This window comes from Prescottella sp. GW823-FHT02E09 (assembly GCF_058797375.1).
The window spans coordinates 1-112,016 of sequence record NZ_JBXAJP010000003.1; the positions used below are offsets into that span (position 1 = coordinate 1).

Sequence of the window (112,016 nt, forward strand, 5' to 3'; positions counted from 1 at the left end):
AAGAGACAAACACCGGGCCGGTGTCCGCCGCCGGTGCGAGCCTGCGCTAGCGCGGGCCGAACTGACGGTCGCCGGCGTCGCCGAGCCCGGGGACGATGAAGGCGTTCTCGTCGAGGCCCTCGTCCACGGTCGCCGTGATCAGCCGCACCGGGTGACCGGAGTTCGCGAGCGCCGCCACACCCTCCGGCGCCGCGACGACGCACACGGCGGTGACGTCGGTGGCGCCGCGGGCGACCAGCAGGTCGATGGTGTGCACCATCGAACCTCCGGTCGCGAGCATCGGATCGAGGACGTAGACGGGAACACCGGACAGGTCGGTGGGCAGCGACTCGAGGTACGGCACCGGCTGGTGCGTCTCCTCGTCACGCGCCATCCCGACGAACCCCACCCGGGACTCCGGGATCAGCGAGCTGGCCTGCTCCACCATGCCGAGACCGGCCCGCAGGACCGGGACCAGCAGCGGCGGCTGCGCCAGCCGGATGCCGGTGGTGACGGCCACGGGCGTCTTGACCTCGAACTCCTCGACCGGGGCGTCGCGGATGGCCTCGTAGATCAGCATCTGGGTGAGCTCACGCAGCGCGGACCGGAACGTTGCATTGCTGCTGCGTTCGTCCCGCATCGTCGTGAGGAGTGCAGCTGCGAGCGGATGGTCGACCACGTGCGTTTCCATGACTTCACAGGATAGTGGGGCGCGGACACGGGCCGAACTCGCCCGGAAACTTGCCGGAACCGAATCCACCGGCCGTGCGTCCAACCTTGCGACGGAATCAGTTTCGACGGGGCATGCAACGGGGGGATGCGATGAGCGAGTTCTCGGAGTTCTCAGCGGTGACGGAGGGGATCGCCGCGTTCGGCACGACCGCCGCGACCTTGGCCGCACAGTCCGAGGCCGCGCGGGCGGGGGCCGCAGCGGCAGGTCCGGCTCTGCTCGGGCCGGTGTTCGGACTGATCGGCGGCGAGTTCGTCACTGCGTTCGGCGCCGCCCAGGCCGCGCACGCGACGGAACTGGGACGCCTCGCCGGCGCCTGGTCGGCGATGAGCGCGGCCGCGGCCACCACCGCCGACGCGTACGACACGACCGAAGGCGCGACGGCGGCGTCACTCGGGGCGACCGGAGTCGCGCCGTGATCGACCTGCTCGCGCGCCCCGTCCTCGATCTCCTCGGCGCCTTCGGTTCGGGCACCCTGCCCGGTGGATCCCCCGCCGACGCCATCCGGGCCGCGTCCGATGCGGTCGACGCCGTCCACGCACTCGGTCGCACCGGGATCAGCGACCTCGGCGGCGTCTGGACCGGAACCGCCGCCGACGCGGCGATCGGCAAGGCCGAGGCCACGCAGGCCGCGTCGGTACAGCTGTCCGACCGGGGCCGGGAGATCGCGGCGGTCGTCGAGGCCGCGTCCGAGTGCGTCCGTGTCGGCACCACCGAACTGCAGGGCATCCTCGACTCCTTCCTGTCCATCGCCTCCTCCGCGCTGCCGGTGCTGGCGACGCCGGCCGGACAGGCCATGCTGATCGGCGCCGCGATCGAGCACCTCGGTCGTGCCCTCGCTGTGGTGGAACGGGTACGCGGCGAGCTGGCCGTGCAGACCGGCAGGATGGTCGAGCTCACGGCACCCGACCCGGTGCCGAGCGACGCCCGCACCGTGGCGGCCTCGGTCAGTGCTCCCGCACCTGTCGCCCCGCTATCGGCCGCGTCCCCGACGGTCGCCCCGCAGTCCGACGCCGCGGGCCGCCTCGTGTCGGCGTTCGCCGGGTCCTACGGACGACCGGCGCCGTCGCCGTCGCCGTCGCTCGGAGGCGCACCCGCGCGCACCGTCTCCTACGGGTCGGGATCGTCCGCCGGCTCGGTCGAGACCGGCAGTGCCGGCGGGTCCAGCTCGTACGACCCGCGGTTCGGTGGCAGCGGCGTCGAGATCCTGCTGCCCGACGGCAGCACCGCCGTCGCCCCCAACGAGGAGGCCGCCAACGCCGTCCGCAACGCCCTCACCCAGCAGGGTGTCCCCTATCAGTGGGGCGGCACCACGCCGGGGCAGGGCCTGGATTGCAGCGGCCTGACCCAGTGGGCGTACGGCGAGGCCGGTGTCGAGCTGCCGCGACTCGCCCAGGAGCAGGGGGTCGGGATCGCTGTCGACCAGGAGAACCTCATGCCCGGCGACCTCGCCGTGTGGGACGGCCATGTGGCGATGGTGATCGGCAACGGCCAGATGGTCGAGGCCGGCGATCCGGTCTCGGTGAGCTCGATCCGTACGACGAACAGCGGCATGGGCTTCTACGGCTTCTACCGCCCCACCGAGTGACCGGAGGAACATGACCTACGAACCACCGTCCCCGCCGGCCCCCGAGGTCGCGACCGCGGTCAACCGGTCCCGGACCGTCGCGGTCCGCGCCACGGAAGCCGGCCTGCCCGTCGACATTCGCATCGACGAGCGCGAACTGCGCTACGGCGGCGAGCGTCTGGCCGACGAGATCCTCCGGCTCTGCCGGGAGGCCGCGCGGGAGGCGGGTACCCGCCGACGCGAGCAGCTCGCGGACGACGGCATGCCCGACGACGTCCTCGACCGGCTCGGGTTGCCGACCCGCGAGCAGGTCGCGGTCGCCCAGCAGACCGAGGACGAGAACCACGCCCCGACGAGCTGGATGCGACCGGTATGAACGGACACGACATGGACGCCATCGTGCGGCGGGCGACGGCGCAGCTGAACCTGTTCGACGACGCACTGTCGGGGCTGCGGTCCATCCGGGCCCACGCGGTCAGCGACGACGGTCACGTGCGCATCGAGGTCGACGGGACCGGCAGCCCGACCGGGCTGTGGCTCAGCGATTCCCTGCTCGGACTCGACGCCCGCGCCCTCGCCCGGACGATCACCCACACCGCGCACCGGGCGGCGGCCGTCGCCGCGGAGGAACGGAATCGGATCACCGCGGCCCTGTTCACCGACTTCTCGAACAGCTGACCGGTGTCCGGCTATATCTTTGCGCGCGAGCTGGCTAGGCTTCCGGCCATGGCTGGAGACATCGTCCCGATCGAACTCGGTCTCACCCGAGGCGACCTCGTCACGCTGTGGGCTCCTCGCTGGCGCGAGGGCGACGACGAGTGGGAGGCGTTCCTCGGTCACGAGGACGACCTGTACGGTTTCCCCTCCGTCGCGGAGCTCGCCGCCTTCATCCGCACCGACGACGACAACGACCTGGTCGAGCACCCGTCGTGGGCAGTCGTCTCCAAGCTGGCCGCGCCCGAGCTCGAGCCGGACGAGAACTTCGCATTCGATCTGATCGGTGTTCCCGAACTGGCCGCCGGCGATCCGGAAGGCCTGACCGTCTCGGAGCTCGAGAGCACGCTGGCGATGGTGCGCAACATCGGCGAGGTGTGCGATCTCGAGCCCGTGATCAAGTTCTTCGAGAACCACCCCGAACTCGCCTACCTGCGCGGCGGGGTCGACGAGTTCGCCGGCCGTGAGGGCGAGGCACTGTGGGACCGGATCGGGACCGCGGTCGCCGAAGACTGGGACTCCGTGCTCGACGCGATCGATTCGATCGTCACCACCCCCGTCGTCGACGCCGAGGCCCTGTCGATCGCGGAGGCGGAGATCCTCGCGGCGGAGGAGAACGTCGTCGACGCCGACGACGATGCCGAATCGGACGAGGACTACGAGGAGTACGACGGCGACGACGAGACCGAGGAGGCGGAGGAGACCTTCTGGACTCTCGTCGGAATCGACCCGATCAAGATCATCACGTCGGAGACGACGTACTACTCGCTCCGCTGCTACCTGAACGATCACGCCGTGTTCCTCGGACACGGCGGCAAGATCTCGGTGTTCGGTTCCGAGCGCGCACTCGCCCGCTACCTCGCCGACAACCACGACCACGACCTGGCTCGGGTCAGCACGTACGAGCAGGTGCAGACCGCCGCGGTGGACGGATCGCTCGACATCGAGGTCACCGACGAGAACGTCTACGTCCTGCCGGGCCTGGTCGACGACCTCACTGCGGGCCCCGACAGCGTCGACGCCGATCAGCTCGAGCTCGCCGTCGAACTGTTCACCGACGCGGCGGATTTCGCGAGGGACGACGCGACCGATGCGGCGCTGGCACCGTCGACCCCGCTGGGCTGGTACGTGTCGTACATCATCGATCCCACCCCGAGCCGGATGACGCCCAATCCGCCGTTCCAGGCCGAGGCCGAAACGTGGCGGGCGCTCGAGAACGAGTTCGAGAGCCGGCTGCGTCCGGAGTAGGCCTGATCGGCCGGTTCAGCCGATCAGGACCGCGTAGCCGGGTTTGATGACGTCGTCGATCAGCGCGAGCCGCTGGTCGAACGGGATGAACGCGGACTTCATCGCGTTGATGGTGAAGCGTTCGAGGTCACTCCAGCCGTACCCGAACGTGTTCACCAGCGCCGACATCTCGCGGCTCATCGAGGTATCGCTCATCAGGCGGTTGTCGGTGTTGACGGTGACACGGAACCGTAGTCGTGCGAGCAGGTCGAACGGGTGCTCCTCGAGGGTCGCGACCGCCCCGGTCTGCACGTTGGAGCTGGGGCACAGCTCCAGCGGGATCCGCTTGTCGCGCACGTAGTCGGCGAGCAGTCCGAGGGTGACGTCGCCGTCCGGCCCGACCGTGATGTCGTCGGTGATCCGGACGCCGTGCCCCAACCGGTCGGTGCCGCAGAACGCGACGGCCTCGTGGATCGACGGCAGCCCGAACGCCTCACCGGCGTGGATCGTGAAATGGGCGTTGCACGTCCGCATGTACTCGAAGGCATCGAGGTGCCGGCTCGGTGGGTAGCCCGCCTCGGCCCCGGCGATGTCGAACCCGACCACGCCGCGGCCCCGGAAGCGGACCGCCAGCTCCGCGATCTCGCGCGAACGTGCCGCATGCCGCATCGCGGTGAGCAGGCACCCGATGCGAATGTCGTGCCCTGCCTCACGGGCGACCGCCGTGCCCTCCTCGAAACCGGACAGGACGTGCTCGACGACCTCGTCGAGGGTCAACCCCGCCTCGAGATGCTGCTCGGGCGCGAAGCGGACCTCGGCGTAGACCACCCCGTCGGCGGCGAGGTCCTCCGCGCACTCGCGCGCGACCCGGCGCAGACCCGACGGCGTCTGCATCACCGCGACGGTGTGAGCGAAGGTTTCGAGATAGCGCTCGAGCGATCCGCTGTCGGCGGCGTCACGGAACCATTCGGCCAGTTCGTCGGGAGTGTGCGCGGGCAGTTCGGTGTATCCGCACTCGGCGGCCAGTTCCGCGACGGTGGCCGGCCGCAGACCACCGTCGAGGTGGTCGTGCAGCAGCACCTTCGGCGCGCGGCGGAGGTAGTCCAGATCCAACGGCGCTGTCATGACTAGACGGTAGCCGCGGCGGGTGTCGAGCGGGCGGCATCGACATGCCGGGTGTCGGAACGCGGGGTGTCCGAACCGCGACTCCGACGCCCCCTCGCCGGTCCCGATTCGGAGCCTCCGGTAGCAGCCGTCGGCGGGCGTCGAACGGCCGCCACCACGCAAAATCAAGTTACCGGCGAGTAGCTACTCGAAACGCGAACTTCATCCGCGTGAGACATTTTCCACATTGCATACCGCGGCGATATACCCGTCGTTCACCTACGTCGCCACCGCCGACACAGCCCGGCCAGCGACCGGACGGCACCCCCACTTTCCCGATGAACATTGTGGCGCAACAACTTCCGACCCACCAGGGCCGAAGGTCCCCACCCCGCGACCCCGGCTGAATGCATGCAGAGAATCGACAGGCGTCACGAAACCCGTTATGGGAAGGCAAACCTAACAAGCATTTTCGACGCCGTACGAACCGCACGGGGAATTAGTTCCCGGATTCGGTTGGGTTTAGAGTTCACAGAAGTCGGTTTAGGTTCTCGTCGAGCCCGAGCTGCGGTACTCCCGAACAGTGTTGCAGGCTCGACGCGCCCACCAAAGACGTTGGAGGCACAGCACTCGATGAGCAGCACGACGGAAGCCGCTCCCGCGAAGGAGCGCACCCGGTCGCTATACCGGGGCGACCCCGGAATGTGGTCCTGGGTTCTACACCGGATCACCGGCGTCGCAACATTCTTCTTTCTCTTCGTCCACGTTCTGGACACCGCACTCGTGCGCGTCAACCCGGACACCTACGACCGAGTCATCGAGACCTACAAGAACCCCCTTGTCGGTCTCATGGAGCTCGCGCTCGTTGCCATGGTGCTGTACCACGCACTGAACGGGCTCCGGGTGATGCTGGTGGACTTCTGGGCGAAGGGCCCCCAGTACCAGCGCGTCATGCTCTGGGTCATCCTCGCCGTCTGGTTCGTGGTGATGATCCCGGCCGCAGGGCGCATCTTCTACAACATGTTTGCGGGGCACTGACATGACGACAGAAGCCAAGTCGCTGGGCACGGCGTACGACCGCCCTGCCAGCCTCGACAACCCCCGCTCGCCGCGTCGCGCCGCGAAGAACAACTTCGAGCTCTACGCATGGCTGTTCATGCGGTTCTCCGGCCTGGCACTCATCGTGCTGGTCCTGGGCCACCTGTTCATCATGCTGATGCTCGACGACGGCGTGCACCGCATCAACTTCGCGTTCGTCGCGGGTCGCTGGTCCAGCCCGTTCTGGCAGATCTGGGACCTCACCATGCTCTGGCTCGCCCAGCTGCACGGCGGTAACGGCCTGCGCACGGTCATCGCGGACTACTCGCGTAAGGACTCCACCCGGTTCTGGCTCAACACGGTTCTCGTCGTGTCGATGATCCTGATCATGGCTCTGGGCACCTACGTCATCTTCACCTTCGACCCCAACATCTCGGCGAGCTAGGGGAGCAGAGACTTCATGCAGGAACATCGTTATGACGTCGTCATCGTCGGCGCAGGCGGCGCAGGCATGCGCGCAGCCATCGAGGCCGGCCCCCGCGCCCGCACGGCCGTACTGACCAAGCTCTACCCCACCCGCAGCCACACCGGCGCGGCCCAGGGCGGCATGTGCGCCGCACTGGCGAACGTGGAGGAAGACAACTGGGAGTGGCACACCTTCGACACCGTCAAGGGCGGCGACTACCTCGCCGACCAGGACGCCGTCGAGATCATGGCCAAGGAAGCCATCGACGCGGTGCTGGACCTCGAGAAGATGGGTCTTCCGTTCAACCGCACCCCCGAGGGCAAGATCGACCAGCGTCGTTTCGGTGGTCACACCCGCGATCACGGTAAGGCCCCGGTCCGCCGCGCCTGCTATGCCGCCGACCGCACCGGTCACATGATCCTGCAGACGCTCTACCAGAACTGCGTCAAGCACGACGTCGAGTTCTTCAACGAGTTCTACGCGCTGGACATCGCGCTGACGGAGACCCCCGAGGGCCCCGTCGCCACCGGTGTCATCGCGTACGAGCTGTCGACCGGCGAGATCCACGTCTTCCACGCGAAGTCGATCGTGTTCGCCACCGGCGGCTCGGGCCGCATGTACAAGACGACGTCCAACGCGCACACCCTCACCGGTGACGGCATGGGCATCATCTTCCGCAAGGGCCTGCCGCTCGAGGACATGGAGTTCCACCAGTTCCATCCGACGGGCCTGGCCGGACTCGGCATCCTCATCTCCGAGGCCGTCCGCGGCGAGGGCGGCATCCTCCGCAACGCCGACGGCGAGCGCTTCATGGAGCGTTACGCCCCCACCATCAAGGACCTCGCGCCCCGCGACATCGTCGCCCGCTCGATGGTGCTCGAGGTGCTCGAGGGTCGCGGCGCCGGTCCGAACAAGGACTACGTCTACATCGACGTCACGCACCTCGGCGAGGACGTGCTCGAGGAGAAGCTCCCCGACATCACCGAGTTCGCCCGCACGTACCTGGGCGTCGACCCGGTCACCGAGCTCGTCCCGGTGTACCCGACGTGCCACTACGTGATGGGCGGCATCCCCACCAAGATCCGCGGTGAGGTGCTCCGCAACAACGAGGACATCGTCCCCGGCCTGTACGCCGCCGGCGAGTGCGCGTGCGTCTCGGTGCACGGTGCGAACCGTCTGGGCACCAACTCGCTGCTCGACATCAACGTCTTCGGTCGCCGCGCCGGCATCGCCGCCGCGGAGCACGCCGAGAACAGCGACTTCGTGCCGCTGCCGGAGAACCCGGCGAAGATGGTCGAGGAGTGGCTCGAGGTCATCCTGTCCGACCACGGCCACGAGCGCGTCGCGGACATCCGGACCGAGCTGCAGCAGACCATGGACAACAACGCGTCGGTGTTCCGCACCGAGGCCACGCTGACCCAGGCGCTGAAGGACGTGCGTGCGCTCAAGGAGCGCTACAACCACATCACGGTCCAGGACAAGGGCAAGCGCTACAACAGCGACCTGCTCGAGGCCGTCGAGCTCGGCTTCCTGCTGGAGATGGCCGAGGTCACCGTCGTCGGTGCGCTCAACCGCAAGGAATCGCGTGGCGGCCACGCCCGCGAGGACTACCCGGATCGCAACGATGCCGAGTACATGCAGCACACCATGGCCTACAAGGTGGGCGACGGTCTGCTCTCCGACATCCGTCTCGACTACAAGCCGGTGGTCCAGACCCGCTACGAGCCCATGGAGCGTAAGTACTGATGTCCGCACCTGTCATGGACAAGGACGCACCCGCGCTGCCGCCCGTTCCCGAGGGCGCCGTCATGGTCACCCTCAAGATCGCCCGGTTCAACCCGGAGGACGGCGAGGGTCAGCGCTGGGAGAGCTTCCAGGTCCCCACGCTGCCGACCGACCGTCTGCTGAACCTGCTGCTGTACGTGAAGGGCTACCTGGACGGCACCCTGACGTTCCGTCGCTCCTGCGCACACGGTGTGTGCGGTTCGGACGCGATGCGGATCAACGGCGTCAACCGTCTGGCCTGCAAGGTCCTGATGCGTGACATGCTGCCCAAGGACGGCAAGCCGATCACGATCACCGTCGAGCCCATCAAGGGTCTGCCGGTCGAGAAGGATCTGCTGGTCAACATGGAGCCCTTCTTCGACGCGTTCCGTGCCGTGAAGCCGTTCCTCATCACCACGGGCAACGAGCCGACCCGCGAGCGCATCCAGTCGCAGTCGGACCGTGCACGCTTCGACGACACCACCAAGTGCATCCTGTGCGCCTGCTGCACCACGTCGTGCCCGGTGTACTGGAGCGACGGCAGCTACTTCGGCCCGGCCGCGATCGTGAACGCACACCGCTTCATCTTCGACAGCCGTGACGAGGGCGCCGCCGAGCGTCTCGACATCCTGAACGACAAGGACGGCGTGTGGCGCTGCCGCACGACCTTCAACTGCACCGACGCGTGCCCCCGTGGCATCCAGGTGACGAAGGCGATCCAGGAAGTCAAGCGCGCGCTGCTGTTCGCCCGCAAGTGATGCTCCGGTAAGCACACGCACCACCACGTTTTGCGCACTTGCCGCTGTTCCCGACCAGTTCGGGGCAGCGGTGAGTGCGCAAAACGCGTTTCAGGGCATACCCTGGATTCTCGTTATGACTGCTCTCGACAAGACTGCGCGGCGCAAGGTCCTGCTCACCGCCACGGCGGCCACGCTCGCATTCGGCGCCGGGGCCGCCGCTCCTGCCGCCGCACTGCCCGTGGCAGCGCAGCAACCGACGGCCGCCGATGCGGACGTCACACCCACCACCACTCCCCCGTTCAGCACGCCCAACACCGACGCGTGCCCGCACCGGCAGTCGCCGCCACCGGCGATCGACCTGTCCGAGGTGCCGCGCCCCGGTGAGACGGCGCCCCCACCGGTCCCGGTGCCGGACGACCCCGTCGGCGGCGACGCGCTCGGCAGCTGCGGCATCGTCACAGCCCCGGGCACCCCTCCGCTGCCCGCCGAGATCTCCGCGACCGGCTGGCTTCTCTCCGACCTGGACACCGGCCAGGTGCTCGCCGCGAAGGACCCGCACGGTCGCTACCGGCCCGCCAGCACGATCAAGGTGCTGCTCGCGCTCGTCGCGCTCGACGAGTTGGATCTGAGCACGAGCGTCGTCGTGGACGCGGCGGCAGCGTCCATGGAGGGCAGTTCCGCGGGTCTGGGCGCCGGCGGCACGTACACCAACCTCCAGCTGATGCAGGGCCTCGTGATGCGATCCGGCAACGACACCGCCCAGGCCCTCGCACAGCAACTCGGGGGCGACGAGGCCACCGTGGCGAAGATGAACGAGAAGGCCGAATCCCTGGGCGCGCTGGACACCCGGACGGCGTCGGTGTCGGGGCTGGACGGTCCCGGGATGTCGACCTCGCCGTACGACCTCGCGTTGTTCTTCCGTGCGGCGATGCAGAATCCGACGTTCGCGCAGTTGATCTCCACCGAGCAGGTGATGTTCCCGGGGCATCCCGCGGATCCGACGGTGCCCGACAGCAAGCCGGTCGAGCCCTACCCGATCTACAACGACAACCTGCTGCTCGCGAACTATGCGGGGGCACTCGGCGGCAAGACCGGCTACACCGATGACGCCCGCCAGACGTTCGTGGGTGGCGCCGACCGCGACGGCCGGCGGCTGGCGGTGACGCTGATGGCCGCGGACGTGCTGCCCATCCGGCCGTGGGAGCAGGTTGCCCGACTTCTCGACTACGGCTACGCCCTCGACCCCACCACCACGGTGGGCACCCTCGTGGATCCGGCATCCGATGCGGACGGCCCGGCGGTGGTCGTCGCGGGACCGGCCAGCTCCGGTCCCGGCGGGATGGACCTGGCGTCCGGGTCGGATCTGCCGAACAAGGACGCCGCCGGTCGGGTCGCGGTGGGGCTCGTCGGATCGGGTGTGGTCGTCGGTCTCCTCGGCTGGGCCCGCGCGCTCACCCGTCGCCGCCGCCGTCGCTGAGCGACGTTCAGTCCCCCCGGCGCTTCCACAGGCCGGCCAGTCCGATTGCTGCGAGGGCCCCGGCGCCGGTGAACGCCAGCGCCTCCTTCACGGACGGCCCCTCCCGGAGCTGCACACGGGGCCGGATGACCGCCGAGTCCGGCGGCGGCACGAACACGTTCTTCAGGTTCTCCCGTGCGGTCGCGGCCCACGCGGTCGCGAACAGGATCAGGCGCGCGGTGAGGTTGCTGAACACGAGCAGACCCAGGATCGGGCCGAACGCGACACCGGCCGGTCCCTGGCTGACGGCCGTCAGATAGATCGCACCGACCTGACGGAAGATCTCGAACACGATCGCCGCCGCGAAAGCCGCCCGGGCGGCGCTGCGCAGCGTCACCGGTTCGCGGGGCAGGCGCGCGATCACCCAGGTCAGCACCGCCCACGTCGCGAGCAGGCCGACCACGAGCGACCCGATCCGTATCGCCACCCCGACGCCGGTGACGTTCTCGGCGCCGAGCCATTCGACGAACCTGCCGGCCAGCGGCCCGTTGCTGAGCGCGGACAGTCCGAACGAGACGAGCATCGTCAGGCCCAGTCCGAGGAGGGCCGCGAGGTCCTTCAGCTTGGTGACGATGAAGTTCCCGGACTCGTGGGTGGTCTCCCACATCGCGGTGAGCGCGTCGCGCAGGTTCGCCATCCACCCGAGCCCCGCGTACGCGGCACCGAGCAGACCGAGCACACCGACACCGGTGCGGGCCGAGATCGCCGAGTCGATCAGCGAGTTGACGGTGTCGCCGAGACCGCCCGGCATGTTCTTGCTGACCTGCTCCTGGATGTCGGTGATCCACTCGGGGTTACCGGCGAGCACGAACCCGGCGACGGCGAACGCCACCATGAGGATCGGCACGATCGCGAGGATCGTGAAATACGTGATCCCGGCGGCGTAGTAGTCGCCCTTCTGCTGCTGGTAGCGCCCGCCCGCGCGGACGAGATGATCCAGCCACGGCCGCGCCGCTCGCTGCTTGTCGAGGAAGCTCGGCGCGCCGTCGGCCATGTGTGGATTACCTCCCGGTGGTCAGGAATCCCACCTTCTCATAGACCTGGCCGAGCGTCCGGGCAGCGACCTCGCGGGCGCGTGCGGCACCGGCCGCGAGGATGCGATCCAGCTCCGCGCGGTCGGAGAGGTAGCCGTCGACCTTCTCCCGCAGCGGCGTGACGAACTCGGCGAGCACCTCGGCAGTGTCTGTCTTGAGGTCGCCGTACCCCTTGCCCGCGTATCCAGCGACGAGGTCGTCGATGCTCTTGCCGGACAGCGCCGACTGGATGGTGAGCAGGTTGCTGACGCCCGGCTTGCTCTCGGGGTCGAAGCGGATCTCGCGCTCGTTGTCGGTGACGGCGGACTTGATCTTCTTGGCGGAGACCTTGGGGTCGTCGAGCAGATTGATCAGGCCGGCCGGGGTGGGACCGGACTTGCTCATCTTCGACGTCGGATCCTGCAGGTCGTAGATCTTGGCGGTGCCCTTGATGATCTGCGGCTCCGGGATCACGAACGTCTTGCCGAACCGGGTGTTGAACCGGCCGGCGAGGTCCCGGGCGAGCTCGAGGTGCTGGCGCTGGTCCTCGCCCACCGGCACGCGCTGTGGGCGGTAGAGCAGGATGTCGGCGGCCATCAGGACCGGGTACGTGAACAGACCGACGCTGGCGTGCTCGCTGCCCTGGCGCGCCGACTTGTCCTTGAACTGCGTCATGCGGCTGGCCTCACCGAAACCGGTGATGCAGTTGAGGACCCACGCGAGCTCGGCATGCTCGGGCACCTGGCTCTGCACGAACAGCGTCGCGCGCTCCGGGTCGATGCCCAGTGCCAGCAACTGCGCGACGGCGCGCAGCGTCCGCTGCCGCAGCTCCTTCGGGTCCTGCGGCACGGTGATGGCGTGCAGGTCGGGGATGAAGTAGAAGGCGTCGAAGTCGTCCTGCAGAGGCACCCACTGCTGCAACGCACCGAGGAAATTGCCGAGGTGGAACGAGTCGGCGGTGGGCTGGATTCCCGACAGGACGCGAGGCTTCGCGGTCGGAGGGGTCGCGGTGTTCTCTGCAGTGCTCGACATAATCCCCGATACTGTCACGCGCCGGTCTCGGCGATGCGAGGGAGGTGTACGCCGAGGGCCCGGCATCGGGCGACCACGGTGTCCGCGTGGCCGGGCCGCACCTGCAACACGATCGACGCCGCAACGGCACCCACGGCGTCGCCGAACCAGGCCAGCTCCGAGCCCTGCTCGCGCAGCAAGTCGTCGGCGTCGAGAACGAACACCACGGGGTCCGCGCCGACGGTGTCGCCGATCTCGCCGAGGCACTCGTCGAACGCATCCTTGTTGCGGCCGAAGTAGTACGGGAACTGCAGTGCGGCCGCGAACTCGTCGAACAGCGCCGGGACGGTCGGCATCCGACGTCCGCGCACGTGCCGCACCGGACGTCCCGCGTCGCGCAGGGCCTCCTCGATACCCGCCGCGCGGCCCCTGTCCGCCACCAGCAGGGACAGTCCACGCGGGAACTCGGGTGTCATCGCAGCGTCCTCGTCATCAGCGCATCCTCACGAACGTTTCGTAGTGGTCCGAGGTGTACCACGCGGAGCCGTCGTCGCCGGTGACGATGCGTTCGGCGTCGCGCCCCCGGCCATTCTGCTTCCGATTGACGTCCCACTCCTGGTAGCGGACCTTCTGCCCGCCGTCCGACGTGGCGGGCAGCCGGCCCTCGTGGTTGCCGAACGTCCGCCCGCCCTGCGTGCCGGGCGCGTCGTCGGGCGGCCAGCCGCCGGCATCGATCGCGGCGAGGGTGGTCCACACGTAGTCGGGGACGGCGCCGTTCTTCGCCGTGCCCGATTTCGCCGCACTCGACGCGGGCGCGGCGGGCTTCGGCGCGCTGGTCTTCGAGGCGCTCGCCGCCGTGCTGGTCACCGACGTGACCGGGGCGGCGGCCGGGGACGTGTCGTCTCCCCCGCTCTGGGTGCCGACGAACACCGCGACCGCGAGACCCGCGAGGGCGACCAGCAGCGCCAGGATCGAGTTCCGGGGCTTCGGTGACGCCATCAGCGGAACTGGACCGTGACGGGCGCGTGGTCCGACCAGCGCTCGGCGTACGTCGCGGCCCGCTCGACGCGGGCCTCCTTCGCCCGCCCGGCCAGGCCCGGCGTCGTGAGGTGGTAGTCGATGCGCCACCCGGCGTCGGTGTCGAAGGCCTTGCCGCGGTACGACCACCACGAGTACGGGCCGTCCACCTCGGGGTGCAGCGTCCGCACGACGTCGACCCACGCACCGTCGGCGAGGAGGGCGTCGACCCAGGCACGCTCGCTCGGCAGGAAGCCGGACTTCTTGACGTTGCCCTTCCAGTTCTTGATGTCCCGCTCGGTGTGGGCGATGTTCCAGTCGCCGCACACGAGCACCTCGCGTCCCGCCGCGGCGGCAGCGGCGGCACTGCGGTTCAGGTGCGCCGCGAACGACGCCATGAAGCGTTCCTTCTGCTCCTGCTTGGGGGTCTCGGCCTCACCGGTGGGCAGGTACAGGCTGCCGACGGTCAGCGCGTCGAAGTCGGCCTCGATGTAGCGTCCGGCGTCGGCGAACTCGTCGTCACCGAACCCGATCCGCACGGCGTCGGCGGCGCGGCGGGACAGCACCGCGACACCGTTGCGGCCCTTCGCAGACGGCTCGGCGGAGGCCAGGTGCCAGCCGGCGTCGAGCGCCGGCGCGAGAGTCTCGTGGAGTTGCTTGTCCGACGCGCGGGTCTCCTGCAGGCAGACGACGTCCGCCTGCGAGCCCTCGATCCACTCGAGCAGCCCCTTGCGGGCGGCCGCGCGGACCCCGTTGACATTGACCGTGGTGATGATGTGTGGCACGCGAAGAACCGTAGCCGAACGGACCGACGCTATCGCCGAGCCGTCACGACCGCGACGCCGAGGACCGCGATGCCGGACAGCGCGAGCGCCGAGCCCACGAGGGCGGGGGCCGTGTAGCCGAATCCGGCGGCGATGACGACGCCGCCGATCCACGCGCCGAACGCGTTCGCGATGTTCAGCGCGGAGTGGTTGAGGGCGGCGGCGAGGGTCTGCGCGTCCGCCGCGACGTCCATCAGCCGGGTCTGCAGACCGGGCACCAGAGCCGATCCGGCCGCAGCGACGAGGAACAGCACGATCATCGCCGTGTACGGGTTGTGTGCGGCGACGGCGAAGAGCGCGAGCAGCGCCACGAGCGCGCCCATCATGGCGAACAGCCCACGGGTGAGGGCACGGTCGGCGAGCCGGCCGCCGAGGATGTTGCCGGCGACCATGCCGAGCCCGTAGACCATCAGCGCGAGCGGCACCAGCGACATCGGCAGCCCGGCGACCTCCGTCATGGTCGAGCTGACGTAGGTGTAGACGGCGAACATGCCGCCGAAGCCGACCATGCCCACGACCAGGGTCAGCCACACCTGGCCGCGCCACAGGGCGCCGAGTTCGGTCGCGGGGTTGCTGGTGCGGAGCGCGTGCAGTGGCGGAACCCACACGGTGATCGCGGCGACGGTGACCGCGCCGATGACGGCGACCACCGCGAAGGCGCTGCGCCAGCCCAGCGCCTGCCCGATCCAGGTGGCGGCCGGCACGCCGACGACATTGGCGACCGCGAGTCCCGACATCACCATCGCCACCGCCTTCGCGCGGTGGCCGCGTCCCGCCAGGTGCGCGGCCACGAGGGAGGCCACCCCGAAGTAGGCGCCGTGGGGCAGGCCGGCGACGAAGCGGGCGACCATCAGCCCGCCGTAGCTCGGGGCCACGATCGCCGCCGCGTTCCCGACGGTGAACGCGATCATCAGGCCGATGAGCAGCGCCCGGCGCGGCATCCGCGCGGTCAGCGCCGCGATCAGCGGTGCACCCACCACGACGCCCAGCGCGTACGCGGTGATGACGTGCCCGGCGGTGGGCTCCGAAACACCGAGACCGCCCGCGATCTGCGGCAGCAGGCCCATCGCCACGAACTCGGTGGTGCCGATGCCGAAGCCGCCCATCGCGAGCGCCAGCATCGCGCGGCGGCGCCCGGAGGGTGAGAGCGACGCGCCGGTGGGCGCCTGGGCGGGGGCCGAGATGGTCAAGAAGGAATGCCTTTCGGGGCACGGTGGAGACAGCAGACGGTCGACGGTACCGACCGAAAGAAAACGGGACGTTCCCACGAGGGGAACGTCCCGTTTCAGCTGAAGTCAGCGACGCATCAGCGTGACGCGCGAGCCTTCTGCAGGTTCTCGTCCAGCGTGGAGAGGAACTCCTCGGTGGTCTGCCAACCCTGGTCGGGTCCGATCAGCAGAGCGAGGTCCTTGGTCATCTGGCCGTTCTCGACGGTCTTGATGACGACGTCCTCGAGCTGCTGCGCGAAGTCGATGACCTCGGGGGTGTTGTCCAGCTTGCCGCGGTGCTCGAGACCCCGGGTCCACGCGAAGATGGACGCGATCGGGTTCGTCGAGGTGGGCTTGCCCTGCTGGTGCTGACGGTAGTGGCGCGTGACGGTGCCGTGTGCGGCCTCCGCCTCGACCGTGCGGCCGTCCGGGGTCATCAGCACGGAGGTCATCAGGCCCAGCGAGCCGTAGCCCTGCGCGACGGTGTCGGACTGGACGTCGCCGTCGTAGTTCTTGCAAGCCCAGACGTAGCCACCCTCCCACTTGAGCGAGGAGGCGACCATGTCGTCGATGAGGCGGTGCTCGTAGGTGAGTCCCGCGGCGTCGAACTCGGCCTTGAACTCGGTCTCGTAGATGTTCTGGAACTCGTCCTTGAACATGCCGTCGTAGGCCTTGAGGATGGTGTTCTTCGTGGAGAGGTACACCGGGTAGTTCTGCTGCAGGCCGTACGCGAGCGAGGCACGGGCGAAGTCCTGGATGGACTTCTTGTAGTTGTACATGCCCATGACGACGCCGCCGTCCTCGGGAATGCGGCACACCTCGTGCTGGATCGGCTCGGAGCCGTCCTCGGGGGTGTAGGTGATGGTGACGGTGCCGGCGCCGGGGACCTTGAAGTCGGTGGCGCGGTACTGGTCACCGAACGCGTGACGTCCGACGATGACCGGCTTGGTCCAACCGGGAACCAGACGCGGGACGTTGGAGATCAGGATCGGTGCACGGAAGATGGTGCCGCCGAGGATGTTACGGATGGTGCCGTTCGGGGAACGCCACATCTTCTTCAGGCCGAATTCCTCGACCCGAGCCTCGTCCGGGGTGATCGTCGCGCACTTGACGCCGACACCGTGCTTCTTGATCGCTTCTGCAGCGTCGATCGTCACCTGGTCGTCGGTCGCATCGCGATGCTCGATCCCCAGGTCGTAGTACTCCAGGTCGACATCCAGGTAGGGATGGACCAGCTTGTCTTTGATGAACTGCCAGATGATGCGAGTCATCTCGTCGCCGTCGAGTTCGACGACCTTACCTTCGACCTTGATCTTGGACATGGGGGCTTCGTGTCCTCCTAGGAAGTTTCCCTGGTTCCACGTGCACGGACCACTTTGTGGGCGGGTCCGCCAACGGTTCAATTATCAAACGTATACGGTCCGAATCTCCCGTGTGAGGGCCGACCCAAACATGACGAGCGTACTGCTATCCGCCCGGACCGCAACCACCGGGCCGGAAGCCGCATACCCTACCGCTGGGTAACTTTCCCCACCTCAGGGCCGTGAGCGGGGTCGCGGCCGACGTCAGAGGCGGTCGACGGCCTCACCCTCAGGAGCGACGGGCCTCGACACGACCCAACGTCGGTAGGCCAGGGCCAGCAGGGCCAGCCACACCGCGCCGACCACGAGCGCAACCCGGGTGTCGGCGTCGAAGGCCAGCACGACGACCACGAAGAGCAGGAACCCGATCGCCAGCAACTGCCCGTACGGCCAGAACGGCACCGGGAACTTCAGGGCCGCCGCCTCCTCGGACGTCATCTGCTTCCGCGAGCGGTACTGGGCGAACAGGATCATCAACCAGACGAAGATGGTGGCGAAGGTCGCAATCGACGCGATGACGAGGAAGACCCGATCCGGGATCAGATAGTTGAGCAACACCCCGACCAGCAGCGTGGCGATCATGATGACCACCGTCATCCAGGGAACCCCGTTGCGGGACACCCGCCGCATCACCGCGGGCGCCTGACCGCGCTGCGCCATGCCGTACATCATCCGGCCCGCACCGAAGATGTCGCTGTTGATCGCCGACAGCGCGGCGGTGATCACCACGACGTTCAGCACCGCCGCGGCCCCGCCGATGCCGAGACTCTGGAAGATCTCGACGAACGGGCTACCCTCGGATCCGATGTCCTGCCACGGGGTGATCGCCATGATCACGGCCAACGTGAGTACGTAGAAGAGGATGATCCGGACCGGCACCGTGTTGATCGCCTTGGGCACCGTCCGCTCCGGGTCCTCGGCCTCACCCGCGGTGATACCGATGATCTCCGTGCCACCGAAAGCGAACATCACGATCGCGAAGCAGCCGACGAATCCGCCGAACCCGGTGGCGAAGAACCCGCCGTTGTCCCACAGGTTCGACACGCCTTCGCTGGTGTCGTGGAGCCCGAAACCGAACACCAGGACCGCGACACCACCGGCGATCATCGCCACGATCGCCACGATCTTGACGATCGTGAACCAGAACTCCACTTCACCGAAGACCTTGACGCTGAGCAGGTTGATCGCCCCGATGAAGAAGACGACGGCCAGCACCCAGATCCACCGTGGCACGTCGGGGAACCAGAAGCCCATGTAGACGCCGAGGGCGGTCACGTCGGCCAGGCAGACCACGATCATCTCGAACGTGTAGGTCCAGCCCGTCACGAAACCGGCGAGCGGACCCAGGTGCTTGCTGGCGTACTCGCCGAACGACCCCGTCACCGGGTTGCTCACCGCCATCTCGCCGAGCGCGCGGAGCACGATGTAGATCGCCGCGCCGCCGATCAGGTACGCCAGCAGCACGGCCGGCCCCGCCCGGTGGATGGCCTCCGAGGAACCGTAGAAGAGCCCGGTCCCGATGGCGGAGCCGAGCGCGATGAAGCGGATGTGGCGCGCTGTGAGGCCGCGGGTCAGTGCCGCGGCGGTGTCTTTCACAATCGAACTCTCTGGAACGGGGCGGTTACGGCTGAGGCGCTGCGTCGACCGAAAGACTACTTCTGTGGGCCACGTCACCGGCCGTGCGATATGTCCAGTCCCGAATCCGCATTCGACGCGAGGAGGGGTACGTCACATTCGCCCGACCCGTTTCTCCCCGCCCTCCTTCCAACCGCGCGGTCGATACCGCTACTATCGGCGACAGGTCATGAGTGCCAGCGTCAAGCCCCGGCTCGCTGGTCGGCAACCCTCCAACCGCGGTGGGGTGCCCCGGGTGATGACCAGGTTTCCCGGCGAGAGCCGGGTGACAAGCGCGGGTCCGCTGGGACGGACCCACTGACCGGGCCATGCCCCACCGGAGGTTTCTCATGTGTTGTTGTCGCAGATAGCCCAGTCATTCCGGCGCGCGTATGCCGCCGCGCCGTCTCATCACCTCCCGAAACCTGGAGTAGACGACTCATGACCGACATCACGGACGCCTCGACCACCTGGAGCTTCGAGACGAAGCAGATCCATGCCGGCCAGCTGCCCGACGGCACCACCAACGCCCGCGCGTTGCCGATCTACCAGACCACCTCGTACACGTTCAACAGCACCGATCACGCGGCTGCGCTGTTCGGGCTGGCCGAGCCGGGCAACATCTACACCCGCATCATGAACCCGACGCAGGACGCGGTCGAGCAGCGGATCGCCGCGCTCGAGGGCGGCGTCGCGGCGCTGCTCCTGTCGTCCGGCCAGGCCGCCGAGACGTTCGCGATCCTCAACCTCGCCGAGGCCGGGGACCACATCGTGTCGAGCCCGCGCCTGTACGGCGGCACGTACAACCTGTTCCACTACTCGCTGCGCAAGCTGGGCATCGAGGTCTCGTTCGTCGAGGACCCCGACGACATCGAGCAGTGGCGTGCCGCGATCCGCCCGAACACCAAGGCGTTCTACGGCGAGTCCATCTCCAACCCGCGCAACGACATCCTCGACATTCCGGGGATCTCGAAGGTGGCGCACGAGAACGGCATCCCGCTGATCGTCGACAACACGGTCGCGTCCCCGTACCTGATCCGTCCGTTCGAGCACGGCGCGGACATCGTGGTCCACTCGGCCACCAAGTACCTCGGCGGCCACGGCACCGCGGTCGCCGGCGTCATCGTCGACGGCGGCAAGTTCGACTGGACGCAGGGCCGGCACACCAACTTCACCACCGCCGACCCGAGCTACCACGGCGTCGTCTACGCGGACCTCGGCGCACCGGCGTTCGCCCTCAAGGCGCGTGTGCAGCTGCTGCGCGACCTGGGGTCGGCCATCTCGCCGTTCAACGCGTTCCTCATCGCACAGGGCATCGAGACGCTGAGCCTGCGGATGGAGCGCCACGTCGCGAACGCCAAGGCCGTCGCCGAGTACCTCGAGGCCCGTCCGGAGGTCTCGTCGGTGTCCTACGCCGGGCTGCCGTCGTCGCCGTGGCACGAGCGCTCCAAGACGATCGCCCCGCGCGGCACCGGCGCCATCGTCGCGTTCGAGCTGGCCGGTGGCGTCGACGCCGGCAAGAAGTTCGTCAACGCCCTCACGCTGCACAGCCATGTCGCCAACATCGGTGACGTGCGGTCGCTGGTGATCCATCCGGCCTCGACCACCCACTCGCAGCTGACTCCCGCCGAGCAGCTCGCGTCCGGCGTCACCCCCGGCCTGGTTCGTCTCGCTGTCGGCATCGAAGGCATCGACGACATCCTCGCCGACCTCGATGCCGGGTTCGCGGCGGCGGCATCTTGACCGTCAGCTCCGTTCGCAACGCCCGTCCGGCCGGATTCCCTCCGCCGGACGGGCAGTTGGGCACTGTCCACATCGGCTCGATCGAACTCGAGAGCGGTGCGGTACTGCCCGACGTCACGCTGGCCGTCCAGCGGTGGGGTGAACTGGCCCCCAACCGCGACAACGTGATCCTGGTCGAGCACGCCCTGACCGGCGATTCCCACGTCACCGGGCCGGCCGACGACGAACACCCCTCCCCCGGCTGGTGGGACGGCATGGTCGGGCCCGGCGCGCCGATCGACACCAACGAGTGGTGTGTGCTCGCCACCAACGTGCTGGGCGGCTGCCGCGGCACCACCGGCCCGGGTTCGCTCGCGGCCGACGGCTCGCCGTGGGGCTCGCGGTTCCCCTCGATCTCCATCCGCGATCAGGTGACCGCCGAGGTCGCGCTCGCGGACCTGCTCGGCATCGAGCGCCTGTCTTCCGTCGTCGGTGGGTCGATGGGCGGCATGCGCGCACTCGAATGGGTTGTCGGGCATCCCGATCGGGTCGATTCTGCACTGATCCTCGCGGTGGGCGCACGCGCCACCGCGGATCAGATCGGCACCCAGACCACACAGATGGCGGCCATCGAGGCCGATCCCGACTGGCAGGGCGGGAACTACCACGGCACCGGGCGCGTCCCGACGACCGGACTGCGTCTGGCCCGGCGAATCGCGCACCTGACGTACCGCACCGAGAACGAGCTGGACTCGCGTTTCGCGAACGGTAGCCAGGGTGACGAGAACCCTTGGGACGGTGGACGTTACGCGGTCCAGAGCTACCTCGAGCATCAGGCCGACAAGCTGGTCTCCCGGTTCGACCCGAGCACGTACGTGCTGCTCACCGAGGCCATGAACCGGCACGACGTCGGACGCGGACGCGGCGGTATCGCGGCGGCACTCGCGTCGACGCGCGTTCCGGTGATCGTCGGTGGCGTCGACTCGGATCGGCTGTACCCGCTGCGGCTGCAGCAGGAGCTCGCGGACGGACTGCCCGGCAGCGACCGGCTGCGGGTCCTCGAGTCGAAGGACGGCCACGACGGCTTCCTCACCGAGGCCGACGCGGTGGCCGAATTGTTGAAGGAGACGATGGAGTTGGCGCGCGCGGCGCGCTGATCCGGCAGGGTAGGTCCGGGCGATCCGCTCGGCGCGTCAGTCGGTCCCGAGCGGATCGATCGAGACCGCCAGCGCGAGGATGGTGACGCCGACGACCGTCATGGCCGCGACGTCGAACCCCTTGCCCCGCACCTCGAGCAGCCCGACCCGATCGGGCGACAGCACCCCACGCAGGAATGCCGCGAGCAGCATGGCGCCTCCGAGCACGAAGGCGCCACGCCGCCAGCGGTCGGCGAGAACCAACACGAATGCGGCCGCCACCACGAGGAGGACGGCCAGCATCGGTAGGTTCCGTCGCACGAACTGCATCACCGAGCAGGCCTAGTCGCGCAGACCGGCGAGCTGCTCGGCGCGCTCCACCACATTGGTGAGCAGGAACGCGCGGGTGAGCGGCCCGACCCCGCCGGGGTTCGGGGAGATGAATCCGGCGACCTCGCGGACGTCGGCGGCGACGTCGCCCCGGAGTCCGTCGGCGGTGCGGCTGACGCCCACGTCGAGCACCGCGGCACCCGGCTTGACCATGTCGGCGGTGATCAGTCCCGGCACGCCCGCGGCGGCGACGACGATGTCCGCCTGCCGCACCTGCGCCGCGAGATCACGGGTTCCGGTGTGGCACAGCGTGACCGTCGCGTTCTCCGACCGGCGCGTGAGCAGCAGTCCGATGGGCCGACCGACGGTGACGCCACGACCGACGACGACGACGTGGGCGCCGGCGATCGGGACCTCGTAGCGGCGCAGCAGGTGGACGATGCCGCGCGGGGTGCACGGCAACGGGGCCTCCTTGCCGAGGACCAGGCGACCCAGGTTCACCGGGTGCAGACCGTCGGCGTCCTTGTCGGGATCGATCCGCTCGAGGGCAGCGTTCTCGTCGAGGTGCTTGGGCAGCGGCAGCTGCACGATGTAGCCGGTGCACTCGGGGTTGGCGTTGAGTTCGTCGATGGTGGCCTCGAGCTCGGCCTGGGTGATGTCGGCGGGCAGGTCGCGGCGGATCGAGGTGATTCCGACCTTGGCGCAGTCGTTGTGCTTGCCGCGGACGTAGGCCGCCGAGCCGGGGTCGTCACCGACGAGGACGGTGCCGAGTCCGGGGGTGATGCCCTTCTCCTTCAGGGCCGCCACCCTGGCCTCGAGGTCCTCGAAAATCTCGTCGCGGGTTGCTTTGCCATCCAGGATCGTTGCAGTCACGGCGACCATTGTTCCAGGCTAGGGTGACTGCGTGACATCCGCTCCGGATCTTCGCGGTCCGCGTGTCCTGCTGACGCCCGTCCGGCCCGTCCATCGCGACCGGTTGCGTGAGATCCACAGCTCCCCCGCGGTGCGCCGGTGGTGGCAGGTTCCCGCCGACGACTGGCCCTCCCCCGAGCCCGGCACCGTCGGATACGCCGTTCTGCTCGACGACCGCGTCGTGGGGTTCGTGCAGTGGTACGAGGAGACGGATCCCGAGTTCCGCCACGCCGGCGTGGACCTGTTCCTCGATGCGGCCGTGCACGGCCGCGGGCTGGGCACCGAGGTGGTGCGGGTGCTGTGCACGCATCTGGTGGACGACCACGGCTTTCATCGGATCGTCATCGACCCCGAGGCCGCGAACACGGTGGCGATCGCGTGCTATCGCAAGGTGGGATTCCGGGACGTCGGCGTCATGCGCGAGTACTGCAAGAGCGCGGACGGCGTGTGGCGCGACGGGCTGCTGATGGATCTGCTGGCCCGCGAACTGGTGCGCTGACCGCGCGTCCTCACCACAGTTCGACGACGAGTCCGTGCGCCGCCGCGTAGGCCACCGCCTGCGTCAGCTCCACCTGGGTCTTGTCGAGCTTCGCGGCCGTCCACAGTCCGGCGTCGACGTGCGCCCCGCGCAGGTCGGCGCCCTCGAGACGCGCTCCTTCGACGCGAGCACCGAGCAGGTCCACCGACCGCAGGATCGCGCCGCGCAGGTCCGCCTGCACCAGGTTGGCCTCCCGGAACCGGGAGTCGGTGAAGTCCAGCCCGCGCAGGTCGGCGCCGCCCATCGACACCAACGTGAAGTCGACCTCGTCGATCAGCAGCGGCCGCAGCTGACAGTCGACGAACACCGAACCGAGCAGACTGCAGTTGCGGAAGCTACTGTGCCACAAGGTTGTCCGCGCGAACATGCACGACCGGAACGCGCTGCCGTGGTGATGCGAGTCGGTGAGATCCGCCCCGGTGAAGTCGCACTCGGTGAAGACGGCGAACTCGGTCCGCAACTCGGACAGGTCGGCGTCCCGGAACGAGCACGCGATGTAGTGGTGCCTGCTCCAGTTCTCCCGCGACATGCGGGCATCGGAGAAGTCCTCCCCGACGATCTCGTGGGCTCGGGTGTCCATACCTCCATGGTGCTCCCGACCACCGACAGTGTCCGGGACACCCGCGGCGTCGGCTCCCGCCGGGTGCGATGTGGGCCGCGCTCGCGAAATGCCCCATCACCCGCCTTTGTCGACGCTAGGGTGACGGTGCAATTGCAACACGAGGGGGAGAAGAGTAGATGCCACCTGTCTACGGTCCGCAGGAGTACCCGGTCGAGCCTGTACCGGAGCCCACACCGGATCAGCTCCAACGCGAGGCGTGGATCGAGGAGGGGCGCCGGCAGGCCGAGGCCGCGTATCACGCCCAGCACGGGCAGCCTCCGCAGTACGGGTTCCGCCCGAACGAGCAGTACCCACAGGGATCCCACCCACAGGGGTACCACCCGCAGGCGTACCACCAGCAGCCGCCGCAGCCCCAGTACCAGTTCCAGCCGCAGTTCCAGCCCCAGACAATTCAGCAGTCGGTGGTGGTGAACAACCGGAGCCGCGGCTGCAACCATCCACTCCACCTGCTCCTGACGATCCTGACGCTGGGCCTCTGGCTCCCCATCTGGATCCTCTGTGCCATCTTCCAGCGATAGGACGGCACTCGACCCGACCCGGACGGCGAGCGATAGGGTCCGTGCGTGTTCCGAGTGATGTTCCACGAGCCCCGCATCCCACCCAATACCGGCAACGCGATCCGCATGGTCGCCGGTACCGGCTGCGAACTGCACCTCGTGGGGCCGCTGGGGTTCGATCTGTCGGAACCGAAGCTTCGCCGCGCCGGCCTCGACTACCACGATCTGGCGTCGGTGACCGTGCACGAGAATCTCGAGGCGGCGTGGGCGGCGCTGAATCCGGACCGCGTGTTCGCGTTCACGGCGCACGCGTCGACCTCGTACGCCGACATCGCGTACCGGGTCGGCGACGTCCTGTTGTTCGGGCCCGAGCCGACGGGCCTGTCGGAGGAGGTCCTCGCCGACCCGCACGTGAGCGCGCACGTGCGGATCCCGATGGTGCCCGGACGGCGGTCGCTGAACCTGTCCAATGCCGCTGCCGTCGTGACGTACGAGGCGTGGCGGCAGCACGGCTTCGCCGGAGGCGAATAACAGCACGAGCGCCGGAGGCAAATAAACGGCACGAGCGCCGGAGGCGTCTAGCTTCCCGTCCGGGCGATGTCGAGGAAGTCGCGGGCGGCGCCGCGCAGTCCGCGGGATTCGTCCCACACCGCGAGCAGTCGTCGCGGCATCCGTAGCCCCTCCACCTCGACGGATGAGAGGCGACCGTCGTTGAGGTCGGCTTCGACCGCGAGCGACGACACCACGGCGGGCGCGTTGCCCGCGACGACGGCCGCCTTGACCGCGGTGCACGACGTCAGTTCCAGCAACGGCTCGACGCATCCGGGCACGGCGTGCTCGAGTGTCGTGCGGGTGCCGGACCCCGATTCGCGCTGGATCAGAGCGGTGGCCGCGAGTTCGCTCCGCGCGATCGGCGCGCGGGAGATCCAGGTGTGGCCGGGCGGAACGATCACGACCAGTTCGTCACGCGCCACTTCCACGGACCGCAGTCCGTCGGGGACCACGGGGCCTTCGACGAAGCCGAGGTCGGCGCCTCCCGCCCGCACCTGCGCGGCGACGTCGGTGGAGTTGAGCAGGCGAACCGAGGTGACGACGTTCGGGTGCTTGCGCCGCATCGTGACCGTCCAGGCCGGCACGAGGTACTCGGCGATGGTCATGCTGGCCGCGACGGTGAGGTTTGCCTCCATCTCGTCGCGCAGCGCCGCGACTCCGGACGCGAGTTCCTCGGCGGAGTCGAGGATCGCGGACGCCCATTCCAGGATCAGCGCCCCCTCGGCGGTGGGCTGGACGCCGCCGGAGCCGCGGTCGAACACGCGGATCCCGAGCTGGCGTTCCGCGGAGCGCACGCGCGCGCTGACGGCCTGCTGGCTGAGTCCGTGCTCGCGCCCGGCGGCCCCCATGCTCCCGAGCCGACCCACCGCGACCAGCACGTCCAGCGCGGCGAGTTCGGGTACACGGTTCGAAAGCGGCATACCACCAGGCTAGCCCCACAAAGCGCGTTTGTACCCCGTCTATCCCAAGGCTTCTACCGGGGACAACGATGAAACGGGAGAGTTGGTGCCATGCTCACAGCAACACGTCTGGCCCACCTGACACCCAATTGGTTCGCCGTGGTGATGGGAACCGGCATCATCGCCGTCGCGACGGCGTCGCTGCCGGTCAACCTGCCGGGTCGGCACGCGATCGCCCTCGGCTTCTGGCTGCTGGCGACCGTCCTCCTCGCGGTGCTCGTGACCGCGTTCGCCGTCCATTGGGTGCGCCACACCGAGCATGCTCGCGGCTATGCCCGCAGCGCCGGAATGTTCCCGTTCTACGGTGCCCTGCCGATGGCGGTCCTCACCGTGGGGGCGGGGACGGCCGCGGTCGGTTCGACCGTGATCGCCGCCGACGTGGCCTTCGCCGTCGCCGGCGCGCTGTGGGCGATCGGGACCGCCGGCGGGCTTCTGACCTGCGCGGTGATGGCGAAGCGGTTGCAGGCGGTCGCCGACCGCGGCACACCGGTCCCGGCCTGGCTCATGCCCGTCGTTCCGCCGATGGTCTCGGCGGCGACCGGTGCCGCCCTGGTGAACCACCTGCCGGGGGGCTGGCCGCGGGTGGCGCTGCTGATCGGCTGCTACGCACTGTTCACGCTCGCGCTGGTCTTCGCGCTGGGCATCATGGTGATGGTCGGGGCCGAGTTCCGCGAGCGGGGACTCCCGCCGCTGCAGGCCCTGCCGACGATGTGGATTCCGCTCGGCATCGTCGGACAGTCGATCGCGGCCGCCAATCTGCTGGGCACCGCGGCCGAGAGCGCCGTCGATCACCGCGTCGCGGACGCCCTGCACATCTTCGGGCTCGGCTACGGGCTGCTGATGGGCACCGTCATGATCGTCGCGCTGACCGCGGTCGGCACGGTGACCGCCCGCGCGTTCCGCAGGGGTCTGACCTTCACCATGAGCTGGTGGAGCTTCACCTTCCCGGTCGGTGCCTGCGCGGTCGGGATGGGCGCCTTCGGTGTCGCCGGCGACTTCGAGATCCCGCGACTGCTGTCGGCCGGACTGCTGTGCGCCCTGGTCGTCGCCTGGTGTGTGGTGGCGGTGCGCACCGCACACAAGGTTCGGACCAGGGCGCTGCCGGCGCCGGCGTGAGCCGTCTGTCAGGTGAGGGCGTCGATGGCGGCCCGGAGTCGGACCGTCGCCTCGGCGGCGACGGGCTCGAGTCCGGGCTCGTCGGTCACCTCGACCATCAGGGCCGGGTTCATGGCCTCGACGATGACGCCGTCGCCGTCGGCGCGGACGACGACGTTGCACGGCAGCAGCAGGCCGATCTGCCGGTCCACGCCGACCGCGCGATGCGCGAGCTGCGGATTGCAGGCGCCGAGGATGACGTACGGCTCCATCTCGGCGCCGATCTTCGTCTTCAGCGTGGCCTGCATGTCGATCTCGGTGAGCACACCGAAACCCTGCTCCTGCAACGCGGCCCGCGTCTTGGCGATCGCGTCGTCGAACTCGGTGTTCAAGCGCGTCGAGATTCCCAGTTCCATCACTGACTCCTCACGGTTGTCGGTTCGGCTCCCGGCGATCGGGCCTGGATGTCAGGCCAGTGCCAGGAACAGCTTCTCCAGTTCGGCCTCGGTCAGCGGCTCGGACGCCTTCCCGTCGCCGGCCAGGCACTCGCGCAGACCGGTGGCGACGATCTTGAATCCGGCGCGGTCCAGTGCCCGGGACACCGCGGCCAGCTGGGTCACGACGTCCTTGCAGTCGCGGCCGTTCTCGATCATCGAGATGACGCCCGCCAGCTGCCCCTGCGCGCGGCGCAGTCGGTTGAGCACCAGGGCGATGCTCTCTTCGTCTCCGGTCATGGGACCTCCTAGTTCTCCGTCCAGATTACCCACAGGGGTATCCGGCCGGATCCGGCTGTGACAACGATCATCGGCCGGATCCGGTCCGGAATCACCCGTGCGAGAACGTGATGTTCGGCAGCGCCTTGCGCAGCCAGTGCGGCGACCACCAGGCTGCGTTGCCGGTCAGGCGCAGCAGCACCGGCAGCAGCACCAGACGGATCAGCACCGCGTCGAGCAGCACCGCGACACCGAGCAGGATGCCCATCTCCTTCGGCGGCAGCGGCTCGGCCAGCGCGAAGCTGAAGAACACGCCCACCATGACGGCGGCTGCCGCGAAGATCACCCGGCCGGAGTGTGCCATGCCGCCGATCTGGGCCCGCCGGGCGTCACCGGTCTTCTCGTACTGCTCCTTGACCGTCGACAGCAGGAACACCGTGTAGTCCATCGCGATCGCGAAGATCATCGCGAAGAAGAACACCGGACCCCAACCGTCGAGGAAGCCCTGCGGTTCGAAGCCGAGCAGCCCGGACAGGTGACCGTCCTGGAAGATCAGCTTCGAGACACCGAACGCGGCGGCGGTCGACAGCAGGCTCACCACGGTGCCGATCAGCGAGACCAGCGGGGCCTGCAGTGCCACGAGCAGCAGCAGGAAGCCGAGCACCAGGATGACGCCGATGACGAGCGGCAGGTAGTCGTTCAACGCCTGCTGCAGGTCCAGGTTCTCCGCCGGCGCGCCGCCGACGAGGGCACTGTCGGGCAGGTTCGCGCGCAACTGATCGAGCGTTGCGCCGAGCGCCGGGTCCGACGGGTCCACCGTCGGCAACGCCTGCATCAGTGTCAGGTCGGAGCCGTCGGTCGCGGGCATCGCGGGGGTCACCGCGGCGACACCGTCGACTGTCGCCGCGGTCTCGGCGACGGCCTGCGCATCGGACTCGGGCACCACGATCTGCAGCGCACCCGGTGCGCCGACGCCCATCTGCTCCTGCACCAGTTCGTAGCCCTGACGGACGGGGGCGTCCTCCGGGACCACCTGGATGGACGGCATCGCGACCTTCAACCCGCCGAGCGGGATCGCGAGTCCGATCAGGATCGCGACGGCGCCGACCGCGAACGGCCACGGGTGCCGGTCCAGCAGCCGTCCCCACTTCGCGAACAGCGGCGAGCCGTCCTTCTGGTTCTGCTGCTTCTTGGCGTACGGCAGCGAGCCGGCGTTGACCTTGCGGCCCAGCTTGGCCAGGACCGCCGGCAGCAGCGTCAGGGTCGCTGCGAGCACGAACACGACCGCGAGCATGATGCCGACCGCCATCGTCCGGACCGCGGGCGCGGGCACCAGCAGCACGGCAGACAGGCTCACCAGCACCGTCAGCCCGGACAGCAGCACGGCCTTGCCGGCGGTGTCCATCGTCTCCGCGACCGCGAGCCGCGCATCGGCCTTGGCGCGCAACGCCTCCCGGAAGCGGACCACCAGGAACAGCGCGTAGTCGATACCGAGGGCGAGGGCGAACATCATCGCGAAGTTCATGGCCCACACCGAGATCGGCGTGATCTCGTTGAGCAGCACCAGGCCGCCCGCCGACGCGACCAGCCCCGCAAGGGTCAACAGCAGCGGCAGACCGGCCGCGACGAGCGAGCCGAACGCGAGCACCATGATGCCGAGCGTGACGGGCCACGACATCATCTCGGCCTTGATCATCGCCTCGTGGTTGGCCTTGTTGAAGTCGCTCCACAGCGCCGACGCACCGGTCGGGTAGACCTCGATGCCGTCGCCGGACAACGCGGTCAGGTCACCGCCCAGATCGTCGACCGCGCGCACCATCTCGTCGGTGTTCGCGTTCGCGCCGGCCACCAGGATCCCGGTGTGGCCGTCGGGGCTGATCGTCATGCCGGGCTGCGGCGGGATCACCTCGCCGATGCGGGCGTCGGCCGTCAGGATCGACGTGGCCTCGCCCAGCACCTGTTGCACGGCCGGGTCGTCCAGTGGCTTGTCGTCGGAGTGGACGACGACCTGGACGGCGGACGACGCGTTGCCGCCGAAGTGCTCCTGCGCGAGTTCACGGACCTGCACCGACTCGGAGCCGTTGGCCTGCCAGCCGGCGCCGGCGAGCGAACTGAACACCGACGGTGCGGCGGCGCCGAGCGCGACGACCAGCACGAGCCACGCGGTGATCACCCACTTGAAGTTGCCCGCCATCGCGGCGCCGAGCCGGGCGAGCGGGCCGCCGACGGGCTCGGCGGCTGGCGGCGAGGCTTCTCGCTGCTGTCCGGTGGTGGTCATGGGGATGCCTTTCAGGTTCTGGATCGATGGAAAAAATACGGGTGGGGGTATATGAGCGGGCCAAAGAGAACCCGGTCGAGAACCACTCGGTTTCGACCGGGTTCCGGTGGGGCTAGCTGCCGGACTCGACGGTACGGCCGGACTGCAGCCACGCCATGGTGCCGCCGGCCACGTTGACGGCGTCGACGCCGCGGGCCTCGAGGTACTGCGCGGCCTGGGCGCTGCGGCCACCGGCTGCGCAGATGATGTACACGGTGCCGTCCGCCGGAACCTCGTCGACGCGTGCGACGAACTCGCTCAGCGGGATCAAGACCGCGCCGGGCACCCGCGCCTCGGCGAACTCGTCCGCCTCACGGACGTCGACGAGCGGGGCGCCGGTGGCCAGCACCGCTTCGAGTTCGGTCACGTCAATCTCGCGCATAGGGGTTCCTTCCGAATGTTCAGGGGTTCACGAGACACCGGCCGGCGCCTTCGCGCGCTGCCCTGCATCCCACGTCTTGTAGCCGCCGTCGAGGTTGGCCGCGGGCCGGCCCAGCCCTGCGAGCAGGCGCACCGCGGTGTGGCCGCGCTGGCCCACCTGGCAGTGCACGATCAGGTCTCCGGCCGGCAGTTCACCGACCCGGTCCCTGAGCTCGTCGAGCGGGACGTTCACGGCGCCCGGGACGGCGCCGGCCACGAACTCGTCGGCGGTGCGGACGTCGACGAGCGACGCGCCACCGGCGACCAGGGTATCGAGTTCGTGCCACTGGACCGTACGGGTGGAGTCGGTGCGCAGGTTGTCGGCGATGTAGCCGAGCATGTTCACCGGGTCCTTGGCCGAGCCGAACTGCGGCGCGTAGGCCAGTTCCAGATCGGCCAGGTCCGACGCGGTCAGCCCACCGGCCATCGCGGTGGCGATGATGTCGATGCGCTTGTCCACGCCCTCGCCGCCCACGGCCTGGGCGCCGAGGATGGCGTCGGTCTCGGGGTCGACGAGCAGCTTGATCGCCATCTGCTGCGCGCCCGGGTAGTAGCCGGCGTGCGATTGCGGATGGGTGTGAATCGCCCGGTAGGGCCGCCCTGCCGCGCGCAGTCGCTTCTCGTTCCAGCCGGTCGCGGTGACGATCAGCCCGAACACCCCGACGACGGCCGTGCCCGACGACGACTTGGCCCGCACCGGACGACCGGCGATGACATCGGCCACCAGCCGACCCTGCCGGTTGGCCGGGTTGGCGAGCGGGATCATCGCGGCGCCGCCGCCGACCGCGTCACGCTTCTCGACGGCGTCACCGACGGCGAAGATGTGCGGGACGGAGGTGCGCATCCGGTCGTCGACCACGACGCCACCCCGCTCCCCCAGGTCGGCGCCGACGATCTTGGCGAGCGCATTCTCGGGCCGGACGCCGATCGCCATGACGACGACGTCGGCCGGCACGGTGCGCCCGTCCGCCAGTTCCGCAGTGGTCGCGCCGATCGAGGTCAGCTGGGTGCCCAGTTCGAGGGTCACCCCGTTGTCGCGCATGCGATCGGCGACGGGGGCAGCCATCTCGGGGTCGAGCGGGGCGAGCACCTGGTCGGCGAGTTCGACGACGGTGACGTCGAGATCGCGGTGGCGCAGGTTCTCGGCGAGTTCGACGCCGATGAACCCGGCCCCGACGATGACCGCGCTGCGGGCGGATGCCATCTGCTCGACCAGCCTGTCGACATCCTGGACGTCGCGCAGGATCAGTGCGCGTTCCACGCCGGGCAGCGGCGGCACGATGGGGCTCGCGCCGGTGCTCAGGACCAGCTCGTCGTAGCTCTCGACGTAGACGCTTCCCGTGTCGAGGTCTCGAACCGTGACGGTGCGCGCGCCGGCGTCGATCGAGACGACCTCGCTGCGGACCCGGACGTCCAGCCGGAAGCGCGCGCCGAGGCTCTGCGGGGTCTGCAGCAGCAGCTCGTCGCGGTCCTCGATGACACCGCCCGCGTAGTACGGCAGACCGCAGTTCGCGAACGACACGTGCGCGCCTCGCTCGAAGACGACGATCTCCGCCGACTCGTCCAGACGACGCATGCGAGTGGCCGCGGACATGCCGCCGGCGACACCTCCGACGATGACAACCTTCACGATCTACCTCCTCGATGTTGGAGTCGAGCATACCCCAGGGGGTATATCGCGCCGTGTGAAGTCGCTCTCAGCGGAAGTCCCGGGACTTGGTCGGCATCCGCAGGTCCATCAGCTGGAGATGGTCCGCGACGATCGTCACCGCACCCTCCGCGTTCTGCACACGTCCCCGCACCAGCAGCGCCGGAGCACTGTTCGCGAGCCGGCGGTACTTCGCCCACAGCCCGACCGAGCACACGACGTTGACCATGCCGGTCTCGTCCTCGAGGTTGACGAAGGTCACCCCGGCCGCGGTCGCGGGACGCTGGCGGTGCGTCACCGCTCCCCCGACCAGCACCCGGTCCCCGTCGGGGACGTCCAGCAGACGTGACGCCGGAATCACCCCGAGGGCCTCGAGCTGCGGGCGCAGGAACTCGGTCGGATAGGTGTCCGGCGAGATCCCGGTGGCCCACACGTCGGCGGCGGCGAGTTCGATGTCGCTCATGCCGGGCAGCGTCGGCGCCCGCGTCGATGCCCCCATCCCCGGTAGCCGGTCCGGGCGCTCCCCCGCCGCGGCCCCCGCCGCCCACAGCGCCTCCCGACGCGAGATCCCGAAGCAGCCCAGCGCCCCGGACGTGGCCAGCGACTCGGCCTGCGCGGTGCTCAGCTCCACCCGCCCGGTCAGGTCCAGGAACGAGGTGAACGGACCGTCCTCGTTTCGGGCGGCGACGATCCGCTCGGCCAGTGCGGCCCCGATGTTGCGGACCTCCCCCAGCCCCAGCCGCACCTCGGTGCCGGCGGCCTCCACCGTCGCGTGCGGGAGGCTCGCGTTGACGTCGCCCCCGTGCACCGTCACCCCGTGCCGTCGGGCATCGGCGACGAGGGACTGCGGCGAGTAGAAACCCATGGGCTGCGCCCGCAGCAGCCCCGCACAGAATGCCGCCGGGTGGTGCAGCTTGAACCACGACGAGTAGAAGACCAGCGACGCGAAGCTCTGCGAATGACTTTCGGGGAAACCGAAGTTCGCGAACGCGTACAGCTTCTCGTAGATCCGGTCGGCCACGGCGCCGGTGATGCCGTGCAACTCCCGCATGCCGTCGTAGAGCCGCCCGCGCAGGCGTTCCATCTTCTCGGGCGACCGCTTGGAGCCCATCGCGCGCCGCAACTGGTCGGCCTCGGCGGCGGTGAACCCGGCGACGTCGACGGCCATCTGCATGAGCTGCTCCTGGAACAGCGGCACCCCCAGCGTGCGGCTCAGCGCCTTCTCGAGACAGGGGTGGTCGTAGGTGACGGGTTCGCGGCCGTTGCGCCGGCGGATGTAGGGGTGCACCGAGCCGCCCTGGATCGGCCCGGGCCGGATGAGCGCGACCTCGACGACGAGGTCGTAGAAGTTACGAGGCTTCAGCCGCGGCAGCGTCGCCATCTGGGCGCGCGACTCCACCTGGAACACGCCCACCGAGTCGGCGCGCTGCAGCATCTCGTAGACCGCCTGCTCGGACAGGTCGAGCTGCGCCAGGTCCACCTCGATGCCCTTGTGCTCGGCCACCAGGTCGATCATGTAGTGCAGCGCCGAGAGCATGCCGAGACCCAGCAGGTCGAACTTCACCAATCCCACTGCGGCGCAGTCGTCCTTGTCCCACTGCAGGACGCTGCGGTTCTCCATGCGTGCCCACTCGACCGGGCACACGTCGGCAATGGGTCGGTCGCAGATCACCATGCCGCCGGAGTGGATGCCGAGGTGTCGCGGAAAGCCCTCGATCTGGGCGGCCAACTCCAGTACCGCCGGGGGAATGTCGGTGCCGGTTTCTGCGCCGACGCCGCTCCACCGGCTGACCTGTTTGCTCCACGCGTCCTGCTGCCCCTGCGAGAACCCGAGCGCCCGCGCCATGTCCCGCACCGACGACTTGCCGCGGTAGGTGATGACATTGGCGACCTGCGCGGCGTACTCGCGGCCGTACTTGGTGTAGACGTGCTGGATGGCCTCCTCGCGGCGATCGGATTCGATGTCGACGTCGATGTCGGGCGGGCCGTCGCGCTCCGGCGAGAGGAATCGCTCGAACAGCAGCTGGTTGCGTACCGGGTCGACGTTGGTGATCCCGATCGCGTAGCAGACCGCCGAGTTGGCGGCCGATCCCCTTCCCTGACAGAGGATGTCGTTGTCCTTGCAGAACGAGACGATGTCGTGGACCACGAGGAAGTAGCCGGGAAAGGTGAGGCGTTCGATGATCCCGAGTTCGTGTTCGATCTGCGCGTACGCCGCCGGGTTCGACGACGGTGGCCCGTACCGTCGGCGCGCGCCCTGCATCGTCAGCTCGCGCAGCCAACTCGCCTCGGTATGCCCGTCCGGGACGTCGAACGGCGGCAGTTTCGGCGCGATGAGCCGCAGATCGAACGCGCACTCGAGCCCCAGTTCGGCAGCCCCCGACACGGCCTGCGGGTACTGCGCGAACAGCCGCGCCATCTCCACCCCCGATCGCAGGTGCGCACCGCCGGTGGGCGCGAGCCAGCCCGCGGCTTCGTCGAGGCTCTGCCGGGCCCGCACCGCGGCCATCGCCATCGCGAGCCGCCGCCGCGGCGGTCCCGCGAAGTGCGCGGCCGTGGATGCGATGACGGAAAGGCCCTGTCGCGCCGCAATTTCCGCGAGCTGCGCGTTGGTCTCGCCGTCCTCGGGCATCCCCCGATGGGTGAGCTCAACCGTGACCCGATCCGCACCGAAGCGGTCGACGAGGTCACGCAGGGCGGCATCGGCCGCGTCGGGACCACCCGCGGCGAGCGCGCCGCGTACGTGCCCCTTGCGGCACCCGGTGAGGATCTGCCAGTGCCCGCCGGCCGCATCGGTGAGGGCGTCGTAGTCGTAACGGGGCTTGCCCTTCTCCCCGCCGGCGAGATGCGCGGCCGCGATCTGCCGGGACAGTCGCCGGTAGCCCTCCTGCCCGCGGGCCAGCACCAGCAGGTGCGTGCCGTCGGGGTCCGGAGTACCGGTGCGCGGCGCGGCGCCCAGGGACAACTCGGCCCCGAACACCGTCCGCATGCCCAGCTCCTTCGCGGCCTCGGCGAAGCGGACCACGCCGTACATCCCGTCGTGGTCGGTGAGCGCGATGGCGTCCAACCCGAGACGCACCGCCTCCTCGACGAGTTCCTCGGGCGGACTCGCACCGTCGAGGAAGCTGAAGGCCGAGTGCGTGTGCAGTTCCGCGTACGGCACGGTGGCGCCGACCGGACGCTCGGCGCCGTCGGTCAGGTACGCGCCGCGTTTGCGGGACCACGCCGGGCTGTCGCTGCCGTCACCGGGGAACTGCCCCTCGTGCCGCGGGCGCCCCGACAGCACCCGTTCCATCTCCGCCCACGTCGGCGGACCGTTGCCCCAGCCCATCCAGCTGCCACCTTCCCGCAGGACAGAGGCCTGCGTGCACGGGAAGACGCGGAGGGGAAGACGCATCTTTCGAACTCATGTTCGAGTTTGACATGCGCGGGCGGCGGGGTCAATGAGGCCCCGTCAGGTTGCATGTCGCCGCTTCGCTCGATCAACCGATTCGGATCAGCTGGACCCCGGCTTCGTCAAGGGGGCGGTACAGGTCGGCAATGGGGGCGCTGGATCCTCGGCTGTCGCATTGGGTAGAGATGATCTTCTCGGCTGCACGGGACACGCCGACGAAGAACGTCATCGTCGACTCCACCGAAGAAGACGGTGTGATACTCGAGTCCTTTGCTGCGACTTCGACTAGCTCGGCTGCCAGCTCACCCGCCTCGTCCTCGAACAAGCCCTGGCTTCGTTGCTCGGTGTCCGAGTCATCTGTCCCGCACAGGTATCAGCGTGCTCTCGTCCACCGCTCCCACGCGGGCCGCACCAGCGCCGCGAAGGCGCGGTAGCCACCACAGTCCGGGTGTGCGCCGTCGCCGTCACGCACCTGCTGCATCCACACCTCATCGGTGACCAGCGCGTCGAAGACGCTTACGTACTCCACGCCCGCTGACGCACAGACCTCGGCGAACCGCCGATCCAGCCGGGCCGTGCGCTCGTTCTGTTCCACGCCGTCGATCGGCGGCGACCCGACCACCAGCACCCGCCAACCGCTCTGCGCGACCTCCTGCAGGATCGCCTCGAGATTCTCGACCGACACGTCCGGATCCACACGCGGCGCACGGTTCTCGACGGTCGTGTCGTTGACGCCGAACGAGAACACCACCCGACCGTCGCAGCCTTCCGGCAGTCGCGGAGCGCACTCGGCAAGCCAGCGAGCCCGGATGTCGCCCGACGTCTGACGTCGCACCCCGAGGTTGTACGCCGTCAGTGCCATCCCTTCGGAACCCGCCGCGAGCCTCCCCGCCCAACCCAGGAACTCCGAATCCCCCACTCCCGCAACGAAGGAGTCACCGACGAAACACACCCGCACGTCATCCATGCGGAGATGATGTCACGGGCGACACGATCAGCGTCGGCGGCGGAACCAGCCCCGCTCGGGTGGGTTCCGGTCGACATCGAACTTCAGGCGGAGAACGGTGCGTTCCGTGTCGAAGGCGCTCGGGGCGTGGTCGACGACGATCTCGGCAGCTTCGGTGGATCCGATCGTGTCGCCGTCGCCGATGACGGGTCCTTGTTCGACGAGGTACGAGGCGATGCCGATGAGGCGGTCGAATGTGTCACCGGCGGACTCGGGAGTCTCCGGGATCTCGATGTCCGGGAGGTCCAGCATGTCGAGACCTCGCGTGTGACCGGTCATCACACCGTCCGGGCGCTCGCCGACGTTGATCGCGACCCACGCCGGCAACGGCGGCTCGGGCAGCGTGTCCTTCATGAGGTCACGGAACAGCGCGGGCAGGATGACATGATCCGCGCTACCGAAGTACACGGCTCGGACGGCGTCGGTGAGCGCGATGATCGACGCGATGACGCGGGACAACAGCACGGTGTCCGCGGTCGCGTCCGTGTGTGTCGCTCCTGGACGCAAGACGGTGACGATCGTGTGCGCGGTGTAGTCCACCGGCGCCGGCACCGCGTTCGGCCACAACCGGCTGTGCTCGGCGATGTCGGCTACGTCGTCACCCACCCGGGCAGGAATGGTGAGCAGCGCGATCATGCTGTCGCCCAGGTCGAGACGCACCGGCCCATCACCGTCGTCGGACTCCTCCTCACCGACGACAAGGTCGGAGAAGTCGACGTCCGGCCAGTCCCGCCTCAACTGCACGGCCAAGGCTTCCGCAGTGACACCGGCGTCGAGTCGATCCTGGAACAGCATTGCGAGCACGGGCATGACTCCCCCTGAGATTGTGCGCCGACACGGTCGGCCACCCCACCGGTTGCCGCGCGCTAGACCCTATCCTCGGCGCAGTTGTCCTCAGTCCCCGAGTCGGTCTGCCACTCGGTCCCACACGAGGGGAAAGCACCCGATATCCGTCTGGAACGGGCGGTACGTCGCAGACGTCGCGGTGGACGGTACTCCCGGGCCGGGTCATCCGGACATCGCTCACGGAGTGGACCGGATGCGATCGAACCGGTGCGCGGGGGTGCCGCCGCGCGGTCTCATGGAAACGGGGCCGGAGACCCCACGGAAGGGGACGTCCCGATGACCAAGCTGTCCGTCATCTACTACTCGGCGACCGGCCATGGCACCACGATGGCCGAACGAGTATCCGAAGCCGCGCGGTCCGCGGGCGCGGAGGTTCGAGTGCGTCACATCACCGAGACCCGCGATCCCGAGACGTTCGCGACGAACCCGGCGTGGACTGCGAACTACCTGGCCACCAAGGATCTCCCGTCGGCCACCGGCGACGACATCGTCTGGGCCGACGCGGTGATCTTCGGGTCCCCGACCCGGTTCGGCAGCACCGCGAGCCCGTTCCAGGCCTTCATCGATTCCCTGGGCGGCCTGTGGACACAAGGACTACTTGCGAACAAGGTGTACGCCGCGTTCACGTCGAGCCAGACCCTGCACGGCGGCCAGGAGACCACTCTGATGGCGCTGTACACATCGCTGATGCACTTCGGCGGCATCATCGTCCCGCCCGGCTACACCGATCCGGTGAAGTTCGCCGACGGCAACCCGTACGGCGTGAGCCTCGTGACGGGGCCCGACAACCGGAACCCACTGGACGACACGACGAGCACCGCGCTCGATCATCTGGCCACCCGGGTGGTGACGATCGCCGCGAAGTTGCGCGCAGCGACCCCGTCGGCCTGAGCGCCCACTCCTCGCCCCGGTCGGCGGGATACCGCCCCGAACCCTCGGGAAATGGGTGCTCAGGCCGATGTGTCCACCCGTTCACCGGCGTGTGTTTATCCAGAAGCCATGAGCGCAGACCTGGCACCGAGCGAGCGCCGCGTCGCCGACGTGTGCGCGGAGCGTCCGCGTGAGGTGGCGTGGTGGTCCGTCGCAGATCTCGCGGAGGCGGCATCGACGTCGACGGCGACCGTGGTGCGCGCGTGCCAGAATCTCGGCTTCACCGGATTCCAGCACGTGCGGATGCTGCTGCTGCGTGACCTCGGCGCGGAGACTTCCACGACGTCGCAGGACACCACTCCGCCGGGCAGCCTCGGCGTACTGCGGGCGATCGTCTCCGAGGTGGGGTCCGATCTGTCCGGCGGTCTCGCCCCGCTGTCGGAGGACGCCTTCGACGCCGCGGTACGTGCGCTCGCGACCGCGCGACGAGTTTTCGTCGTCGCCAACGGCGGATCGTCGCCCGCCGCCACCGGATTTGCGGTCCGGATGCTGGTCAACGGCAGGATCGCCGAGGCACCCACGGACACCGTCATCCAACTGTTCACCGCGCGGACCCTGACCCCCGACGACGTCTGCGTCGCGGTCAGCGACTCCGGCATGAACGCGTTCACGATCGAGGCGGTTCGGGCCGCCCGCGCGGCCGGCGCGCACGTGGTGGGGGTGACGGGCCACGCCCGGTCCACACTGGTCGACCTGTCGGACTCGGCGCTGGTGATCGGGAACGGGTCGGGACCGTACGCCGGCCACGGGGTGTCGGCGACCATCATCCAGTCGACGTTCCTGCTGGGGCTGCAGGTCGCGGTGTCCGAGGTCGACGGGCAGGCCGCCGACGTCGCGGAGAGGAGCCTGGAACACTTTGCGGCCCTGATGAATCCATCAACCTCCGAGTCCCGGTGACCGAGCGCATCCAGCCCACCAAACCTCATCGTTCGTTGCTGGACCATTCAGTCGACGTTCACCTTCGGCTGGCCGACTACTCGATGTAATGAGAATTCCGAATCGATCCGGTTCGGGTAATCACGTTTCATCGGGAGAGGGTCATGGGCAGTATTCGAATCGAGGGCCTGGGCAGGAGCTTCGGCGGTGTCACCGCCGTCGACGACATCTCGATGGAGATCCGGGACGGCGACTTCCTGGTGCTCCTGGGTCCCTCAGGCTGCGGCAAGACCACGCTTCTCCGAATGATCGCCGGACTGCTGGAACCGACCAGCGGGCGCATCGTCCTCGACGGCGAGGACATCACCTCGGCGCCCGCGCGTAAACGTGACGTCGCGATGGTCTTCCAGGAGGTCTACGACCGCCCCGCCTCGGTGTTCGTCGCCGGCTTCCTCGGCAGCCCCGCGATGAACCTGATCGACGCCACCGTCCGCACCGTGGACGGCGCCGTGTGCGCGCTCGCACCCGGTATGCGCGCGGACCTGTGGCCGGGTGAGACCGAGAACCTCGACGTGGTCCTCGGCATCCGCCCCGAGCACCTTCGCGTCGGCGACGACACCGAATCCGTACACCTCACCGCGACAGTCGATTCCGTCGAGAATCGCGGCAGCGAGGAGATCGCGTACTGCACGGTCGGCGGCTCGACGGTATGCGTTCGTTCCCCGAGGCCCATCGCGATGACGCCCTCACAGACCCTCACCCTGACCACCGATCCGAACCACGTGCATCTGTTCGACCGCGCGAGCGGTCGACGGATCGAGTGGATCGACGTCCCCCAGACCACCCGGTGCTGTTCTACAACGCCACCGCGTTCGAGAAGGCGGGCGTACCCGCCGACGCCGACCTGTCGACGTGGACCGACGTCGCGGCGGCCGCGAAGAAGATCACCGCAGCCACGGGCAAGCCGTCGCTGACGATCTCGTGCGCGGTCAAGGGCGGCAGCTGGTGCATGCAGGGGCTGTTCCGGTCGGCGGGCGGGAACGTGCTGTCCGAGGACCGCAGCACCGTCGAGTTCGCGAGCGACGAGTCGCTCGCGGCGGTGGAGATGCTGCGCGACCTGTACGACCAGGGCATCCTCGCCAACCAGGACTCGGCCGGCCAGATGGAGAGCTTCATGAAGAGCGACACCGCGATCCAACTGCAGTCCTCGGCGATCCAGGGCATGCTCGTGGGCGCGTCGAAGGCCGCCGGCTGGGAACTGCGGGCCGCCGCGATGCCCGCCTTCGCCGGCAGTGAGGCGGTGCCCACCAATTCCGGGTCGGCGCTGTTCGTGTTCGCCCAGGATCCCGCGAAGCAGCGCGCGTCGTGGGAGCTGATCAAGTTCATGACGAGCGATCACGCGTATACCGAGATCTCGTCCGAGATCGGCTACCTGCCGCTGCGCACGTCGCTGACCACCGACCCCGCGGCGCTGCAGACCTGGGCCGACGGCAACCCGCTCCTCGCCCCCAACCTCGGGCAGCTGGACCGCCTCGAGCCGTGGCAGTCCTACCCCGGCAACAGCTACGTCCAGATCGACGACATCCTCGCCACCGCGATCGAGGAGTCGGTCTTCTACGGCAAGGACCCCGCATCCACGATGGCCGCTGCCCAGCAGCGTGCCCAGGACCTGATCGGCTGAGTGACACGACCATGACGACCGACCTCCACCGCACCCCGTCCCGCCGCCTCGCGGCCCGCGGCGTGCACAACCTCCGCGATGTCGGCGGATATCCGACGGCGTCGAACCTGACGACCAAGTGGGGCAAGCTCTTCCGCTCGGACGCCCTGCACGGTATCGACTCCGGCGGCCGCGCCGAACTGGCGGCCCGCGGCCTGACGCTGGTCATCGACCTGAGTGAGGCGGACGAGCGAGCGAGTGCACCGAACGCACTCGACGGCGTCGGGCACCGCGAGGTGCACCTGCCCGTCTACCGCAACGGGCTCGGCGCCCGCGGCGCGACGTACACCGCGGAGACCCTCGACCTCGGCGGGATCTACACCTGGATGCTCGACGACCACGGAGCCGCCCTGACCGACGCCGTCCGTCTCATCGCCGACTCCGGCGACGACCCGGTCCTGGTGCACTGCACCGCCGGCAAGGACCGCACCGGTCTGGTGGTCGCCCTGGCTCTGGCCGCCGTCGGCGTCGGCGATCGCGACATCGCCGCCGACTACTCGCTGTCCGAGCTGATGCTGGCGGGCGAATGGGTCGACGCGATGACGGCGGTGATGGCGACACGCGGTCTGCCCGCCGGGGCCGACATCGCCCAGATCGTGGCGTCCAGCCCGGCCCCGCTGATGCTCGCCACGCTCGCGTCCCTGCGCGAGAGCCACGGCGACGTGCCCGACTATCTGCGCGCACACGGCATGACCGACCCCGAACTCGACAACCTGCGCGCCTGCCTCCTCGGCTGACGCCCACATTCACGAATCCTGCAAGGAGACAGACATGCCCGAGACTGCCACGTCCACGAGCGGACAGTACGGCGCCACCGATCACTTCGTCCTGCACGTCAGCGACACCCATTTCGTCGGGGACGGTGAGTTGCTCCACGGCAGCGCCGACAGCGACGCCAAGCTGGGACTCCTGTTCGACCGCCTCGACCGCGCCGGGCAACGCCCCGAGGCGATCGTGTTCACCGGCGACCTCGCCGATGCCGGCAACCCGCAGGCATACGCCCGACTGCGGGACATGGTCGAGCCGGCGGCAGCGAAGCTGGGCGCCCAGGTGATCTGGGTGATGGGCAACCACGACAGCCGGCCCGAGTTCCGCGCGGGGCTGCTCGGCACCGAGCCCACACAGGAGTCGGTGGACATGGTCCACGACATCGGCGGCCTGCGGATCATCGCACTCGACAGCACCGTTCCCGGCCGTCACCACGGTGAGATCGCCGACGAGCAGATCGCCTGGCTCCGTGATGTTCTCGCGACTCCGGCCCCGCACGGCACGCTGCTCGCGCTGCACCACCCGCCGGTACCGAGCCCGCTGGAACTGCTCGAGTCCGTCGAACTCCGCGACCAGCGCCGGCTCGAGGACGTGCTGCGCGGCACCGACGTCCGCGGCATCCTCGGCGGCCACCTGCACTACTCGACCACCTGCACCTTCGGGGGCATTCCGGTGTCCGTCGCATCGGCCACCTGCTACACCCAGGACCTGTTCCCCACGGGAGGCGGCATGCGCGGCCAGGACAGCGGGCAGTCGTTCAACCTGGTGCACGTGTACTCCGACCGCATCCTGCACACCGTCGTCCCGGTCGAGGAGGGGCCGACGCTGTACGAGTTGACGCTGGAGCAGCTGCGCTACTACCAGTCGCTGTCCCCCGAGGAGCAGCTGGCGGTCATGGCCGACTCGTCGAACCGCTGATCCGTCCCCGAAACCGATTGCGAGTATCCGATGTTCGTCGAAGTCCCGGCGAGCGCCGAGCCGCGGACGGTCGTCTCGGCCCTGCCTGTGCAGGCAGGGCCGGGATGGCGGTCGCGCGCGGCACGCCGCGCCGTCCCCTATCTGTTCCTGCTCCCCGCGGTCGTCCTGCTCGTGATGTGGACCTACAAGCCGCTCGCGGAGACCGTGGGGCTGTCGTTCTACAAATGGAACATGATCCCGACCAGCCCGAAGACGCCGGTCGGTCTGGACAACTACGCCACCGTGCTCTCGCTCCCCGAGTTGCACCAGGCGCTCTGGAACACCGCCCTCTACATCGGCGCGTTCATGGTGTTCTCCCTCGTCCTCCCGCTCGGGATCGCGCTCCTGTCCTCCCGGGTGAGCGGTCGCGCCCGCACGTTCTACAGGCAATGATCTTCGTCCCTTTCCTCGTGACTCCCGTTGCGAGCAGCGCCATCTGGCGCTGGCTGTTCAATCCCGACAACGGCATGATCGCCCGCATCTCGGCGACGATGGGCCACGACCTCGGCAACGTGTTCCGTGACCCGAGACTGGCACTGATCGGCGTGGTCGTGATCGTCGGCTGGCAGATGCTCGGTTTCGGTGTCCTCGTCATCTCCGCGGGGATGGCGGGTATCAACCCCGACTACGGTCATGCGGCCGCGCTCGACGGCGCCGCACCGTCGACCGTCACCCGCCGGATCACGCTGCCGCTGTTGTCCCCCACGCTGCTGTTCCTGGCGATGATGACGATCCTGCTGAGCGCCCAGTGGACCTACCCGGTGATCGACGTCCTCACCCAAGGCGGCCCCAGCGGCTCCTCGACCAACATCTACTACCTGTTGTACGAGTTCGGTTTCCGCAACTTCGATGCCGGCATGTCGGCGGCCGCCGGCACCCTCTTCTTCCTCGGCGTCGGCGTCATCGCACTGCTGTTCGTGCGGCTGACCGAGCGCCTGAGCTTCTACGACAACTAGGAACCACTCATGGCCTTCGTCCTCCTCGACCCGCCCAGGACACCCACCGCGCGCACCTCACCCACTACGCCCACCGACTCGGCCGAACCGCGGCGCACGGGCAGTCGCCGAGTCGCGCTCGGTCATGTGGCGCTCGCGGCGCTCGCCGTGTTCAGTGTCTTCCCGGTGTACTGGATGTTCGCCACCGCGTTCCGCAGGCCGGAGGACACGTTGTCCGGCAGCCCGGTTCCGTGGCCGCTCAGCACCGACAGCTTCCGGTACGTATTCGACACCATCCCGATGCTGTCGATGCTCCTCAACACCTTCGCGATGGCGTTCGTGGTCGCGGTCAGTCAGCTCCTGGTCGCTCTGCTCGCGTCGTACGCCTTCGCGCGCTGGGACTTCGCCGGCAAGCGCCTGCTGTTCCTGCTCTTCGTCGGCTCGTGGCTGGTGCCGTTCCAGGTCACGATGATCCCGAACTACCTGTTGATCTCGCAGATGGGTCTGCTCGACACCGTGGCCGGCGTGGTGATCCCCAACCTGTGCTCGGCGTTCGGCGTCATGCTGCTGCGCCAGCACATGGAGGCGTTCCCGCGCGAGTTGCTCGACGCGAGCGAGATGGACGGGCAGGGTGCGTGGGCGTCGCTGTGGCGCGTGATCGTGCCGAACAGGCGACCGGCGCTGGCAGCCCTGGGAATCATGCTGTTCATCTCGGCATGGAACGAGTACCTCTGGCCGTCGCTGATCCTGCGGAACTCCGACGCCCTGGTCCAGATCGGTATCCGTAGTTTCCTCGGCGCGGAGGGCAACAACTGGGGCGCGGTGATGGCGGCGTCCGGCATCGCGTGTCTGCCGATCTTCCTCATCTACATGTTCCTGCAGCGCCACGTCGTGGACGCGTTCGTCCGGTCCGGGCTGAAGTAGGAACCCGGGGTCCCATCCGAATCGGGTGCGACCCCGTGCCCGCGTGGCACCGGAGCCGCCCGGATAACCCTGGCACGGCTCCTTACTTCGGAGTAAGTTCCGGGTATGGCCACGTACATCGTCACGGGCGGCACCGGGTTCCTCGGCAGGCACACGATCGAACGGCTGCTCGAGTGCGATCCCGCCGCCGAGATCCACGTCCTGGTCCGCCCCGGATCGGTGTCCAAGCTCGAACGGATGTCGAGCGTGTGGCCGGGCGGCGACCGCGTCCACGCGCTGGTCGGGGATCTCACCGAACCCGGACTGGGACTCGACGCACCGGCACCGGACGCCGAGCACGTACTGCATCTCGGCGCGATCTACGACCTCACCGCCGGAGACGAGCAGGCGTCGACCAACATCGACGGCACCCGCTCGGTGATCGAACTGGCCTCCGGGATCGGCGCGACGCTGCATCACGTCTCGTCGATCGCGGTGGCCGGCGATCACCGCGGACGGTTCACCGAGGACGACTTCGACCTGGGCCAGGGATTCCCGACGCCCTACCATCGCACCAAGTTCGAGGCCGAGCGGCTGGTACGGACTTCGACGGCGCCGTGGCGTATCTACCGGCCGGCGGCCGTGGTGGGCAGTTCGGTCACCGGTGAGATGGACAAGATCGACGGACCGTACTACTTCTTCCCCGCACTCGCCGCGCTCGCGAAGCTTCCGTCCGCCCTTCCCGTCGCGGTCCCGCGACTCGGCTACACCAACGTGGTGCCGGTCGACTTCGTCGCGGCCGCGATCGTCGAACTGATGCTTCGCCCGGGTCTCGACGGGCGCGCCTTCCACCTCGTCTCCCCCGATTCCCAACCGGTCCGGCAGATCTACGCCGCGCTCGCCGCGGCCGCCCACGCACCCACACCGGTGGCCGACCTACCCGGCGGCCTGGCCGCACCGCTGCTGAACCCGCCGGATCGGATCCGGCCCGCCCGCAACCTCGTCCTGCGTTCCCTGGGCATCCCGCCGGTGATGCTCGACCACCTCACGCTGCCGACCCGGTTCACCTCCGATCCGACCCGGGAAGCACTGCAGGGCAGTGGAATCTCGGCCCCGCCGTTCCCGTCGTACGCCCCGAGGCTGTGGTCGTACTGGCGTGAGCATCTCGACCCCGACCGGGCCCGACGCGACGATCCCGCCGGTCCGCTCGTAAACCGTCACGTCGTCATCACCGGCGCGTCCTCCGGCATCGGACGGGCCGCCGCGATCGCCACGGCCGCAAAGGGCGCGACCGTGCTGCTCCTCGCTCGTCGCGCCGACGAACTGGACACCGTGGTGGCGCAGATCCGCGAGGCCGGTGGGGCCGCGTTCGCCTACCCCTGCGACATCACCGACACCGAGGCCGTCGACCGGACGGTCAAGTCGATCCTCGCCGAACACGATCACGTGGACATGCTCGTCAACAACGCGGGCCGGTCCATCCGCCGCGGGCTGTACCGCTCGACCGACCGCCTGCACGACTTCGAGCGCACCATGGCCGTCAACTATTTCGGGGCCGTCCGCATGGTCCTGGCACTGCTGCCGCACATGCGTGAGCGACGCTTCGGTCACATCGTCGACATCAGCACCGCCGGGGTCCAAGCCCGGACGCCGCGGTTCGCGGCCTACGTCGCGAGCAAGTCCGCGCTCGACGCGTTCGCCGACGTGGCCGCGGCCGAGACCCTGACGGACGGGATCACCTTCACCACGATCCACATGCCACTCGTGGAGACCCCGATGATCGCACCGACCGGTCAGTACAACGCCGGCCGCGCGGTGAGCGCCGAGAAGGCCGCGGCGATGGTGGTCCGCGCCCTGATCGAACGACCCAAGCGCATCGACGTCCCGGTCGGGACCCTCGCCGAGTTCGGGGCCATCTTCGCTCCGCGAATGAAGGACCGCGCCCTATCTCGGATGTATCACGCTTTCCCGGACTCACCGGCCGCCCGCGGCGAGGCCGGCCCCGAGCCACGGCCGGAACCGGCTCCCGAGGCCCCGCCGGCGGCGTCTCGACCGGGCGGCGTGACGCTCGCGGCGGCCCGGATCGGCCGCCGGCTCGCCCGCCTGGTTCCGGGCGTGCACTGGTGACGCATATGCGCTGGTGAACAGCACTATTTCGCCCCGGAAATCGCACAGAATTTCGATTCCGAACGGCCCGACGAGTTCGCCAAACCGTCTTTCGTTGTGATAAGCAAGATAGGGGACCAACGAAAATAGGGAGAAGACTTTGACGCCAAGGATCGCGATTTTGGGAGCCGGTCCGAGCGGCCTCGCACAGTTGAGGGCATTCGAGTCGGCACGTAAATCAGGTCTTGGGTCGATGCCCGAAATTGTTTGTTACGAAAAGCAGAGCGACCTGGGCGGCATGTGGAACTACACGTGGCGAACGGGACTCGATCAAAACGGCGAACCAGTGCACGGAAGCATGTACCGCTTCCTCTGGTCGAACGGCCCGAAGGAATGCCTGGAGTTCGCCGACTATTCTTTCGAGGAACATTTCGGCCGACCGATTCCGTCGTACCCGCCGCGTGCCGTGGTGCACGACTACATCATGGGACGAGTCGAGCAGAGCGACGTGCGCAAGTACATCCGCTTCGACACCGCCGTCCGCTGGGTGGAGTACATCGAACCCGAGAACGAGGGCGACACCGGAAAGTTCGCGGTGACCGTCGCCGACCACAAGTCCGGCTCGCTCGAGACCGAACTCTTCGACTACGTCGTGGTCGGAACCGGACATTTCTCCACCCCGAATGTTCCGCACTTCGAGGGCCTCGACGACTTCCCGGGCCGCGTGCTGCACGCTCACGACTTCCGTGACGCCCGAGAATTCACAGGTAAACGACTGCTGCTGATCGGCAGCAGCTACTCGGCCGAGGACATCGGGACGCAGTGCTTCAAGTACGGCGCCGCCGAGGTCACCTTCAGCTACCGCTCGGCGCCGATGGGCCACGACTGGCCCGAGGGCTTCTCCGAGGTGCCGTTGCTGACCGGGATCGACGGTCACACCGCACGTTTCCAGGACGGCAGCACCCGTGAGGTCGACGCGATCGTCCTGTGCACCGGCTACCAGCACCACTTCCCGTTCCTGCCCGACGAGCTCGCGTTGCGCACGAACAACCGCCTGTACCCGACCGGCATGTACAAGGGCGTGGTCTCGCAGGAGAATTCACGACTGTTCTTCCTCGGCATGCAGGACCAGTACTTCACGTTCAACATGTTCGATGCGCAGGCCTGGTTTGCACGCGACGTCATCCTCGGCCGGATCGAATTGCCCGACAACGAAACGCGGGAACGCGATATCCAGGAATGGCGGGCCCGCGAGGAACAACTGTCGACCGCCGTCGAGGAAATCGATTTCCAGGCCGCGTACATTCGCGATCTCGTGGACCGGACCGACTACCCCGAATTCCATGTCGAAAAGCAAGGTGAGCTTTTCAAGCAGTGGAAGAAGGACAAGAAGGCCGACATCATGGGCTACCGGAATTGCAGCTACGTGTCGACGCTGACCGGAACGATTGCTCCGCCGTTGCACGACGAATGGCTGAACATTCTCGACGATTCCGCGGAATCGTTCCTGAACAACAATTTCGGGACGGGCCGTTCGGGGAAGCCGGATTCACCCGCGCCGCGGAACGTGACGCCCATCGGACCCCGGATCGCGCGAGCGCACCCGCCGCGCACCGAACGCTCGACCGAACTGTCCGGCTGAGCCGACGTCGCTAGGAACTCCCCGCCGGGACTTCGGCGGGGAGTTCCTGCATACTCACCGCGACCACCGGACGCACGGGTTTGGCCTCGGCGCCGCAGCTCGCCGGCCGGGCCGCGAGCTCGCGCTGCTCGAGTGAGACTCGCCACCGTCGCCCGTCGCGGTGCACCACCACCGGATCGGCGGTCCGTTCGTCGACCACCAGCTCGTCCGGACCGACGGGCACGTCCAGCCGCACCGTGACCTCGGCGACCTGGCCGCGCGGACCCCAGATGCTCCGCCCCCGCAGCCCCGGCAGGTACACCCGGGTGTCCGCGGCGGCCCGCACGGCCCGCACACTCTCGTCCGGCCCCAGCCGCCCGTACGTGTTGCCGGTGGGCAGCAGGATCATCGACGGCGCGAACCGGTGGCCGCCGGTGTGCGAGCACTCCCACACCGCGTCGCCGAACTCCGCGGTGAGTGCGGCCGCGACCGGACGTCCGAGCACCGCGCAGCACTGGTCGCGTTTGCTGTGTGCGCACACCAGCACCACCGGCTCGGACACCCGCTCCCCGAGCCCCGGCGCGCGGCCACGAACCTGCATCAGATCGATGTCGAGCAGATCGGAGACATCGCCGATCTCGAGACGCTCGCACCACGAGTGGTCCGGGTGCGAGTTCGCCAACAACACCGTGCGCGCACCGTGGGTCACCTCGCTGCGCCCCGGGCGGCGGATGAACATGATGCGCACCCCGGCCGCGTCGGCGCGGTCCGACAACTCACCGGCCAGTTCCGCGCCCAGCGCGGTGCCGTCGAGGACGTCGCGTCCCCACGCACCCGGGTACTCGATGCACACCCAGCCCGCGACCTGGGCCGCGGTGCCGGGCAGCGGTTCGTCCGCGGACAGCACGGAGCACGTAGTGGGGCCAGCCTGCGGTACCGATTCACTCACCCCGTCATTGTGTACCGCCGTCGAGCACCGCCAGCACGGAGTCCGGTACGACGACCAGCCGCAGGCCCGGCGCGGTCGCCCGCGTGCAGCCGTCGAGTTCGACATCGATCTCCGCGCCTCCGGAGCCGTCGGGACGGAGCAACGGAATCGCTCCCGTGCGAGTCGCGACGAGCGAACAGGCCGCGGCCGACGGCGCCGCGACGATGGAGCGTACGACGTCGACGCTCTGCTCGGCCGTCAGCCGTGACCGCGATTCCCGGATCGACTCGTCACCGTTCTCGCGGTATCGGCACACCTGCAACCGCGAGAGGGCCGCGATCGGACCGTCCTCGGGAGCGCATTCGGTGGAGGGCCAGGCCGGACGGATTTCTCGCCGCGCTCGCAGCGAATGATGGCGACGGGCGTGAAATCTGCTGGTGGATAACCGATTCCCTCCGCAAGATCACCGTTCGCGATCGTGTTGTCGGCAGCCGCCGTCAGACGCGTCTCGATGCCAGTCTCAGTACATCGCCTCGTGTCGTGCTCACTCGTAGAACTTCCGGCCCTCGGCGAACTGCTCGACGAAGGTGGCGATCCGCCGGGCCCGGGTCTCGGGGCGCTTCGCGTCCTGGATGCGGTACAGCGCCGCGAACCTGTTCCGACTGTCGAGGGTCGCGAAGAACGCCTCCGCGGCCGGGTTCGCGGCGAGGGCGTCGAGCAGGTCCTGTGGCGCCTGTGCCGTCTTCGGTCCCGCGTATGCCCTGTCCCAACGGCCGTCGGTCTTCGCCGCCTCCACCGCCGCCAACCCCTCCGGTTCCACCAGCCCCCGCTCGATCAACGCCTCCACGGCATCCCTGTTGCGCTCGGACCAGGGACTGCGGGCGGTGCGTGGCGTGAACCGCTGCACCCGGAAGTCGTCGTCGAGCTTGCGGGCCTGACTGTCTATCCAGCCGAAGCACAGCGCCACCTCGACGGCCTCGGCGTAGGTGACGGAGGTGTGCGCCGAGCCCTTCTTCGCGATCTTCACCCACACGCCGGGAGATGTGGAAACGTTGCCGCGCAACCACTCCCGGAAAGCGGACTGGTCCGCGAAGAGCTCGACAGGCAACTCCGCGGCCGCCATGTCAGCGCCCCGCCCAGGCCCGGACGAAGCCCCGCGCCAGGTACGCGAACGTGCCGAGTCCGAGCACCCACTTGGTGGTGCTGACCGCGGTCGTCGCGCGGATGGCGCGGTCGCTGATCCGGTCCCGGTGATCGAGCAGGTACAGGCCCGCAACGTTCTCGATGTAGTCCCCCGCCGCCGACACGACGGGCGCGGCCAGGAGTACCCGCTTGGTCGTCGGCGACAGCGGCGCCAGTTCGTCGAGTCGCCGGGCCCCGACCCGCAGGGCCGTCGCGTAGACGGCCGGGTGCACGAAGTCCGGACAGAAGTGGCTGCGGTAGCGCGCGATCTCGCCCGCATCCATGCCGTCGAGCACCGCTCGGTACACCCGCGCCGACGGTGCCGTCTGCGTCTTCAGCAGTTTCACGCCCACCGGGCCCAGCAGTCTCGCAATGTTGGCCTGCGACACGACGTACACCGCCGACCACACGACGAGCTTTCGGTCCCCACCCAGGAATGCCATGTCCCGCATACTGCCACGCGGGGACCGACCTCAGTGCGCCATCAGGAACGGCAGAACCGCGGCCTCGAAATCCCGGTACCGGTCCCGGTGGATGCTGTGCCCGCTCGTGAACGACACCACCTCACAGTCACGGATCGCGGTGACGGCCGCATCCAGCAGCACCGGATCCACCATGCCCGTGGGTCCCCCGCGCAGGATCAGCGTCCGCGCCTCGATGTCCGGGAGCCGCTGCCACCACACCGGATTCGGTTCGTGGAACTGCGTGAGCGCCGACGCCGTCATCGACCGGTCGAACGCCCACACCGCCCGCGGGCTGCGCAGCATGCTCGAGGCGGCGTGCCACAGTTCCACCAGCGACGGCAGTCGGCCGCCGAAGTTGGGAACCGGATCGCCGGGGCGCAGCGGCAGCGGGGCCTCCTCGAGCACGAGGCGACGGACCAGATCCGGACGCTGCTGCGCCACCAGCGACACGGCGTGTCCACCGAGCGAGTGACCCACCAGGTCGACGCTGTCGAACGAGAGGTCCTCGCACAGGCCGAGGATGTCGTCGCCGAACTCACCGAACAGGTACGACTCGGCCCGCGCACTGCGCCCGTGACCGCGCAGGTCCACCGCCAGCACCCGGCGTCCCCGCGTCGTCACCGACCGCGCGAACCGGTCCCACGTGCGGTTGTCGCCGCCCATGCCGTGCACCAGGATCACCGGAACCTGATGTGCCCCAGACGAACCGCCACTGTCCCGGTAGGAAATCGTGTGGCCGCTACGGGTGACTGTCGTCTCGGTGAGCTGCACAATCATCGAGCGTAGTCGTGCTCCCGTTCCGGAACGGAGCGGGTCAGCCGCTGCGGTTCGAGCTTCAGCCGGCGCAGCAACTGCGCGTTGGCCGCCACGACGACGGTGGACGCCGACATCAGGATCGCGCCCACCTCCATCGGCAACACGAACCCGACCGGCGCCAGGACGCCCGCCGCGAGCGGCACCGAGATCACGTTGTAGCCGGCCGCCCACGCCAGGTTCTGCACCATCTTCCGGTACGTCGCGTGGGACAGTTCGATCACCGACACCACCGCCCGCGGATCGTCGCTGACCAGCACCACCCCGGCCGACGCGATCGCGACGTCCGTGCCGGCACCGATCGCGATGCCGACGTCGGCCTGCGCGAGCGCGGGCGCATCGTTGACGCCGTCACCCACCATCACGACCTTGCGGCCCACGGCCTGCAACTCCTTGACCTTCGCGCCCTTGTCCTGCGGCAGCACGCCGGCGATCACCTCGTCGATGCCGAGGTCGTCACCGACGGCCCGCGCGACCGCCTCCGCGTCGCCGGTGAGCATCACGACGCGGATCCCGCGGGCGTGCAGCGCCTCGATCGCGTCGCGGGACTCGGGCCGGATCTCGTCGGCCAGCGCGACCGCACCGATCACCTGTCCGTCCCGGAGCACATGCAGCACCGTCGACCCCTGCGCCGCCCACTCCTGTGTCTCCGGCAGCGCCGACGCGCCGTGGCTGTCGAGCATGCCGGGGCCGCCGACGCTGACACTCGACCCGTCGACGGCCGCAGTGACACCGACGCCGTTGCGGGCCTGGAACTCGGTGGCCTGCGGGATCGACAGCTCCCGATGCTCGGCGGCTGCGACGATCGCCCGACCCAGCGGATGCTCGCTGTCGCGTTCCACCGCGGCAGCCAGCGCGATCAGTTCGTCCTCGCCGTGCCCCGCGACCGCGGTGGACGCGACCAGCGCCGGCTCCCCCTTGGTGAGGGTGCCGGTCTTGTCGAACAGCACGGTGTCGACAGTGCGCATGGCCTCGAGGGCCCGCCGGTCGGTGATCAGCACACCGGCGCGGGCGGCCCGTTCGGTGGCGATCGACACCACCAGCGGGATCGCCAGACCGAGGGCGTGCGGGCACGCGATGACCAGGACCGTGATGGTCCGGGTGACGGCCTCATCGGGCGTCCCGAAGATCGACCACACCGCCAGCGTGATCACCGCCGCGCCCAGTGCGAACCAGAACAGCATCGCGGCGGCCCGATCGGCGAGGACCTGCGCCCGCGACGACGAGTTCTGTGCCTCGGCGACCAGACGCTGGATACCCGCGAGCGCGGTGTCGTCGCCGACCGCGGTGATCTCGATCCGCAGCGCGGAATCCGTCGACACCGTGCCCGCGACGACCGCGTCGCCGAGTTCGCGGCGCACCGTGCGAGATTCTCCGGTGATCATGGATTCGTCCAGGTCACCGGCGCCCTCGACGATCCGTCCGTCGGCGGGGATACGGCCGCCGGGGCGCACCATCACGACGTCGCCGGCGGCGAGATCGGCGGTGGAGACCGTGGTGACCGTGCCGTCGTTCCCGATGCGCTCGGCCTCGTCGGGCAGCAGTGCGGCGAGCGAGTCCAACGCACTCGAGGCCTGCCCCAGTGACCGCATCTCGATCCAGTGCCCGAGCAGCATGATCACGATGAGCAGGGCCAGTTCCCACCAGAAGTCCAGGTCGTGGCCGAGGATGCCGAGGCTCGATCCCCACGACGAGATGAACGCGACGGTGATCGCGAGCGCGATCAGCAGCATCATCCCGGGCTGCCGGGAACGGAGTTCGCTCACCGCGCCGGTCAGGAAGGGCCGACCGCCCCACACGAACATGACCGTGCCGAGCAGCGGTGAAATCCACTCCACCGCGGGATTGTCCGGGAGGTCGTAGCCGACGAGGTCGGCGAACATCATGTTCGCCCCCACCACGGGGATCGACAGGACCAGCATGATCCAGAAGAGCCTGCGGAACTGGGCGACGTGATCACCGTGACCGGAGTGACCGCCGTGCCCGGATTGACCACCGTGCCCGTCGTGGCCTGAATGACCGGAATGATTCGCGTGTTCCGAACCCTCGTGACCGGAGGTACCCGCCACGTGGTGTTCGTGAACTGCTTCTCCACTTGGGTTCATACTCATCGAAGTTATACCCCCCACGGGTATGGAGCAAGGGGTGGATCGACTACTCGTAGACGCCCTCCACACCCCACCTTCCTCCCTCGCAGATCAGAAGCAATGCCCGCGACTCGGCGAGCAGTACCTGCGCACGGGCAGCCGCCCGTGCCGTCGAGGCATCCCACCAACGCTCGTCCACCGGCCACGGCCCCGCCCACCCCTGCACCTCCCAGTCCCGGCTCCCCCACCGCAGCCGCGCGGGAACAGCACTGAACTCCCCCCGCTCGGTGACCTGCACGGCATCACCCGAGCAGTCCTCGAGCGACACCGTCGGGAGGTTCGGTAGCACCGTCGCCGGCGCCGGCTCGGGAAGCCGCCCCGGCCAAGGAGCGGCGGGGTCGGATTCCGGCACCAGTTCGTCCCCCAACGGCACCAACGTGATTCGTTCCGCCGGCCCCCGGCCGCCACTGAGCACACCCACCTGCACCGACTCGCCGCCGAGCAGACCCTGCACGCGGATCAGGGCCCGGCGTGCCCGTTCGTCCTCCTCCCCGACACCACCCCAGAGCCCCAACTGCAGGGCCCCGGCTGCCACCACCTCCACCGGCTCGAGGCGCAGTACCGTGATCCCGGCGGTGGGCCGGGACTCGCTGCGACCGGTGAGCCAGCCGTCCAACTGCCAGCGCACCCGGTCCGCGGTGCCCTCCGGCGTCAGCGGTTCGGCACACCGCCACGTCCGGGTCAGGTGCTCACCGTTGCCGGTGGTCGCCGACACCTGCAGCCGCGTGCACGCGACCGCGGCACCCGACAGTTTCGCGTGCAGCCGCTCGGCCATGGCCCGGCCTGCGAAGGCCGCGGCGTCGACGCGGTCGACGGGCGGATCGCACTGCTGCTCCACCTCCAGGTCCGGGGGCAGCGCCCGCGCCGACGGCGACCGTTCCGGTTCCCCCCGGGCCGTCCGGTGCGCGCGGACGGCGTCGGCGCCGAATCGCGACGCGACATCCACCGCGGACAGCGCCGCGAAGGATCCGACGGTGCGCAGCCCGAGCCGACGCAGCAGATCGACCAGGTCGGCACGGTCCGCTGCCGCGAGGCTCGGTTCGGCCGCGATCTCGGCGATCGGGAGCGGGGCCAGGAACCGCGCGCCCTCCCCGGCCGGCACCAGCGCCGCGTGGCGCGCCGCGATCACCGCGGTGGACAGTTCGTCGGCGATGCCGATCTGGCATTCCGCGCCGGCCGCCGCCACCGCGTCCACCAACCGTTCGGCCGCGGCCTCCTCCGAGCCGAAGTACCGGCTCGCACCGCGGGCCGCCAACACCAGCAGACCGGGGCGCAGCACCTCCACCCCGGGCGCGGCCTCGTCCACGGCGGCGGCGACGGGCTCGAACAGTCGCGCGTCGCGCTCGGGGTCGGACTGCGCCACATGAAGTTCCGGACAACGCGCCTGCGCCTCCCGACGCCGCAGCCCTCGACGCACCCCGTCCGCCCGGGCCGGCGCCGAACACGCGATCACCCGATTGGCCAGCAGAACCGCCACCGGCCGGACCGCCGGCAGGTCTGCCGCCGCGGCCGCCGCCACCGCGGGCCAGTCCGGGCACCACACCGCCAGCACCCGCGCACTCATCGTGCGATCACCTCCGGCGTGAGTGCGACCGCCTCCGGCACCCACTCGACGTGCCCCTGCGTCGAGCGCACGTCCAGACACATGGTCCGTGGCCGGAACGCCCGTCCCTGCGCCCGCACCGCCAGCCGGACCGAACACAACCGGCCACGTCCGGCGTCCACGCCACGCCCCACCCCGTCGTAGCCACGCACCCGCGCGTCCAGCCGGACCTCGACCCCGTCCCAGTGTCCGTCGACGACCACCAACGTGGCCTGCTTGCTGCGCGCCCGAGCCACCACGGCCCGGGCCCGCCACGGCGGCACCGACATACCGCCCAGACCCAGCACCACCAGATCCATACCGTCGAGCAGAACCGCCGCCACCTCCACCGGGTCCGGCCCCGGATCCGGCACGAACGCCATCCGCCGCAACTGAGCACCCATCTCGGTGGCGGCGAGCAGCCCGAGTTGCGGACGACCGATCACCGCGGCGTGCCCACCCGCCGACGTCACCGACGCCAACAGCCCCAGGAGCAGTGACGACGCACCGGAGACCGAGACCACGGAACCGCGGGCCAGTCCGCCCTGCGGCAGGAGTGCGGCCAGCGGCCCGGGCACCGGCAGCACCCGCCGCGGACGCAGCACCTGCTCGGCCACATCGACAGCGCTCGATTCGCCCTTCGCCGGCACCGCCGAGATCCGCCGCCGCAGGTACTCCAGGCGCTGCTGACGCGTCAGCCCCGACAACTCGGCGGACACGGAAGACGAAGGCACGGGCAACTGGGCTGGTTCGGTCATATCTGCTCCCCGGGGCACACTTCTGGTTCTTCCGATGTTCGGCGCGCACGGGGAAGACGCGGCACACAGTTCGACTCGAACACACTTTCGAATCAGTTCCAGTAAAGCCCCTGCCCGTCAGCACGTCAAGACGAACCCCTCCGATCCACTAACCTCGAATACGTGACTGATCAGGAACCCACCCGAGCAGGCCGACGAAGCCGGGCCGTCATCGGGCCGGACTACCTGATGGCGGGCAGATACCGGCTGCGATCCAAACTCGGCGGCGGCGGCATGGGCGCGGTGTGGCTCGCTCACGACACGCTGCTCGACCGCGAGGTCGCCGTGAAACAGGTCACCTCCACCATCGGCATGGACGAAGCGGAGGCCCGCGCGATCCGGCAGCGGGCCCTACGCGAGGGCCGCAACGCCGCGCAGCTGTCCCACGAGCACGCCATCGCGATGTACGACGTCGCGGTCGAGTCCGGCGAACCATGGCTCGTCATGGAGTACCTGCCGTCGCGCAGCCTCGCCGAGGCCATGAATCTCGCCGACACGCTGCCGCCCCTCGAGGTCGCGCAGATCGGCGCACAGATCGCGGCCGCACTCACGGAGGCGCACGCGGCCGGGATCCTGCACCGCGACATCAAGCCGGGCAACATCCTCGTCGCCGACCGCGGCGACGACCTCGGCATCGTCAAGATCAGCGACTTCGGGATCGCCCGCGCGAAGGGCGACGCGCCCAGCGGCAAGCCGGGGGTCATCACCGGCACCCCCGCCTACTTCGCCCCCGAGGTCGCCCGCGGCGACGACCCCACCGAGGCCAGTGACGTCTTCTCGCTCGGCGCGACGCTGTACACCGTCGTCGAGGGCCAACCCCCGTTCGGGCTCGACACCGATCCCATCGCGCTGCTCCACCGTGTCGCGAAGGCCGAGATCTACCGACCGAGCCTCAGCGGTCCACTCACCGACACTCTGCTGCACCTGCTCGAGCCCGACCCCGCCCGTCGCCCCACCATGGCACAGGCCCGCGACGCCCTCGCCGCCGTCGCACTCGGGTCCGACGCCGGGACCGGCGCGGCCGTCGCCGACGCGCTGATCGGAGCACCGGTGAAGTCGGCCGACGGCACCGTCCCCAATTGGGCCTACCGGTCCGCCCCGGCGGCGATCCCCCGCCGCCGTGCTGCCTCGACCACCGCCACAGATCTTCCTGCCGCACAATCGAACACACCACTGGGTTCGGTTCCGCGACCCGCGGGACGGGCGTGGCTCCGCCAGCTCACCGACGGCCTCACCGGCCCGCAGGCGCCGACCGACCTGCGCGGCAGGGTCGTCGCGGCCGCACCGCTCGCGATGGCCGTCATGATCGGCATCATCGTGCTCGCGTTCGTCGTGGTCCTGATCGTCGCGCTGGCGCTCTGACGCAGCGCCTCGGTGACGACGCCTCGCCGGCGCTGCCTCAGTCGATGCGGCGCCGGTGCGCCCACCGGGTGAGCGCATTCCGATTGGACTGCTGGGTCTTTCGCAGCACGTTCGAGGCGTGGGTCTCCACCGTCTTCACCGAAATCACCAACTCCTCGGCGATCTCGCGGTAGGTGTATCCACGGGCGAGCAGGCGCAGCACCTCGAGCTCACGCGGGGTGAGCGAGTCCAGTTCCGGGTCCAGCGGCGGCTCCGGAACATTCGAGCGTCCGGTGAACGAGTCCAGGACGAACCCGGCGAGCCGCGGACTGAACACCGCGTCACCACCGGCCACCCGGCGGACACCGTCGGCCAGCTCGGCACCCGAGATCGTCTTCGTCACGTACCCGCGGGCGCCGGCCCGGATCACCGCGATCACGTCCTCGGCGGCGTCGGACACGCTGAGCGCCAGACAGACCGGGCCCGAGTCGATTCCGTTCAGCACCGCGACGCCACCACCGTCGGGCATGTGCACGTCGAGCAACACCACCTGAGGACGCAGCGCGTTGATGCCGGCGACGGCCTCGGCGACACCACCGGCCTCACCGACGACCTCCATGTCGGACTCGCGGCCGAGTTCGGCACGCACCCCGGCCCTGAACACCGCGTGGTCGTCGACGAGGAAGACACGAAACTTGTCGGGGCTGGACGCAGCAGAGGCCGAGAGAGTCACGGCCCCACTCTAGAACAGCGATTCCCGCTCGCCGGACGGCGCGGACTCGGACTCGGACTCGGGCTCGGCCCACACCGGGCGCGGCATGTGGATCCGAACCTCGGTGCCCTTGCCCACCGTCGAACGAACCTCCACTCGTCCACCCCGGCGTTCGATCCGCGCGTGGATCGACTTGGCCAGGCCCTGTCGGTCCTCGGGCACCGATTCCGGATCGAACCCGACACCACGGTCGCGTACGAAGATGCTGACCTGGTCGCGCTCGGTCTCCGCGTACAGGTCGATGCTCGCGACGCCCGCGTGTTTGGCGGCATTGACGAGCGATTCCCGCGTGGCGCCGAGCAGCGCGGTGAAGCACTCCCGTGACAGCCCGGCCCCCTCCTTACCGTCGGCAGCGAGTTCGACGTCGCCGACGGTGACCGGACGCACCGTCACCCCGTGCTGGTCCTCCACCTCACCGGCGATGGTCTGCAGTGCCTCCGACAGGCTCGTGTGTGCGGTCTCGCTGCCGCCGAACAGCCACCGTCGCAGCTCCCGCTCCTGGCCGCGCGCCAGTCGCGTCACCTCCTGCGGGGAGTCCGCCTGCTTCTGGATCAGCGCGAGGGTCTGCAGCACCGAATCGTGCAGGTGGGACGCGATCTCCTCGCGCTCCTCGTTGCGAATCCGGGCGGCGCGTTCCTCACCGAGCGCCCGCCACAACCGCAGCCAGAGCGGTACCGTCAGCAATCCCGCGCCGATCAGCGTCACGACCACCGCGAGCAGCGACGACCGCAGCGCGTCGATGTCGACCTGCGCGAGGATCACCACGCCGAGCCCGGTGACGATCAACGTCACACCACCGAGCACCCGCGCCCAGGTGAGCACCGTCGGGCGGTGCGGCAGCCCCAGCACCGAACGTGAACCGTCGGTGTCGAACTCCCGCCACACCAGCGCTGCGCCGACCGCGACGACGACGAACGGCGTGATCACCGACGCCGCCGTCCCGTTGATCATCCAGGTCAGACCCGCACTGATCGCGAGTCCGATCACGGCCAGGCCCAGCGCGCGACGACGCTCGGCGTCGCTGGGCTTCTCGGTGTCGCTTCCCGGCGGCGTGAAGATCCACAGCAGCCCGTACGCGACGATGCCCGCACCGGCGAGCGCGGCCAGCAGCGTGAACGCGATCCGCACCTTGAAGACGTCGACGTCGAGATGGTCGGCGAGGCCGCCGGCGACACCGCCCACGATGCGGCCCCCGACTCGACGCTCGAGCCGGGGATGGAGGGTTTCGTCCCGCACGGGGTCGAGGGCCGAGTTCACAGCCTGATTCGGTTCGACCAAAGGTTGCACGGTTCCGATCCTGGCACGACTACGTCCGCCGGACATCAGGGCCCGACCCTGAGATCCACGGCCACCCGACCACCGGTTCAGGGAAAGATCAGGGTAGTTCCCGATGGTGCGGACAGTGGCCGATCGCGACGATGGTTGCATGAGCACTGAAGGGACCACCGGGAGCTTCTCCGATCAGCTTCACGACCTGTGGCGGACCCGCCCGATCCGGTTACCGGCGCAGGGCCACATCGCCGGAGTCGCGGCGGGCATCGGTCACCGCTACGGCATCGACCCCGTCCTCGTGCGGGTCGCGTTCGTCGTCTCGACGATCTTCGGCGGCGCCGGCATCGTGTTGTATCTCGCGTGCTGGCTGCTGCTGAGCAAGCCCGGCGACGAGGTCTCGCCCGCGGAGTCGCTGCTCGGACGCGGTCAGAGTTCGCAGTCCGGCACCAAGACCGTGGTGCTGCTCGTCGCGCTTGCGATCGCGGCGAGCACACTGGGACCGATCGGCGTCGGGATGGGCGGATCGGGGCTGATCAGCTTTGCGCTCATGCTCGGCGGCCTGTGGCTGCTGTACCAGCGGCGGCCGGTTCCGCCGGCGCTTCCCGCCAGTGTCCCCCAGACCATTGCCGGGTTCGCGGTGACGCCGTTCCAGACGGCGCCGACGGCCGCGTACCCCGGCCAGCCGTACACCGGGTACAGCGCGTACACGCCGTACACGCGGCTGCCCGACCACTACGAGCCCGAGTCCGAACCCGTCTCGGAGCCCGCGTCCGAGTCCGGGTCCGGGTCCGGGTCCGGGTCCGGGTCCGCTCAGGATCGGCCGACCGTCCAGACGGACCCGGCGGCTGCGACACCACCCGAGCCGACTCCTCCGGCCTGGGATCCGCTGGGCGTCGCACCGTTCGCGTGGGATCTGCCCGAGCCGGCCCGCGGACCGGAGCTGCCCGCGGAGCTGCCACGCAAGCCCCGCAGCCGATTCACGTCCGTCGTCCTCGGCCTCGCGGTCCTGGCCGCAGCCGCCGCGACCGGCGTGTGGGCCGCGACCGGCGCGGAATGGTTGACGCCCGCCCGGATCGGCGGCATCGCCCTCGCCGTGATCGGTGTCGGACTGCTGGTCGGAGCGTTCCTCCGGCGCGGCTACGGGCTGCTCGTCGTGGGCTTCCCGCTCGCCGGATTCGTGATCCTCTCGTCGATCATCGGACCACTGAACTGGGACGGGTCGAAGGTCGGCCAACACACATGGACCCCGCGATCGATGGGCGAACTCACGGCCGTCTACGAAGGCACGGCCGGCGACTTCACCGTCGACCTACGCCAGCTCGATCTCACCGAGAACCGGGAGATGCGCCTCGACGGCACGTTCGGCAACTACACCGTGATCGTGCCCGAGAACATGAACGTCCGCACCGATTGCTCCGTCGTCGGCGGTACCACCGACTGCATCGGAGACGGATTCGTCGACGGTGGCGCCGACGGCACCAGCGGCCCGGTCCTGGACCTGAAGGTCGACAACAAGTTCGGAGAAGTGAGGGTCTACCGTGGCTGAATACGCTGACAATCAGGAAACCACCGACCGCATGTCGGACACCGACGAGCAGTCCACCGCGACACCGTCGCGATTCCCATCGATAGGCCTGCTCCTGGCCGGCATCGCCGCGGTGCTGGTCAGTGTGTGGGCCATCATCGGCCCGTTCACCCTCGACCCGCTCGCCAACGTCGGCGCCCGCTGGCTGTTCGTGATCGTCGCGGTCGGCATCGGCGCGGCGCTGGTGTTCTCCCCTGGACGGCGGCGCTAGCCGCACACACGACAGCGCCCCGGCCTGTGTGGTGGCCGGGGCGCTGTCGTGTGCAGTCAGGTGGGGATCACTCCCACTCGATCGTTCCCGGCGGCTTGCTGGTGACGTCGAGCACGACGCGGTTGACGTCCGCGACCTCGTTGGTGATCCGGGTGGAGATGCGCTCGAGCACGTCGTACGGCAAGCGCGTCCAGTCGGCCGTCATGGCGTCCTCGCTCGAGACCGGACGCAGCACGATCGGGTGGCCGTACGTGCGGCCGTCGCCCTGGACGCCGACGCTGCGGACATCCGCGAGCAACACGACGGGGCACTGCCAGATCTGGCCGTCCAGGCCGGCGGACGTGAGCTCCTCGCGGGCAATGGAATCCGCATGGCGCAGGATCTCGAGACGGTCGTGGGTGACCTCACCGATGATGCGGATGCCCAGACCCGGACCGGGGAACGGCTGGCGTCCGACGATCTCCTCGGGCAGACCCAGCTCGCGGCCGACCGCGCGCACCTCGTCCTTGAACAGCAGGCGCAGCGGCTCGACCAGCTCGAACTGCAGGTCCTCGGGCAGGCCGCCGACGTTGTGGTGGCTCTTGATGTTCGCGGTGCCGGTGCCGCCGCCGGACTCGACGACGTCGGGGTACAGGGTGCCCTGGACCAGGAAGTCGACGGTCTCGCCGTGCGCGGCACTCTCGCCGAGCACCTCGGACACCGCACCCTCGAAGCTGCGGATGAACTCGCGACCGATGATCTTGCGCTTGGTCTCCGGGTCGGACACGCCGGCCAGCTCGCGCAGGAACGTCTCCGACGCGTCGACAGTGATCAGGCGGGCGCCGGTCGCGGCGACGAAGTCCTTCTCGACCTGCTGGCGCTCACCGGCTCGCATCAGGCCGTGATCAACGAACACGCAGGTGAGGCGGTCACCGATGGCACGCTGCACCAGTGCGGCCGCAACAGCGGAGTCGACGCCACCGGACAGGCCGCAGATGGCCTTGCCGTCGCCGACCTGCTCGCGAACCTGCTCGATGAGCGACTCGGCGATGTTCGCCGCCGTCCACGCACCGGGGATCTCGGCGATCTCGTGCAGGAAGCGACTGAGCACCTGCTGGCCGTGCGGGGAGTGCATGACCTCGGGGTGGTACTGGACACCGGCCAGCTTGCGGGCGCGGTCCTCGAACGCCGCGACCGGCGCACCCGCGCTGGACGCGGTGACCTCGAACCCCTCGGGCGCGGCGGTGACGCCGTCGCCGTGGCTCATCCACACCGGCTGCGTCGCGGGCAGACCGTCGTGCAGGACGCCGCCGCTGACGGACATCTCGGTGCGGCCGTACTCGCGGGCACCGGTATGCGCGACGGTGCCGCCGAGCGCGTTCGCCATCGCCTGGAAGCCGTAGCAGATACCGAAGACCGGGATACCCAGGTCGAACAGGGCGGCGTCGAGCTGCGGCGCGCCCTCCTCGTACACACTGGACGGTCCACCGGACAGGACTACGGCGAGCGGCTTCTTCGCCGCGATCTCCTCGACGGTCGTGGTGTGCGGCACCACTTCCGAGTAGACCTTCGCCTCACGGACGCGGCGAGCGATCAGCTGCGCGTACTGGGCACCGAAGTCGACGACGAGAACCGGCCTGTCCTGCTGGGTTTCTGACACCAGAACAGTCTAATATGCGCAGCTCCCCCGACTCCCCCGACCTAGGCGACGCCGGTTCCGGTCTCGGTGCCTGCCTTGTCACCGCTGCGGATCTCGACGATCGGCAGCGTCAGCGCGGCCGGCGCACCCACCGGGACCACCGGGTTCTTCGGCGCGACGGGCGAAATCCGCTGGTAGCCGACGCCCTGCTCGGGCCTGGTGTCCTGCTCGCCCTTGTTGGGCCACAGCGATGCTGCCCGCTCGGCCTGAGCACTGATCGTCAACGACGGGTTCACACCGAGATTCGCGGACACCGACGCCCCGTCGACGACACTGAGAGTCGGGTACCCGTACACACGGTGGTAAGGGTCGATCACGCCGTGGTCGGCATCCGAGCCGATGGTGCAACCACCGAGGAAGTGCGCGGTGAGCGGAATGTTGAACACCTCGCCCCACGTGCCGCCGGCGACACCGTCGATCTTCGCGGCGATCCGTCGGGTGGCCTCGTTACCGGCCGGGATCCACGTCGGGTTCGGCTCGCCGTGGCCCTGCCTGCTGGTGACCTTGCGGCGGCCGAGGATCCCCTTCTTGGTGTACGTGGTGATCGAGTTGTCGAGGTTCTGCATCACGAGCGCGATGATGGTGCGCTCGCTCCAGTTCTTCACCGACAGCATCCGGAGCATCTGCCCCGGGTTGGCCGCGATCACCTTCAGCAGCTTGATCCAGCGCGGAGTGGTGCCGCCACCGTCCGTCATGAGCGTCTGCAGCAGACCCATCGCGTTGGAGCCCTTGCCGTAGCGGACGGGCTCGATGTGCGTGTCCGACGTGGGATGGAACGACGACGTGATCGCGACACCGTGGGTGAGGTCCATCGCGGGATCGACCTTCATCTTGCCCGCGCCGACGATGGACTCCGAATTGGTGCGGGTGAGCTCGCCGAGGCGAGGGGACAGCTTCGGTAGCGCCCCGGTGTCCTTCATCTTGTGCAGCAGGTGCTGGGTGCCCCACGTGCCGGCCGCGACCACGACGTGCTGCGCCGTGTACGTCTTACGACCCTTCCGGACCTTGGCCCCGGTGCGGTGGGTCGCGACGTCCCACGTACCGTCCGACCGCTCGTACAGCGACTCGACGGTGGTCATCGGGACGATCTCCGCGCCCGCCTTCTCGGCGAGACCCAGGTAGTTCTTGACGAGTGTGTTCTTGGCGCCGTGCCGGCAGCCGGTCATGCACTCGCCACACTCGATGCAGCCGGTGCGGGCGGGTCCGGCGCCGCCGAAGTACGGATCGTCGACTGTCTTGCCGGCTTCACCGAAGAACACCCCGACCGGCGTCTGGATGAACGTGTCCCCCACGCCCATGTCCTCGGCGACCGACTTGATGACCTCGTCGGCGGGGGTCATGTGGGGGTTCTGGACGACACCGAGCATCTTGCGAGCCTGCTCGTAGTGCGGCGTCAGTTCGGCGTCCCAGTCGGTGATGTCCCGCCACTGCGGATCCTGGAAGAACGACGACGGCGGCTTGTAGAGAGTGTTGGCGTAGTTCAGGGAACCGCCGCCGACGCCCGCACCGGCGAGGATGAGGACATCACGCAGCAAGTGCACGCGCTGGATGCCGTAGCAGCCCAGTGCCGGCGCCCACAGGAAGCGCTTGAGATCCCAACTGGTCTTCGCGAAGTCGGCGTCGGCGTAGCGGCGCCCGGCCTCGAGCACACCGACCTTGTAGCCCTTCTCGACCAGTCGGAGCGCGGTGACGCTGCCGCCGAATCCGGAGCCGACGATCAGCACGTCGTAGTCGGTTGCGCGCTGCTTGCCCATAGGACACCTCCACCATGAACGGATTGTTACTCGCCAGTATGCACCGCGATCCTGTGACTCATGCCACAAGGGTGCCCTAACCGTAACCACAGGTCTCACAAAAGGAAGCGGATCCCCGAAAGACACGAACGGCCCGGCACCGAGGTGCCGGGCCGTTCGCCGAGGATCCGATGTCAGGCGCGAACGCTCAGACCGACCTTCTGGAACTCCTTGAGGTCGGAGTAGCCCGACTTCGCCATCGAGCGGCGCAGACCGCCGACGAAGTTGAGCGAACCGTACGGGTCGTCCGACGGCCCGTTGAGAACCTGATCCAGCGCCGGACGCTCACCGTACGAGACCGGCAGCAGCGAGCCACGCGGCATCGACGGGTGTGCGGCCGCGGACGGCCAGAACCAGCCGCCGCCCGGAGCCTCCTGTGCGACCGCGAGGGGCGCACCGATGACGGCCGCGTCGGCACCGCACGCGATGGCCTTCGCGAAGTCGCCCGACGTGGTGATGTCACCGTCGGCGATGACGTGGACGTAGCGTCCGCCGGTCTCGTCGAGGTAGTCCCGGCGGGCCGCGGCGGCGTCGGCGATCGCCGTCGCCATCGGCACGCCGATGCCGAGCACCTCGCGGGTGGTTGTGGCGCCCTCGGTGGAGCCGTAGCCCACGATGACGCCGGCCGCGCCCGTCCGCATCAGGTGCAGCGCGGTGCGATGGTCGCTGACGCCACCCGCGATGACCGGGACGTCCAACTCGGAGATGAACGTCTTGAGGTTCAGCGGCTCGCTCTCGCCGTGCGCGACGTGCTCGGCCGAGATGATCGTGCCGTGGATGACCAGCAGATCGATGCCGGCCTTCACGAGCGCCGGGGTGAGCGCGCGGGCGTTCTGCGGGCTGACGCGCACGGCCGTGGTGACACCGGCGTCACGGACCTGCGCGACAGCCGCCGCGAGCAGCTCGGGCTGCAGCGGTGCGGCATGCAGTTCCTGCAGGCGCGCGACGGCCGCGTCGGGATCGATCTCCTTCTCGGCCATCTCGGCAAGCTCGGCGAGCTTGGCCTCGACGTCGGCGTGCCGACCCCACAGGCCCTCACCGTTGATGACACCGAGGCCACCGGCCTTGCCGAGCTCGATCGCGAACGACGGCGACACCAAGGCATCCGTCGGATGCGCCAGGACGGGGATGTCGAAGCGGTACGCATCGATCTGCCAGGCCGTCGACACCTCCTTCGAGGAGCGGGTCCGGCGAGAGGGAACGATGTTGATGTCGTCCAACTCGTAGGTGCGTCGGGCAGTTCTGCCCATGCCGATTTCGACGAGGTCGCGCACGCGCGCCCCTTTCTCGATTGTTATGAGTGCTTAGCGGGCAGCGTAGTTCGGCGCTTCGACAGTCATGGTGATGTCGTGCGGATGGCTCTCCTTGAGTCCCGCCGCGGTGATCTGTACGAACTGCGCCTCCTGGAGCTGCTCGATCGTCCCGGCGCCGGTGTAGCCCATGGCCGCACGCAGGCCGCCGGTGAGCTGGTGGATCACCTGCGACAGCGGACCGCGGAACGGAACCCGGCCCTCGATGCCCTCGGGGACCAGCTTGTCCTCGGCGAGCACGTCGTCCTGGAAGTAGCGGTCCTTGGAGTAGGACTTGCCCTGCCCACGGCTCTGCATGGCACCGAGCGAACCCATGCCGCGGTAGCTCTTGAACTGCTTGCCGCCGACCAGGATCAGCTCGCCCGGGGACTCGGCGGTGCCGGCGATGAGCGAGCCCAGCATCGCGGTGGACGCGCCGGCGGCGAGCGCCTTGGCGACGTCGCCGGAGAACTGCAGGCCGCCGTCGGCGATGACCGGGATACCGAGCGACTTGCACGCCGCCGTGGCCTCGAGGATCGCGGTGATCTGCGGGGCACCGACACCTGCGACGACGCGGGTGGTGCAGATCGAGCCGGGGCCGATACCGACCTTGACGGCGTCCGCGCCGGCCTCGACCAGCGCGAGAGCACCGGCACGGGTCGCGATGTTGCCGCCGATGAGCTGGACGCGGTCACCGATCTCGGCCTTGAGCTTGGTGATCATCTCGAGCACGCCGCGGGAGTGTCCGTGCGCACTGTCGACGACGAGGACGTCGACGCCCGCGTCGGCCAGCGTCATCGCGCGGACCCAGGCGTCGTCACCGACACCGACCGCCGCACCGACGAGCAGGCGTCCGTCGCGGTCCTTGGTGGCGTTGGGGTGCTGCTCGGTCTTGACGAAGTCCTTGACCGTGATGAGCCCGGTGAGCTTGCCGTGGCCGTCGACGATCGGCAGCTTCTCGATCTTGTGACGACGCAGCAGGCCGAGCGCGACCTCGGCGGTGACACCCTCACGCGCGGTGATCAGCGGCGCCTTGGTCATCACCTCGGCTACCGGACGGTTCTCGTCGACCTCGAACCGCATGTCGCGGTTGGTGATGATGCCGACCAGGGTGCCGGTCTCGTCGGTGACGGGCAGACCGGAGATGCGGAACCGCGCGCACTTGGCGTCGACCTCGGCGAGGGTGTCCGACGGGCTGCAGGTGACCGGGTCGGTCACCATGCCGGCCTCGGACCGCTTGACGGTCTCGACCTGGCCGGCCTGCGTCTCGACGGCGGAGTTGCGGTGCAGAACACCCATGCCACCGGCGCGCGCCATGGCGATCGCCATGCGGGCCTCGGTGACGGTGTCCATCGCCGAACTCACGAGCGGGACGTTGAGGCGGATCTCGCGGGTCAGCTGGCTCGAGGTGTCCACCTGGTTGGGGACGACGTCCGATGCCGCCGGCAGCAGCAGCACGTCGTCGAAGGTGAGACCCAGCATCGCAACCTTGTTCGGGTCGTCTCCCCCGGTGTGCACGTGCCCTCCGGTACTACTCATGCGGCTCGGGCCCTCCATGAAGCGTCGATTGATAGTGATAACGGAAGAAGAGTCCGGGCCGACGAAAAATTCCCTGCGGGACTTCCCGTGCGCAGACCTCCGTGGACCATGGTATCGGCTCGCCCGAAAGTCCACGCGGGCCGTCCCGGCGACTCACCCACGGCTATCAGCTAGCGCAGACCGGGCCGAACTGCGTACCGTGGTGTTGTGCGCGATCAACTGCCTCCCGGTCTTCCGCCGGACCCCTTCGCCGGTGACCCTGCCGACCCGTCTGCTGCGCTCGACGCGATCGAGCCGGGCCAGCCGCTGGATCCCCACGAGCGTCTCGCCGTGGAGGAGGACCTCGCGGACCTCGCCGTCTACGAGGCGCTGCTCGGCCACCGTGGCATCCGCGGACTGGTCGTGTGCTGCGAGGACTGCCAGCAGGACCACTACCACGACTGGGACATGCTGCGCGCGAACCTGCTCCAGCTGCTCGTCGACGGCACGGTCCGCCCGCACGAGCCGGCATACGACCCGTCACCCGATGCGTATGTGACGTGGGACTACTGCCGCGGCTACGCGGACGCCTCGATGAACGACGCCCTGCACGGTGACGGCTTCGATCTCTGAGCGACACCCCTCGACACGGCTACGGCCCGGCAAGCGTTGCTTGCCGGGCCGTACTCGTTGGTGCGGGGACCACGCCCCTGAATCGTCAGGGCGAGGGCGTCACCGGCGGCTGTCCGCCCAGTGAGCCACTGGTGGCCCGTGTGGTCGACGTCGCAGGCGACGTCGTCGTGGTCGTCGTGGGAGGCGATGTCTCGGACGTCGAGGTCGCCGGATTGGGAGTGGAGGTCGGCGACGGTGACGACGGCTGCGACGGCACTGTCGAGGTGCTCGGGAGCACGCCCTGTACGCGGGGGTCGATCGTCGGTGACGGCCACCCCGTGACCGGCGACGACGGCTCCCCCGAACTGGCGGACGACGAGTCACCGGCAGTGGCAGGTGGTGGGGTTGGCGAGGGAGGCACGACCGGCACCGGCGGCTGCACGACCTTCCCCAACTCGGTCAAGAGGCGGTCGCGCCACACGTTCAGCTCGTCCCGGGTCCCGGCCTCGTTGACCGCGTTGGCCCGCGCACCGGCCGAATCGAGCTTGGCCTTCGCGCCGGCCGCATCTCCCGACGCGATGAGCCGCTCGGCATCCTGGAGATTGGACGTCGTGTCGATCTTCGCGACGGTGGAGGCCGCCCGCTCGGTGAAGACGACCTGCTTGACACCCCACAGCGGGTCACCCGGTTCGGCGTTGTACGAGAAGATGCTCATGCCGCCCATCGCGATCGCGACGACGGCGGCGGCCGCGGCGATCGGTCGGAGCAGTCGGAGCTGGCTGCGCCCGGACCGTGACCGGGTCGACAGTGAGTCCTGCGCCTCGAGTTCGCGGTTGACACGAGCGACAATGTCGTCGAGGTCCGGTTCGGCCGGCAAGGGCTGCGCCAGGATCTCGGTCCGCCAGTTCGCGAGGAGCGCGGCGACCTGGTATTCCTCCGGACTGTCGGTTGCGACGGGGCGGTCGCCGACGATCGCGTCGATCAGCGCATCGTCACGACGCACTGCGGCGACATCGACGGGTGCGCCGTTTCCAGCGAGATCGGCGTGGGGATCGCCCGGCTCGCCATTGTGGCCCCTAGCCATGCCTCTCACCTGCTCTCGTCACTTCCTTCTTCAACTTGGCAATGGCTCGGTGTTGAGCCACCCGCACCGCGCCGGCGGTGCTTCCGACTGCGGCTGCAGTCTCCTCCGCCGACAGGCCGACCACGAGCCGAAGGACGAGGATCTCGCGGTGCTTCTCGGGAAGCGTCTGAAGCAGTGCGTTCACCTGTCGGCTCGTTTCCGAACTCAGCGCCCGTTCTTCGGGACTGTCGTCGGAGGAAACGACATCTGGTACTTCAGCAACTGGATCGGATTTGTTACGCGCAGCGTTTCGGTGAGCGTCAGCGACCTTGTGTGCGGCGATGCCGTAGACGAAAGCCATGAACGGACGACCCTGATCCTGGTAGCGCGGAAGCGCCGTCATCACCGCGAGGCACACCTCCTGCGCCACATCGTCCGCGGACAACTGCCCACGCTCCGCGGCGCCGACCCTGGCACGGCAGTAGCGCACGACCAGAGGGCGAATACTCTTCAGGACCTGGGCCAGAGCATTCCGATCGCCCTGCGCTGCAGCAGCGACGGCGGAGTTCAACTCCTCACCCGTGTTTGACATCGTCAGCGCGAATCCTGGCGTTACAGTGGCACGTCCCCCCAGCCGGGTGTGCTTCCGCCTCACGGCGGAACGTCTGTAAGAGTAACGACTGAGTCCGACGTGTCACCGCATCGTCCGAATATCCGGCGGTCATTTCGAGAACCTGCCACCCCGGCGCGCGATGGTATCGGCGCATTCGTCACGGACGGCGCGTGCGGCCGGATCCGGGCGCACACCGTCCACCAACATCGCTGCGGCCCATCGCAGTGGAAGCAGTCCGTGTGCACCGGCATCGACGAGGACCCGCTCCGCGGTCTCGAGCGCCAGGCCCGGCTCCGGCCTTCCGGTCGCCGACGCCGCGAACAGCAATGCGGACTTGATCCGGTGCCGGACGGACGGGCAGTCGGCCGAGCGGTCGACCGCGGCCCGGGCGTGGACGGTGGCCGTTCCGAAGTCTCCGGCCGCCAGCGCGATCTCGGCCGTCACCCAGTCCAATCTGACGTGCTGACGCCACAGAGTGTCCGGCTCACCGACCGCGGACAGGTACGCGTCGCAGCGGGCGAGCAGTCGGCGCCCCAGCGCCAGCCGGCCGCACCCCAGCGCGTCGGCGGCAAGTCCCGTCAGGGCATCGCAGCGCGCCTCGTGCCACCACCGGTCACCGGTGCCGGTCATCCCGATCAGCGCCAGCGCGGCACCGTCGTATCCGGACGCGACGGCGTGGCCCCCTAGCTGTCGCAGCAGGGACGCCTGCGTGCTCGCCGCGAGCGACGCGACCGCCGGCTCGGTCGTGGACATGCGGCGTAGCCGACCGAGTTCCGCGCGGGCCTGCGCGTACCGCCCCTGGCCGCCGAGCGCGACGGCGCGGCGCCAGCGCCCCAACGGATCGGCGGGCACCGGTAACGGATTCCGCCCCGGATCCGGACCGAAGGCAGCGCCCCCCAGGTCGTGCGGATCGTACGGATCATGCAGATCGTGCGGCATCCGGTGATCATGCCACTGCAGGCACCGACGCCATTTCGAATACCGGCCGACCCGGTTCGGTACTCATTGACGATCCCGAAGTCCACGTATACGACCCCGCCGATACTTCCCCAACTGGACGCCCGTTTAATAATGTTCGTGCACCATGACGGCGATGCGCCGAGTAGATGTGATTCAAATTTGAAGAATTCGTGGCCACAAGGTTAACGAGAATCGCCGAACAATACTCCGGAGTAACCAGCCAATCGCGACGATTCAGGACGATCGTCCAGGTGAGGGCAGCGCCGCTCCACATGGAAGCGCTGAGCCCCGTGTCGCTACGCAATCACATACACCGCCCCTTGTAAATGTCCAGGGCGTTAATTCTTACGTCCAGGGATATGGAAATCACCACTCAGCGTAAGTGTTGACGGGATTTCATATGCCCCTTTACGGTTGCGGGGCGTAACCGATTTCATTGGTCTTGTCATCCCGGGGGGTGGCGGGCCGCTCGCAGCGTCACCGCGAGCCTGCTGACAGAGGAGTCCTGATGCCCGTTCCGAATCATCTTCCCGGCCCGAATGCCGATATCTGGGATTGGCAGATGCACGGGCTGTGTCGTGGTGTGGACTCCGCCGTGTTCTTCCATCCGGACGGCGAACGTGGCCGGGCCCGGGCACAGCGGGAGAGCCGCGCCAAGGAGATGTGCCGGCAGTGCCCGGTGCTGGCACAGTGCCGCAACCACGCGCTGTCGGTGTGCGAACCGTACGGGATCTGGGGTGGGATGTCGGAGTCCGAACGCGAAATGCTCACCAGGCAGTCCCGCCGTCGCATCGCTTAGGGGTGCACGTCACCCGTAGGTGAACGAGTACACACGTAGGCCCGGGGACACCTCGATGTCGAGGTCCCCGGGCTGCGTGGTGCCCGCGTCCACCAGCGGGTAGAGGGTGGGTGCGCCGCCGATCCGGGTCGAGCGGCTGACGCCGTCGTGGGTGGACGTCACGTCGCCCTCGCCCCCGACCACGATGTACACCTTTGCCGCGGTGTACCGCAGGTCGATCCGCGCACCGGACAGGGCCGTGGCGGCCTCGTTGTCGAGCGCCCACTCCCCCGCCGGCGCGAAACCGTCCCCGCGTCGCGGGTCCGGGATCGTGAACCGCGCGGTCCCCGGCTCGTACGGAGTCACACCGTCGTACAGGCGGGCGCGGCCCACGGACAGATAGGTCTCGGGGGTCGTACTCCCCACCGTCGGGGTCCGGTCGGCAGCGTCCACGGCGGGCGGGAGGTCGGCATCCGCACGCGCGTCCCCCAGAAGCTTCCTGATCAGATTCTCGGTGGCCGCGTAGTCGCCCTCGCCGAACTTGATGTGCCGGACCGTCCCCTGCGCGTCGATCAGGTAGTGCGCGGGCCAGTACCGGTTCCGACAGTTCGTCCAGGTGGCATACCCGTTGTCCAGCGCGACGGGATAGGTGATGCCGAGCTTGTCGGCGCCGTCCCGCACGTTGCGTTCCTCGCGCTCGAACGCGTACTCGGGCGTGTGGACGCCGATGATCTCGAGTCCCTGATCCTTGCAGGCGTCGTACCACGCGGTCAGGTGCGGCACGGACCGCTGGCAGTTGATACACGAGTACGCCCAGAAATCGACGAGCACGACCTTTCCGCGCAACGACGCGAGGTCGACGCCCGGGGCACCGACAGTGTTGAGCCACGACGCGATCCCGGTGATGTCGGGTGCCGTGCCGCAGCTCTCGAGGTCCGGCGCACCGTCGGTGCAGTTGTCCAGTTCCCGGTTCTGGTCGTTGACCAACCCGCCGAGATCGAGGGTGTCGCGGACGGTCTCGGCGCCACCGATCCTGTCCTGCAACGCAGTCGTGTAGTCCGGAACCGCGCGCTGAAGGCGTTGCGGCACATCGAGTACCAGTGCGACGGACAGCGCGATCATCACCAGACCGGCCGCGACCCGAATCCCCCGCTGGCGGTTCCGGAAGGCCGCGACCCGTTGCGAGACTCGTGATCCGGCGAGGCCGAAGAACAGCAGCGGCAGCGCCGCCCCGACCGCGAACGACATGGTCAGCACGATCGTGTCGACACCGATGCGGCCGGTGGACCCGGCGACGACGATCGCGGCGAGGACCGGACCCGCGCACGGCACGTAAACCGCACCCAGTGCGAGGCCCAGGACGAATCCGCTGCGCTCCGGCCCCACCTGATGCTGCGGGATCCACGAGAAGGGCTTCTCCAGCAGGTGCTGCACCTGCGGGAAGATCAGCCCGACGCCGATCACCAGCAGCGCGATCAGGCCTGCCCAGCGCAGGGTGTCCTGCGGCAGCCCCAGACCCGACAGTAGGAGCGAGCCCAGCAACGTCAGGATGCCGAAGCTCACCACGAGGCCGGCGATCACCAGGTAGGGCCGCAGGTTCCGCGCCCCCGATCGCGAGTCGAGTCCGCCGGAGAAGAACACGACCGGTAGGACCGGAAGGATGCACGGCGAGATGCCGGTGATCAGTCCTCCCAGGAATCCGATGAGTGCCAGTACGCCCATGTCGATGCCTCCGCACGTGGAATGTGCGAGTCATTCGGCGTGGGTGGACATGCGGATGGGCCCGAAACGTGTTTCCGCCCCGACCCATCCGGGGCGCCCGGTGCTCCGAAGACCTTACCGACAGTGCAGAAGCCCCTCTGAAGGAAGGCAGTCCCATGACTACCAAGACATCCCGTCTGATCGCCGTTGCCGCCACCGCATCGATCGCGTTGCTCGGCGCCGCAGGGTGTTCGTCCGACGACAATTCTGCAGACGACTCGACGATGGGCACGACGACATCGGGTTCGACCGAATCCGGAACGATGTCCTCGGGCTCGGCTGCCCCGGCCGCAAATCTGGTGGGTCCCGGCTGCGCGGAATACGCGGCGATGGTTCCTGACGGCCCGGGCTCCGTCACCGGCATGGCACAGGATCCCGTCGCGGTCGCCGCGTCGAACAACCCGATGCTCACGACGCTCACCGCCGCGGTGTCGGGCCGGCTCAACCCGGACGTGAACCTCGTCGGCACTCTGAACGGCGACCAGTTCACCGTCTTCGCTCCCACCGATGCGGCATTCGCGAAACTCGACCCGGCGACGGTCGAGCAGTTGAAGACCGACGACGCCCTGCTGACCGAGATCCTCACCTACCACGTGGTTCCGGGACAGCTGGCTCCCAGCCAGGTCGACGGTGCCCACGCGACCGTCGAGGGCTCGGACGTGACCGTCACCGGATCGGGCGACAGCCTGAAGGTCGACGAGGCCGGCGTGGTGTGCGGAGGCGTCCAGACCGCGAACGCGACGGTCTACCTGATCGACTCGGTGCTCATGCCGCAGTAGTTCGCACGATCAGTAGCCCCAATCCGAGAGGATCCGGCCGATGGACGCTACGGTTGTCCCCTATGCACCCGAGCGAGGACGCGTGAGCTCGGCCGGATCCTCCGGCGGCGATGACGCGTGCCCGGCCGACAACGGGGAGCTCGTCGCCGCGCGTCACGACGAATCGGTTCGGCTGCGAAAGTTGTTGTCGGGTATCGCCGAAGGCGACCGTGCCGCATTCTCCGACTTCTACGATCGGACCGGATCCCGGGTGTACGGCATGGTCCTGCGGGTCCTGCGCGATCCGGGCTTCTCGGAGGAGACCACTCAGGAGGTCTACCTCCAGGTGTGGAAGTCGGCCGGGAACTTCGATCCTGGACGCGGCTCGCCGCTGTCGTGGCTGATGACGCTCGCCCACCGACGTGCGGTCGACCGGGTGCGGTCGGAACAGTCCCACTCCGATCGTGAGGTGGTCTACGAGATCGCGAACCGCGTGGACGAGTTCGATCAGGTCACGGAGGAGGTGCAGCACCGCGCCGAACGGCAGGCGGTTCTGGACTGCCTCCAGGCGTTGACCGACATTCAACGACAATCGGTCACGCTCGCCTACTACGGCGGCCGGACGTACCGCGAGGTGGCGGCCGAACTCGGGGTGGCGGTGCCGACCGTGAAGTCACGGATCAGAGACGGATTGACAAGGCTCAGAGGCTGTCTGGGGGTGATATGAGATGGACGACGATCTGATCGAGTGGGCGCACGTCTATGCGCTGCACGCCCTCGACGACTCCGAGCGCCGCGACCTCGATGCACGGCTGGCGGAGGCGGACGAGGCGACTCGCGCCGAGTTCGACGCCGCGGTCCGACTGGCCCGCGAGACGATGGCCGCCGCCAGTTCCCTCGTCGCAGTCACGCCGCCGGCATCCCTGCGCCACAACCTGATCCGGCAGGTGACGGGCGACGAACTCGCGGCCCGCCGGACGCCCGGGCGCCGATCGCGGATCGCGATCGCGATCGCGTCCGTCGCCGCTGCGGTGGCACTGCTCGCCGGCGGCGTGGTCATCGGTCGCCAGATCACGGAGACCCCGCCGACACCGTCGGTCACCGCGCAGATCCTCGACGCACCCGACATGCACTCGGTGACAGCCGAGATTCCGGGTGGCGGCACGGCCACCACCATGTACTCGAAGGAAGCCAACGCGGCGATGCTGGTGATGAACGGTGTCACGCCGCCGAAGCCGGACACCGTCTACCAGATGTGGCTGGTACATGGTGACGAGCCGGTGCCCGCCGGCACGATGGGCCCCGACCAGGTATCCCCTACCACGACCGCAGTACTCGAGGGCATCGACGGTGCCACCCAGCTCGGTTTCACGGTGGAGCCGCCCGGCGGGTCGACGTCCCCGACGGGCGACATGTTCGCGTCCATCCCGCTCACCTGATCCGAAACGAATCACCAGAAAGCCGAAGACCCCCGGACGAATTCGTCCGGGGGTCTTTCGTCTCAGCCGTTGCCGAGGAGATCAGTGCGCGTGGCCGTGACCGGCATCCGCTACTTCCTCGGTGGGCTTCTCGACGACGGCGCTCTCGGTGGTGAGCACCATGCGTGCGACGGATGCCGCATTGACGACGGCCGAGCGGGTCACCTTGACCGGGTCGACGACACCGTCGGCGAGCAGGTCGCCGTAGGTGAGCGTCGCGGCGTTGAAGCCGTGCCCCTTGGGCGCGTCGGACACCTTGCTGACGACGACGGAACCGTCGACGCCGGCGTTGCTGGCGATCCAGAACAGCGGGGCCGAGAGTGCGGTGCGCACGACCTCGACACCGGTGGCCTCGTCACCCGAGAGCGACGCAGCCAGGTCGGTGAGGACCTGACCGGCCTGCACGATGGCGGAACCGCCACCGGGGACGATGCCCTCCTCGACCGCGGCCTTGGCTGCGTTGACGGCGTCCTCGACGCGGAACTTGCGCTCCTTGAGGTCGGTCTCGGTGGCCGCGCCGACCTTGATGACGGCGACGCCACCGGCCAGCTTCGCGAGGCGCTCCTCGAGCTTCTCGCGATCCCAGTCGGAATCGGTGTTCTCGATCTCGCGCTTGAGCTGCGCCACGCGGGTCGCGATGTCGGCCTCGGTGCCGGCACCGTCGACGATGGTGGTCTCGTCCTTGGTGACGACGACGCGGCGTGCGGTGCCGAGCAGGTCGAGACCGGCTTCCTTGAGCGTGATGCCCATGTCCGGGTTGATCACGGTGCCGGCGGTGACGACGGCGAGGTCCTCGAGGAAGGCCTTGCGACGGTCACCGAAGAACGGCGCCTTCACGGCGACGGCCTTGAGCGTCTTGCGGATCGCGTTCACGACGAGCGTGGACAGAACCTCGCCCTCGATGTCCTCGGCGATGATGAGGACCGGCTTGCCGGACTCGGCGATCTTCTCGAGCAGCGGCAGGAAGTCCGGCAGCGAGGTGATCTTGTCGCGGTACATCAGCACCAGCGCGTCCTCGAGGACGGCACGCTGGGTGTCGATGTCGGTGACGAAGTACGGCGACAGGTAGCCCTTGTCGAACTGGACGCCCTCGGTGACGACGAGCTCGGTGTGCAGGGTCGAGGACTCCTCGACCGTGACGACACCGTCGACGCCGACGCGGGTCATGGCCTCGCCGACCAGGTCGCCGATCTCGGCGTCACGCGACGAGACGGTGGCGACCTGAGCGATGGCCTCCTTGCCCTCGACCGGGGTGGCGGCAGCGAGCAGCGCCTCCGACACGGCGTCGGCGGCCTTGCTGATGCCGATGCCGAGACCGATCGGGTTGGCGCCCGCGGCAACGTTCTTCAGGCCGGCCTTGACCAGCGCCTGCGCGAGCACGGTGGCGGTGGTGGTGCCGTCGCCCGCGACGTCGTTGGTCTTGGTGGCGACGCTCTTGACGAGCTGCGCGCCGAGGTTCTCGAACGGATCCTCGAGCTCGATCTCGCGGGCGATGCTCACACCGTCGTTGGTGACGGTGGGGCCGCCGAATGCCTTGGCGAGCACGACGTGCCGCCCGCGCGGGCCGATGGTGACCTTGACGGCGTCGGCGAGCTGATCGACGCCACGCTCGAGCGCGCGCCGGGCCTTCTCGTTGAATTCAATCTGCTTGGACATTGATTCAGCTTCTCCTGAACTTCATGGCTTCGTCCCGAAACGGACTTCTCAGGTTGCGCCGGAACGCACGCCGCCCCGGGTCCGATGCGGAACTCCGGGGCGGTATGCGTGAGGCTTACTTGGAGACGACAGCCAGAACGTCGCGAGCCGACAGGATCAGGTACTCCTGGCCGGCGTACTTGATCTCGGTTCCGCCGTACTTGCTGTAGATGACGGTGTCGCCTTCCTGGACGTCCAGGGGGATGCGCTTCTCGCCATCCTCGTCCCAGCGGCCGGGACCAACGGCGACGACGGTGCCCTCCTGGGGCTTCTCCTTCGCCGTGTCGGGGATGACCAGGCCGGAGGCAGTCGTCGTCTCGGCCTCGTTGGCCTGGACGAGGATCTTGTCCTCGAGCGGCTTGATGTTCACGCTCGCCACGATGAGCCCTCCACTTTCAGGGGTTCGTTGGGCCCGAGGCTGTTCCTCGGACCACGATCAATTCAGTCACCACAGTGACCCTTCACGCGCCCCGTCGTCGCGGGTGCCGGGACTCGCTCAGTGTCGACTAGCACTCTATACATGAGAGTGCCAGCACTCAAGGCATACCTGAGTGCCGGCACCTGGGGACGTGATCATCAGTACTGCGAGGGCGTCTCCAGCACAGCCATGGTGCAGCGGGACACGCAGACCAACTTGCCCTCGTCGTTGACGATCTTGATCTCCCACACATGCGTCTTGCGCCCCACCGCCAGCGGCGTCGCTTCGCCGTGGACCCAGCCGGAACTCACGGGACGCACGTGGTTGGCGTTGATCTCCATGCCGACGCAGTGGAACCTGCTGCGGTCCACCGCGAAGATCGACGCCCAACTCGCGAGCGTCTCCGCCAACGCGACCGACGCGCCGCCGTGCAGCACGCCTGCCGGCTGCTTGGTCCGCTCGTCGACCGGCATCCGGCCCTTGAGCGAGTTCTCGGTCATCTCGGTGATCTCGATGCCGAGGTTCCGATTGAGCGTGTCGGCGCCCTTGTCGTTCGCGATCTCGATGGTGGGATCGCCGATCCAGATGCTCACGAGACCTTCACCACTACCTTTCCGTTGACGTCACCGTCGATCATGGCCTGGAAACCGGCGTGGATGTCCTGCAACGGGATCACGCGGTCGATCTTCGGCCGCAGACCGGTGGCCTCCATCATCCGCAGCATCGACACCAGTTCGGCGCGCGTGCAGCCGGTCGAGCCCAGGATGCGCTGCTGGAGGTAGAAGATGCGGGTGAGGTCGGCGGGCGGATTGGAACCCGATGTCGCGCCGGCGATGACGATCGTGCCGCCCGGACGCAGCGAACGCATCGAGTGCGCCCACGTGGCCTCGCCGACGGTCTCGATCACGACGTCGACCTTCTCGGGCAGACGCGCGCCGGCCTCGACGGCCGTGTGCGCACCCAGTTCGATTGCGGTGGAACGCTTCTCGGCGCTGCGGCTCGCGGCGTACACCTTGGCGCCCGCGGCGGCGGCCAGGCTGATCGCGGCGGTCGCGACACCGCCGCCGGCGCCCTGCACCAGCACGCGGTCGCCGGCCTTGATCTGCGCCTGGGTGAACAGCATCCGGTACGCCGTGGTCCACGCCACCGGCAGGCACGCCGCCTCGTCGAACGACAGCCACTCGGGCTTGGGGATCAGGTTGCGCCTGGGTACCACGAGGTACTCGGCGAACGCGCCGTCGTGCTGCTCGGACAACAGTGCCCGGCCCGGGTCGAGCGTCTCGTCGCCGCCACCACCGTCGGCATCGGCGATCACCGGATACACGATCACCTCGTTGCCGTCCTCGTCCACACCGGCCGCGTCGCAGCCCAGGATCATCGGGATCCGATCGGCGGGGTGACCGACGCCGCGCAGCGTCCACACGTCGTGCATGTTGAGCGCGGACGACCGCACCGCGACCTTGGCCCAACCGTCCGGAACGACCGGGTCCGGGACCTCCCGGAGTTCGAGACCGCTCAGCGGATCGTCCGCGTTCTGGGCGACGGCGACGGCTGCGAGCATGGATTCTCCTGTGCTGTCGGACACAACCGCCGGGTGCAGCGGTCGTGAAATGCGTGTTCGGATACCCATGGTCGACGCCCGCCGGGGCCTCGCGCGAGGGTCCGTGCCGTACCTCGGCACGACCGCTGGCACTCGGTGTCGCCCCGACGGTCTCCTGTACTCATGCCAACTGACACCAGGGGCGCGCTGCGGGCGGTAGTCCCGTCGCCGGGCCTGCCCGACGTCATCGCCAGCATCGTCTAGCTCGAAGGAAGACGACCTATGTGTACCTCCGACGGCAACGCCGTTCCCCAGGGTTCGATCCAGAGGCCGGCTGCCCTCACCAAGTTCGTGGACGTCTCCACGATGGTGGACGGCGACAACGGCTACGTCGACCGTGCGGTGTTCACCGACCACGCGATCTACCAGCAGGAGCTGCGCCGCATCTTCGCCCCGAGCTGGCTGTTCCTGGGCCACACGTCGCAGTTCGCGAAGCCTGGCGACTTCCTCACCACCTTCATGGGTGAGGACCCGGTGATCGTGTCGATGGGCAAGGACCGCAGGATCCGCGCGTTCCTCAACTCCTGCCGGCACCGCGGCGCCCGCGTGTGCCGTGCCGACTTCGGCGCCACCAAGAACTTCACGTGCACGTACCACGGCTGGAGCTTCGACACCGCGGGCAAGCTGGTCAGCGTGCCGAACGAGGCGGGCTATCCGGAGAGCTTCGACAAGAAGGACTGGGGCCTGGTCGAGGTCGCACAGCTCGACACCTACCACGGTCTGGTCTTCGCGACGTGGAACCCGGATGCGCCGCCGCTGAAGGAGGCGCTCGGTGACATGGCGTACTACATGGACGCGATGCTCGACCGCGACCCCGAGGGCACGGTCGCCGTGGGCGGCATCCACAAGTGGGTGCTCGACGGCAACTGGAAGCTGGCGGCCGAGCAGTTCGCGACCGACTGGTACCACGTCAACATGTCGCACGCGTCCGCGCTGATGGTGCTCTCCCCCACCGGCCGTGGGCCGAAGGCCGAGATCGCCAACACCCCGGGCCGTCAGTTCAGCAGCCCGCTCGGTCACGGTGCCGGGTTCCCGACGCACCCGCGCAGCCGCTTCGACGCGCAGCCGGTGCACGAGTTCTACGACTACGACGCGCTGCGTGAGCGTCTCGGCGACGACCGCGTCGAGGGTCCGATGACCACCGGCCACGCGACCGTCTTCCCGAACTTCTCGTACCTGCCCGTCAACGGCAGCATCCGCGTCTGGCATCCCAAGGGTCCGGACAAGATGGAGGTCTGGGCGTGGACGATCGTCGACAAGTCGATGCCCGAGGACGTGCGTGAGGCACAGCGCCTCTACAACCTGCGCACCTTCGGTCCCAGCGGAATCTTCGAGCAGGACGACGGAGAGAACTGGAGCGAGTGCCAGGCCATCGCGGGCGGCTTCATCACCAACAGTGTGCCGCTGAACTACCAGATGGGCCTGGGCAGCGAGCGCGAGGACGGCGTCTACCCCGGCAAGACGAGCGAGCTGTACAGCGACGCCGCCGGCCGCGGTTTCTACCGGCGCTGGGCGGAACTGATGAACACACCGGCATGGCACGAAAAGGGCGCGAAGTGAGCGAGACCATCACCAGGATCAAGGTCGGCGCGGTCGGCGACATCGAGGACGGCGAGGCGCTGGTCGTCGACGCCGAGCAGACCGGCACCGGCGAGCCGATCGCCGTGTTCCACGACGAGGGCGAGTACTTCGCGCTCAACGACCGGTGCAGCCACGGTGAGGCGTCCCTCGCGGACGGCTGGATCGAGGACGGCCAGGTGGAGTGCCCACTGCATTCGGGCAAGTTCTGCCTGCGCACCGGCTCGGTACTGTCGATGCCGGCCACCGAGGACGTCGCGGCCCACAAGGTCGAGGTGGAGGGTGACGAGATCTGGCTCTACCCCGGCCGGAACGCAGAGGCGCAGTGAGTACCCCCTCCAGCGTCGTCGTGGTCGGCGGCGGGCTGGCCGGCGTCAGCGCCGCCGGCGAGCTCCGGGCCCGCGGTTTCGAAGGTGAGATCACCCTCGTCGACAGCGGACCCGCGCCGTACGACCGCCCGCCGCTGAGCAAGGCGTTCATGTTCGGCACCGCCGACGAGGCGGATCTCGCACTCGCCAAACCGGATTGGTACCCCGCGCAGCGGATCACGCTGCGCACCGGTGTCGCGGTGACGGCGCTGAAGCCCGACGAGGGCGTGGTCGAACTGTCGGACGGCACCCGCCTGGACGCGGACGTGACGATCCTGACGACCGGCGCCGGGGCTCGTCCGTTGCCGGTGCCCGGCGGCGACCTGCCGCAGGTGCATCTGCTGCGCACGATCGACGACGCCCGTGCGCTCAAGGCCCGGCTGATCCCGGGTGCGCGTCTCGTCGTGATCGGCGCCGGACTGATCGGCGCCGAGACCGCTTCGGCGGCACTGCAACTCGGAGCCACGGTCACGCTCGTGGATCCGCTCGATCCGCCGATCGTTCCCGCGGTCGGACCGGAGATGGCGCGCTACCTGCACGACCAGCACGCCGAGCACGGCATCGCGGTCCACACGGCAGGCGTGGCCGAGATCCGCGAGAACGGTGAGTCCGCCACCGTGATTCTCACGACCGGCGACGAACTCCCCGCCGACGCGGTCCTCGTCGGCATCGGCTCGATCCCGTCGACCGAACTCGCGGAGACCGCAGGCCTCGACGTCGACGGCGGTGTCCTCGTCGACGAGAACCTGCGGACGAGCCATCCCGCGGTGTACGCAGCGGGTGATGTCGCGCGGGTCAGGGCTGCCGACGGCACGCTCCATCGCCGCGAGGAGCACTGGGAGGCAGCGCAACTGAACGGACGCGCGGTCGCTGCCCGCGTTCTGGGGCAGGAACCCGATCCGGAGTGCGCGGGTTGGTTCTGGTCCGACCGGCACGGCATCCACGTGCAAGGTGTCGGATCGATGACCGCCGAGGGCGAGACCGTGATCCGGCCGCACCCCGACGACGCCACCCGCCCGCAGATGGCGTTCCGAGTCCGGGGCAACACCCTGGTCGGCGCCGCGTTCATCGACGGCGGCCCCGCCGTGCGGGCCGCGCGCATCATCATCGACCGCGCTCTTCCCGTCGACCCGGCCGCGCTGGCCGACCCGACCGTGAACCTGCGCAAGCTCGCCAAAGGATGACTGACTCATGGCAACCGACACCACCCAGCCGGCCACGCAACGGCCCACCGCCGACGCCGACACCCACTTCCGGGTGCAGCAGCTGTACTTCCACGAAGCCGAACTGATCGACGACGGCCGGTTCACCGACTGGCTCGACCTGCTCGCCGAGGACCTGCACTACTGGGCACCCACCCGCACCAACCGCCTGCGCCGCCAGCAGTCGCTCGCGGTCGCCGCGCGCGGTGAGGCCGCCTTCTTCGACGAGACGCGTGCCAGCCTGGCGTGGCGCATCCGCCGCTTCGATTCCGGCATGGCCTGGGCCGAGGATCCGCCGTCGCGCACCCGGCACCTGGTGAGCAACGTCGTCGTCCGCCACGCCGACGAGGACGAGCGCGAGATCGGCCAGTGGCACGTCCGCTCGAACTTCCTCGTCTATCGCAATCGGCTCGAGCGTGAGGTCGACATCTACTCGGGTGGACGCGAGGACATCCTCCGCGAGAACCCCGACGGCCCTGCCGGCTCGCTGCTCGTCGCCCGCCGCACGATTCTGCTGGACCAGAACGTGTTGCTGGCCAAGAACATCAGCACCTTCTTCTGATCGCGCCTCGGCGGCGATCCTCTCCCGACACCGACTCTTCCCAGACACAGGAGCGCGTGAAACAGTGACAACGAATGCAGCGGCGGAGACGGCCGTGACCAGTCGCGAGGTCGAGACCTCGCTCGGCACCATCAAGGTGAGCGAGGCCGGCAGCGGCCCGGTCCTGGTGATGCTGCACGGCGGCGGCCCGGGCGCGTCGGCGATCGCCAACTACAGCCAGAACCTGCCGGCTCTGACACCGCACTTCCGCGTCGTGCTGCCGGACCAGCCGGGCTTCGGTGGCAGCTACCGCCCCACGGAGGAGGACCTCCGGGAGCGCAGCATCACGCAGATCACGGTGGACGCGCTGATCCAGACGCTCGACGCGATGGGCATCGAGGAGTTCCACCTGATGGGCAACAGCCTCGGTGGCGCCGCCGCGATCGCGATCGCGCTGGCGATCCCGGAGCGGGTGACCCGGCTGGTGCTGATGGCGCCGGGTGGCGGCTGGCTGCCGTTCGGCCCGACTCCGACCGAGGGCCAGAAGGCCATGTTCCGCTACTACAACGGTGGCGGCCCGACGGTGAAGAAGATGAAGGACTTCGTCCGCACCATGGTCGCCGACCCCAAGCAGTTCGACGACGCCGACATCGAGGCCCGCTACGAGGCATCGCTGGACGAGAGCCACATCGAGTTCTACCACCGCTACAACGCCGCGTTCGCGCGTCGTCACGGCATGGATCCGCTGTGGCGCGACGCCCACGAGCTCAAGGCGCCGACGCTGCTGCTGTGGGGCACCGAGGATCGCACCATCACGTTCGAGGGCTCGCAGCTGATGCTCAAGCAGATCCCCGACGTGCAGCTGCACGCGTTCAGCAAGTGCGGCCACTGGGTGCAGGTCGAGCGTCAGACGGAGTTCGAGCGGCTCGTGACCGACTTCCTGGTCGATTGTTCGGGGGACGCATGACCGGCTGGCTCGAGGGCAATGTCGCCCTCATCACCGGCGGCGGTTCCGGGCTGGGCCGGGCGATCGCCGAGCGCTTCCTCGCCGAGGGTGCGTCCGTGGTGGTCGCCGACCGTGACGCCGGCAAGCTGGACGACTTGGTCGAGTCGCTCGGCGACGAGCGGGTGCACACCGTCGAGGCGGACGTCCGGTCCAGCGCCGACCAGCATCGCGCAGTCTCCGAGGCCGTCGCGCGCTTCGGTAGGCTCGACACGCTGGTGCCGAACGCGGGTATCTGGGACTACCAGCGCAGCATCACCCGCCTGGACGGCGACGCGTTGTCCGCGGCGTTCGACGAACTGTTCGCCATCAACGTCAAGGGCTACCTCTTGGCGGTCGAGGCGGCGTGGCGTGAGCTGGTCGAGACCCGCGGCAGCGTCGTGATGACGCTGTCGAACTCGGCCTTCTATCCGAACGGAGGCGGACCGCTGTACACCGCGAGCAAGCACGCCTGCCGCGGACTCGTGCTCGAACTGGCCTACGAGCTGGCACCCAAGGTTCGCGTCAACGGTGTCGCGGCCGGCGGCATGCGCACGGACCTGCGCGGCCCCGAGTCGATCGGACTGGCCGACCGTTCGATCGAGGCGTCGTTCGCGCGCGGCACCACGACGGGCGACAACCCGCTCCTACCGCTGCACGACGCGAGTGTCGAACCTGCCGATTTCACGGCGCCGTACGTGCTGCTGGCCTCCGCGGCCAACAGTTCCAACATCACCGGTGCAATCATTCCCGTCGACGGCGGCATCGCCGCCCGTGGGTTCCGCACCGCAGCAGGCGGAGACGATCTGTGAGCACCGAGAAGCATCCTGTCGACATCAGCCCCGCACGTGCGCTGCAGAACCTGGGCCGGTTGCACGGCGACCGCACGGCGCTGATCTACGAAGACCACACGATCGACTACCGCCAACTGACGGCCCGGGTGCACGCGATGGCCCTGACCCTCCACGCGTCGGGCATCCGCAAGGGCGACCGGGTGGCCTACCTCGGCCTCAACAGCCCGACGTTCCTCGTGACCTACCTCGCCTCGGCGTGGGTGGGCGCCGTGTTCGTGCCGATCAACTTCCGCCTGGCCGCCGCCGAGATCGCCTACCAGCTCGGCGATTTCGGACCGCGCGTCCTGGTCGTCGAGCCCGGTCACATGTCCGTCGTCGGCGAGATCGATCCGGCGGTCCTGCCGCCGCGTCTGCTCGCGGTCGACAACGACGACGCGGTGCCGCTGACGGGCCAGCCGAGCGAGCGCTGGGAGCGGCTGACGTCGGCCCTCGCGCGTGGCGCGGCCCTGGACCTCACCCTGTCGCCGCTGCCGCGGTATGCGGACGACCTGGCCGCGTTGATGTACACGTCGGGCACCACCGGACGCCCCAAGGGCGTCATGCTCACGCACGGCAACATCTGGTGGAACTCGTTCAACGTGGACTCGGTGGTCGAGACCAGCCGCAGCGACGTGAACCTCGCGGTGGCGCCGCTGTTCCACATCGGCTGCCTCAACTCGTTCACGCTGCGCGGCCTCGCCCGCGGCGGTGCGACGCTGGTGCGTCGCACGTTCGACCCGGCGCGGACCCTCGCGGACCTGGTCGAGTACAAGGTCAACACGATCTTCGCGGTGCCCGCGATGTTCTCGGCGATCGCTCAGCTTCCGCAGTTCGCCGGCGCGGACCTGTCGCAGCTGCGCTCGGCGATCGTCGCGGGCGCGCCCGTGCCGCCGAGTCTGGTCAAGGAGTACGGCCACCACGGTGTCGCGCTGCAGCAGGCGTGGGGCCTGACCGAGACCGCGCCGTTCGCGACGTCGCTGCCGCCCGAGCGGACCCTCGAGCGGGCGTCGTCGGCGGGCCTGCCGATGCCGTTCTGCGAGATCAAGATCGTCGATCCCGCAACGGGCGCAACGCTCACCGAACCGAACGCGGCCGGTGAGATCTGTGTGCGCGGACCGAACGTGACCCCGGGCTACTGGGCCAACCAGGAGGCCACGGACGCCGCGTTCGACGCCGAGAACTGGTTCCACTCGGGCGATCTGGGTTGCCTCGACGAGGAGGGCTTCCTCTACATCGTCGACCGGATCAAGGACATGATCATCTCGGGTGGCGAGAACGTCTACCCGGCGGAGGTGGAGCGGGTGCTCGTCGAGTACCCGGGTGTCACGGACGCCGCGGTCGTCGGCGCCCCGGACCCCAAGTGGGGTGAGATCGTCGTCGCCGTCGTCGTGGTGTCCACCGACACCGATCCGACGCTCGAGGAGATCCGCGACTTCACCGGCGAGCGCCTCGCGCGGTACAAGCTCCCCAAGGAGATCCTCGTGCTGGACTCGTTGCCGCGCAACGGTTCCGGAAAGCTCGACAAGATCTCGCTGCGCAAGCTGGCAGCCGCCGGCCACGGTTCGCTGAACCGATGAGCACCCCGGGCTGGCCGCTGACGTACACCGTCACCGACGGTGACTCCCCGGTCGAGGTCCGCGCGCGGTACGCCGTGCGCGGGCCGCTCGGCAACGCCTACCCCGCCGGTATCGCCGACCTGGAGCTCGACATCCGGGATCTGCGTGACGCCCCAGCGCTGCGGGATCTCGGCGAACGCATCCTGAGCGACCACCCCGCATGCCGGCGCATCGTGCTGCCGGTCCCGGCCGGCGACCTGACCACGATCGGTTTCGCGGAGGACGCCGGGTTCCGCTACGTCGTCGACGTCGACGTCCCCGGCGAGCGGCGCGAGATCACCGAGCTCTCGCTCATGGTTCTCGAACCCGGATGGGTCGCCGATCTGCCGACCGCAGTGAACGACCTCCCCGCGTGACGCAGTCTGTCGCAGAGTAGGTTTCGACGCGCCGAGGCGACGGGCACCCACACCGGGCCCGCCGCCTTCGCCGTCGGCCGTGGCTACACTGCGCAGGGTCGGGCTATTCAGGGGGGGGACGGTGTTGTCGTGACGAGATCCAGAGCGTTGCGTTTGTTCGCGGGCGCTGTCGGGGTGGTAGGGCTGGTCGCGGGCGTAGCGGCACTGACCGCGTTCCGCTCGGGTGCGTCCGACAACGTCGTGATCGTGCTCGCCTCGTTCGCACCGCTGCTGCTCCTGGCCACCGTGGTCGGTGCGATCGTCTCGGCCGTCGCACGCCAGTGGCTGCTGCTCGCCGCCTCCGTTGTCGTCGTCGGGATCGCCGGCTGGGCGTACGGCCCGCTGTATGTCGCCGGTGCGTCCGGCGAACCGGCAGTGGACGAGAACGGGCCGTCGATTCGGGTGATGCAGTCCAACATCATGGTGGGTTCCGCCGATCCGGCCGCGCTGGTGCGGACGGTGCGGGAACGAGACATCGACGTACTCACCATCCAGGAGCTCACCGACCCGTCCGTCGAAGCCCTGCGGACGGCCGGGCTCGAGGAACTCCTGCCCCATCAGGTCCTGGCACCGCACGCGACCGGCGGGGCCGGCGGCGGCATCTACAGCCGACTGCCGTTGTCGAACGACCGTCAGGTCGAGGGGATGGCCCTGACCAATCTGGTGGTCGAGGTCGACGCCGGACTGGAGCGCCCGGCGATCCTGTACGACGTGCATCCGGTGCCCGCGTACATCGCACCCGCGGCCGATTGGACGGAGGACTTCGAACGACTGCGCGACGACATGGATTCGGCGGCCTCCCACGACAACGTCATCGTCAGTGGCGACTTCAACGCCACGTACTCGCACAGCAAGTTCCGGGATCTGCGCCGCGGCGGATACGTGGATGCCGCCGACCAGTTGGGTGCCGGGATCCTGCCGACGTACCCCACCGACAAGCGCTACCCCGCCGTCGTCGGGATCGACCACATCCTCACGAAGGGCGCCATGGCCACGTCCCTCGAGCGCATCGAGGTGGTCGGATCCGACCACTACGGGTTGATCGCGGACGTGCGGCTCACCACCGGATCCTGAGCCGAGTCACAGCAGAACGGCGGTGCGCCGACACCTCCGCCGGTCGCGAAGGAGTTGATCGCGTCGACGAAGTGCCCGGTGAAGCTGCCGCCACCGTGGCCTGCGTCGTCGACGACGACGAGTCGGCTGCCCGGCCATCGCTCGGAGAGCTCCCACGCGGTGTCGAGCGGTCCGGACACGTCGTATCGGCCGTGGACCAGCACGGCGGGAATGTCGGCGATCTCGTCCATCCCGTCGAGCAATTGACGCTCGACGAGGAAGCAGTCATTGCCCCAATAGTGGGTCACCTGGCGTGCGAACACCATCCGGAAAGCGGGGTCCCGGTACCTGCGGGAAGGCTCCCACCCGGGGACCAGGGACACATGTGTGTCCTCCCACTCGCACCAACGCAGTGCCGCGTTCTCCCGAACGGCCGGATCCGGGTGGGCGAGCAGGCGCGCATAAGCGGCCGCCAGATTTCCGTCTCGCTCGTCCGCCGGTACCGGTTCGACGAATCGCTCCCACTCACGCGGAAAGACCCGTCGCATGTCGCGGGTGATCCACTCGACCTCCTTGCGACTGCCGGAGGTGATCGCGCCCAACGCCATCCCGAGCACCCGGTCGGGGTGCGCCTGGGCGTAGGCCAGTCCGAGCGTGACGCCCCAGGACAGACCGGCAACGATCCATCTGTCGATTCCCAGGTGCTCCCGCAGCGTCTCGATGTCGGCGATCAAGTGGTCGGTCGTGTTCGTCGAGAGGTCGGTGGCCGGATCGTCGGCGAGAGGCCGGCTGCGCCCGCAACCGCGCTGGTCGAACAGCACCGCGCGGAACATGCCCGGGTCGAAGAACCTGCGCGCGCCCAGGGTGCAGCCCGACCCCGGCCCTCCGTGTAGATAGACCACCGGAATGCCGGCGGGATTGCCGACGGTCTCCCAATACAGGGAGTTGCCGTCGGACACCCCGAGGCGCCCCGAGCCGTACGGTTCGACAGCTGGGTACAGATCAACCATGACGCCGAGTCTTGCAGCTGCACCCGCGGCTTCCGCCGCGAACCACGAATCCGGTGCGCGTATCAGCTCGGTTCGGGAGGGCGAGCATCGAAGCTAGCGCTGCTCTGCGACTTCGGTGATCACAGATCGCGCAGCGGTGATCAACTGCGCCAGTCCCGGTTCCTCGATCGGGAAGTGGCCGCAGTTCTCGAGGAGACTCGACCGCGTCGGTGCGGCGATCCGGTCCAGGAATCGTCGACTGATCCGGGGCGGGGTCCATCGGTCGGCTGCGGGGAGCAACAGCGTGACCGGGGTGACGGTGAACTGTTCGGGTGTGGTGTGCGGGTAGGTGAACCAGTCGGCGAGGAATCCGAGAGGTACTCGAACTCCACCTCCGCGTGGATCGGAACCGCACAAACGTGACAGCTCCGGGTTGTTGCTCATCCGGTTCATGCGTACGAGCCATTTGATCGGCAGTCGAAGGCTGCCGGCCGCCAGAGCGATGGGCGGGAGGAGTGTGGGTGCAGCTGTCCCGGCGAGCTTCCATCGGGCCGCGGCCGCACGGGCGTCGGGATCGGACGGGTCGAGTAGACATGTTGCGAGCACAGCAGCCACTTGACCTGTGCGGGCTGCGACCTCGTAGGCCATCAAGCCGCCCATGCTCGCTCCGAAGAGAATCAGCGGGCGCGGGTCACCGGCCCGTTCGGCGTCGACCAGGTCGCAGAGCAGGTCGATCCAATCCCGGTAACGAACACTCGCCGGCCGAGGTTCGACGGTGAGTCCGTAGATGGGCATGTCCGGGAACAGAATGTCCACGTCTTCGTCCGCAGCCAGCGCCGCGAAGGGCCACAGAGCCATCGAGTAGCCGCCGGCACCGTGGATTCCCATGACACGCACAGGAGCTTCGGGACGAGAGGAACGCGCGATGTGGACACTGCGGCCACGCCACTGCCACCACGTCGATTCCGGTTCGCGGTGCGCCGATCGGTACCCATCGGGCAGGAATCCGGCGTATGTCGCTGCATCCATCCTTCGATCTCCGTCCTCGTCGCACCGCACGGGCAGAACCGGCGCCCACTGGCACAGCGGACGATAACGGCACGCCACCGAACTGCGCAATGTCCGCCGTACCACCAAGAATCACCAGCGGTACAACGAATTACGAGTCCACCACAGCCTCACTCGAATGTTCGGTGCACCTGTCCACTGCTCGCACCACCAGCGGTCCGCGACATCTTCTCGCATCGCTCCCCGAAGCAAACGCCACCGACGACACGACACCTCGTGGCATCGTCGAGCTCGTGAGGATCCTCGAACCCGTTGCCGCCGCGATTGTCGCGGTGAGCGCAGTGGTGGGTCTCGTCCAGCTTCACGAGCGCCCACCGAGTCGGCCCGACGATGCGGAGATCACGGCAGGCGTGGATTGCCTGGACGCGGGAATGTTCCCCGGTCGCTTCCCTCCGCCGGCGGCCCAGAGCTTCACGCCCCCATCACCGGGACCGGTGCCGGACAAGTTCACCCCGGTTGCTGTCGTGTCCTGCGAACCGGTCACGAGCAGGACTGCCGGCGGCGCAAACGACGACCCCCTCGGGACCGAAGAGACTGTCGACGAGGTGGGGCGTGCCGGAGACCTCACCCGCTCGTAGGCCCTCAGGCGACGCCGTCGCGGTGGGCAACCGCCTCGAGATGCGCGCGGATGGCTCCGGCGACGAGTTGCGGATTCTCGAGCGCGGGGATGTGCCCCACTCCGGGGAGCGTGACCTCCTCGACGTGGTCGGGCAACTCGTCGACGATTCGTTGGATGAACCTCTCCCGCACGAAGAACGAATCGAACTCGGAAACGATCAACGATGTCGGCGCCCTCACAGCGTCCAGTCCCGTCAGTGGGCCGTCGCGCAGGAACGCGAGCAGGATCGGCAGGTAGACCGGACAGTGGGAGACGGCACGGATCACGTCGGTGGCGTCTCCCGGGTCGACGGCCGACATGTCGTGGCTGCAGTTGCGGATGACCGGCCGCTGGAACTGCGGGTGTGACGCTGCGCGATCGCCGAGAATCCGGGCGAGCGCTGCCAACGGGAACTGTGCGACGAACCCGAATCCGGTACGGAACTCGGCCGCCGAGAAGCGCTTCCAGCCACCACCCGGATTGATCGCGGCGAGCGATGTCGCCCGCCCCCTCCGCTCCAGCTCGAATCCCACCTGGCCACCGAGCGAGTTCCCGACGACGTGGCATGTGTCCCAACCGATCACGTCGAGCTCGCGTTCGATCCCGTCGGCGATACCGGCGACACCGAGGTCCCGCCATCGCAGCCGAGGACCGCCCCAGTGTCCGGGCATCGTCAGCGCCAGAACGTCGTAGTCCGTCTCGAGTTCGCCGACCACGCGATGCCACACGTGGTGCGAGAGCGTGAACCCGTGGAGTAGTAGGACACGTTCGCCGGCCCCCGCCCGTCGCGCGGATGTCACCATGACGCCTCCTCCCCCCGAAGCACTACGTCATGAGTAACACCGCGCGACAGCGATGTCCAGGTTGCCGACAGGAATCTGCGGGAACGGCTACTTGGCGGTGGTCACCGCGAAGCCCGCAACCCACTCCGGGATCGGCCGGTAGTAGCGCGACTGCAGCTCGTACGCACCCGAGGCGGCGAGTGCCGCGTAGGCCGCGATCCACGTGCGGACCTCGTGCGACGAGCCGCCACCGTTGGCCTCGAAGAACCCGTTGGTCCAGCCGTCGAACTGCTCGATGTCGCCGGCCGCCACGATGTCGAGAACGTCGTTGTCCCACTCCGGATTCAGCGGTTTGCGCGTGGAAGTACCTGCCGCCAGATCGATTCCCGACTGCACCACCCGCTGCTCACCGCGGGCACGCTGCTCGGGGGTGGGCGGGTTGCCGAGGATCAGCGCCTCCGCGACCCGAGGCGGTGCGCCCGCGAGGATCGGCACCGGCGGATCGTGCGACAGGCCACCGGACGCGAGGAACAGCACGCGCTTGTCGAGCCGCGCCGCCGCCTCGCCGAGCGCCTTGCCGAACTGACGGATCCGGCGCACCGGCCCGAGCGGGGCCGCGACGCCGTTGACGAACACCGGCACGACGGGCACCGATCGGATGCCGTCGAACAGCATCTCGAGCGGCTGCACGAATCCGTGGTCGACGACCATGCGTGCCGAGATCGTGAGGTCGATGTCGCGCTCGAGGACGCCCTCGGCAATCGTGTTCGCCACGTCCGCGTCGACCAGGATCTCGCCTTCCGCGGAACCGAAGTCGCCGACGGCGATTGCGCCGGTGCCGATCGCAAACGGCGGCATCTTCTCGTAGAAGAAGCCGTTGTAGTGGTCGGGCGCGAACAGCACGACGACCTCGGGAGCGAACTCCTCGATGAACGCGCGCGCACCGGCGACGGCGTGGTCGACCTCGTCGAGCACCTCCTGAGCCGGATCGTTCAGCCCGATCAGGGGTGAATGGGACAGCGCAACCAGCGCGACGGACATGTGGGGCTCCTTCAACCTGAATCAGATTCCGGGAGAGGTTCTCTCCTCGAAGTTGTGGCGCGGCTACGACGCGAGTGCGACCTGGGAGGCGCACAGCGCGCGCGACGCCGCCAGACTCACCCGGCGCAGCGCGGGCTCCACGCCGGCCGGCGAGAAGCTCGCGACCGGACCCGACACCGAGAACGCCGCGACAGGCCGTGCACCCGAGCCGTTGACGACTCCCCCGATGCACACCAGGCCCTCGCGCGTCTCCTCACGGTCGAACGCGACACCGGACCGCCGCACCTGAGACAGCTCGACACGCAACTGTGCGATGTCGGTGACCGTGCGGGAGGTGCGGGCCACGAGATCCGAGCCGAGCAGATCCTCGGCATCCTGGCCGGAGTATGCGAGCAGCGCCTTGCCCACCGCGGTGCAGTGCGCCGGGGCCTTCCCCCCGACCCGCGACGGAGACGCGACGTGGCGGTGGCCGTAGAGCTTGTTGATGTAGAGGATGTCGGGACCGTGCAGGACCGCGAGATGCACCGTCTGCCGGGTCGCCTCGTAGAGATCCGCCAGGTAGGGAGTCAGGACGTCGCGGATCACGGAATGCTGCGGTGCATACACCCGGCCGCCGAGGTTGTGAAGTTCGGCGCCGAGCCGGTAGTCGCTGCCGACCCGCTCGACCGCGTGGTTGCGCTCGAGCATGCCGAGGATGCGGAACGCGGTGGACTTGCTGAGCCCGGACCGGCGCGCCAGTTCGCTCACACCGACACCCGAGTACGCCTCCTGCCCGAAGCTGGTGAGCAGGCTCATCGCCTTGTCCACGGCGGCCCGGCCGTCCCGCGTCGACCCCGAATGCGACAGCTCAGTCAGCTCCTGCACACCCATCGATCCCTACCCAATCACTCGCAAAGGGGACATTCCCGGCGCGGCGGCTCATGGCGGCGCCTTCCCGACCGAGTGTGCCCACCTGCCGTTTCGATGTCAAGATGGACGATAGTTATATTAAAAGTGACACTCGGTCGTGTGGGGATCGAATCGTGTGGAACATTGAACGCATTGCGTCATCGACACGTCATCGACGAAAGGAGGCCCTGTTGGACAGCAACGGCCTGATCGCACGCAACGTGCAGCGGTTCCGCAACGAACGACAGATGAGCATGGGCGACCTCGCCAAGAGAGCGAACCTGTCCAAACAGACCCTCTCGAAGATCGAGCAGGGTGTCGGCAACCCCACCGTCGAGACGATCGACGCCATCGCCGCGGCACTCGACGTTCCGCTGCGCCGCCTGGTGACCGAATGGGGGACGCGGGTGTTCGTCGTCCGCTCCGGCGAGGGATCGTGGAACGAACGGCCCGAGATCGGTTCGACGAAGGTGCTCGATCAGATCTACGGCTCCGGCTACGTGCGCACGAGCCTGACCCGACTGCGGCAGGCGCCGGGCGGCGACGTCGAGAGCCTGGTCCGTCCGGCCGATTCCGCAGGGACGCTGATCCACGCCTACGTCGTCTCCGGCAAGGTCCGCGTCGGGCCGACGAACGAGCTGACGGACCTCACCACCGGAGATTTCGTCCAGTTCCCCAGTGACGTGCCATGGATCCTCGCCGCGCTGAGCAGCGAGGCGACCGTGCACGTCGTGACGACGATGCCGCAGGTCCCGCAGTTCGGACCGCTCTCCGACGACAGTGGCCACTGAACGACACGGGACCGCAAACGGGGCGAACGGGAGTCTGTGGCAGGAATCGTCCCCTACAGTGGGCGCCGTGTGTGAACAGCAGATGAACGGTTGGAATCGGCGATCCTTCCTCGGAGCCGCCGGAATCGGAGCGCTCGGAGTCGCCGGACTGCCGCTCATCGGCAGCCGGTCGTGGAATCCGCTCGCAGCACAGGCCTCCGCGGCCCCGCTGCCGGCGTCGATCGCAGGCACCACCCTCGAATCCGTCGCCGTCCCCCTCGGCAGCAGCGGATACCGCCGTCTCACCGCAGGCCCGGGGTGGCCGCTGGTGGTCCGCACCGACCTGGCCGAGCCCAAGTCGGGCCGCGAGGACCGCCGCTCCGCCCTCGCATCCATGGTTCAGCTCACCGACGTGCACGTGCTCGACACCCAGTCGCCGGTTCGGTTCGAGTACGTCCATCCCTTCCAGGGTGCCGCGTTCCGGCCGCAGGAGACCATGACCGCTCAGGGACTCGTCTCCCTCATCGATCGGGTCAACTCGCTGCGCAAGGGCCCGCACACGCAGCGCGACTTCGACGCCGTGATCACCACGGGCGACAACACCGACAACAAGGAGCACGTCGAACTCGACTGGTTCCTCAAGGCGCTCAACGGCGGCACGATCGTGCCGAACACCGGCGACCCGACCCGCTACGAGGGCGTGCAGAACTCGGGCGCGGACCTGTACTGGAACCCCGAGTCGTCGATCCAGGACATCTACAAGAAGACCGGATTCCCGGAGGTCCCCGGCCTGCTGTCGGCGGCGCTCCAGCCGGTCACCAGCCCCGGCCTGAACACCAAGTGGTACTGCGTCTTCGGCAACCACGACGACTCCGTCGAGGGCACGCTCCCGAGCGGTATCCCGTTCCTCGAGCAGATGTACACCGGCGACAAGAAGTTCGAGGTCCCGGACTCCTCCGACCAGGCCGCGCGCATGTCGAGCGCCCTGAGTTCCGATCCGACCGCCGTCCTGAACCTGTTGTCGGCGATCACCACGCCCCCGCGGATCGTCACGCCGGACGCACGCCGCCATCCCTTCACACCGCGGGAGTTCATCGCCGCCCACCTCGACCCGGCGAACACGGGCCCCGGTCCGGTCGGCCACGGCTTCGCGCCCGACGCCGACGAAACCGGAGTCGGCTACTACACCTTCGAAGTCGCGCCCGGCGTCATCGGCATCAGCATGGACTCGACCAACCGCGCCGGCTTCGTCGACGGATCGCTCGGCGAGGCACAGTTCAAGTGGATCGAGCAGACGCTGCTCGCCGGCAGCAGCAAGTACTACGACACCAACGGCGCCCTCGTCACCCAGAGTCGCACCGACACGTACTTCGTGCTGTTCAGTCACCACACGAGCACCACGATGGCGAACACCCTGCCCGACCCGGAGCGCCCGCTCGAGCCCCGCTACAAGGGTGCCCAGCTGGTGGATCTGCTGCACCGCTTCCCGAACGTACTCGCCTGGGTCAACGGCCACACCCACGAGAACCGCATCACCGCGCAGGTGGGGCAGACTCCGCCGCAGGGGTTCTGGGAGATCAACACGGCGTCGCACATCGACTTCCCGCAGCAGGGACGCATCATCGAGGTGGTCGACAACGAGGACGGCACGGTGTCGCTGCTGACCACGCTCATCGAGGCCGACAGCCCGCTCCAGGTCGACTACGACGACTTCTCTCCCGCGGGCCTGGCGTCGCTTTACCGCGAGTTCTCGTTCAACGACATTCATGCCGACCCGAAGCTGCTGGGCGGCTCCCCGGACCACAACGTGGAACTGGTCCTGGCCACGCTGCGCTAGTCGTCGGCGCGGGCGTCCTTCGGGGCATCCGCGCCGCCGTCGGTCTCTCGCCGCACCTTGCTCCATCGCACGGCCTCCGTGAGCAGTCGCACCCCGACCGCGAGCATCACGAGGTTGCCGACGATCTGTGCGGTGACCACCGCCCGCGCCGTCTGTTCGACGGCCGCGATGTCACCGAAACCCACCGTCGCGAAAACGGTGAGCGTGAAGTAGAGCGCATCGATCCTGGTCAAGGGCTCGGTGAACGACTCCGGGTTCATCTGGGACAGAAGGAAACTCGCAACCGACGAGCCCAGCAAGTACACCGGCAGCGTCACCATCAAGGCCTCGGCCGAGCGCACTGCGGGCACCGGGGAGCGCAGGATCTGCCGAACCTGCCAGGCGCACAACGCCACAACGAACAACACACCACCGACGAGGGTCGCGACCGTGCCCGCGTTCGACAGGTGATCCATCGGCAGCGCGAAGTACGCGACAGTCAGGACGACGACCGTGCCGAGGGACCTCAGCAGAGCCCGGCGCAGCAACCGACGACGCTCGTGCTTGTCGAGGTCCTGCAGTGGGCCCGGGTCGGACATAGGCTCTCGCTTCCACATTCGTCGGACCGAACTACCGCGAATGTCTGCGTCGACCTGCGACGACACACCTGACCGAGCAGAGCGGAACGATCTTCGGTAACGTTCGGATAACGACGTCGACGTCTGGAAGGGAAGTATCCCAGCTTTCCGGTGCGAGCGAGTCGTGAACGCGAACAGATCCGAACACCGAAAGTGGGAGGTGGACAGTGCGAAGTTCACTCGGTATCTCTGCCGGAGCGGCCGGCGTGTGCACTGCACTCGTCGCCACCGACGATGCAGGCATGCAGTCCATGGAGTACCGGACGCTGTCCTCGGATCTGGGCACCCACACCGACCTCGGCGACCTCAGCCTCTCTGCGATCGGTCTGATGACAGTCCAGGTCCCCGACCACAAGATCGAGCCGGACGCCATCGCGGTGGCGTACCGCACCGAGAGCCACGCCGCAGCCGTGCGGTCCGCGGCCAAGCGCCAACGTCGGGCCATCCGCTTGATTCCCGAAACGGCCGCCACACTGGCCTATCTCCGCAGCACCGGACTGGTCGCGCAGTACGGGAGCATCGCGATCGTCGACCTCGGCGCATCGGGACTCACGGTCACGGTCGTCGACCAGGCCAGCGGCTCCATCCTGTGCCGTGACCGCACCACGACCGTGAGCGGCGACAGTGCAGCCGACGAATCGGACGCCGACGTCGCCGCGCGCGTCGTCGAGTTCGTGACCCAGGTCTGCGCTCGCTGCCTCCGCACGCCCGAGGCCGCGGTCCTCGTCGGCGGCGGCGGAAACATCGCCGACGTGGGAGCGGCGCTCGACGCCGCCTTCGACGGCGTCATGATCCTCGTGCCCGAACCGGAGGCCGTGACTGCCAAGGGCGCCGCGCTGCTGGCCGGATCGAACGCGAGACAGGATTTCCCGGTGGTCGCCGGGTCCGGTGGAGGACGTGGGACGGGCGCCCTCGTCGGCGCGCTCGTGGTCGGCGGCCTGATGCTCGGCTACGGCGTCAAGGAAGTGATCCCGCAGAGCGACGAGAACTACGCACCCACCGGCAGCCTGGTCGTCGAGGCCCCTTCCGGCGAACCCGATGTCCCCGCCGCCGATCCGGACGGCACCGACATCCCGTCGAGCGATCCGACTCCGACCTCGACCGTTCCGATACCCGCGTCGCAGGTGCCGCTGCCGACCACCGAGGACTACAACGGTCCGGCCTCCACGACGCAGTACACCACCACCGTCGAACCGCCCCCGCCGACGACGACCCCCACGACCACCGAGGCGCCGACGACCACGACACCGCCGCCGACCACCACGCAGAGCCGACCGTGGATTCCGCCGATGTGGCCCGAACTGCCCACGTGGCTCCCGGGTCTCGTACCGGGGGTCCCGACGCCGGACACCGACCCGCCGAGCCTGTCCGCCGAGCCGCCGACGACCACGACACCGCCGCCGACGAGCGAGCCGCCCACCGCCGAGCCGCCGACGAGCGAGCCGCCCACCCCCGAACCGCCCACGAGCGAGTCGCCGGCACCGGCGAGCGAGTCCCCGGCCGGGCCGCAGCCCCTGGTCAGTCCCGAATCTGGCTCACCGATACCGGAAGTCCCGGGTTCGTCGCCGAGGTGAGCGCCGACGGCTGAGCGCCACCCGCGATGAGGTGCGCGCCGAGGGCCGCGATCATCACACCGTTGTCGGTGCACAGCCGGGGACTGGGCACCCGCAGGGTCAGTCCCGCCGCGGCACACCGCTCCTCCGCAAGCGACCGGATCCGCGAGTTCGCGGTGGCGCCGCCGCCGAGCACGAGGGTGTCCACACCGACGTCCTGCGCCGCCCGTACCGCCTTCATCGTCAGCACGTCCGCGACGGACTCCTGGAAGCCTGCCGCGACGTCGGCGACCGGAACCTCCTCGCCCGCACGTTCCTTGGCTTCCACGAATCGCGCAACTGCGGTCTTGAGCCCGGAGAACGAGAAATCGTGCCGGGCGTCCCTGGGGCCGGTCATGCCGCGCGGGAACACGACGGCGTCCCGGTCGCCCTGCTGCGCCAGACGATCGAGGGCCGGGCCGCCCGGAAAGCCGAGGCCGAGCAGTCGCGCGACCTTGTCGAACGCCTCACCGGCCGCATCGTCGACCGTGGTACCGAGTTCCACGATCGGCTTGCGGCCCAGTTCCTCCACGTGCAGCAGGTGCGTGTGTCCGCCCGAGACGAGGAGTGCGACGCACGCCGGCATCGGCCCGTGCTCGATCGTGTCCACCGCGACGTGACCGCCGAGGTGGTTGATCGCGTAGAACGGCACCCCCCACGCCGCCGCGTACGCCTTCGCCGCGGCGACACCGACCAGCAGCGCACCCGCCAGCCCGGGGCCGATCGTCACGCAGATGGCGTCGGGCTTGTCGATTCCTGCAGCCGCCAGGGCGCGCTTCATGGTCGGCACCATCGCCTCGAGATGCGCACGCGACGCCACCTCCGGCACCACGCCCCCGTAGCGGGCGTGCTGGTCGACGCTCGACGCCACCTCGTCGGCAAGCAGCTCGCAGCGGCCGTCGCCGTGCCAGCGGACGATCCCGACGCCGGTCTCGTCGCACGAACTCTCGATACCCATCACGATCATGGCCGTCACTCCTTGCCCGACGCCGGGCGACGCATCGTGAATGCGTCCGCGCCGCTCGGCTGGTAGTAGCGCTTTCTGGTGCCGACGATCTCGAAGCGCTCACGCTCGTACAGCGCGATCGCCGGCTCGTTGTCGGTGCGGACCTCGAGGAACACCGGTCCGCCCCACTTGTCCGCGACGCGCAGCAGTTCGGCCAGCAGCGCGCCGCCGATGCCACCGCGCTGCGCCGACGGATCCACCCCGATGGTGTGCACCTCGGCCTCGGGCGTGATGCTGTTGCCGAGCAGGGCGACCCCGGCGTAGCCGATCAGTGTGTCGGCGTCGTCACGCGCCGTGAAGTAGTGATTGTGCCCACCCGCGAGTTCCGACCGGAACGCCTGCGCGCTCCACGGGTCGTCACCGGGGAACAGCACCTGCTCGAGCTCGGCGCACCTGTCCGCGTCGGCGGCGACCATCGGAACGATCCGGATGCTCATTTCCTGCGGTCCGCCAGCTCCACCGCGTCCGGGCGCCGCAAGTACAACGGCACCAGCGGTTCCGGCTCCACACCCACCCGCAGCGCCTGCGCCGCGACCGCCACCAGACCGGCCGGTGACGGCGTCTCGACCGGCTCGACCGGCAGGTCGAACATGTCCACGTGCGAGGCCGACCCCGCGATCACCTGCGACGGCGACGGATCGAGATCGGACGGCTTGACGACGTCGGGCCCCTCGACCCGCACGCCACCGGAGTAGCGCGCCCAGTACACCTCGCGGCGACGAGCATCGGTGACCACCAACAGGTCCCGATCCCCGGAAACATCGGCGGCGATGGCGTCCAGGCTGCACACGCCGTGGACCGGGATTCCCAGCGCATCACCAAACGCGGCCGCGGTCGCCATCCCGACGCGCAGGCCGGTGAACGGGCCGGGGCCCACCCCGACGACGACGGCGTCGAGATCGGCGGGGCCGTGGCCCGATCGATCGAGGCACTCGAGTATCTGCGGGGTCAGCACCTCCGCGTGCGCCCGGGCATCGTCGGTGACGCGGACCGCCAGCGTCCGAGGGACGCCGGAATCCGAATCGGGGTCGAAGCTCACGACACCCGCGGTGACCGCGGGAGTGGAGGTGTCGATGGCAAGCACAAGCACGGTAGATCAGGCTACTCGGCCCCGCACTACGCGCGCGGCACCCACTCCCAGCTCGCGGTGCGGACGTCGGACTCGGGCTCACGACGCAGCCGCACCCGCAGGTGGCGATCCGCGAGATGTTCCACGACACCCTCACCCCACTCGACCACGACGACAGCCGCGGCCAGGTCGGTGTCGAGGTCGAGCGCGTCGAGCTGATCGTGCATGTCGACCTCGCCCGCCGCGCCCCCTTCGGAACCGAGCCGGTACGCGTCGACGTGGACCAGTCCGACCGGCGCACCACCGTCGGGTCGCGTCCCCGGCCGGTGCTCCCTGGCGATGATGAACGTCGGCGACGTCACCCTGCCCTCGACACCCAGACCCGCCGCGATGCCGCGGGTCAGCGCCGTCTTGCCGGCGCCCAGCGGGCCGTCGAGCACCACCAGGTCACCCGCACCGAGGTCGCGGGCCAGCGCCCGGCCGAGCGCCTCGGTGTCCTCGGTCGTGGGCAGCGTCGCGTTGCCCCCGGTACGTGTGTCAGCCGACATCGGTTCGCTCCAGTTCACCCGCCGGCACAGCTTTCTCGTGGTTCGCACGACTCGACACGGCACGCCGGACCAGCCGATCGATCGCATCGGAGGTTACCTGCGGGAACTCGAGCTCCACGAGATGGCCGGCGTCGCGCACCCGCACCAGCTCGGCCCGGGGCAGCGCGGCCGCGAGCGACTTGGAACTGGTGAACGGGATGATCATGTCGGCGTCACCGCACAGCACCAGCACCGGTGTGTCCGACAGCACCGGCAGCGCCTCCGACTCGTCGTGCAACTCCAACGATTCCAGGAAGTTGACGATCGTCACCACCGAGATGTCGTTGAGCATGCCCTCGGAGAACGCGACCAGCCGCGGACTGACCTCGGTGCCGTAGGACGCGGCGCGCAGGATGGGCGAGATGATCGCGCGCGCCGCGCCCCGCGCCTGCTGCACCACACCGGGTGCGGTACGCACCGCGAGGCGGAACCCGTCGATCACCGGGTTGTCGAGGTTGCGCCCGAGCCCCGACTTGTTCAGGCCGGCCGCCGTGGTCGCGAGCAGACCCACGCCGATCACCTTGTCGTCGAACAGTTCCGGGAACTGTCGGGCCATCGCGAGGATCGTCATGCCGCCCATCGAGTGTCCGACGAGCACCACCGGACCGGACGGCGCCACGTCCTCGATGACGGCCGCGAGGTCGCGGCCGAGCTGGGCGATGGTGCAGCTCTCGGTGGCGGGCACGCCGGACTCGCCGTGCCCGCGGTGGTCGTAGAACACCATCCGCGCCGTGTCGCCCCACCGCTGCGCGAGCATCGTGCGCTGGAAGTGCCACGACTCCATCCGCAGGCAGTAGCCGTGCACGAAGATCACCGTCAGCGGCGCGTCCGCCGGCCCCACCTCGCGCACCAGCAGCGGCACGTCGTCCTCGGTCACCACGACGCGACTGCGGTCGCCCTTCATGAGCTCGAAGTCCTCGGAGCCGTAGATCTCCGGTCCCCGCCGCGTCGCCGCAGCCTTGACCACGTTGAGTCCGGCGATCGCACCGACCGCCGCGGCGCCGAGCACTCCCCCGAACAGGCCGAGCCTGTTCAGGATGTTCACGAACCACCACCGGGGCCGCCGACATAGGTTCGCACCGTCCGGCCCCGCACCGAGGTCACCACCTCGTAGTGGATGGTGTCGAGCGCGTCCGCCCACTCCTGCGCGTGCGGTTCGCCGTGCTCGCCGTTGCCGAAGAACACCGCGGTGTCTCCCTCCCGCACACCGGCGCCGTCGGGACCGAGATCGACGACGACCTGATCCATGCAGACCCGCCCGATACCCGGGCGCCGGTCCTCACCCAGGCGCACCTCGAACCGTCCGCCCAGCGCACGCGGAATGCCGTCGGCGTACCCGACCGGCAGCAACGCGACCGTCGTGTCGTGCGGGGCCACCCACGTGTGCCCGTAGGACACACCCTCACCAGCTGTCACCTTCTTCACCAGCGCCACCCTCGATCGGAACGTCATGACCGGCCGCAGGCCGAACGTCCCCAGATCCGGTACCGGGGACAGTCCGTATATCGCAATTCCGGGCCGAACCATGTCGAATTGCAGGTCAGCACGGGTGAGGGTGGCCGCCGAGTTCGACAGATGCGCCGCCTCCGGAACCAGACCGATCCGCTTGGCGTCGGCGAGCGCGCCCGTGAAACGTTCCCGCTGATCGTCGATGACGGGGTGGTGCGGTTCGTCGGCGTGCGCGAGGTGCGAGAACACGCCCTTGAAACGAACCGCGCCCTCGGCCTCGGCCCGGGCGAGGTCCTTCAGGAAGTCCGTCCACTCCTCGCGCGAGACGCCGTTCCGGTTGAGTCCGGTGTCGACCTTGATCGTCACGGTGGCGGACGTGCCGACCTCCCGCGCCGCCGCGACGACGGCCGCGAGATGCCGCGGCGACGACAACCCCACCTCGACACCCGCCGCGAGCGCTGGGACGTAGTCGGCATCCGCGGTGTGCAGCCACGACAGCACCGGCGCGGTGATGCCCGCGTTCTTCAGCTCGATGCCCTCGGCGAGCGTCGTGACACCCAACTCCCGGGCACCGGCTGCGAGCGCGGCCCTCGCGACCGGGACCGCACCGTGGTTGTAGGCGTCGGCCTTCACGACAGCCATGACCGCCGCGTCGCCGGCGTGTTCCCGCAGGATCCGCACGTTGTGGGCTACCGCGTCGAGATCGATCACCGCTTCCGCCTGCGGCGCCGCCGCCGGCGGGGGCGTGTCCGCCGCCGAGGTGGCGTTCACGATGTTCGGGTCGGTGTCGGTCTCCTGCGCGGTAGTGGTCACAGATTTCGATCCTGCCACTCACCGGGACCGACCCGGTTCCTGGGTACAACCCGACCAGTCACGATTCGGGCACAGGTGCGCGAAGGATCCGAATCGCGGACCGCAGGTGCGCCAGCAGCGTCGACGCCGAGATCGGCGCGAGCCCGGCGTCCCCGATGTCGTCGGAGCCCTCCCGCGCCCCGAGGTTGGCGGCGAGCGAGTGCGCCCGGGCACCCGTCGCGGCCGCCACCGCCGGTTCCAGACCCGTCGCCATCAACGCACCGACGAGGCCGGACAGGACATCGCCCGACCCGGCCGTGGCCGCCCACGAACTGCCCGCGTCGTTGACGTACGCCCGGCCGTGCGGGCCGGCGATCACGGTGGCCCGGCCCTTCAGCAGAACCGTCACGCCCCACTCGGCGGCCAGCGCCCGCGTCGCCGCAACCCGGTCCGGCGTCGGCGCGACACTGGTGAGCCGCTCGAACTCGCCAGCATGCGGGGTCAGCAACGTCGGCGCACCACGCCGCCGCACCAGGTCCGGGTGCTCGGCCAGCAGATTCAGCCCGTCCGCGTCGACGAGGACCGGCAAGTCGGTTGCCAGCACCGTCCGCAGTTCCGTCAAAGCCTCGTCGTCGGTGCCGATGCCGGGGCCCACGACCCAGGCCTGCACGCGGCCCGCATCGGCGGGCGACGGGGCCGCGACCACCTCGGGCCAGTGTTCGAGCACCTCCGCGGCGGCCCGACCCGCATACCGGACCATCCCGGCGGTGGCCGTGACCGCGGCGCCGGCGGACAGCACGGCAGCACCCGGATAGCGTCCGCTGCCCGCGACGACGCCCACCACGCCCTGCGTGTACTTGTCGTCCGCCGCCCCCGGAACGGGCCACAACCCGCCCACGTCCCACGCGTCGAGCGCGACCAGCTCGGGCGTCGGCAGATCCAGCCCGATCGGCACCAGTTCGACCCTGCCGCACCGGGCCGCGGCCAGGACGTGCACCGGTTTGAGCGCCCCGAACGCGACCGTGACGGCAGCGGTCACGGCGGGACCGCCCACGGCACCGGTGTCGGGATCCACGCCGCTGGGCAGATCGACTGCGACGATCGGAGCGTCGAGTTCTGCGACGATCGCCGCCGCGGCCGGGCGCAGCGGACCCCTGCCGGAGATTCCGACGATCCCGTCCAGAACCAGATCGGGGGTGCCCGGGTCCGGCGACACGCGTCCGCCCACAGCCCGCAGTGCCGCGAGCCCCGCCGGGTGTGCCCGCGCCGGATCGAGCAGGATCGCCGTGACCGCCACACCGCGCCGGCGCAGCAGTGCGCCCGCCCACAGCGCGTCACCGCCGTTGTCACCCGAGCCCACCAGCAGCGTCACGGTGCGACCCGCCACGCCCCCTGTCCGGTCCCGCAGTTCGTCGGCGGTGACCCGGGCCAGGCCGTACGCGGCCCGCCGCATCAGCGTGCCCTCCGGCAGGCTCGCCAGCATCGGCGCCTCGGCGGCCTTGACCTCTTGCGTCGAGTGGTAGCTCCGCATCGCTACCCGACCGCCACCGGACCGGAGTACATGAACTGCGCGGCGAGCGGCGCGTTTTCACGGGTGGGCATGGCAGCTCCTCGCGAATTCGAGGTCGGGAGATGTAACTCGAGACACAATCATCGCCAGACTACGCTGAATCCCATGAAGACACGGGCAACTGCTCTGATCGCCGGAATCGCTTTGGCCGCAAGCCTTTCCGGTTGCGCCAACTCCTCGACCGACGAGCCGGTCTCCGACAGCGGACCGACGGTCGAGGTCTCGAACATGACCTACTCGCCCTCGTCGATCACGATCTCTGCGGGACAGACCGTGACGTGGGTGTTCGACGACCGCGGCACCCCGCACGACGTCGTGGGACTCGACGACGCGAAATCGGTGCTGCGCAGCCCGCTGAAGAACAGCGGGACCTGGGAGTTCACCTTCACCGAACCCGGCACCTACAACTACACGTGCTCGCTGCACCCGGACATGCTCGGTGTCGTCATCGTGACGTGACGACACCGAGCATCCGGGTCTGCGGATCTTGCCGCGGTTCGTCCGGTCCTACTCGACCGTGACGGACTTCGCGAGGTTGCGGGGCTTGTCGACGTCCAGACCGCGGGCCTGCGCCACCTCGGCGGCGAAGACCTGCAGCGGCACCGTCGACAGCAGCGGCTGCAGCAGCGTCGGCGCGGCCGGGATCTCGATGAGATGGTCGGCGTGTGCCCGCACCGCCTCGTCGCCCTCCTCCGCGATGACGATGGTCTTCGCGCCGCGCGCCTTGATCTCCTGGATGTTGGAGACCAGCTTCGAGTGCAGCACCGCCCGGCCCTTGGGCGACGGCATGATCACGATGACCGGCAGGCCCTCCTCGATCAGCGCGATCGGACCGTGCTTGAGCTCACCGGCAGCGAAGCCCTCGGCGTGCATGTACGCGAGCTCCTTGAGCTTGAGCGCACCCTCGAGCGCCACCGGGTAGCCCACGTGGCGGCCCAGGAACAGCACCGCGGGCGACTGCGCGAACTCGCGGGCGAGCGCACGCACCGGCTCGACGGTCGCGAGCACCCGGGTGACCAGCTCCGGCATCGCTGCCAGGTCGGCGTACTCCCGCGCCACCTCGTCCGGGTACTTCGTGCCGCGCGCCTGCGCCAAGGCCAGCCCCACCAGGTAGTTCGCGGTCACCTGGGCGAGGAAGGCCTTGGTGGAGGCCACGGCGATCTCCGGACCGGCCCGCGTGTACAGAACGGCGTCGGCCTCGCGGGGAATCTGTGCACCGTTGGTGTTGCAGATCGCGAGGACCCGGGCCTTCTGGTCCTTGGCATGCTTGACGGCCTCGAGCGTGTCCGCGGTCTCACCGGACTGCGAGATGGCGACGACGAGCGTCGACCGGTCCAGGACCGGGTCGCGGTAGCGGAACTCGCTCGCGAGCTCCACCTCGACGGGCAGCCGCGTCCAGTGCTCGATCGCGTACTTCGCGAGCAGGCCCGAGTGGTAGGCGCTGCCACACGCGACCACGAAGATCTTGTCGACGTCGCGCAGTTCCTGATCCGACAGCCGCTGCTCGTCGAGGACGATCTTGCCGTCGGAGAAGTGCCCGAGGAGCGTGTCCGAGACGGCCCGCGGCTGCTCCTGGATCTCCTTGAGCATGAAGTAGTCGTGACCGCCCTTCTCGGCGGCCTGCAGGTCCCAGTCGATCGTGAACGGGCGGCCCTGCTGCTCGTTGCCGGCGAAGTCGGTGATCGTGTAGCCGTCGGCGGTGATGATCACCACCTGGTCCTGCCCGAGTTCGACGGCGTCACGCGTGTGCTCGATGAACGCCGCGACGTCGGATCCGATGAACGTCTCGCCCTCACCCACACCGACGACCAGCGGCGTCGACCGACGCGCCGCGATGATCATGTCCGGATGCTCGACATGCGTGAACACGAGCGTGAACGCGCCTTCGAGCCGGCGCAGCACCGACAGCGCGCTCTCCACGAAATCGCCCGCCGTGGGTCCGCTCTCGTACGCCTTCGCAACGAGGTGCACGGCGACCTCGGAATCGGTGTCGCTGAGCAGGTCCACCCCGGCCGCCTCGAGCTCGGCGCGCAGCGGCGCGAAATTCTCGATGATGCCGTTGTGCACGACGGCGAACTTGCCGCCCGCATCCCGGTGCGGGTGCGCGTTGCGGTCGGTCGGCTTGCCATGGGTGGCCCAGCGGGTATGCCCCATTCCGGTGGTGCCGACGAACTGGTCCCGCCCGATCTCGTCGAGTTCGGCCTTCAGATTGTCGAGGCGCCCGGCCTTACGCTCGGTCGCCAAGCCACCTTCGCCGTCCAGGACCGCGACACCGGCGGAGTCGTAGCCGCGGTATTCCATCCGCTGCAGCGCCTTCTCCACGACATCCAAAGCCTGGCGGTGGCCCACGTAACCCACGATTCCGCACATGGTTCACCAGGGTACTTGGACCGCAGTTCGGAACGAACTCGGACGGGCGGTGCGGCGCAACTCCCGAGGGTCGCACCCGATCGGATAACGTCTCCCCCGTGGCGCAGACACCGAAGTCCCTGGTATCCAAGCTGTCCAAGCGTGGCCCACACAAGGTGCTGCGCGGTGATCTGGCGCTCGCGGGGCAGCCCGGCGTGGTCTACACCCCCGCCGAGGGGTTCAACCTCCCGGCCGTCGCGTTCGCCCACGACTGGCTGGCGAACACGACCAACTACGCCGCGACACTCGAGCACCTCGCCTCGTGGGGCATCGTCGCTGCCGCGCCGGCGACCGAACGCGGCCCGGTGCCGTCACACCTCGGGCTCGCCGCCGACCTGGGTACCACCCTCGACATCTGCACCGGTGTGCGCCTCGGTCCCGGCAGGATCAGCGTCCACCCCGAGCGCCTCGCGTTCGCCGGACACGGCATGGGTGCCGGTGTGGCGGTGCTCGCGGCAGCCCGGACGGCCCGCGTCAAGGCCGTCGCCGCACTGTTCCCCGCCCCCACGGCACCGTCCGCGACCGTCGCGGCCGCACGGATCGACGTGCCCGGCCTCGTCCTCGCCGGGGCGACCGACGTCGACTCCCTCAACAGCGACGCGCTCGCGCTCGCCGACGCCTGGAAGGGCGAGAGCCTGCTGCGGGTCGTCGACAAGGGTTCGAGCGCCGGCCTCGTCGAGGGGCGACGGCTCCTCGGATTCCTCGGCGTCGGCGGGTCCGAGCGCCGCACCCAGCACGTCACGCGCGCGCTCCTGACCGGGTTCCTGCTGCATCGCCTCACCGGCGACAAGGCCTACGCCCCGTTCGCCGACGCCGACGCGCACTTGCCCGGCACCCATCCGGCCGTGCGCGACGAGACCGACGAAGCGCTCGACCCCCGAGATGCCGCCGCCCACCACGCGAGTGCCCGGATCGGGCAGCTTCTCGGCCGTTAGCTCACAGCGGACCGGCCTCCGCGAGCACAGCCCCGGTCTCCTCACCGGGCACCGGCTGCGACCCCATCTCGGCGATCGCCGGCTCCTCGGCTAGGCGGCGCGGGGCCCCCTGCGGCGACCCGACCATCGAATGCGCGGCCGGAGCGTCCATCGCCCCGGACGCAGTCCCGGACCCCGCCGCGGACTCCGGTTCCGGCGCGGGAATGCAGTAGTCGGCCGGCGCTTCCTCCACAAGCGGCGCCGGCGGTGCCGGCTGCTCCACCGGCTCGTCCACGACCGGCGCCTCGTCCTCCGGACATTCGGGTTCCGGGGTGGGCGGAGGTTCGGTGGCCGGAGGCGGTTCGGGAGCGGGCGGCGGCGCGGGGGCGGGCGGCGGCGCGGGGGCGGGCGGCGGCGCGGGGGCGGGCGGCTCGGGTTCGGCCGCGGGCTCGGGTGGCCGCGAACATTCGCACGCACAGTCGCAGGAACAGCCCTGCTCCGGTTCGAGATCGAGGCTCCCGCCCGGCAGCGTCGATACGGCCGATGCGCGAACGATGCCGTCGACGATGTCGAGCGCAACCCCCGCCACCATCCCGACGACGGCCCCCGCGACACGGACCGCGCCGTCCAGCGCGAGCGATCCCTGCACTGCGACCGCGGGTTGCGCAGGCGGACAGTCGAATCCGCTCAGACTCGACGCTGACGTCACGAGTGTCGCTGCCGGCGCTGCGGTCACCGGGGGCACCGCCAGTGCCGGTGCCGGTGCCGGTGCGGTGCTGCACTGCCCCGACGGTCCTGTCGCGACCGGAGTCCGTGCCCGACAGTCCGCCGCGAGATCGGCGGGAGAGGGAAGGGCACTGTCGTCGATCTGCGCGAACACCCGTGCGAGCGAGCAGTAGACATCGTCGACCGCCGTCTCCGTCGCATCACAGATCGCTGTGAACTCGCGCAGCGTGTCCCGAACCTGCGGCAGGAAGACCCCGGTGAGCCATTCGCGGCTCGACTCCTGGAGCAGTCCGGCACCGGCCGACGCGCCACCGAACAGGAACCCGGAGTTCCCGAGCATCGTGTCGATCTCGGTGACGGCACGCCCGCCGATCTGCGACGCATCCCGCTCGCGCACCCACTCCGATTTCCGGGTCACAATCTCCCGCAGCTCGCGTTCGGCGGCGACCAGCGCGCTCCGGACGCTCTGTGCGGTGCTCCGCAACCGGTCCGCCCGCGCGAGGTTGCCGGACAGGTGCCGACAGGCCTGCTCGGCGGCGGCTCCCGCCCATACCTCCGGGAGCGCCCGGACCGCCCGAGCCTGATCGCCGAACGTCCGATCCAGACTGCCGGTGACCTGTCCGATCGCGTCGATGTCGGCGGCGAGCGCGGTCAGGTCGATGCCCCGCTGTTCGAAGTAGCGCGCCTCGGTCTGCTCGGGAGTCGCCGCCAGGTCACCCGTGCCCGTACAGGCCGCGACCAGGGCTGCACGGGGCAGGAACACCGCGAAGTACTGCAGACCACTCGACCCGGCATCGAGGATCGCGTCCACTACCGCCCACCCAGCGCGACGGCGTTCGCCGATTCCTGACGGTCGTACGCGTCGGCGGTGTCGCGGAGGGCACGCGCACCGTCGGCCGAACCGGCTGCCCACGCACCGATCGCCCGCGCGAGACGCGCGTACCCGTCGCGAATGGCCTGCTCACGAGCGGGGTTCGTCGATTCGCCACCGGAGGAGGCGAAGCCGCACTCCCGCACCGTCCGGGAGGCCTCGGTCAGCACCTCCGCGCCCGCCTGCAACGACTGCGCCGTCGCCCGCACCCCCGCAACGTCGATCGCGACCACGTCCGCCATCGGTACCGCCTTCCGCACCTGTCGCCTGTTGATTCGGATCCTTCGTCCTCTTCGACGCAGCAGCGCGGCCCGCGGTTCCGCTCGGTCTGCGGAGTTCGGTGGACCGGGTGCGCTAAGCGGAAGCCACCTTCTCCGCGAGCGTCCGCGCGATGCGCTGCGCCACGTCGAGATCGGCCGCCTCCACCATCACCCGCACCAACTGCTCGGTGCCGGACGGACGCAGCAGCACCCGGCCGGTGTCGCCGAGTTCCGCTTCCGCCTCGCTCACCGCGGACCGGACGTCCGGCGCGGCCGCGACAGCGGACTTGTCGGCGACACGGACGTTGAGCAGCACCTGCGGCAGCGCCGTCATCGCTGCTGCCAGGTCGGCGATCGACGCACCGGTGGCCACCATCCGCGCCATCAGCCGCAGGCCGGTGAGCACGCCGTCACCCGTGGTGCCGTAGCGGGGAAGCACGACGTGTCCGGACTGTTCACCGCCCAGGCTGAATCCGCCCGCGCGCAGTTCCTCGAGCACATAACGGTCACCGACCGCGGTGGTGCGCACCGCGATCCCGGCCTCACGCATCGCGATGTGGAGGCCGAGGTTGCTCATCACCGTCGCGACGAGGGTGTCGTCGACGAGCTCGCCGGAGTCACGCATCGCGATCGCCAGGACCGCCATGATCGCGTCCCCGTCCACGACCGCACCGGTCGCGTCGATCGCGAGGCAGCGGTCGGCGTCACCGTCGTGCGCCAGACCGATGTCCGCGCCGTGCTCGACGACGGCACGCTGCAACGTCTCGAGATGCGTCGACCCGCAGCCGTCGTTGATGTTGAGCCCGTCCGGATCGGCATTGATCGCGATCACGGTCGCACCGGCGTTGCGGTAGGCGTCGGGCGCAACCGTCGACGCGGCGCCGTGCGCGCAGTCCACGACGACGGTGAGACCGTCGAGCCGGATGTCGAGGGCACCGGCGAGGTGGGTCAGGTAGCGGCTCGTCGCGTCGAAGGCGACGTCGACACGCCCGATGCCGGCACCGGTGGGGCGTCGTGCGGGTCCCGCGGCGATCGCTGCCTCGATCCGGTCCTCGGCGTCGTCGTCGAGCTTGTGTCCGCCCGCCGCGAAGATCTTGATGCCGTTGTCGGGCATGGGGTTGTGGGACGCGGAGATCATCACGCCGAGCGCCGCGTCGTAAGCGCCGGTCAGGTAGGCCACCGCCGGTGTGGGCAGGATGCCGACCAGGACGACGTCGACACCGGCCGCGGTGAGTCCGGCCGTGACGGCCGCCTCGAGCATCTCGCCACTCGCCCGGGGATCACGACCGACCACGGCCACGGGCCGCTGCGAGTCGGATCCCGGGGGTGCGAGCACCTCGGCCGCAGCCCCGGCCACCTTCAGTGCCAACTCCGCGGTCAACTCGGCATTCGCCAAGCCACGCACGCCGTCCGTGCCGAACATACGACCCATAGAACCGATCCCTCGCATTCCGGTTGAGCAATCCGGGTGAGTATCCAGGTAAAGCACAAAAGCAGGCGTCCGGTAGCGAAAGAACTCTACGAACGCCTGCTCTCGTGGACGAACAGGTGCCGGAGCCGGCACGAATGCCGGCTCCGGCGACACATCAGCGCTTGGAGTACTGAGATGCCTTGCGGGCCTTCTTCAGGCCGTACTTCTTGCGCTCGACGGCGCGAGCGTCACGCGTCAGGAAGCCGGCACGCTTGAGCGCGGGGCGATCCTCGGCGGTGACCTCGATCAGAGCGCGGGCGATGGCGAGACGCAGCGCGCCTGCCTGGCCCGAGGGGCCGCCACCGGTCAGGAGGGCGGTGATGTCGAACGACTCGGTGCGCTCGACCAGGACCAGCGGAGCCTTGATGAGCTGCTGGTGCACCTTGTTCGGGAAGTAATCCTCGAGGGTGCGGCCGTTCAGCTTGAACTCACCGGTGCCGGGGGTCAGGCGGACGCGGACGACCGCCTCCTTGCGACGGCCGACGGTCTGAACCGGACGATCGATGACGATCGGGGCCTGCGGAGCAGCCTCGTACGACTCGACGACCTCGGTCTCGGTGGTGTACTCCGAGACGTCGTCTGCCACGGCCTCGACAGCCTCGACGGCCTCGTTGAAGT

At 69.0% G+C, this 112,016-nt stretch carries 111 protein-coding genes, 1 pseudogene and 1 riboswitch (1 of these 113 running past the window's edge); of the genes and pseudogenes, 49 read left to right on the forward strand and 63 right to left on the reverse strand.

Features of this window, described 5'->3' with window-relative positions; translation table 11 throughout:
• Window positions 1-46 precede the first annotated feature (46 nt).
• Window positions 47-670 carry a uracil phosphoribosyltransferase gene (gene upp / locus AC1RIF_RS07720; RefSeq protein WP_492600806.1) on the reverse strand — a complete coding sequence of 208 codons (624 nt, stop codon included), beginning with the start codon at window positions 668-670 and terminating at the stop codon, window positions 47-49.
• A gap of 131 nt (window positions 671-801) precedes the next feature.
• Here upp and AC1RIF_RS07725 point away from each other — a divergent pair, with 131 nt between their 5' ends.
• The 5 genes from AC1RIF_RS07725 to AC1RIF_RS07745 are packed head-to-tail and all read left to right on the forward strand — an operon-like array spanning window position 802 to window position 4,238.
• On the forward strand, window positions 802-1,128 hold the full coding sequence (locus AC1RIF_RS07725; protein ID WP_492600807.1) for a type VII secretion target: 327 nt from the start codon (window positions 802-804) through the stop codon (window positions 1,126-1,128).
• Entirely contained in the window at window positions 1,125-2,297 is a 1,173-nt protein-coding gene (locus tag AC1RIF_RS07730; protein ID WP_492600808.1) for a C40 family peptidase, read from the forward strand. The genes AC1RIF_RS07725 and AC1RIF_RS07730 overlap by 4 nt, the downstream gene beginning before the upstream one ends.
• Window positions 2,298-2,307: 10 nt before the next feature.
• Window positions 2,308-2,652, forward strand: a complete 345-nt coding sequence (locus AC1RIF_RS07735; RefSeq protein ID WP_492600809.1) for a hypothetical protein — start codon at window positions 2,308-2,310, stop codon at window positions 2,650-2,652.
• The gene (locus tag AC1RIF_RS07740; protein WP_492600810.1) at window positions 2,649-2,954 is read left to right on the forward strand and encodes a YbaB/EbfC family nucleoid-associated protein; all 306 of its coding nucleotides are present in this window, start codon (window positions 2,649-2,651) and stop codon (window positions 2,952-2,954) included. The genes AC1RIF_RS07735 and AC1RIF_RS07740 overlap by 4 nt, the downstream gene beginning before the upstream one ends.
• Before the next feature lie 48 nt (window positions 2,955-3,002).
• A complete protein-coding gene (locus AC1RIF_RS07745; RefSeq protein ID WP_492600811.1) occupies window positions 3,003-4,238 on the forward strand; it encodes a SatS C-terminal domain-containing protein in 1,236 nt (411 codons plus the stop codon).
• A 15-nt stretch (window positions 4,239-4,253) separates the two neighbouring features.
• Here the strand turns inward: AC1RIF_RS07745 and AC1RIF_RS07750 are convergent, their stop codons facing one another.
• Window positions 4,254-5,342, reverse strand: a complete 1,089-nt coding sequence (locus AC1RIF_RS07750; protein ID WP_492600812.1) for an adenosine deaminase — start codon at window positions 5,340-5,342, stop codon at window positions 4,254-4,256.
• A 612-nt stretch (window positions 5,343-5,954) separates the two neighbouring features.
• Between AC1RIF_RS07750 and sdhC the strand changes: the two genes are divergently transcribed.
• The 5 genes from sdhC (at window position 5,955) to AC1RIF_RS07775 (ending at window position 10,806) form a co-directional block, all read left to right on the forward strand.
• Entirely contained in the window at window positions 5,955-6,359 is a 405-nt protein-coding gene (sdhC, locus tag AC1RIF_RS07755; RefSeq protein WP_492600813.1) for a succinate dehydrogenase, cytochrome b556 subunit, read from the forward strand.
• 1 nt (window position 6,360) lies between these two features.
• Entirely contained in the window at window positions 6,361-6,804 is a 444-nt protein-coding gene (locus AC1RIF_RS07760; protein ID WP_492600814.1) for a succinate dehydrogenase hydrophobic membrane anchor subunit, read from the forward strand.
• Between the two features lie 15 nt (window positions 6,805-6,819).
• Window positions 6,820-8,571 (forward strand): succinate dehydrogenase flavoprotein subunit, encoded by a 1,752-nt coding sequence (gene sdhA / locus AC1RIF_RS07765; protein WP_492600815.1) that lies wholly within the window; start codon window positions 6,820-6,822, stop codon window positions 8,569-8,571.
• Complete coding sequence (locus AC1RIF_RS07770) at window positions 8,571-9,347, forward strand: succinate dehydrogenase iron-sulfur subunit (RefSeq protein WP_492600816.1); 777 nt, start codon at window positions 8,571-8,573, stop codon at window positions 9,345-9,347. The genes sdhA and AC1RIF_RS07770 overlap by 1 nt, the downstream gene beginning before the upstream one ends.
• A gap of 115 nt (window positions 9,348-9,462) precedes the next feature.
• Window positions 9,463-10,806: a D-alanyl-D-alanine carboxypeptidase family protein gene (locus tag AC1RIF_RS07775; RefSeq protein ID WP_492600817.1), complete on the forward strand. Its 1,344-nt coding sequence runs from the start codon at window positions 9,463-9,465 to the stop codon at window positions 10,804-10,806.
• A 7-nt stretch (window positions 10,807-10,813) separates the two neighbouring features.
• Here AC1RIF_RS07775 and yhjD read toward each other — a convergent pair whose 3' ends face one another.
• From yhjD to AC1RIF_RS07815, 8 genes are all read right to left on the reverse strand, one after another.
• A complete protein-coding gene (gene yhjD, locus AC1RIF_RS07780) occupies window positions 10,814-11,839 on the reverse strand; it encodes an inner membrane protein YhjD (RefSeq protein WP_492600818.1) in 1,026 nt (341 codons plus the stop codon).
• A gap of 7 nt (window positions 11,840-11,846) precedes the next feature.
• The gene (trpS, locus tag AC1RIF_RS07785; RefSeq protein WP_492600819.1) at window positions 11,847-12,890 is read right to left on the reverse strand and encodes a tryptophan--tRNA ligase; all 1,044 of its coding nucleotides are present in this window, start codon (window positions 12,888-12,890) and stop codon (window positions 11,847-11,849) included.
• Between the two features lie 14 nt (window positions 12,891-12,904).
• Window positions 12,905-13,345 (reverse strand): barstar family protein, encoded by a 441-nt coding sequence (locus AC1RIF_RS07790; RefSeq protein ID WP_492600820.1) that lies wholly within the window; start codon window positions 13,343-13,345, stop codon window positions 12,905-12,907.
• 16 nt (window positions 13,346-13,361) lie between these two features.
• Window positions 13,362-13,868 (reverse strand): guanyl-specific ribonuclease, encoded by a 507-nt coding sequence (locus AC1RIF_RS07795; RefSeq protein WP_492600821.1) that lies wholly within the window; start codon window positions 13,866-13,868, stop codon window positions 13,362-13,364.
• The gene (locus tag AC1RIF_RS07800; protein WP_492600822.1) at window positions 13,868-14,671 is read right to left on the reverse strand and encodes an exodeoxyribonuclease III; all 804 of its coding nucleotides are present in this window, start codon (window positions 14,669-14,671) and stop codon (window positions 13,868-13,870) included. Before AC1RIF_RS07800 ends, AC1RIF_RS07795 begins: the two co-directional genes overlap by 1 nt.
• Before the next feature lie 29 nt (window positions 14,672-14,700).
• Window positions 14,701-15,831 carry an MFS transporter gene (locus tag AC1RIF_RS07805; protein WP_492601330.1) on the reverse strand — a complete coding sequence of 377 codons (1,131 nt, stop codon included), beginning with the start codon at window positions 15,829-15,831 and terminating at the stop codon, window positions 14,701-14,703.
• Window positions 15,832-16,016: 185 nt separating this feature from the next.
• A complete protein-coding gene (locus AC1RIF_RS07810; RefSeq protein WP_492600823.1) occupies window positions 16,017-17,240 on the reverse strand; it encodes an NADP-dependent isocitrate dehydrogenase in 1,224 nt (407 codons plus the stop codon).
• A gap of 243 nt (window positions 17,241-17,483) precedes the next feature.
• The gene (locus AC1RIF_RS07815) at window positions 17,484-18,875 is read right to left on the reverse strand and encodes an amino acid permease (protein WP_492600824.1); all 1,392 of its coding nucleotides are present in this window, start codon (window positions 18,873-18,875) and stop codon (window positions 17,484-17,486) included.
• Window positions 18,876-19,079: 204 nt separating this feature from the next.
• A riboswitch (SAM riboswitch) is annotated at window positions 19,080-19,195 on the forward strand.
• 139 nt (window positions 19,196-19,334) lie between these two features.
• On the opposite strand from AC1RIF_RS07815, the gene AC1RIF_RS07820 reads away from it, so the two are divergent.
• Together AC1RIF_RS07820 and metX are read left to right on the forward strand one after the other, a co-directional pair.
• On the forward strand, window positions 19,335-20,636 hold the full coding sequence (locus AC1RIF_RS07820) for a bifunctional o-acetylhomoserine/o-acetylserine sulfhydrylase (protein WP_492600825.1): 1,302 nt from the start codon (window positions 19,335-19,337) through the stop codon (window positions 20,634-20,636).
• Complete coding sequence (gene metX / locus AC1RIF_RS07825; RefSeq protein ID WP_492600826.1) at window positions 20,633-21,772, forward strand: homoserine O-acetyltransferase MetX; 1,140 nt, start codon at window positions 20,633-20,635, stop codon at window positions 21,770-21,772. The genes AC1RIF_RS07820 and metX overlap by 4 nt, the downstream gene beginning before the upstream one ends.
• A 36-nt stretch (window positions 21,773-21,808) precedes the next feature.
• Here metX and AC1RIF_RS07830 read toward each other — a convergent pair whose 3' ends face one another.
• On the reverse strand, window positions 21,809-22,081 hold the full coding sequence (locus AC1RIF_RS07830; protein WP_492601331.1) for a DUF3017 domain-containing protein: 273 nt from the start codon (window positions 22,079-22,081) through the stop codon (window positions 21,809-21,811).
• 12 nt (window positions 22,082-22,093) lie between these two features.
• The gene (locus AC1RIF_RS07835) at window positions 22,094-22,954 is read right to left on the reverse strand and encodes a bifunctional methylenetetrahydrofolate dehydrogenase/methenyltetrahydrofolate cyclohydrolase (protein ID WP_492600827.1); all 861 of its coding nucleotides are present in this window, start codon (window positions 22,952-22,954) and stop codon (window positions 22,094-22,096) included.
• Window positions 22,955-22,985: 31 nt separating this feature from the next.
• On the opposite strand from AC1RIF_RS07835, the gene AC1RIF_RS07840 reads away from it, so the two are divergent.
• On the forward strand, window positions 22,986-23,492 hold the full coding sequence (locus tag AC1RIF_RS07840) for a GNAT family N-acetyltransferase (protein ID WP_492600828.1): 507 nt from the start codon (window positions 22,986-22,988) through the stop codon (window positions 23,490-23,492).
• 10 nt (window positions 23,493-23,502) lie between these two features.
• On the opposite strand, the gene AC1RIF_RS07845 is transcribed toward AC1RIF_RS07840, so the two are convergent.
• The gene (locus AC1RIF_RS07845; protein WP_492600829.1) at window positions 23,503-24,111 is read right to left on the reverse strand and encodes a pentapeptide repeat-containing protein; all 609 of its coding nucleotides are present in this window, start codon (window positions 24,109-24,111) and stop codon (window positions 23,503-23,505) included.
• A 158-nt stretch (window positions 24,112-24,269) separates the two neighbouring features.
• Here AC1RIF_RS07845 and AC1RIF_RS07850 point away from each other — a divergent pair, with 158 nt between their 5' ends.
• Window positions 24,270-24,671, forward strand: a complete 402-nt coding sequence (locus AC1RIF_RS07850) for a hypothetical protein (protein ID WP_492600830.1) — start codon at window positions 24,270-24,272, stop codon at window positions 24,669-24,671.
• Window positions 24,672-24,716: 45 nt separating this feature from the next.
• Window positions 24,717-25,181, forward strand: a complete 465-nt coding sequence (locus AC1RIF_RS07855; RefSeq protein WP_492600831.1) for a tRNA (cytidine(34)-2'-O)-methyltransferase — start codon at window positions 24,717-24,719, stop codon at window positions 25,179-25,181.
• Window positions 25,182-25,228: 47 nt separating this feature from the next.
• Here AC1RIF_RS07855 and AC1RIF_RS07860 read toward each other — a convergent pair whose 3' ends face one another.
• Window positions 25,229-26,122 (reverse strand): LysR family transcriptional regulator, encoded by an 894-nt coding sequence (locus AC1RIF_RS07860; protein WP_492600832.1) that lies wholly within the window; start codon window positions 26,120-26,122, stop codon window positions 25,229-25,231.
• 90 nt (window positions 26,123-26,212) lie between these two features.
• Here AC1RIF_RS07860 and AC1RIF_RS07865 point away from each other — a divergent pair, with 90 nt between their 5' ends.
• A complete protein-coding gene (locus tag AC1RIF_RS07865; protein WP_492600833.1) occupies window positions 26,213-27,277 on the forward strand; it encodes a TDT family transporter in 1,065 nt (354 codons plus the stop codon).
• A gap of 8 nt (window positions 27,278-27,285) precedes the next feature.
• Here AC1RIF_RS07865 and AC1RIF_RS07870 read toward each other — a convergent pair whose 3' ends face one another.
• The 9 genes from AC1RIF_RS07870 to AC1RIF_RS07910 all read right to left on the reverse strand — a co-directional run bounded on the left by AC1RIF_RS07870 (window position 27,286) and on the right by AC1RIF_RS07910 (window position 37,564).
• Window positions 27,286-27,672 carry a DUF302 domain-containing protein gene (locus tag AC1RIF_RS07870; protein ID WP_492600834.1) on the reverse strand — a complete coding sequence of 129 codons (387 nt, stop codon included), beginning with the start codon at window positions 27,670-27,672 and terminating at the stop codon, window positions 27,286-27,288.
• Window positions 27,673-27,723: 51 nt separating this feature from the next.
• Window positions 27,724-27,990, reverse strand: a complete 267-nt coding sequence (locus AC1RIF_RS07875) for a metal-sensitive transcriptional regulator (protein WP_433606350.1) — start codon at window positions 27,988-27,990, stop codon at window positions 27,724-27,726.
• A gap of 91 nt (window positions 27,991-28,081) precedes the next feature.
• Window positions 28,082-30,247 carry an MMPL family transporter gene (locus tag AC1RIF_RS07880; RefSeq protein ID WP_492600835.1) on the reverse strand — a complete coding sequence of 722 codons (2,166 nt, stop codon included), beginning with the start codon at window positions 30,245-30,247 and terminating at the stop codon, window positions 28,082-28,084.
• 112 nt (window positions 30,248-30,359) lie between these two features.
• Entirely contained in the window at window positions 30,360-30,668 is a 309-nt protein-coding gene (locus AC1RIF_RS07885) for a rhodanese-like domain-containing protein (RefSeq protein WP_492600836.1), read from the reverse strand.
• Window positions 30,669-30,695: 27 nt separating this feature from the next.
• Complete coding sequence (locus tag AC1RIF_RS07890) at window positions 30,696-32,339, reverse strand: FAD-dependent oxidoreductase (protein ID WP_492601332.1); 1,644 nt, start codon at window positions 32,337-32,339, stop codon at window positions 30,696-30,698.
• A 64-nt stretch (window positions 32,340-32,403) separates the two neighbouring features.
• Window positions 32,404-35,685 (reverse strand): error-prone DNA polymerase, encoded by a 3,282-nt coding sequence (locus AC1RIF_RS07895; protein ID WP_492601333.1) that lies wholly within the window; start codon window positions 35,683-35,685, stop codon window positions 32,404-32,406.
• A gap of 151 nt (window positions 35,686-35,836) precedes the next feature.
• A complete protein-coding gene (locus tag AC1RIF_RS07900) occupies window positions 35,837-36,073 on the reverse strand; it encodes a hypothetical protein (RefSeq protein ID WP_492600837.1) in 237 nt (78 codons plus the stop codon).
• Between the two features lie 48 nt (window positions 36,074-36,121).
• Window positions 36,122-36,715 (reverse strand): DUF459 domain-containing protein, encoded by a 594-nt coding sequence (locus AC1RIF_RS07905; protein ID WP_492600838.1) that lies wholly within the window; start codon window positions 36,713-36,715, stop codon window positions 36,122-36,124.
• A 27-nt stretch (window positions 36,716-36,742) separates the two neighbouring features.
• Entirely contained in the window at window positions 36,743-37,564 is an 822-nt protein-coding gene (locus AC1RIF_RS07910) for a DUF4261 domain-containing protein (RefSeq protein WP_492600839.1), read from the reverse strand.
• A 312-nt stretch (window positions 37,565-37,876) separates the two neighbouring features.
• On the opposite strand from AC1RIF_RS07910, the gene wrbA reads away from it, so the two are divergent.
• From wrbA to AC1RIF_RS07960, 10 genes and pseudogenes are all read left to right on the forward strand, one after another.
• Complete coding sequence (gene wrbA, locus AC1RIF_RS07915; protein ID WP_492600840.1) at window positions 37,877-38,491, forward strand: NAD(P)H:quinone oxidoreductase; 615 nt, start codon at window positions 37,877-37,879, stop codon at window positions 38,489-38,491.
• Between the two features lie 108 nt (window positions 38,492-38,599).
• Window positions 38,600-39,427 (forward strand): MurR/RpiR family transcriptional regulator, encoded by an 828-nt coding sequence (locus AC1RIF_RS07920; RefSeq protein ID WP_492600841.1) that lies wholly within the window; start codon window positions 38,600-38,602, stop codon window positions 39,425-39,427.
• 143 nt (window positions 39,428-39,570) lie between these two features.
• A complete protein-coding gene (locus tag AC1RIF_RS07925) occupies window positions 39,571-40,380 on the forward strand; it encodes an ABC transporter ATP-binding protein (RefSeq protein WP_492600842.1) in 810 nt (269 codons plus the stop codon).
• The gene (locus AC1RIF_RS07930) at window positions 40,311-41,087 is read left to right on the forward strand and encodes an extracellular solute-binding protein (protein WP_492601334.1); all 777 of its coding nucleotides are present in this window, start codon (window positions 40,311-40,313) and stop codon (window positions 41,085-41,087) included. Before AC1RIF_RS07925 ends, AC1RIF_RS07930 begins: the two co-directional genes overlap by 70 nt.
• 11 nt (window positions 41,088-41,098) lie before the next feature.
• Window positions 41,099-41,863, forward strand: a complete 765-nt coding sequence (locus AC1RIF_RS07935) for a tyrosine-protein phosphatase (protein WP_492600843.1) — start codon at window positions 41,099-41,101, stop codon at window positions 41,861-41,863.
• Between the two features lie 34 nt (window positions 41,864-41,897).
• Window positions 41,898-42,812: a phosphodiesterase gene (locus tag AC1RIF_RS07940; protein WP_492600844.1), complete on the forward strand. Its 915-nt coding sequence runs from the start codon at window positions 41,898-41,900 to the stop codon at window positions 42,810-42,812.
• Between the two features lie 30 nt (window positions 42,813-42,842).
• A pseudogene (locus AC1RIF_RS07945) lies at window positions 42,843-43,807 on the forward strand (carbohydrate ABC transporter permease).
• Window positions 43,808-43,816: 9 nt separating this feature from the next.
• Window positions 43,817-44,710, forward strand: a complete 894-nt coding sequence (locus tag AC1RIF_RS07950) for a carbohydrate ABC transporter permease (protein ID WP_492600845.1) — start codon at window positions 43,817-43,819, stop codon at window positions 44,708-44,710.
• Between the two features lie 105 nt (window positions 44,711-44,815).
• Window positions 44,816-46,816 carry an SDR family oxidoreductase gene (locus AC1RIF_RS07955; protein WP_492600846.1) on the forward strand — a complete coding sequence of 667 codons (2,001 nt, stop codon included), beginning with the start codon at window positions 44,816-44,818 and terminating at the stop codon, window positions 46,814-46,816.
• A gap of 139 nt (window positions 46,817-46,955) precedes the next feature.
• A complete protein-coding gene (locus tag AC1RIF_RS07960) occupies window positions 46,956-48,437 on the forward strand; it encodes a trimethylamine monooxygenase (RefSeq protein ID WP_492600847.1) in 1,482 nt (493 codons plus the stop codon).
• Window positions 48,438-48,447: 10 nt separating this feature from the next.
• Here AC1RIF_RS07960 and AC1RIF_RS07965 read toward each other — a convergent pair whose 3' ends face one another.
• The 8 genes from AC1RIF_RS07965 to imuA' form a co-directional block, all read right to left on the reverse strand.
• On the reverse strand, window positions 48,448-49,365 hold the full coding sequence (locus AC1RIF_RS07965) for a ferredoxin family protein (protein ID WP_492600848.1): 918 nt from the start codon (window positions 49,363-49,365) through the stop codon (window positions 48,448-48,450).
• A 4-nt stretch (window positions 49,366-49,369) separates the two neighbouring features.
• Window positions 49,370-49,660: a hypothetical protein gene (locus tag AC1RIF_RS07970; protein WP_492600849.1), complete on the reverse strand. Its 291-nt coding sequence runs from the start codon at window positions 49,658-49,660 to the stop codon at window positions 49,370-49,372.
• Window positions 49,661-49,888: 228 nt separating this feature from the next.
• The gene (locus AC1RIF_RS07975; RefSeq protein WP_492600850.1) at window positions 49,889-50,467 is read right to left on the reverse strand and encodes a YdeI/OmpD-associated family protein; all 579 of its coding nucleotides are present in this window, start codon (window positions 50,465-50,467) and stop codon (window positions 49,889-49,891) included.
• A gap of 1 nt (window position 50,468) precedes the next feature.
• A complete protein-coding gene (locus AC1RIF_RS07980; RefSeq protein ID WP_492600851.1) occupies window positions 50,469-50,969 on the reverse strand; it encodes a hypothetical protein in 501 nt (166 codons plus the stop codon).
• 30 nt (window positions 50,970-50,999) lie between these two features.
• Entirely contained in the window at window positions 51,000-51,767 is a 768-nt protein-coding gene (locus AC1RIF_RS07985; protein ID WP_492600852.1) for an alpha/beta fold hydrolase, read from the reverse strand.
• Window positions 51,764-53,914, reverse strand: a complete 2,151-nt coding sequence (locus tag AC1RIF_RS07990) for a heavy metal translocating P-type ATPase (protein WP_492600853.1) — start codon at window positions 53,912-53,914, stop codon at window positions 51,764-51,766. The genes AC1RIF_RS07985 and AC1RIF_RS07990 overlap by 4 nt, the downstream gene beginning before the upstream one ends.
• A gap of 43 nt (window positions 53,915-53,957) precedes the next feature.
• Window positions 53,958-55,514 (reverse strand): DNA polymerase Y family protein, encoded by a 1,557-nt coding sequence (locus AC1RIF_RS07995; protein WP_492600854.1) that lies wholly within the window; start codon window positions 55,512-55,514, stop codon window positions 53,958-53,960.
• A complete protein-coding gene (imuA', locus tag AC1RIF_RS08000; RefSeq protein WP_492600855.1) occupies window positions 55,511-56,290 on the reverse strand; it encodes a DnaE2-dependent mutagenesis accessory factor ImuA' in 780 nt (259 codons plus the stop codon). Before imuA' ends, AC1RIF_RS07995 begins: the two co-directional genes overlap by 4 nt.
• Window positions 56,291-56,518: 228 nt before the next feature.
• Between imuA' and AC1RIF_RS08005 the strand changes: the two genes are divergently transcribed.
• Window positions 56,519-57,691, forward strand: a complete 1,173-nt coding sequence (locus AC1RIF_RS08005) for a serine/threonine-protein kinase (protein WP_492601335.1) — start codon at window positions 56,519-56,521, stop codon at window positions 57,689-57,691.
• A 37-nt stretch (window positions 57,692-57,728) separates the two neighbouring features.
• Here the strand turns inward: AC1RIF_RS08005 and AC1RIF_RS08010 are convergent, their stop codons facing one another.
• Together AC1RIF_RS08010 and AC1RIF_RS08015 are read right to left on the reverse strand one after the other, a co-directional pair.
• Window positions 57,729-58,403 carry a response regulator gene (locus tag AC1RIF_RS08010; protein WP_492600856.1) on the reverse strand — a complete coding sequence of 225 codons (675 nt, stop codon included), beginning with the start codon at window positions 58,401-58,403 and terminating at the stop codon, window positions 57,729-57,731.
• Between the two features lie 9 nt (window positions 58,404-58,412).
• The gene (locus AC1RIF_RS08015; RefSeq protein WP_492600857.1) at window positions 58,413-59,765 is read right to left on the reverse strand and encodes an ATP-binding protein; all 1,353 of its coding nucleotides are present in this window, start codon (window positions 59,763-59,765) and stop codon (window positions 58,413-58,415) included.
• 103 nt (window positions 59,766-59,868) lie between these two features.
• Between AC1RIF_RS08015 and AC1RIF_RS08020 the strand changes: the two genes are divergently transcribed.
• Together AC1RIF_RS08020 and AC1RIF_RS08025 are read left to right on the forward strand one after the other, a co-directional pair.
• Window positions 59,869-61,260: a PspC domain-containing protein gene (locus AC1RIF_RS08020; protein ID WP_492600858.1), complete on the forward strand. Its 1,392-nt coding sequence runs from the start codon at window positions 59,869-59,871 to the stop codon at window positions 61,258-61,260.
• Window positions 61,261-61,291: 31 nt separating this feature from the next.
• Window positions 61,292-61,510 (forward strand): hypothetical protein, encoded by a 219-nt coding sequence (locus tag AC1RIF_RS08025; RefSeq protein WP_492601336.1) that lies wholly within the window; start codon window positions 61,292-61,294, stop codon window positions 61,508-61,510.
• A gap of 67 nt (window positions 61,511-61,577) precedes the next feature.
• Here the strand turns inward: AC1RIF_RS08025 and guaA are convergent, their stop codons facing one another.
• From guaA to guaB, 4 genes are all read right to left on the reverse strand, one after another.
• On the reverse strand, window positions 61,578-63,149 hold the full coding sequence (gene guaA / locus AC1RIF_RS08030; protein WP_492600859.1) for a glutamine-hydrolyzing GMP synthase: 1,572 nt from the start codon (window positions 63,147-63,149) through the stop codon (window positions 61,578-61,580).
• Between the two features lie 41 nt (window positions 63,150-63,190).
• A complete protein-coding gene (locus AC1RIF_RS08035) occupies window positions 63,191-64,942 on the reverse strand; it encodes an FAD-dependent oxidoreductase (protein WP_492600860.1) in 1,752 nt (583 codons plus the stop codon).
• A 173-nt stretch (window positions 64,943-65,115) separates the two neighbouring features.
• Window positions 65,116-66,255, reverse strand: a complete 1,140-nt coding sequence (locus tag AC1RIF_RS08040) for a GuaB3 family IMP dehydrogenase-related protein (protein ID WP_492600861.1) — start codon at window positions 66,253-66,255, stop codon at window positions 65,116-65,118.
• Between the two features lie 30 nt (window positions 66,256-66,285).
• Window positions 66,286-67,809: an IMP dehydrogenase gene (gene guaB, locus AC1RIF_RS08045; protein ID WP_492600862.1), complete on the reverse strand. Its 1,524-nt coding sequence runs from the start codon at window positions 67,807-67,809 to the stop codon at window positions 66,286-66,288.
• Window positions 67,810-68,016: 207 nt separating this feature from the next.
• Between guaB and AC1RIF_RS08050 the strand changes: the two genes are divergently transcribed.
• The gene (locus AC1RIF_RS08050; RefSeq protein ID WP_031938665.1) at window positions 68,017-68,421 is read left to right on the forward strand and encodes a DUF5319 domain-containing protein; all 405 of its coding nucleotides are present in this window, start codon (window positions 68,017-68,019) and stop codon (window positions 68,419-68,421) included.
• Window positions 68,422-68,506: 85 nt separating this feature from the next.
• Here the strand turns inward: AC1RIF_RS08050 and AC1RIF_RS08055 are convergent, their stop codons facing one another.
• The 3 genes from AC1RIF_RS08055 to AC1RIF_RS08065 form a co-directional block, all read right to left on the reverse strand.
• Window positions 68,507-69,484, reverse strand: a complete 978-nt coding sequence (locus tag AC1RIF_RS08055) for an anti-sigma-D factor RsdA (protein ID WP_492600863.1) — start codon at window positions 69,482-69,484, stop codon at window positions 68,507-68,509.
• Window positions 69,477-70,055 (reverse strand): sigma-70 family RNA polymerase sigma factor, encoded by a 579-nt coding sequence (locus tag AC1RIF_RS08060; RefSeq protein ID WP_031938667.1) that lies wholly within the window; start codon window positions 70,053-70,055, stop codon window positions 69,477-69,479. The genes AC1RIF_RS08055 and AC1RIF_RS08060 overlap by 8 nt, the downstream gene beginning before the upstream one ends.
• A gap of 129 nt (window positions 70,056-70,184) precedes the next feature.
• Entirely contained in the window at window positions 70,185-71,015 is an 831-nt protein-coding gene (locus tag AC1RIF_RS08065; RefSeq protein WP_492600864.1) for a hypothetical protein, read from the reverse strand.
• A gap of 529 nt (window positions 71,016-71,544) precedes the next feature.
• Between AC1RIF_RS08065 and AC1RIF_RS08070 the strand changes: the two genes are divergently transcribed.
• Window positions 71,545-71,835: a WhiB family transcriptional regulator gene (locus AC1RIF_RS08070; RefSeq protein WP_114719002.1), complete on the forward strand. Its 291-nt coding sequence runs from the start codon at window positions 71,545-71,547 to the stop codon at window positions 71,833-71,835.
• Between the two features lie 9 nt (window positions 71,836-71,844).
• Here the strand turns inward: AC1RIF_RS08070 and AC1RIF_RS08075 are convergent, their stop codons facing one another.
• On the reverse strand, window positions 71,845-73,536 hold the full coding sequence (locus AC1RIF_RS08075; protein ID WP_492600865.1) for a cytochrome c biogenesis protein DipZ: 1,692 nt from the start codon (window positions 73,534-73,536) through the stop codon (window positions 71,845-71,847).
• Between the two features lie 155 nt (window positions 73,537-73,691).
• On the opposite strand from AC1RIF_RS08075, the gene AC1RIF_RS08080 reads away from it, so the two are divergent.
• From AC1RIF_RS08080 to AC1RIF_RS08090, 3 genes are read left to right on the forward strand one after another with little or no spacing between them, the layout of a single operon-like run.
• Complete coding sequence (locus tag AC1RIF_RS08080; protein WP_492600866.1) at window positions 73,692-74,354, forward strand: fasciclin domain-containing protein; 663 nt, start codon at window positions 73,692-73,694, stop codon at window positions 74,352-74,354.
• 40 nt (window positions 74,355-74,394) lie between these two features.
• On the forward strand, window positions 74,395-75,060 hold the full coding sequence (locus AC1RIF_RS08085) for a sigma-70 family RNA polymerase sigma factor (protein ID WP_492600867.1): 666 nt from the start codon (window positions 74,395-74,397) through the stop codon (window positions 75,058-75,060).
• Window position 75,061: 1 nt separating this feature from the next.
• Complete coding sequence (locus AC1RIF_RS08090) at window positions 75,062-75,772, forward strand: anti-sigma factor (protein WP_492600868.1); 711 nt, start codon at window positions 75,062-75,064, stop codon at window positions 75,770-75,772.
• 81 nt (window positions 75,773-75,853) lie between these two features.
• Here AC1RIF_RS08090 and groL read toward each other — a convergent pair whose 3' ends face one another.
• The 4 genes from groL to AC1RIF_RS08110 form a co-directional block, all read right to left on the reverse strand.
• A complete protein-coding gene (groL, locus tag AC1RIF_RS08095) occupies window positions 75,854-77,467 on the reverse strand; it encodes a chaperonin GroEL (protein WP_492600869.1) in 1,614 nt (537 codons plus the stop codon).
• 115 nt (window positions 77,468-77,582) lie between these two features.
• Entirely contained in the window at window positions 77,583-77,885 is a 303-nt protein-coding gene (gene groES, locus AC1RIF_RS08100; RefSeq protein WP_031938674.1) for a co-chaperone GroES, read from the reverse strand.
• A gap of 197 nt (window positions 77,886-78,082) precedes the next feature.
• Window positions 78,083-78,517, reverse strand: a complete 435-nt coding sequence (locus tag AC1RIF_RS08105; protein ID WP_492600870.1) for a hotdog fold thioesterase — start codon at window positions 78,515-78,517, stop codon at window positions 78,083-78,085.
• A complete protein-coding gene (locus AC1RIF_RS08110; RefSeq protein ID WP_492600871.1) occupies window positions 78,514-79,485 on the reverse strand; it encodes a zinc-binding dehydrogenase in 972 nt (323 codons plus the stop codon). The genes AC1RIF_RS08105 and AC1RIF_RS08110 overlap by 4 nt, the downstream gene beginning before the upstream one ends.
• A gap of 261 nt (window positions 79,486-79,746) precedes the next feature.
• Between AC1RIF_RS08110 and AC1RIF_RS08115 the strand changes: the two genes are divergently transcribed.
• The 9 genes from AC1RIF_RS08115 (at window position 79,747) to AC1RIF_RS08155 (ending at window position 88,113) form a co-directional block, all read left to right on the forward strand.
• Window positions 79,747-81,084, forward strand: coding sequence for an aromatic ring-hydroxylating dioxygenase subunit alpha (locus tag AC1RIF_RS08115; RefSeq protein WP_492600872.1), 1,338 nt, complete (start codon window positions 79,747-79,749; stop codon window positions 81,082-81,084).
• The gene (locus tag AC1RIF_RS08120) at window positions 81,081-81,431 is read left to right on the forward strand and encodes a bifunctional 3-phenylpropionate/cinnamic acid dioxygenase ferredoxin subunit (protein WP_492600873.1); all 351 of its coding nucleotides are present in this window, start codon (window positions 81,081-81,083) and stop codon (window positions 81,429-81,431) included. Before AC1RIF_RS08115 ends, AC1RIF_RS08120 begins: the two co-directional genes overlap by 4 nt.
• Window positions 81,428-82,654 (forward strand): NAD(P)/FAD-dependent oxidoreductase, encoded by a 1,227-nt coding sequence (locus tag AC1RIF_RS08125; protein ID WP_492600874.1) that lies wholly within the window; start codon window positions 81,428-81,430, stop codon window positions 82,652-82,654. Before AC1RIF_RS08120 ends, AC1RIF_RS08125 begins: the two co-directional genes overlap by 4 nt.
• A gap of 7 nt (window positions 82,655-82,661) precedes the next feature.
• The gene (locus AC1RIF_RS08130) at window positions 82,662-83,234 is read left to right on the forward strand and encodes an aromatic-ring-hydroxylating dioxygenase subunit beta (protein WP_492600875.1); all 573 of its coding nucleotides are present in this window, start codon (window positions 82,662-82,664) and stop codon (window positions 83,232-83,234) included.
• Window positions 83,235-83,298: 64 nt separating this feature from the next.
• Window positions 83,299-84,180: an alpha/beta fold hydrolase gene (locus tag AC1RIF_RS08135; RefSeq protein ID WP_492600876.1), complete on the forward strand. Its 882-nt coding sequence runs from the start codon at window positions 83,299-83,301 to the stop codon at window positions 84,178-84,180.
• Complete coding sequence (gene hcaB / locus AC1RIF_RS08140) at window positions 84,177-85,007, forward strand: 3-(cis-5,6-dihydroxycyclohexa-1,3-dien-1-yl)propanoate dehydrogenase (protein WP_492600877.1); 831 nt, start codon at window positions 84,177-84,179, stop codon at window positions 85,005-85,007. The genes AC1RIF_RS08135 and hcaB overlap by 4 nt, the downstream gene beginning before the upstream one ends.
• Window positions 85,004-86,605, forward strand: coding sequence for an acyl-CoA synthetase (locus AC1RIF_RS08145; protein WP_492600878.1), 1,602 nt, complete (start codon window positions 85,004-85,006; stop codon window positions 86,603-86,605). The genes hcaB and AC1RIF_RS08145 overlap by 4 nt, the downstream gene beginning before the upstream one ends.
• Complete coding sequence (locus AC1RIF_RS08150) at window positions 86,602-87,000, forward strand: hypothetical protein (RefSeq protein WP_492600879.1); 399 nt, start codon at window positions 86,602-86,604, stop codon at window positions 86,998-87,000. The genes AC1RIF_RS08145 and AC1RIF_RS08150 overlap by 4 nt, the downstream gene beginning before the upstream one ends.
• 129 nt (window positions 87,001-87,129) lie before the next feature.
• Window positions 87,130-88,113 carry an endonuclease/exonuclease/phosphatase family protein gene (locus tag AC1RIF_RS08155; RefSeq protein WP_492600880.1) on the forward strand — a complete coding sequence of 328 codons (984 nt, stop codon included), beginning with the start codon at window positions 87,130-87,132 and terminating at the stop codon, window positions 88,111-88,113.
• Here AC1RIF_RS08155 and pip read toward each other — a convergent pair.
• On the reverse strand, window positions 88,071-89,102 hold the full coding sequence (gene pip, locus AC1RIF_RS08160; RefSeq protein ID WP_492600881.1) for a prolyl aminopeptidase: 1,032 nt from the start codon (window positions 89,100-89,102) through the stop codon (window positions 88,071-88,073). The genes AC1RIF_RS08155 and pip overlap by 43 nt on opposite strands.
• A 93-nt stretch (window positions 89,103-89,195) precedes the next feature.
• Window positions 89,196-90,110 carry an alpha/beta hydrolase gene (locus AC1RIF_RS08165; protein ID WP_492600882.1) on the reverse strand — a complete coding sequence of 305 codons (915 nt, stop codon included), beginning with the start codon at window positions 90,108-90,110 and terminating at the stop codon, window positions 89,196-89,198.
• A 272-nt stretch (window positions 90,111-90,382) separates the two neighbouring features.
• Here AC1RIF_RS08165 and AC1RIF_RS08170 point away from each other — a divergent pair, with 272 nt between their 5' ends.
• A complete protein-coding gene (locus tag AC1RIF_RS08170; RefSeq protein ID WP_492600883.1) occupies window positions 90,383-90,727 on the forward strand; it encodes a hypothetical protein in 345 nt (114 codons plus the stop codon).
• 4 nt (window positions 90,728-90,731) lie between these two features.
• Here the strand turns inward: AC1RIF_RS08170 and ephH are convergent, their stop codons facing one another.
• From ephH to AC1RIF_RS08185, 3 genes are all read right to left on the reverse strand, one after another.
• Window positions 90,732-91,550: an epoxide hydrolase EphH gene (gene ephH / locus AC1RIF_RS08175; RefSeq protein WP_492600884.1), complete on the reverse strand. Its 819-nt coding sequence runs from the start codon at window positions 91,548-91,550 to the stop codon at window positions 90,732-90,734.
• Window positions 91,551-91,637: 87 nt separating this feature from the next.
• Window positions 91,638-92,570 carry a 3-carboxyethylcatechol 2,3-dioxygenase gene (locus tag AC1RIF_RS08180; protein WP_492600885.1) on the reverse strand — a complete coding sequence of 311 codons (933 nt, stop codon included), beginning with the start codon at window positions 92,568-92,570 and terminating at the stop codon, window positions 91,638-91,640.
• A gap of 63 nt (window positions 92,571-92,633) precedes the next feature.
• Complete coding sequence (locus tag AC1RIF_RS08185; protein ID WP_492600886.1) at window positions 92,634-93,440, reverse strand: IclR family transcriptional regulator; 807 nt, start codon at window positions 93,438-93,440, stop codon at window positions 92,634-92,636.
• A gap of 209 nt (window positions 93,441-93,649) precedes the next feature.
• Between AC1RIF_RS08185 and AC1RIF_RS08190 the strand changes: the two genes are divergently transcribed.
• Together AC1RIF_RS08190 and AC1RIF_RS08195 are read left to right on the forward strand one after the other, a co-directional pair.
• Window positions 93,650-94,249, forward strand: coding sequence for a helix-turn-helix domain-containing protein (locus AC1RIF_RS08190; protein ID WP_492600887.1), 600 nt, complete (start codon window positions 93,650-93,652; stop codon window positions 94,247-94,249).
• Window positions 94,250-94,331: 82 nt separating this feature from the next.
• A complete protein-coding gene (locus AC1RIF_RS08195) occupies window positions 94,332-96,065 on the forward strand; it encodes a TIGR03767 family metallophosphoesterase (RefSeq protein WP_492601337.1) in 1,734 nt (577 codons plus the stop codon).
• Here AC1RIF_RS08195 and AC1RIF_RS08200 read toward each other — a convergent pair.
• Complete coding sequence (locus AC1RIF_RS08200) at window positions 96,062-96,643, reverse strand: potassium channel family protein (RefSeq protein ID WP_492600888.1); 582 nt, start codon at window positions 96,641-96,643, stop codon at window positions 96,062-96,064. The genes AC1RIF_RS08195 and AC1RIF_RS08200 overlap by 4 nt on opposite strands.
• 206 nt (window positions 96,644-96,849) lie before the next feature.
• On the opposite strand from AC1RIF_RS08200, the gene AC1RIF_RS08205 reads away from it, so the two are divergent.
• Window positions 96,850-98,256: a DUF7159 family protein gene (locus AC1RIF_RS08205; protein ID WP_492600889.1), complete on the forward strand. Its 1,407-nt coding sequence runs from the start codon at window positions 96,850-96,852 to the stop codon at window positions 98,254-98,256.
• Here the strand turns inward: AC1RIF_RS08205 and tsaD are convergent.
• The 7 genes from tsaD to AC1RIF_RS08240 form a co-directional block, all read right to left on the reverse strand.
• Complete coding sequence (gene tsaD / locus AC1RIF_RS08210; RefSeq protein WP_492600890.1) at window positions 98,201-99,241, reverse strand: tRNA (adenosine(37)-N6)-threonylcarbamoyltransferase complex transferase subunit TsaD; 1,041 nt, start codon at window positions 99,239-99,241, stop codon at window positions 98,201-98,203. The genes AC1RIF_RS08205 and tsaD overlap by 56 nt on opposite strands.
• Before the next feature lie 5 nt (window positions 99,242-99,246).
• Entirely contained in the window at window positions 99,247-99,717 is a 471-nt protein-coding gene (gene rimI, locus AC1RIF_RS08215; RefSeq protein WP_492600891.1) for a ribosomal protein S18-alanine N-acetyltransferase, read from the reverse strand.
• Window positions 99,714-100,370, reverse strand: coding sequence for a tRNA (adenosine(37)-N6)-threonylcarbamoyltransferase complex dimerization subunit type 1 TsaB (tsaB, locus tag AC1RIF_RS08220; RefSeq protein ID WP_492600892.1), 657 nt, complete (start codon window positions 100,368-100,370; stop codon window positions 99,714-99,716). Before tsaB ends, rimI begins: the two co-directional genes overlap by 4 nt.
• 26 nt (window positions 100,371-100,396) lie before the next feature.
• Entirely contained in the window at window positions 100,397-100,897 is a 501-nt protein-coding gene (tsaE, locus tag AC1RIF_RS08225) for a tRNA (adenosine(37)-N6)-threonylcarbamoyltransferase complex ATPase subunit type 1 TsaE (protein WP_492600893.1), read from the reverse strand.
• On the reverse strand, window positions 100,887-101,981 hold the full coding sequence (locus AC1RIF_RS08230) for an alpha/beta fold hydrolase (RefSeq protein WP_492600894.1): 1,095 nt from the start codon (window positions 101,979-101,981) through the stop codon (window positions 100,887-100,889). Before AC1RIF_RS08230 ends, tsaE begins: the two co-directional genes overlap by 11 nt.
• Window positions 101,978-103,159 (reverse strand): alanine racemase, encoded by a 1,182-nt coding sequence (gene alr / locus AC1RIF_RS08235; RefSeq protein WP_492601338.1) that lies wholly within the window; start codon window positions 103,157-103,159, stop codon window positions 101,978-101,980. The genes AC1RIF_RS08230 and alr overlap by 4 nt, the downstream gene beginning before the upstream one ends.
• A 97-nt stretch (window positions 103,160-103,256) precedes the next feature.
• Window positions 103,257-104,708, reverse strand: coding sequence for an NAD(P)H-hydrate dehydratase (locus tag AC1RIF_RS08240; protein WP_492600895.1), 1,452 nt, complete (start codon window positions 104,706-104,708; stop codon window positions 103,257-103,259).
• 144 nt (window positions 104,709-104,852) lie between these two features.
• Between AC1RIF_RS08240 and AC1RIF_RS08245 the strand changes: the two genes are divergently transcribed.
• Window positions 104,853-105,206, forward strand: a complete 354-nt coding sequence (locus tag AC1RIF_RS08245) for a cupredoxin domain-containing protein (RefSeq protein ID WP_492600896.1) — start codon at window positions 104,853-104,855, stop codon at window positions 105,204-105,206.
• A 48-nt stretch (window positions 105,207-105,254) separates the two neighbouring features.
• Here the strand turns inward: AC1RIF_RS08245 and glmS are convergent, their stop codons facing one another.
• Complete coding sequence (glmS, locus tag AC1RIF_RS08250) at window positions 105,255-107,117, reverse strand: glutamine--fructose-6-phosphate transaminase (isomerizing) (protein ID WP_492600897.1); 1,863 nt, start codon at window positions 107,115-107,117, stop codon at window positions 105,255-105,257.
• A gap of 98 nt (window positions 107,118-107,215) precedes the next feature.
• Between glmS and AC1RIF_RS08255 the strand changes: the two genes are divergently transcribed.
• The gene (locus AC1RIF_RS08255; RefSeq protein WP_492600898.1) at window positions 107,216-108,091 is read left to right on the forward strand and encodes a dienelactone hydrolase family protein; all 876 of its coding nucleotides are present in this window, start codon (window positions 107,216-107,218) and stop codon (window positions 108,089-108,091) included.
• A gap of 1 nt (window position 108,092) precedes the next feature.
• Here the strand turns inward: AC1RIF_RS08255 and AC1RIF_RS08260 are convergent, their stop codons facing one another.
• From AC1RIF_RS08260 to rpsI, 4 genes are all read right to left on the reverse strand, one after another.
• A complete protein-coding gene (locus AC1RIF_RS08260; protein WP_492600899.1) occupies window positions 108,093-109,607 on the reverse strand; it encodes a hypothetical protein in 1,515 nt (504 codons plus the stop codon).
• Entirely contained in the window at window positions 109,607-109,909 is a 303-nt protein-coding gene (locus AC1RIF_RS08265) for an N-acyl-D-amino-acid deacylase (RefSeq protein ID WP_492600900.1), read from the reverse strand. Before AC1RIF_RS08265 ends, AC1RIF_RS08260 begins: the two co-directional genes overlap by 1 nt.
• A 112-nt stretch (window positions 109,910-110,021) precedes the next feature.
• A complete protein-coding gene (gene glmM / locus AC1RIF_RS08270; protein WP_492600901.1) occupies window positions 110,022-111,359 on the reverse strand; it encodes a phosphoglucosamine mutase in 1,338 nt (445 codons plus the stop codon).
• A 154-nt stretch (window positions 111,360-111,513) separates the two neighbouring features.
• On the reverse strand, window positions 111,514-112,016 hold the 3' portion of the coding sequence (rpsI, locus tag AC1RIF_RS08275) for a 30S ribosomal protein S9 (protein ID WP_492600902.1). It continues 13 nt past the right edge of the window; the window shows 503 of its 516 coding nt (coding positions 14-516); its start codon lies beyond the right edge, outside the window; its stop codon occupies window positions 111,514-111,516.

Excerpts from the sequence above, each read along its gene's own strand:
- upp (WP_492600806.1), bottom strand. The coding sequence starts at position 670 with ATGGAAACGCACGTGGTCGACCATCCGCTCGCAGCTGCACTCCTCACG.
- AC1RIF_RS07725 (WP_492600807.1), top strand. The coding sequence starts at position 802 with ATGAGCGAGTTCTCGGAGTTCTCAGCGGTGACGGAGGGGATCGCCGCG.
- AC1RIF_RS07735 (WP_492600809.1), top strand. The coding sequence starts at position 2,308 with ATGACCTACGAACCACCGTCCCCGCCGGCCCCCGAGGTCGCGACCGCG.
- AC1RIF_RS07740 (WP_492600810.1), top strand. The coding sequence starts at position 2,649 with ATGAACGGACACGACATGGACGCCATCGTGCGGCGGGCGACGGCGCAG.
- AC1RIF_RS07745 (WP_492600811.1), top strand. The coding sequence starts at position 3,003 with ATGGCTGGAGACATCGTCCCGATCGAACTCGGTCTCACCCGAGGCGAC.
- AC1RIF_RS07750 (WP_492600812.1), bottom strand. The coding sequence starts at position 5,342 with ATGACAGCGCCGTTGGATCTGGACTACCTCCGCCGCGCGCCGAAGGTG.
- sdhC (WP_492600813.1), top strand. The coding sequence starts at position 5,955 with ATGAGCAGCACGACGGAAGCCGCTCCCGCGAAGGAGCGCACCCGGTCG.
- AC1RIF_RS07760 (WP_492600814.1), top strand. The coding sequence starts at position 6,361 with ATGACGACAGAAGCCAAGTCGCTGGGCACGGCGTACGACCGCCCTGCC.
- sdhA (WP_492600815.1), top strand. The coding sequence starts at position 6,820 with ATGCAGGAACATCGTTATGACGTCGTCATCGTCGGCGCAGGCGGCGCA.
- AC1RIF_RS07770 (WP_492600816.1), top strand. The coding sequence starts at position 8,571 with ATGTCCGCACCTGTCATGGACAAGGACGCACCCGCGCTGCCGCCCGTT.
- AC1RIF_RS07775 (WP_492600817.1), top strand. The coding sequence starts at position 9,463 with ATGACTGCTCTCGACAAGACTGCGCGGCGCAAGGTCCTGCTCACCGCC.
- yhjD (WP_492600818.1), bottom strand. The coding sequence starts at position 11,839 with ATGGCCGACGGCGCGCCGAGCTTCCTCGACAAGCAGCGAGCGGCGCGG.
- trpS (WP_492600819.1), bottom strand. The coding sequence starts at position 12,890 with ATGTCGAGCACTGCAGAGAACACCGCGACCCCTCCGACCGCGAAGCCT.
- AC1RIF_RS07790 (WP_492600820.1), bottom strand. The coding sequence starts at position 13,345 with ATGACACCCGAGTTCCCGCGTGGACTGTCCCTGCTGGTGGCGGACAGG.
- AC1RIF_RS07795 (WP_492600821.1), bottom strand. The coding sequence starts at position 13,868 with ATGGCGTCACCGAAGCCCCGGAACTCGATCCTGGCGCTGCTGGTCGCC.
- AC1RIF_RS07805 (WP_492601330.1), bottom strand. The coding sequence starts at position 15,831 with ATGCTGGCGCTCGCGATGGGCGGCTTCGGCATCGGCACCACCGAGTTC.
- AC1RIF_RS07810 (WP_492600823.1), bottom strand. The coding sequence starts at position 17,240 with ATGTCCAAGATCAAGGTCGAAGGTAAGGTCGTCGAACTCGACGGCGAC.
- AC1RIF_RS07820 (WP_492600825.1), top strand. The coding sequence starts at position 19,335 with ATGACCGACATCACGGACGCCTCGACCACCTGGAGCTTCGAGACGAAG.
- AC1RIF_RS07830 (WP_492601331.1), bottom strand. The coding sequence starts at position 22,081 with ATGCAGTTCGTGCGACGGAACCTACCGATGCTGGCCGTCCTCCTCGTG.
- AC1RIF_RS07845 (WP_492600829.1), bottom strand. The coding sequence starts at position 24,111 with ATGGACACCCGAGCCCACGAGATCGTCGGGGAGGACTTCTCCGATGCC.
- AC1RIF_RS07850 (WP_492600830.1), top strand. The coding sequence starts at position 24,270 with ATGCCACCTGTCTACGGTCCGCAGGAGTACCCGGTCGAGCCTGTACCG.
- AC1RIF_RS07860 (WP_492600832.1), bottom strand. The coding sequence starts at position 26,122 with ATGCCGCTTTCGAACCGTGTACCCGAACTCGCCGCGCTGGACGTGCTG.
- AC1RIF_RS07865 (WP_492600833.1), top strand. The coding sequence starts at position 26,213 with ATGCTCACAGCAACACGTCTGGCCCACCTGACACCCAATTGGTTCGCC.
- AC1RIF_RS07870 (WP_492600834.1), bottom strand. The coding sequence starts at position 27,672 with ATGGAACTGGGAATCTCGACGCGCTTGAACACCGAGTTCGACGACGCG.
- AC1RIF_RS07875 (WP_433606350.1), bottom strand. The coding sequence starts at position 27,990 with ATGACCGGAGACGAAGAGAGCATCGCCCTGGTGCTCAACCGACTGCGC.
- AC1RIF_RS07880 (WP_492600835.1), bottom strand. The coding sequence starts at position 30,247 with ATGACCACCACCGGACAGCAGCGAGAAGCCTCGCCGCCAGCCGCCGAG.
- AC1RIF_RS07885 (WP_492600836.1), bottom strand. The coding sequence starts at position 30,668 with ATGCGCGAGATTGACGTGACCGAACTCGAAGCGGTGCTGGCCACCGGC.
- AC1RIF_RS07895 (WP_492601333.1), bottom strand. The coding sequence starts at position 35,685 with ATGGGCTGGGGCAACGGTCCGCCGACGTGGGCGGAGATGGAACGGGTG.
- AC1RIF_RS07905 (WP_492600838.1), bottom strand. The coding sequence starts at position 36,715 with ATGGATGACGTGCGGGTGTGTTTCGTCGGTGACTCCTTCGTTGCGGGA.
- AC1RIF_RS07910 (WP_492600839.1), bottom strand. The coding sequence starts at position 37,564 with ATGCCCGTGCTCGCAATGCTGTTCCAGGATCGACTCGACGCCGGTGTC.
- wrbA (WP_492600840.1), top strand. The coding sequence starts at position 37,877 with ATGACCAAGCTGTCCGTCATCTACTACTCGGCGACCGGCCATGGCACC.
- AC1RIF_RS07920 (WP_492600841.1), top strand. The coding sequence starts at position 38,600 with ATGAGCGCAGACCTGGCACCGAGCGAGCGCCGCGTCGCCGACGTGTGC.
- AC1RIF_RS07925 (WP_492600842.1), top strand. The coding sequence starts at position 39,571 with ATGGGCAGTATTCGAATCGAGGGCCTGGGCAGGAGCTTCGGCGGTGTC.
- AC1RIF_RS07935 (WP_492600843.1), top strand. The coding sequence starts at position 41,099 with ATGACGACCGACCTCCACCGCACCCCGTCCCGCCGCCTCGCGGCCCGC.
- AC1RIF_RS07940 (WP_492600844.1), top strand. The coding sequence starts at position 41,898 with ATGCCCGAGACTGCCACGTCCACGAGCGGACAGTACGGCGCCACCGAT.
- AC1RIF_RS07950 (WP_492600845.1), top strand. The coding sequence starts at position 43,817 with ATGGCCTTCGTCCTCCTCGACCCGCCCAGGACACCCACCGCGCGCACC.
- AC1RIF_RS07955 (WP_492600846.1), top strand. The coding sequence starts at position 44,816 with ATGGCCACGTACATCGTCACGGGCGGCACCGGGTTCCTCGGCAGGCAC.
- AC1RIF_RS07975 (WP_492600850.1), bottom strand. The coding sequence starts at position 50,467 with ATGGCGGCCGCGGAGTTGCCTGTCGAGCTCTTCGCGGACCAGTCCGCT.
- AC1RIF_RS07980 (WP_492600851.1), bottom strand. The coding sequence starts at position 50,969 with ATGGCATTCCTGGGTGGGGACCGAAAGCTCGTCGTGTGGTCGGCGGTG.
- AC1RIF_RS07985 (WP_492600852.1), bottom strand. The coding sequence starts at position 51,767 with ATGATTGTGCAGCTCACCGAGACGACAGTCACCCGTAGCGGCCACACG.
- AC1RIF_RS07990 (WP_492600853.1), bottom strand. The coding sequence starts at position 53,914 with ATGAGTATGAACCCAAGTGGAGAAGCAGTTCACGAACACCACGTGGCG.
- AC1RIF_RS07995 (WP_492600854.1), bottom strand. The coding sequence starts at position 55,514 with ATGAGTGCGCGGGTGCTGGCGGTGTGGTGCCCGGACTGGCCCGCGGTG.
- imuA' (WP_492600855.1), bottom strand. The coding sequence starts at position 56,290 with ATGACCGAACCAGCCCAGTTGCCCGTGCCTTCGTCTTCCGTGTCCGCC.
- AC1RIF_RS08005 (WP_492601335.1), top strand. The coding sequence starts at position 56,519 with ATGGCGGGCAGATACCGGCTGCGATCCAAACTCGGCGGCGGCGGCATG.
- AC1RIF_RS08015 (WP_492600857.1), bottom strand. The coding sequence starts at position 59,765 with ATGTCCGGCGGACGTAGTCGTGCCAGGATCGGAACCGTGCAACCTTTG.
- AC1RIF_RS08020 (WP_492600858.1), top strand. The coding sequence starts at position 59,869 with ATGAGCACTGAAGGGACCACCGGGAGCTTCTCCGATCAGCTTCACGAC.
- AC1RIF_RS08025 (WP_492601336.1), top strand. The coding sequence starts at position 61,292 with ATGTCGGACACCGACGAGCAGTCCACCGCGACACCGTCGCGATTCCCA.
- AC1RIF_RS08035 (WP_492600860.1), bottom strand. The coding sequence starts at position 64,942 with ATGGGCAAGCAGCGCGCAACCGACTACGACGTGCTGATCGTCGGCTCC.
- guaB (WP_492600862.1), bottom strand. The coding sequence starts at position 67,809 with ATGAGTAGTACCGGAGGGCACGTGCACACCGGGGGAGACGACCCGAAC.
- AC1RIF_RS08055 (WP_492600863.1), bottom strand. The coding sequence starts at position 69,484 with ATGGCTAGGGGCCACAATGGCGAGCCGGGCGATCCCCACGCCGATCTC.
- AC1RIF_RS08060 (WP_031938667.1), bottom strand. The coding sequence starts at position 70,055 with ATGTCAAACACGGGTGAGGAGTTGAACTCCGCCGTCGCTGCTGCAGCG.
- AC1RIF_RS08065 (WP_492600864.1), bottom strand. The coding sequence starts at position 71,015 with ATGCCGCACGATCTGCATGATCCGTACGATCCGCACGACCTGGGGGGC.
- AC1RIF_RS08070 (WP_114719002.1), top strand. The coding sequence starts at position 71,545 with ATGCCCGTTCCGAATCATCTTCCCGGCCCGAATGCCGATATCTGGGAT.
- AC1RIF_RS08075 (WP_492600865.1), bottom strand. The coding sequence starts at position 73,536 with ATGGGCGTACTGGCACTCATCGGATTCCTGGGAGGACTGATCACCGGC.
- AC1RIF_RS08080 (WP_492600866.1), top strand. The coding sequence starts at position 73,692 with ATGACTACCAAGACATCCCGTCTGATCGCCGTTGCCGCCACCGCATCG.
- AC1RIF_RS08085 (WP_492600867.1), top strand. The coding sequence starts at position 74,395 with ATGGACGCTACGGTTGTCCCCTATGCACCCGAGCGAGGACGCGTGAGC.
- AC1RIF_RS08090 (WP_492600868.1), top strand. The coding sequence starts at position 75,062 with ATGGACGACGATCTGATCGAGTGGGCGCACGTCTATGCGCTGCACGCC.
- groL (WP_492600869.1), bottom strand. The coding sequence starts at position 77,467 with ATGTCCAAGCAGATTGAATTCAACGAGAAGGCCCGGCGCGCGCTCGAG.
- AC1RIF_RS08110 (WP_492600871.1), bottom strand. The coding sequence starts at position 79,485 with ATGCTCGCAGCCGTCGCCGTCGCCCAGAACGCGGACGATCCGCTGAGC.
- AC1RIF_RS08115 (WP_492600872.1), top strand. The coding sequence starts at position 79,747 with ATGTGTACCTCCGACGGCAACGCCGTTCCCCAGGGTTCGATCCAGAGG.
- AC1RIF_RS08130 (WP_492600875.1), top strand. The coding sequence starts at position 82,662 with ATGGCAACCGACACCACCCAGCCGGCCACGCAACGGCCCACCGCCGAC.
- hcaB (WP_492600877.1), top strand. The coding sequence starts at position 84,177 with ATGACCGGCTGGCTCGAGGGCAATGTCGCCCTCATCACCGGCGGCGGT.
- AC1RIF_RS08150 (WP_492600879.1), top strand. The coding sequence starts at position 86,602 with ATGAGCACCCCGGGCTGGCCGCTGACGTACACCGTCACCGACGGTGAC.
- pip (WP_492600881.1), bottom strand. The coding sequence starts at position 89,102 with ATGGTTGATCTGTACCCAGCTGTCGAACCGTACGGCTCGGGGCGCCTC.
- AC1RIF_RS08165 (WP_492600882.1), bottom strand. The coding sequence starts at position 90,110 with ATGGATGCAGCGACATACGCCGGATTCCTGCCCGATGGGTACCGATCG.
- ephH (WP_492600884.1), bottom strand. The coding sequence starts at position 91,550 with ATGGTGACATCCGCGCGACGGGCGGGGGCCGGCGAACGTGTCCTACTA.
- AC1RIF_RS08180 (WP_492600885.1), bottom strand. The coding sequence starts at position 92,570 with ATGTCCGTCGCGCTGGTTGCGCTGTCCCATTCACCCCTGATCGGGCTG.
- AC1RIF_RS08185 (WP_492600886.1), bottom strand. The coding sequence starts at position 93,440 with ATGGGTGTGCAGGAGCTGACTGAGCTGTCGCATTCGGGGTCGACGCGG.
- AC1RIF_RS08195 (WP_492601337.1), top strand. The coding sequence starts at position 94,332 with ATGAACGGTTGGAATCGGCGATCCTTCCTCGGAGCCGCCGGAATCGGA.
- AC1RIF_RS08200 (WP_492600888.1), bottom strand. The coding sequence starts at position 96,643 with ATGTCCGACCCGGGCCCACTGCAGGACCTCGACAAGCACGAGCGTCGT.
- tsaD (WP_492600890.1), bottom strand. The coding sequence starts at position 99,241 with ATGATCGTGATGGGTATCGAGAGTTCGTGCGACGAGACCGGCGTCGGG.
- rimI (WP_492600891.1), bottom strand. The coding sequence starts at position 99,717 with ATGAGCATCCGGATCGTTCCGATGGTCGCCGCCGACGCGGACAGGTGC.
- tsaE (WP_492600893.1), bottom strand. The coding sequence starts at position 100,897 with ATGTCGGCTGACACACGTACCGGGGGCAACGCGACGCTGCCCACGACC.
- AC1RIF_RS08240 (WP_492600895.1), bottom strand. The coding sequence starts at position 104,708 with ATGCGGAGCTACCACTCGACGCAAGAGGTCAAGGCCGCCGAGGCGCCG.
- AC1RIF_RS08245 (WP_492600896.1), top strand. The coding sequence starts at position 104,853 with ATGAAGACACGGGCAACTGCTCTGATCGCCGGAATCGCTTTGGCCGCA.
- glmS (WP_492600897.1), bottom strand. The coding sequence starts at position 107,117 with ATGTGCGGAATCGTGGGTTACGTGGGCCACCGCCAGGCTTTGGATGTC.
- AC1RIF_RS08265 (WP_492600900.1), bottom strand. The coding sequence starts at position 109,909 with ATGGCGGACGTGGTCGCGATCGACGTTGCGGGGGTGCGGGCGACGGCG.
- glmM (WP_492600901.1), bottom strand. The coding sequence starts at position 111,359 with ATGGGTCGTATGTTCGGCACGGACGGCGTGCGTGGCTTGGCGAATGCC.